The sequence below is a fragment of the Billgrantia zhangzhouensis genome, from assembly GCF_021404465.1.
In the GTDB taxonomy this organism is placed as follows: Bacteria; Pseudomonadota; Gammaproteobacteria; order Pseudomonadales; family Halomonadaceae; genus Halomonas; species Halomonas zhangzhouensis.
Genome location: NZ_JABFTT010000003.1, coordinates 1 through 111,848 on the forward strand (window position 1 = coordinate 1; position 111,848 = coordinate 111,848).

The following is a 111,848-nucleotide window of genomic DNA, read 5'->3' on the forward strand; positions in this document are numbered from 1 at the left end:
GACGGCGAGATCAAGATCGACGAGTTCATCACCCACGACATGCCATTCGAGCAGATCAACGAGGCATTCGAGCTGCTGCACGCGGGCAAGAGCATTCGTACGGTGCTGCACTTTTAATAGGCGCCCGATGCCGTGCCTACTATTTAGCAGGCGCCCGGTGCTGCGCCCACTAACAGGCGTCCCACGATATGGGGCGTGACGGCGGCTGCGCACAGGGATCTGCCGACAAATTGCCGTTCCGGTCGCTATCCTTGGGTAGCGACCGCAAGGAGACCGCACCATGACCATGACCGAGAACCTCGAGCCGATATCGAGCAACAAGAGCTTCGGCGGTTGGCACAAGCGTTACCGGCACCGCTCGCGGGCGCTGGATTGTGAAATGGAATTCGCCATCTACCTGCCCCCCCAGGCCGAGACCGAGCGTGTGCCGTTGCTCTGGTGGCTGTCGGGTCTGACCTGCACCGACGAGAACTTCATGCAGAAGGCAGGGGCACATCGCGTGGCGGCAGAGCTGGGCATCGCCATCGTCTGTCCCGATACCAGCCCGCGGGGCACGGATCTGCCGGGTGAGCATGAAAGCTATGACTTCGGTTCGGGGGCGGGCTTCTACGTCAATGCCACACAAGAACCGTGGAAGAAGCATTATCGGATGTACGACTATGTGGCCGAGGAGCTACCCTCGGTGGTGCGCCAGCATTTTCCGCTCAATGGCCGTGAGGCGATCAGCGGCCACTCGATGGGAGGGCACGGAGCGCTGATTCTGGCCCTGCGTCGGCCTGGGCACTACCGCTCGGTGTCGGCATTCTCGCCGATCGTCAATCCCACCCAGTGCCCTTGGGGCCGTAAGGCCTTCCGCGGCTACCTGGGTGATGACCCTGGCGCCTGGACCCAATACGATGCCTGTGAGCTGGTGGCCAAGGGCGCCTCGAGCCAGCCGCTCTTCATCGATCAAGGTGAGGCCGATCAGTTCCTGGAGGAGCAGCTCAAGCCGGAACGCCTCGAGGCCGTGTGCGAAGAACACGATCACCCACTGACGTTGCGCCGTCAGCCGGGGTATGATCACAGCTATTTCTTCATCGCCACTTTCATCGAGGATCACCTGCGCTACCATGCCGAGCATCTTCACAAGCAGTGAGCGAACTCCCCGCCAGGGTGGGTCATGATCCGCCATTGGCTACAACGCCTGATGCGCTGGGCGGCCCTCGCCGGGGCCGCCTTCGTCGTACTGTCCATTGCGCTGGTGATACTGCTGCGGCATGTGCCCGTGCACGGGTCCATGGTGATGCTGGAGCGCAAGGTCGAAGCATGGCTGGCCGGTGAATCATTGCCTATCCAGCGTCAGTGGCGCCCTTGGGAAGAGCTTTCCGATCATGCCAAGCTGGCCGTAATCGCCGCCGAGGATCAGCGTTTCGCCATACATCGCGGCTTCGATGTGGATGAGATGCGTCGGGCATGGGAAGCAAGTCGCAATGGCACCCGCCTGCGCGGTGCCAGCACCATCAGCCAGCAAACCGCCAAGAACCTGTTCCTGTGGACGGGGCGCAGTTGGATACGCAAAGGGTTCGAAGCCTGGTTCACCGTGCTGATCGAGGCGCTATGGCCAAAGCAACGTATTCTCGAGGTCTACCTCAATATCGTCGAATGGGACCAGGGTGTGTTCGGCCTGGAGGCGGCGGGGCAGCATTATTTCGGTGTCTCGGCCGATCGCCTCAACGAGGTGCATGCCAGCCGCCTGGCGGCGATCCTGCCCAATCCTCGATCCTGGGACGCCAGCCGACCGGGGCCGCACGTGGAGCGTCGCAGCCAGTGGATTCGTCAGCAGATGCGCAATCTTGGCGGCCCCCGCTACCTCGAGGGATTGACGGCCGAGTGAAACATCGCCTTGCTATCGCCGCGTCTGACCACGTGCCGCGAGTACCACCCCAACGATGGTGACAGCCATGCCGACCAGCGCCGTCATGGGCAGGCGTTCGTCGAACAGCCACCAGGCCTGCAGTGCCGTAACGGGCGGCACCAGGTAGAACAGGCTGGCCACGCGTGAGGCTTCGCCGCGCCGAATCAGGGCCATCAGCAGCAGAATGGCGGCAATCGAGAGCACCAACACCAGCCAGCCCAAGGTCAGCACGAAGGTGGCGGTCCATTCGATGTGGCGCTCCTCCAGCAGCAGCGCACCGAGGCCGAGCAGCACTCCAGCGGAGAGATACTGCACCACCGTCCCGGAGAGTAGCGGCATGCCGGTACAAAAGCGCTTCTGGTAGAGCGTACCCAGGGTAATGCCCGCCAGAGCGACGAGTACGCAAGCCAGCGCCCCGAGACCGAAGCCCTGGAACGAGGCAGTACCCGGGTCGAGTTTGCTGCCCAGTACCATGGCGATACCGACCAGTCCCAGGGCGAGCCCCAGCCATTGAATGGTAGTGATGCGCTCTCCCAGCAGTGGGCCTGCCAGCGTTGCCGTCAGCAGCGGCTGCAGGCCGACCAGCAGTGCGGTGAGACCCGCCGGCATGCCCAGATAGATACCGTAGAAGACGCCGCCCAGATAGGCTGCATGTACCAGCAGCCCCGACACGGCGATGTGTCCCCTCAGTCGCCAACTGCCCGGCCAGGCTCCCCCCATCACTTTCACCAATGGCATCAGCAAGGCGAGGGTCAGCACGAAACGAACGAACAGGAAAGTGAAGGGCTCGGCATGGGGCAGGCCGAACTTGGCGCCAATGAATCCGGTACTCCACAGGGCCACGAACAGGACCGGCATGCTGGCCAGCAGCGCGGCATCGAGACGAGAGTTGGCGGAAGTCGTCATGAAGAAGGGAGTCCTTATGCACTGGCAGAAACAAGTGTCGACGATACTGTGTTGCTGGGCACAGAGAAAGCTAGCAGGTTAACTTTTTACCGTTGAGATGCCTTGGAAATGGCCTCAACGAATTTTTTTACATTTCGTAACATAAAAAACTGAACTCCACTCGTTCCCTCTCGTCAGACCTCTTACATTCACAGCAACACCCTTGGAGGTATTCATGCAACGGATGACTGCACTGTTTTCGGCTGTTCTGCTCGCTGCCGGGCTAATGACCGTACAGGCGCACGCTCAGCAAGACCCCGCCCAGGACCCGGCCGGTCAGCCGCAAGCGCAGGCACCCGCTCAGGACTTCTCCGACGACCAGCTTCAGCAGTTCGCCGATGCCTCTCAGGAAATCGCTGTGATTTCGCAGGAGTATACCGAACGACTGCATGCGGCCGAGGATGAGCAGACCCAGCAGGAAGTGCGCATGGAGGCCAATGATCGCATGGTCGAGGTGGTTGAGCAGAACGGCCTTGACGTGGATACCTTCAATGCCATCGGCCATGCCATCCAGCAGGATCCAGAGTTGATGCAGCGCGTTCAGCAGATGGCCGAGCAGTCGTAATCGACGCTCGCCACCGGTAGACTGACGAGAAAGGCCATCTTCGGATGGCCTTTCTTGTGTCTGGACTCAGCAGGCCTTTATGCTTTGAAATTACGGCATGCGTCTGGCATCGATACGAGGAGTCCTATCGACATGGAAGCGGAATTGCTCGAAATCCGGCAGCATATGGGGCGTTTCTCCCCTTTCGATGCTCTCGACGACGAACTGCTCGACGAAGTAGCCGGGCAGGTCGAGGTACGCTATTTCAAGGCCGGTGCCGATATTCTGCAGCTCGACCAGGAACTCCATGAGCTGTGCTATATCCGCAGTGGCGCGGTGGAGGTCCGGCGTCGTACGGGCGATCTCTACGATCGCCTGGGTGAAGGCGATATTTTCGGTCATTTCAGCCTATTGAGAAACAACCGGGTGCGCTTCCCGGCCCGCGCTCTGGAAGATACGCTGATCTATTACATTCCCGAGGCGGTTTTCGTGCGCTTGTGCGAAGTCGATGAACACTTCGCCGATTTCGTGGAACTGGAGCGCCCGCGGCTGGAAGCGGCGGTCGAGGAGCACAAGAAGGCCAACGACATGATGATCACTCGGGTGCGCAAGTTGCTGACGCGTTACCCGGTCATGGTCGAGGCCAGTACGCCGGTACAGGAGGTGGCGCGCCAGATCACGGAGGCGCAGGCCTCGGCGGCGCTGATTCTCGACGAGTCGGACGGCGATCCGCGGCACACCTTTACCGACAGCGAAGAGCGGCCCTGGCGGCTACGTGGCATCCTGACCGACAGTGACTTTCGCACGCGCATCGTGGCCGAGGGGCTTGGCTCCGATACGCCGGTGGGCGAGCTGGCGGGTGGACGGCTGATTACCATCCAGTCGGACGAATCGGTACACGAAGCCATGCTATGTATGCTGCGTAACAACATTCACCATCTGCCGGTTCTCTATCGCCGCCGTCCGGTCGGCGTTCTCCATCTTTCCGACATTATCCGCTACGAGACCCACAGCAGCCTTTACCTGGTCAGCAACATTTTCCATCAGTCCAGTGTAGAGGGACTGGCCCGCCTGGCACCCGACGTGCGCGCCGCTTTCGTCCGTATGGTCGAGGAGGGGGCCAATTCACAAATGGTCGGCAGCGCCCTGTCCACCATCGGTCGCAGCTTCGTACGGCGCCTGCTGGAACTCGCCGAAGTGGCGCTTGGCCCACCACCGGTGGCGTACTGCTTCATGGTCAACGGTTCCATGGCACGCAACGAACAGACCATCGTTACCGACCAGGACAATGCCTTGGTGCTGGCAGACAATTTCGATCCAGCCAGGCACGACGACTATTTCGCCGAGCTGGCAAGATTCGTCAGTGACGGTTTGGATGCTTGCGGTTTTTCCTACTGCAAGGGAGGCGTAATGGCGACCAACCCCCAGTGGCGACAGCCACTATCGGTATGGAAACGCTATTTCACGGAGTGGATCGAGTCGCCGACTCCCGAGCGCCTCCTGCATTGTTCGATATTCTTCGATCTCGACAGTGCCTATGGCGAGGAGGCCTACGTCGAGCAGCTACAAGACGTGATCGCGCGAAAGGCACCGGATAGCCCTTGGTTTCTGGCCGCCATGGCCCGCAACGCGTTGAATCGTACGCCTCCGTTGGGATTCTTTCGCACCTTCGTGATGGAGAAGGATGGCAAGCACAACAACTCGATCAATCTCAAGCGCCGTGGAACGGCGCCGCTGGTCGATCTGATCCGTGTGCATGCGCTGGCTTGCGGTTCGCGCACCCAGAACAGCTTCGAGCGGCTCGACGACATCGCAGCCACACAGCTGTTGGCGCCAGGAGTGGGAGATAAGCTGCGCTATGCCATGGAACTGCTTTCCATGGTGCGAATTCGTCATCAGGTCATCGATCTCCAGCAGGAGCGCGAGCCGGACAATAACATCGAGCCCGAGAACGTGGCCGACAGTGAGCGTCACCACCTCAAGGATGCGTTTCAGGTCCTCAGCCATGCCCAGAAATTCCTCAAGTATCGCTATCCGGTACCGGCACATAGCGGACGGGCTCGCTGAATCATGCTGTCCCACCGTTTTGCGACGCGTTCACACGGTCACGAGTGGCCTGCCTACCTCCAGCGCAGGGCTGCAGAAGTGCAGGATCCTCTGCTGCGACGTTTCTTTGCCGCAGACTGGCCGGCACCCGACACTCCCATCGGTGAGGTGCCGCTGGTGGCCTTGGATCTGGAAACCACGGGGCTCGACGTTCAGCGCCACGCCATCGTCAGCATTGGGCTGGTTCCGTTCAGTCTTGACCGGATCATGCTGGCACAGCGACGCTACTGGGTGGTACGTCCCAGCCGGCCGCTGTCGGGGTCCTCGATCGCCTTCCATCGCATCACTCATTCGGAAGTGGCCGAGGCGCCTGACCTCGGGGACATCCTGCCCGAGCTGCTCGAGGCATTGTCGGGACGGCTGGTCGTGGTGCATTTCCGCCATATCGAGCGGCCTTTTCTCGATGAAGCGATAAAGGCGCGGTTGGGGGAGGGGGCACGCTTCCCGGTGATCGACACCATGTCGCTGGAAGCGCGGCTATACCGACTCTCGCTGTGGTCGCGTCTGCGGCGCTGGATGCGTCGGCCGCCGGTCTCGATACGTCTGGGCGATAGCCGGCAGCGCTATGGACTGCCCCTTTATCAGGGGCATCACGCCTTGGTCGACGCGCTGGCCACGGCGGAATTGTTCCAGGCGCAGGTGGCCAGCCACTATGGGCCGGAGCTTCCCGTCAGTGCGTTATGGACTTAGGCTTATGGAGCGATGACCGTTCGACTCATCGTGCAGGCCTGGGCCTGATCTCATAGCCACTGTTTGGCGAAGGTCTCCCCATCCACGGGACGGCCGAAGTGGAAGCCCTGCACGCCGGTGCAGCCCAGCGCGCTCAGCGCCTCGGCCTGCTCGGCGGCCTCGACGCCTTCGGCCACTGTCAGCATGCCCAGGGTCTGGGCCATGGCGATGATGGTCGAGACGATGGCATGATCGTGGCTGCTCTTGAGCATATCCTTGATGAAGGACATATCGATCTTGAGGGTGTCGGCGGCAAAGCGCTTGAGGTAGGAAAGCGAAGAGTAACCCGTGCCGAAATCGTCGATCGCCAGGCTGAAGCCCGCGCGACACAGCGCCCGGGTCACACGCACCGTTTGCTCGGGATTGCGCATCAGGCCGCTCTCGGTGAGTTCAAGGCCCAGTTTGCCGGGGGGCACCTGCGTGGCAATGCGCTGGATATGTTCGGCCAGGCGGGGATCGTCCATCTGCTGTGCCGAGACATTGACCGACAGTCGCCCAGGGAAGGGTTTGCCCTGCCGCTCCCAGGACATGAGCTGTTGGCAGGCAGCTTCGAGCACCCATTCGCCCAGAGCGCAGATGAGGCCCTGTTCCTCTGCCAACGGAATGAAGGTGGCGGGGCTGACATGTCCCAGGATCTCGTCATGCCAACGGCACAGTGCTTCGGCGCCAATCAGTTTGCCTGTCTTGAGGCTGAACTGGGGCTGGAAGGCGAGCGACAGCTTGCCCTTGGCCAAGGCTTCGCTGAAACGCAGCTGCAGGATTTCGTACTGATGGAGCTCGTCCGCCATGGTGGCGGTGAAGAAGCGAGTGCGGCTGCTGTCTTGCTTGGCGTGGTTGAGCGCGATACTGGCATGCTGGAACAGCGACTGCGCCGTGTCGGCATCGTGGGGAAACAGTGCCGCCCCGACACTGGCGGAAATCGAGAAGCTGCGCTCCGACAGTCGGATCGGTGCCATGAGGCTGCTGCGGTATCGCTCGATGGCATGAGCCATTGCAGCGGGGCGAGTGTCGGTGAGCAATACCATGAACTCGTCGCCACCCAGCCGGGCGATGAACTCACCGGGCTCGACCTGGGCGCTGAAGCGTCCAGCAATTTCGGCCAGGAGCAGGTCGCCAAGTTCGTGCCCCTGAGTATCGTTGATCTGTCGGAAGCGCTGGAGATCGAGATACAGCAACCCCAGGCAATTACCGCGCAGGCGGGCCTGTTCGCAAGCCTCCTCCAGCCGCTCCATGAAATAGCGCCGATTGGGTAACCCCGTAACGCTATCCCAGTGAATGAGCTGCTGGATACGGTAGTCGCTGCTGCGCCGCTTCTCCTCCTCTGTCCGGCGAGCCATCTCGGCACCCGCTTGGGCCGCGGCGATGCGCAGCACTTCCGGGGCATAGGCACTCAGCTCGAGGGGGCGGCTGGATAGTACCGCGAGCAGGCCGACGAGATCTCCCTGGGGCGCGCGCAGCGGTATACCCACGTAGCTCTCGGCGCCTAGCTCCTGGAGGATCGTATCGTCTGGAAAGCGTTGACAGACGCTATCGGAAAATTCGCAGATTTCGTCATTCAACACGTGCTCGCACGGCGTGCCTGCTAGAGCATAGACCGTAGCGGGCTGCAGCGCGCCCTTGGACCAGAAGGCGACGGTTCGGATGGAAGCATTATCGGAAAGCAGCTTTCCGATGAGCACGTGCTCCCCATCGAGTATCGTGGATATGCGCTCGACCAAGTGGTCGAACGCCTGGGGAGTGCCGGCCTTGCCCAAGCCATCGGCGAGCAGACGAAAGGCGTCTTCGGGTGCCATCATGGGCGTAGAACGGCTCCTTAGGCATAGTTGTAATGATCTATGAGGAATATGCCCGAAGCGATAGCGTGTTGCTAGTGGTTGACTGCTTCATGAAACACTTGACGGATAGGAACTTTTTCGTGCATGAGCATGAGCGGCCGTATGGCCGGGGAGCGTCGTGCATCCCGCGGATCAGTTGGACCGACAGGCCGCAGGCGGCTCGATGCGCCGCCTGCGGATGGTTCGATGCGTCAGCTGCGTGGCTCGCTCATCAGGCCCTTGACGATGGCATAACAACCGGCCAGTAGCACTAAGGTAAAGGGTAGCCCGGTTGAGACTGCCATTGCCTGCAGGGCGACCAGGCCGCCACCAAGCAACAGGGCAATGGCAATGACTCCCTCGATGACAGCCCAGAATACCCGTTGGGGCTTGGGCGCATCGACTTTGCCGCCGGCAGTGATCGTATCGATGACCAGTGAGCCGGAATCCGACGAGGTGATGAAGAATACCACCACCAGCATGATCCCGACGAACGAGGTGATGGCCGTTAGCGGCAGCTCACCGAGCATGACGAAAAGCTGCAGCTCGAGGGCGGCGTCCTGCACCCCTTCGAAGCCGGTACCGACCAACTGACTGATGGCGGTTCCTCCGAAGGCGGTCATCCACAGTACCGAGACCAACGAAGGCACCAGCAGCACGGCAATCAAGAATTCGCGTACGCTGCGGCCGCGGCTGACTCGGGCGATGAACATGCCGACGAAGGGCGACCAGGAGATCCACCAGGCCCAATAGAAGGCGGTCCAGCCCTGGGTGAAGTTGGCATCTTCACGGCCGAAGGGATTCGACAGCGCAGGCAGGTTGACCAAATAGGCGCCGAGATTCTGGAAGAAGCCGGTCAGGATCAATAGGGTCGGCCCCACCAGGATGACGAACAGCAGCAGCAGTACGGCCAGGCCCATGTTGATCTCCGAGAGCCGGCGCACGCCCTTGTCGACCCCGGCCAGGATCGACACGATGGCCACGGCAGTGATGCCGAGAATCAGCAGCACCATGGTGGCGTCCGTCTCGGGCACGCCAAACAGGTAGCTCAATCCGGCCGAGGCTTGTGAGGCGCCGAGGCCCAGCGAGGTGGCAAGCCCGAATAGGGTTGCGAACACGGCCAGGATATCCACGATGTGTCCGGGCCAGCCCCATACCCGCTCGCCCAGCAGTGGATAGAAGATCGAGCGCATGGTGAGCGGCAGGCCCTTGTTGAACGAGAAGATGGCCAGCGCCAGGGCTACCACGGCATAGATCGCCCAAGGATGCAGTCCCCAATGATAAATGGTGGCGGCCATGCCCAGGCTAGCCGCGCCCGCAGGATCGTTGGCGGCGGCCCCGAGCGGTGCCCAATCGGTACGGACGCCATCCTCGACGGTAGTGCCTCCGAGTGCCGCACCGAAGTGCGACATCGGCTCGGAGACACCGTAGAACATCAGGCCGATGCCCATGCCGGCCGCAAACAGCATGGCGAACCAGCCGCTATAGCTGAAGTCTGGCTTGGCATGCATGCCGCCGATGCGGACCTTGCCCAGTGGCGATACGATCAGGCCCAGGCATAGCAGCACGAAGATGTTCCCGGCCAGCAGGAAGAACCAGGACAAGTTGCCGGTCAGCCAGTCGCGCATGGCATTGAACAGCGGCTCGACTTCGGCCTGCAGGGCAAGGGTGATGACCACGAAGAACACTGTGGCCAGTGCCGAGATGGTAAATACTTTGCCGTGCAGGTCGATGCTGAAGCCCAGCTTGTCGGTGGCCAGATTGTCCTGGCCGATGACGTAATCGGTATCGATAAGATTGGCCGGTCCCTCCGGGGCCGGCACGCCTTCTGAGGAGGGCTCTGCCTCCTTGGTGCGTTCGTCGCGGGAATTATGTGCCACGTTATGTTCTCCCATGGGCGTATGAAATGTGAAGGGCGATGGACGGTCAGTCGCGAGGCGGCCTGACCAGGAAGACCGAGACATCGGTATGGGTGGCAATCTTGCCACCGTGGGACGGCATGATGACGTCCAGATGCTTCGGGGGGTGGGTCGGCATGACGACCAGGTCGGCATTCACGTCCTGGATCGCTGCGGTCAGGAGATCGTCGAGATCGGCGATCGGATCGGCGCTGCTGATGGTGTGGGTAGAGACGGGCTGGCCGTGGACTGCCTTGCGCTGCTGGGCGAAGGCCTCCAGCTTGCGCTGATACTCCTCAGGATTCCTGGCCACATTGCCTGGAGCGGTCGAGGTCACGCCGACGTAACAGACCTCGGCACGGTAGTGCCGGGCCAGATCGGCCACTGCCTGCAAGGAGGGCTCGAGCAACTCAAGGTGGGCGAGGTCGATGGGTACCATGATTTTTTTATACATGTCATGTTCTCCGGTTTCACGTGGGTGGACGCTCAACGAGGCGAACGAGATTGCGCATCGAGGACGTTACGTAACGTCAAGTGTGGCGTCTCTGGCGCTTCATGCCCGTGCGGAAGCGCAATTATTGGCCTTGCCAGCAGCAATATTATTATGAACAAAGATTGTACACGATTGAGATGACAATGCCGAATCAGCTCCTGGCATGAGCTGTGCTGATTTCTAGGTAATCAAAGTTTTCCTTATGTTGCATGACGTTAAGGAATCTTCTTGCGTCAGCCTTAGTTTCGGTTCAACGCTATTTGAACCCTGTGGGGAGGTGATTGGCTGGAAAGAACTCTGGCCAGCTTGAGGAGCAAAGCCTTTCACTTCGCCGACGATGGCCGCGAGCGAGAACCCAGCATGAACGAAAGCCTGCAACAAGAACGCAACGATAGCGCAAGGGAAGTCAGACACGACGCCGAGACGCACTGCTGTATTTCGCGTCTCCGGTTCGCTACGCCATGCGTAAGCCGAACTCCTCAAAACCAAGGTCAAGGTGGCGGCCATCTGTAGCAGACCTAGCCATGTGTCAGTTTGCGCCACCCTGATGGCTGGTATGTGAGTGAAAAATGAGCCTCGGTTGTGGGTTCAAGTATTTGTTTTATATGAAATAAGTGGATGATTGGTCGAGCTGGCACAGCCTGTGCTTCAGGAAGGGAGAGGACGAACCAACCAGGGAGAATCCACATGAGCCATGAGAAGCGTGCAAGCAGGTCTGCCAGGCAATTGACGGCCTTGGCCTCGGCAGTTGCCCTTGCGCTGGGAACGTTGTCGCTTGCCGGTTGCGGCAATGACGATGACGAGCTTCCTCCGGTCGAGGAGGAACGTCCCACCATGGAGGAACAGGGTTCGCCGATGCAGGATACCACGGCTGATCCCGGCATTGACCAGACCGACTCCGCCGCTGGGGATGGCGCCGCTGACCCCACCACCGGTGTCGAGGAGAATCCGGAGGGGGCTGATGTGGCTCCCGAGCAGGATCCGCTCCCCGAGGCTGAACAGGAGCCGGTGCCTGACGAACAGCCTGACGGGCAGCAAACCACCATGGACGAGGATCAAGAGGGCGATCCTCTGGTGGACGACGAGGAACAGCAGGGTGGTACCTAACCAGGTCTCTCTCGCTTACGCGCTGTCAGCGGAATGACGGCACAGGGCAGGAAGCCCTTTACATTTCGTCGCAAGACGATATCGCAGGAGGTGGAAGTATGATGTCCAAGGAATTTCTGAAGAAGCTAGGCGTTCTTGGCGTGACCATGGGGCTGACCGCCAGCCCGCTGGCCCTTGCCCAGCAGACACAGCAGGACGAATATCAGACTCAGCCGGGTACCGAGCAGCCGGGCGACTACCCTGGTACCGAAGCAGTTCCGGGCACTGACCCTGCCAGCCCGGGCGATCCGGGCATGCCGGGGACCGAAGCGGACCCGGGTATGCAGCAGGATCCGGGTATGCAACAGCAGCCTGGCACCACCGATCCGGGGTTTGAAACCGCGCCGGAAACCGATGCCGCTCCGGGTCACGAGACCGCTCCTGGCGTCGCCCCAGGTGACCCTGCGGCACCGGGCATTGATGGCACAACGCAGCCAGGTGCGGATCCCGGTATGCCGGAGACCGAAGCTGCACCGGGTACCGATCCGGCTGCGCCTGGGATGCAAGACGAGCCGGGTTTTGGCAGCGGAGCCGAAGCGATGCCGGGCGATGAACCCGAGTTCGAATACGAGAACGAGGAAGAAGAGTGGGATTATCCGGAGGATGACGAGAAGAGCGATTCGTAATCCTCGGGTTCCGGCCCCGGCCGTTTGGCTGGGGTCAGAAGGAGGACGATCCGGCGCAAGGACGCGCCACTTGCATTAGCATGACGCGGCGCAATTCGCTGGCGGCCCGCCACCCTCCCCCCTTGCACCGTCAGTCGAATTGCATGGCGTGCTTCGCCCCCGAGTTCCCACGGGGGCTTTTTTACATCACGAGAATCGATTATTCCTCTTCCAGACGGCGATAAAGCGTGCGTCTGGCAATGCCGAGGATGTCGGCGGTTCGTCGCTTGTTGCCCCCTGTCGCTTCGAGTACCTTCTGAATGTAGCGCTTCTCGACCTCTTCCAGGCTGGGCCAACTCTGTTGGCTGCTGGCGACCATGGCATGGCTAGTCTCGATCTGGCGCATGGTGCCGCGCTGCTCCTGGCCATGCTGGCGAATGCGCTCCGGCAAGTCGGCATGGCTGAGTAGGCCCTCTTCGGCTAGCGTCACGGCGCGCATGACGGCATTCTCCAGCTCCCGCACGTTGCCCGGGTAGGGGTAGTCGAGCAGAATCTGCAGGGCCATGGGTTCGATACGGTCGATGCGCTTGCCCTGCGCGTTGGCGTGCTTCTCGATCATGCTCGAGATCAGCCGCTCGATGTCGCCTTGGCGTTCACGCAGAGGGGGGATACGCAGGGAAAATGTCTCCAGACGGTAGAACAGGTCGCTGCGGAAGTTACCGCTCTCGATCTCCTGCTCCAGGTCACGATGCGTTGCGGCAATGATACGTACATCCACCGCTTCTTCCTTCTCGGCGCCAACCGCCTTGACCATTTTCTCTTGTAGCGCCCTGAGCAGTTTGGCCTGCAGGCCGGGCGACATTTCGCCGATCTCGTCGAGAAAGAGGCTCCCCCCGTTGGCTGCCTGGAACAGGCCCTGACGCGATTCGCTGGCGCCGGTGAAGGCCCCTTTGACATGGCCGAAGAACTCACTCTCCATCAGTTCGGAGGGGATGCTGGCACAGTTGATGGCAACGAAGGGCTCCTTGGCTCGGGGACTCTCGGCATGGATGGCACGAGCCAGCAGCTCCTTGCCGGTGCCGCTTTCGCCCAGGATGAGAATCGGAGCATTGCTCTTGGCTAGTCGTGCAGCATCGTGGAACAAGGCCTGCATCGCTTCGCTCTCGCCGACGATACCGTGGAAATGACCCGCCGGCTCGTCCTGTTGGAAGCGCTCGGCCAGGCGTCGATTCTCCAGTACGCGATAGACCGCCTCTCCTACGCTCTCGAGATCCAGCGGCTTGGTCAGGAAATCGTCGGCACCGATCTTGAGCGCCTCAACGGCCTGATCGATGGTGCCGAATGCGGTAATGACGATGAATCCGAGTCGGCTGCCCTCATGGCGCAACTGTTCGAGCAACTGCATCCCGCTCATGCCGGGCAGGCGCACGTCGCTGATGACCAGGGCCACCTCGCTATGGCTCAAGGTGACGACGGCCTCTTCGGCACTGCCGACTCCGATTGTCTGGTAACCGGCTTCCTGCAGCTCTTCCTCGAGAAGCTCGAGGATGGCAGCATCATCCTCGACGATGAGGATCGGAAGATCGGTATGGCTATAGCTCCCTGTCACGTGGCAGTCCCTCCTTCATCGATATCGTTCAGTGGTAGCCCGATCTCGAAGCCGGCTCCCCCCAGTTCGCTGTCGAACACCCCAACGGTACCGCCGTGGTCGTTGATAATGCGGTGAACCATGGAAAGCCCGAGGCCGCTGCCTTGGCCGACGGGCTTGGTCGTGAAAAAAGGATCGAAGACTTTCGGCTTGTCATTGTCGCCGATACCTGAGCCATCATCCTCTACCCACAAGGTTAGCCAGCCTTCCTTTTCCTGGGAGCGTATGCGTACCCGGCTCACTCCCTCGGCCTGGGCGGCATTGCGCAGGAGGTTGGTCAATACCTGGATCAACTGCTGACCATTGGCCAGCAGCGGTGAAGAGGAGGGAGAAAGGTCGAGCTCGAGGCGAATGACGTTACGCTCGAAATCCTCCTCCACCAGTTCGCGTGCCGTGCCGGCCAGTTCGGCCAGCTCCAGTGGCTCCTTCTCGACATTGTGACGCCGCCCCAGCTCCATGAGCTGGCGTACGATTTCGACGATACGCTCCACCTCGCTGCGAATACGCCCGAGCTTGGCCCGGTCTGCCTCGTCGAGCGTTTCACGTCGGGCCAGACGCTGGGCCTGGCCATTGATCACCGTGAGCGGCGCGCCGATCTCATGCGCCACTCCGGCGGCAAGCACGCCCAACTCGGCGAGCTTCTTCGACTTGCGCAGGCGTTTCTCGAGCTCGATCTCTTTGCGTCGGCGTGCCTCGATGTCGGCATCCTTTTCCGCCATGGCATCCAGCATGCCGTTGAGCGCCACGGCGAGTCGTTCGTACTCCTGGGGGCCTTCGGCTTCGGCACGCTGGCCGCGGTCCCCGGCCTCGACACGCTGCATCACCGTGAGCAGGCGCTCCAGCGGCCGTTCGATATGGCGGCGAAAGCCCCACCAGATGCCCAGCACGATACCGGCTGCACCAATGATGAAGGCCAGCAGGGCCAGTTGGCTGAGAAAACCGGTGTAATTCTCGATGCCAGTGTTGAGCCGGTTGACCTGCAGCACGCCCTGTACTTCCCCGGTAGCGGAGAGCAGCGGCTTCATTGCCGAGTAGTAGTGCCAGCCGTCATGCTCGCGGTAAGCGGCGCGCATCTCGCCATGCTCGGCCACCTCGCGAATGGTCTCGGGGCTGAACAGGGCTTGGCCCAGCCCAAGGCCATAGATTTCCCGGCCGTTGGTATCGAAGACATAGGCGCCATAGATGCGATGGAAGGAGAAAGCAGAGTAGAGCGACTCCTCGAGAGGTTCGGTGGCATCCCGGGTCAAGGCATGACTCAGCGTGGTCCCGATCACGTTGGTGATGACCTGAACTTCACGCTCCAGGCGGTTGCGCACGTTGTCCTCGAGCGACTTGATCGCCACCAGGCTGAAAATCAGCAGCACGAGGAAGAGCGGCGCGATGACGGTGATAAGGATCAGATTGCGTAGGCGCATGGCAGCTCGCGAACGGTATTCGACGGGAACGGCACCGGGTAGCGAATCCGGCTCGCGACAGGGCTCAATCCACTGGTCTCAGCCGATAGAGACTGCCCTGCGGGTCGTCGTTGAGCAGATAGATGGCGCCATCGTGCCCTTGGCGTACGTCGCGAATCCTTCCAATCTGTCCATCAAGCACCATCTCCCAGTCGCTCACCTGGTCTCCCTCCAGCACCAGGCGATGCAACTGCTCGCTGTGCAGCCCGCCCGCCAACAGGTTGCCCTGCCAGGCATCGAACGTCTCCGCGGTGACCTGCGCCAGACCGGAGGGGGCGAAGCGCTCTTCGAAGACGTGTACCGGGTCGCGCATGCCGGGCAGGGAGTCTTCGCCGATGGGGTTACGGGAGCCGTAACCAAGTCCTAGGCTCACCTCGGGCCAGCCGTAGTTTTCGCCACCGACCAGTAGGTTGAGTTCGTCGCCGCCCAGGGGGCCGTGCTCGGTGGCCCAGGCTTCCCCCTGCTGGGTGACGATCAGGCCTTGGGCGTTGCGGTTGCCAAGGGTGAAGAGTTCGTCGAGAGTGTCCTCGTCATCGACGAAGGGGTTGTCGTCGGGGACATCTCCGGTTTCCGTCAGGCGCAGTATGCTGCCGGCATGATCGCGGCTGTCCTGTGCCCGTGCTGGCGTGCCTCGGTCACCGATGCTCATCAGCAGGGTGCCGTCGGGCAGCCAGGCGAGCCGTGAACCGTAGTGACGGCCCGGGTCGGCAGGTTGTCCCTGCACGAACAGGGTTTCGACATTGCCCAGACGGGTATCGTCCAGGCGAGCCCGGCCCAGGGCGGTGGCGGTCTGGCCGTTATCTTCGGGCTTGCTCCAGGTGAGGTAGATCCAGTCGTGTTCGCCGTCGCCATACTGGGGGTGCAGTACTACGTCGAGCAGGCCGCCCTGAATTCGGGCGCGGATCTCGGGCAGGCCATCCAAGTGGGTGACGCTGCCATCCTCTTCGACCAGCGCCAAGCGTCCCGGGCGCTCGCTGACCAGGAAGCGGCCATCGGGCAGCATGGCCACGGACCAGGGATGCTCGAGCCCTTCGGCGATGCGCTCCAGGCGCAGGTCGAAGTGTTCGGTGGCGATACGCTCGGCGACGACCTCGACGGCTTGAGCCGATCCGATGCTCCCCACGATGCCAGCCAGTAGGGGAACTGCCAGCCGCTTGCTTGCTTCATGCATGATCTTCTCCCTTGCGTTTCGATATCGCCCCCAACAGATAGAGACTTCGGAGCGGCCCGGGTGTTCCCGTCACCCTCTTGGCCCGCTGGCCGCTACATCAGGATAGCCAGCAGGACAGGCAAATAAAGCAAGGCCAGCAGGGTGGAACAGAACACCAGGCTGGCGACGTATTCCGGCTCGCGCTGGGCACGTTGCGCGAACAGGTAGTTGAACACGGCCACCGGCATGCTCATCTGCAGCACGAGGATGCTGAGCGCCAGCGGCGAGAGATCGAGCAGCGAGCCGATGCCCCAGGCCAGCAACGCCGCCACCGGGGTACGCAGCAGGCTGAAGCCAATGCCCGACCCCAGGTTCTTCACCTTGATGCTGGCTAGCGAGACACCCAGCGTGATCATCATCAGCGGGACGGTAAAGCCCGAGATCAACCCCACGCTGTTGGCTAGCCAGCGCGGTAGCTCGGTGTCGCTCAGCAACAGGGCCAGTGCAATCAGGATAGCGTAAACCGTAGGCGTCCTGACCAGCGTACGCAATGGATTACCGCTGCTGGCGAACATGGCACCGATGGTGAACTGGAACAGCGAGACCGTGACCATTATCGTGATGCCGAAGGCGAAGCCGGCACTGCCGAAGGCGTAGAGCACCACCGGCAGGCCCATGTTGCCGGTATTGGGGTACATCATCGGCGCCAGCAGTACCCGCCAGTCCCGGCGCAGCAGGCGGGCCATGACGAAGGTGGCTGCCGCCATGCAGCACATCACCAAGGCGGTCGCCAGCATGGTTCTTCCGAAGCTGCCTGCATCGATCTCGGCGCTCGAGAGCGAGGCGATGACCAGGGCCGGGGTGCCGATGTTGAACACCAGCCGGGTCACGAAGTCGACGGGATAAGGGTGGCCCAGACGAAGCCAGGTGAAGCCGAGGCCTGCGCCAGCCAGTACGGGAGCCATGACGGCGAAGAGATCGGCGAGCATCGAGCGTCCTTGGCCATTGAGCAAGCTAAGTATTGTCGTGAATTCCGTCGTGTCGATGCAAGTTCGGCGCGAGTTCGCGGAACTCGAACGAGGGGTTGCCCGGAGCGAGCGGCCAGGTTTTGCCTTGGTGAAATCGGCTCCGACCCGGTAAGCTGCGACACTTGTTCGCAAGGAATCTCTCATGTCAGCCAACGCTTCCGCCAACAGCTTCCAGGCTCTAGTGCGCCTGCTACGCTACGCGCGCGGCTACCGGCGCCGCATCGTCGCCGCCACCACCTGCTCGGTCATCAACAAGATCTTCGATATTGCCCCCGAGATTCTCATCGGCGTGGCCATCGACGTGGTGGTCAATCAGGAGCACAGCTTCGTCGCGCGAATTGGCTTCACCACGCCCCAGGAGCAGATCGTGGTGCTTGCCGTGCTCACTTTCTTCATCTGGGCTGGCGAGTCGATCTTCGAATACCTCTACAAGATCCTGTGGCGCAACCTGGCCCAACGCCTGCAAGCCGACATGCGCCTGGATACCTACGAGCACGCCCAGCGTCTCGACATGGCCTACTTCGAGTCGAAGAGTTCGGGTCAACTCGTGGCGACCATGAACGACGACGTCAACCAGCTCGAGCGCTTCCTCGACGGCGGTGCCAACTCGCTGATCCAGGTCGGTGTCACCGTGGTGGCGGTGGGGGCGGTGTTCTTCGTCATCTCACCGCTGATCGCGCTGCTTGCCTTCACGCCTATCCCGCTGATCATCTGGGGCGCCTTCTTCTTCCAGCGCAAAGCCGGCCCGCTCTACGCCGACGTGCGCGAGAAGGTGGGCGATCTGGCCAGCCGGCTCTCCAACAACCTCTCCGGTATCGCCACCATCAAGAGCTTTACCAGCGAGGCGCGCGAGGCCGAGCGGCTGCGGAGCGTCAGTGAGGCCTACGTGGACGCCAACCGCCGCGCGATTCAGGTCAGCTCGGCCTTCATTCCGGTGATTCGCATGGCAATCCTGGCCGGTTTCCTGGCCACCTTCACCGTCGGAGGCATGATGGCCCTGCGCGGCGACCTCAATATCGGTGCCTACGGCGTGCTGGTGTTCCTCACCCAGCGCCTGCTGTGGCCGTTGACGGGACTCGCCGAGGTGATCGACCTGTTCGAACGCGCCATGGCCAGTACCCGCCGCATACTCGACCTGCTGGCAGTGCCGATCACGGTGAAGGACAACGAAGGCAAGCCGCTGGCCGAGCCGGTGCGCGGCGAGGTGAGCTTCGAGGCAGTGAGCTTCCGCTATGCCGCCAGCGGTGTGGGGGTGGAGGGGGTGAGCCTGTATGTGCCCGCCGGCAATACCCTGGCACTGGTGGGAGCCACCGGTTCGGGCAAGTCGACCCTGATGAAGCTGCTGCTGCGCTTCTACGACCCCTTGGCCGGCCGTGTCTGCATCGACGGTCAGCCGATCGGTGAGGTGAGCCTCACCTCGCTGCGCCAGGCCATCGGCCTGGTCAGCCAGGACGTCTACCTGTTCGAGGGCTCGATACGCGACAACATCGCCTACGCCCGTCCCGAGGCCAGCGAGGCGGAAGTCATCGAAGCAGCGCGCACCGCCGAGGCGTGGGAATTCATCCAGGCCTTGCCCCAGGGGCTCGATACCGCCGTGGGCGAGCGCGGCGTGCGTCTCTCCGGCGGCCAGCGCCAGCGCCTCTCGCTGGCGCGGGCACTGCTCAAGGATCCACCTATCCTGGTACTCGACGAAGCCACCAGCGCGGTGGATAACGAGACCGAGGCGGCCATCCAGCGCTCGCTGGCCAAGATCGGCCACGGTCGCACGGTGATCATGATTGCCCATCGGCTCTCGACCATTGTGCATGCCGACGAGATCGTGGTGATTGACGGTGGGCGAGTTGCAGAGCGGGGCACTCACGCTGAGCTGCTGGAAAAGGGCGGGCGCTACGCCGCCCAATGGCGGGTCCAGACCGGTGCTATGGAGGAGAGCGAGGCGCTTGGCTGAACGCCCTCGACCAGGCCGACGGTGGCGGCTTCGCCCGCTACCGTCATGCCGCTAAATGAACAGGGAAACCCAGATCACCGTCACTACCACCAGCAGGCCTGCCAGCACACGATAGTTTTGCCACCACGGCTTGCCGGCAAGGTCGCGGGACTCTTCGCGCCAGGCTGCGCGCGACCAGACGCAATCCTTTAGCTCCTCCTCCTTCGGTGCTTCGGTGCTCAGCGTGATGCCGACGAAGATCGACACGCAAAGCAGCAGCATGAGGCCGGTGCCGTAGAGGAACTGCAATTGGTAGAGTTGGAAGATCTCGCCGGCCAGGAAACCGACCATACCGATCGGCGCGCCGATGACCAGGGTCCAGAACCCAGCCGCCGCGGTGGCCCGCCGCCAGAACAGCCCGCCGAGAAAGATGACCACGGCGGGCATCGTGACGTAGCCGAGGAAGGATTGGAAATACTCGACGATGCCCTCGAAGGTGAGGATCACCGGCGCCCATAGTCCCGCGAGCACCATGAACACGCCGACCATGGCGCGGCTGATCAGGAGCAATTGCTTCGCGCTGCGATTCTTCTTGCGCGTCCGGATGAAATCGTTGACCACCAGCGAGGAAGCGCCATTGAGCACCGAGTCGAGCGTCGACATGAGTGCAGCGACCAGTGCCGCCAGCACCAGGCCGCGTAGGCCGATGGGCAGGAGGTCGAAGGCCAGCGTGGGCCAGATCAGGTCCGCCTCGGCCAGGTCCGGATAGATGGCGCGGCCCATGGTGCCGGGCAGGATCAGCAGGAACAACAGCGGCAACTGGAGAAAACCCGCCAGCAGCGCACCCCAGCGACCGTGGTCGACACTCTTGGCGGAGAGCACCTTCTGCATCACGATGTGGTTGGTCGTCCAGTAATAGAAGCCCAACCACAACACGCCGGTGAAAATACCGGGCCAGGGCAGGAAGTCGTCGTCAGCTGGCTTCACCACGCTGAAACCACCCTCCGGCGCTGCGTCCTGCACGGCGCTCCAGGAGCCCAGCTCGCGAAAGACCAGAAAGAAGATGACGCCACCCGCGATGTAGAGCAGCACGCACTGGATGGTGTCGGTGACGATGACCGCCCGCAACCCACCGAGAATCACATAGCCGCCGCCGAGCAGGGCCATGGCGCCAATCAGCACGCCCAACGGCACCTCGGGGAACAGCAATTGCAAGGTGATGCCGCCGGCAAACAGCGCGCCGGCACTGTCGATCAGGATGGCGGTAAAGATCGAGAACAGCGAAAAGGCGTAGCGCGAGCGCTTGTCGTAGCGGCGGGCGAGGAACTCTGGCATGGTGCTGACCCGCGAGCGCAGGTAGAACGGCAGGATGAATAGGACGAAGAACACCAGTACCAGCGTGGCCATCCACTCGTAGTTCCACACTGCGATGCCATCATGATAGCCCGCGCCAGCCAGGCCGATGTAGGAGGTGCCGGAAAGGTTGGCGGAAACCAGGCTTAGCCCGACCAGGGGCCAGAGCGTGCCACGCCCGGCGAGAAAGTAGCTCTCCGAATCCTGCTGCTTGCGGCCGGCCCAAAAGCCGATGCCGAGTATCATGGCCACATACAGGCCAACGATTACCAGGTCGATATTCGCCAGTTCGAACTCGGGCACGGCTCCCTCCTTCGCCCAGGGCTCATCCTTGAGTAGTCGCGCAGTATGTATAGAACCAAGGATGCCACTGTCGCGGCCCGTCTCTCAAACCGTAGACCAGTGCTCGCAGGGCAGCAACGAAGGGCTATCAGGATGAACGTTGCGGAAACGGACGGCAAAACTGTGAGAAAAGGGCGGGTTACGCCGCCCGGGAGGAGGGGATTACTTTGTCGCGAACCCGTAACCAGAGGATTATGAGTCCCTTGTCCTGACCAGCATGGCATCGAGGCTGACTGGCACTTCGTCGCCGATTTGCTCGTAGCCAAGCAACAGCAGTACCGAGCGAAAGGTAGGGTTGGCCATCAGCGCCTGCCCGTCCAGCGCTACCCTCTCGGCGTTGGTGACCTGTACCTGATCGCGACCGGTCTTGGTGAAACGCATCGGCAGCGACTCCTCGCGCACGGCATTGCCCGACTGCACCTTCATGGTCAGGGTTTCCACCAATGAATCGCCTACCGCCAACTGATCCAACCGCTCGGGCGGGAATCGGGTGGTCAGCATAGCCATCGGCCGTTCGGTAATGCCGGCAAGCCAGGGCGGTAGGGAGCCGAGGCGATCCACCACGTCGCTCTGGTTGAGTCGCAGCGGCAATTCCAGGGTGCCGCTGTTATCCGCACTACCGGAAAGCCGGCGCACCTCGTGCTGGCGCGGAATGGGGCCATCGGGGCCGATCTGCATCACCGTGGCGGAAACCCGCGAGCGCTCGGGATCCAGCTCCCAGGCCGCCAGCGGCAGGGTGAACAGCAGGGCGGAGGCGCCCAGGGCCATCAGAGAGAAGGAGGAAAAAAGGCGTTTCATGAGCGATGCGTCTCCTGGAGCGGAAGGCTCCCCCAGAAGACACGCCAAACGCCGAGAAGTGCCCGAACCGCCGGCACGGAAAAAAGCCGACCCCGAGCCTCTGGCCTCACTCGGCAGCTTTCGCTATCATACGGCGGCGCAATGCAGGGCCTATAGCTCAGTTGGTTAGAGCAGGGGACTCATAATCCCTTGGTCGCTGGTTCGAGTCCAGCTGGGCCCACCATGCATGCTTCCGACAGATAACTGCACCATTATCCCTCCGTTGCCTGAAATTCGTGGGTAGTGCGCATCGGTAAGGGAACCTGCCATGAGCACGTGGCAGAAGGACCTGGCGATGACCTATAAAAAGAGCGCAGCTACATGCTGGATCGTTGCTGGTCCGAACGGAGCTGGTAAGACCACATTCGCGCTTAACTACCTGCCCCATGTAGCCGACTGCTCACGCTTCATCAATGCGGATCTGATTGCGGCGGGTCTCTCGCCTCTAGCTCCGGAGAGAGAGCTCCTTGCAGCTAGCCGGATCTTCCTGCGAGAAATTGAAGGAGCGATTGCCGCCAAGGAAGACTTTGCTTTCGAAACAACTCTGTCAGGTCGGGGCTACTCGACGCTGATCAAGCGCCTATTGGCTGAGAATTGGAAGGTCGAACTTGTTTATCTAGCCTTGCCTTCAGTAGAAATGTCACGACTGCGTGTTGCTGAACGAGTCTCTCATGGCGGTCACAATATTCCGCTAGATGACATCAAGCGCCGATTCCCTCGTAGTCTTCATAACCTACTGACCCTTTATGCGCCATTGGTCAGTCATGCTCGTTGCTTTATGAATGACGGAGGCGCCCCTGAACCCATATTCGAACAGCACGGACCAGATCGACGGATTCACAATGATTTGTTGTTTGAGACGATTTCCAAGGAGGCACGTTCATGACCCAGCTCTCACCCGATACTCAGGAAATGCTGGATAGCCTTCGTGCTGCCGTGGCCGAGACCCTCGAGCGCAAGCGTCGTCTCGGCCACTATGCAGTCATCTGGCAAGATGGCAAGCCAGTCCTGATTGGCGATGATGCCCCTGAGCGACCCTATCATCAGCCTCAGGACGATCAAGAAGCGAATTAATATCTTGTCGCAAGAGTGAGGCGCAGCCTTTGACGTCGTCTCTATTTTTGTAATCATATGGAAAGGCGACCTGGTCATTGACATGGCAGGGCCAGCGAAGCATGATCAAGGATGATACACCCGCTATACCTCTCATGAAGTACACTCTGGCGGGTTTTTGTGCATTGGCTTTCAGAATTTGTTAGTTTAAGTTCATGAAATACTATATTTAAAACTGGCATGAATGGAACAGGGATAATAGTTTCGATCGGAGCACGATCATAAAATAACAGCGTATCTTGCAAGGGGCTGATAACGATGCTGGTCTACAAAGCCACCAAGCAGCAGTTCATCGACGATGTGCGAGCCAACTCCATCACCGACGCTATCGAGAACGAGGTGGCGCGCAGGCTCAACCGTAACTCGCCCCGTAGTGAGGTGACATCCTGGGAGAACTCCCTTCGCTTCATGATGAGCGTTCTGCTTGATGAGGGCATTCCGGCGTCGGCAGGCGTGGCCATCGAGTACAACATTCCGCTGACCAATCGCCGCGTGGACTTTATCCTGACCGGAAAGAACCATCAGCGGGACGATGCGGCGGTCATCGTGGAACTGAAACAGTGGCAGTCCGTCGAGGTGACAAAGAAAGATGCCATCGTACGTACCCAGCTAGGCGGCAGAGTACGCGAGACCAACCATCCGTCGTATCAAGCATGGTCCTATGGCGCGCTGATCGAGGACTACAACGAGACGGTACGCTCCGAGTCAATTCGCCTGGTGCCCTGCGCCTACCTGCACAACATGAAGCAGGGGGAAGCCATCAATGATCCTTTCTATGCCCACCACACGCGCCGTGCACCGGTCTTCATTTCGCAGGATGCCTTGAAGCTCTCGGCTTTTTTGAGCCAGCACATCAAGTACGGCGACAGCAACGACATCATGTATCGCATCGAGCATGGTGTGATCAAGCCGAGCAAGAACCTGGCAGATGCGCTGGCGTCGATGATGCAGGGCAATTCCGAGTTTCTGATGATCGATGATCAGAAGCTCGTCTATGAAACCGCGATCGATCTTGCGCATCGTGCAGGTAGCGGCAACAAGCAGTGTCTGATCGTCAAAGGCGGGCCGGGCACTGGCAAATCGGTGGTGGCCATCAATCTGCTGGTAGAGCTAACCAACCGAGAGATGATGACGCAGTACGTGTCACGCAACTCTGCCCCACGCGAGGTGTTCAAGAAGAAGCTGACCGGCACGCGCAAGAAGACTCATATCGACAACCTGTTCAAGGGCTCGGGAAGCTACGTCAATGCCGAGCCGAATACCTTCCATGCGCTTATCGTGGACGAGGCACATCGCCTGAATGAGAAATCCGGCATGTACCAGAACCTGGGCGAGAGCCAGATCAAGGAGATAATCACCGCGTCACGCTTCTCGATCTTCTTCATTGATGAAGCGCAGCGCGTGACGCTGAAGGACGTGGGGACGGTCGAGGAGATCAGGCGGCGAGCAGCAGAGTGCGGTGCCGGCGTTCAGGAGCTGGAGCTGGCGTCGCAGTTTCGCTGTAACGGATCGGATGGCTATCTGGCCTGGCTCGATCACGCCCTTCAAATTCGCACTACGGCCAACACCGACCTTGATGACATCGACTACGATTTTCAGGTCTTTGATGACCCCTGTGAGCTGCGTCGAGCCATTCTTGAAAAGAACCGCAAGGCTAACAAGGCACGGATGGTGGCGGGGTACTGTTGGCCCTGGGCGAGCAAGAAGGACAAGCATGCCATGGACATCGTCTTTCCTGAGCATGACTTCGCCGCCCAGTGGAACCTCGATGACGACGGCATGCTGTGGGCCATCGCCGATGAATCAGTCGGACAGGTAGGATGCATCCACACCTGTCAGGGGCTGGAGTTCGACTACGTCGGGGTCATCATCGGCGACGACTTCGTGATTCGCGATGGACGAGTGGTAACCGATGCTGGAAAGCGGGCAGGGCAGGACCGCTCCGTTCACGGTTACAAGACGCTGCTCAAGGAGGAATCTGAGCGAGCGAAGACTCTGGCAGACCAGATCATCAAGAATACCTACCGCACGCTGATGACGCGGGGGCAGAAGGGCTGTTATGTCTATGCGACCGACCCCGAGACCCGCGGGTACTTTGCGGCTTTCGTCCGCTCCCGATCAGTGACCGAGCATCCAGACGCGGCTGAGAACGTTGAGATTTTGGATGGCTTGCATCTTCCAATCGTGTCACGAGAGCAGGCAGAGCCGTTCGAGCGCCATGTTCCCGTGTACGACCTGAGCATCGCCGCCGGCGAGTTCAGCGAGATGCAGATCGCTGAAGCCGAGCACTGGGTCGAGCTGCCGGGCTTCATGCGAGCAAGTCCCGACCTGTTCGTCAGCCGGGTGGTGGGGGAGTCGATGAACCGTCGCATCCCTAATGGCGCCTGGTGCCTGTTCCGTGCGAACCCAGGCGGCACACGCCAAGGGAAGGTCGTCGTGGTACAGCACCGAGCCATCGAGGACCCGGACCATGGCGGCAGCTTCACGGTCAAGCTGTATCAGAGCGAGAAGATCGAGGAGTACGGCGAGCTCGTAAACCAGCGCATCGTGCTGAAGCCCCAGACCAACGCCTTCGGCTATAAGGACATTGTGCTCGAGGACGAGCTTGAGGACCTGAAGGTCATCGGCGAATTCCTATCCGTGCTGTGAGGGGATGGGCGTCCTGAGGGTCGCCGATGCCGATCCAGGCTGGATAGCGAGCAGCAGAGCAGGCATGCTCACTGCTATTCGATCCCGCAGAATCAGGTGAACCCTAGATGTCAGACCCGTTCAAGCAGCTCCGCGACGCGATGGATCAGTTCGCCACCGAGCGCGACTGGGACCAGTTCCACTCGCCCAAGAACCTGGCCATGGCGCTGACGGTGGAGGCAGCCGAGCTGCAAGAATGCTTTCAGTGGCTGACCGAGGCGCAGTCCAAGGAGCTGGACGAGCAGCAACTGGCCGCCGTATGCGATGAAATCGCCGATGTACAGCTTTATCTGATCCGGCTGGCGGGCAAGCTGGACGTGGATATCGAAGCGGCATGCCGGGCGAAGATGGAAAGGAACGCGGAGAAATATCCCGCCGATCAAGTGAAGGGAAGTGCGAAAAAGTACACGCACTATCAGGATTGACGTGATGTGTGGCCGCTTTGTCCCCTGCAGCGGCCTTCTCCAGCCTAGTTTCGTCCTTCAAATTGCTGCCTCGCTACGACGTCGCACCGGGAACCTGGATGTGAACGCGGCGCATCGATGCTGGCCAACTGAATCCCACAACCGCTGTGGTGGACTATCCCCTGGCTCGATCAAGGATGGAGATACAGCTGTCGGTTTAAATTCTGCACTAAAAACGGCCTTGTATGGCGATTTACGCTTGAAGATTGCCCCGTCCCCTTTATGGCAGCACGCATTCCTTGCCGAACCGGGCCATTGGGGAGCCCCACGATATCCTTGGGCACAGCTGTCCCACGCGCTGCGTGGCACTCTGCGCGTCGAAACCGAGACAGGTCATTTCCTGGCACCACCCGGCCGGGCAGTGTGGGTGCCGGCGGGCATGCGGCATGCCGTTACCTGTTCGCCTGGTACCCTCATGCGCAGTCTCTATATTGAGTCTGCTGCCATGCTAATGCCATGCCCCGAGCGCGAGGTGATCGTGGTCAGTCCATTGCTGCTGGAGTTGATCCAGGCATTCAGTGAGCTACCTGTGCGCTACGATGACGCGGGAACCGATGGGCGACTGGTCGGAGTCTTGTTGGATCGGCTTGCTGTCGCTGATCAAGCTGGCTTGATGTTGCCTTGGCCCGAAGATCCTCGGCTTGGGGATATCTGTCGCCAACTGCAGGTGGAACCAGCGGACCGCTCGCAATCGAGGGCCACGCTCGCCGGCTAGGGGTATCGGGACGCACGCTGGATAAGGCGGACCGATATCCTGCGCATGCGATGTTGGCCCTGCGCGTATGCCTGTACCGCATCTTGGCGCAGGAAGGGAACTGGTACCGTTCGTCTCGATCATATCAAGGCCGGCAACTCGTCGATCAGGCGCTTGGGGACTGGTGAGGCCTATCAGCGTTTGGTACGAAGCGCGCTGAACGAAGGCTTCAGCCCCTCGACCGAATGCGTTCAAGCCTCGCCAGCGGGCCCTATCAGATGCTTAACCTCTAAAAAGGCTGCCAGGCCCCACGGACCCAGCTCCCGTCCGATCCCGCTGCGCTTGAAGCCGCCCCAGCCAGTCTGAGGTAGCACCAGCTGTTCGCTGTTGTACCAGATGCTACCGGCCTGGAGTTGTCGGCCGATGCGTCGGGCCCGCTGTGGATCCCCGCTGATCACTGTGGCGGCGAGGCCGAAGTCGGAGTCGTTGGCGAGGGTGATGGCCTCTGCTTCGTCTGCCACGCTGCGGGCGCAGAGTACCGGGCCGAATATCTCCTCTCGCCATAGCCGGCTGGTCGTGGGTACGTCGCGGTAGAGTGTCGGTGCCAGGAAGAAGCCGCGGTCGGGCAGGGTGCGGTGGCGTGCATCGCGCACCGCCACCAGCCTTTCACGCTCGGCGATGTCGAGGTAGGCCTGCACCGCGTCGCGCTGCCTTGCGCTGGTCAGCGGGCCCATGTCGCTGCCTTCGGCCAGCGGATCGCCCAGTACGAGTGCGTCGATGCGTTTTGCCAAGGCCGCGTAGAGCGGCTCCGCCACGTCCTGGTGAACCAGCAGCCGCGACGTCGCCGAGCAGATCTGCCCCGCGTTGTAGTAGATTCCCGCCATCACCCAATCCGCGGCCTGTTCGGGGTCGGCATCTTCCAGCACCAGTACGGGGGATTTCCCGCCGAGTTCCAGCGAGACTCTGGCGGTGCGGTCGGCCGCGGCATGCATCACCGCTTCGCCTACCCGGTTGCTGCCGGTAAAGGAGATTTTGTCGATATCGGGGTGGGCGCACAGCGGTATGCCGATACCCTGGCCATCGCCAAAGAGCAGGTTTAACACCCCCGGCGGCAGTTCCACCTCGAGGGCGATCTCGGCGAGGGCGCGCTCAGGCAGCGGCGTCACTTCCGAGGGCTTTAGCACCACGGTGCAGCCGGCAGCGAGAGCCGGGGCGACTTTCCAGGCGCTGGTCACTAGCGGGAAATTCCACGGCGTGATGAGCCCGACGACGCCGACGGGGTCGTGATAGCAGCGCGCCTCGACGCCTTCCATGTCGAGTCGCACCGGCTCGCCCTGCCGGGCGTCCAGGGCGCGTGCCTGCCGGGCGTAGTAGCGGTAGCAGGCGATGGCGTCGTCGAGGTCGATGTACGCTTCCGCCAGCACCTTGCCGTTATTGGTCGACGACACACGTGCCAGCTCATCCCGCCGGCGCGTCAGCGCCTTGGCGAACGCCTCGAGATACCGGCCGCGCTCGGCACCACTGAGCGCCTGCCAGGCGGGGAGGGCACGCTTGGCCGCGTCCACGGCGGTATCCACGTCGCGCGGATGACCGGTCGTGACGTCGGCGATTCGCTCCTCCGTATAGGGGTTGGTCACCGGCAGGCATTGCCCGCTGGCCGAGGAGACCCACTGATTGTCGATGAACTGCTGCGTCAGGGACGTCATGAAAGCTCCTTGGCCGCGTATGGATTGTCATGGCACCAGGCCATCCAGGCACTGGCGTCGATCTCGACGAGGAAAGGGCCATCGGTCGGACGGCTCTCGAGCGCCCTGGCCAGCTCGGGAGGCGAGTCGACCCGCGTGGCCAGGCAGCCGAACCCGCTGGCGAGCGTGATGAAGTCGGGCGCCTGAATGTCGACGCCCAGGCGTTCGACGCCGTGATTGTCCATGTAGCGCCGAATCTCCTCGTAGCCGTGGTTGTGCCACAGCAGGATCACTACCGGCAGGCGGTATTCGACGGCGGTGGCTAGCTCCGAGAGCGTGAACATCACACCGCCATCCCCGACCAGGGAAATCACCGGCAGGCTCGGCTGGCCAAGCTGGGCGCCCAGTGCCGCCGGCAGGCCGTACCCCAGGGTGCCGTAGCCGGTGGAGGCGTTGAAGAAATGGCGCGGAGCCGGCAGCGCAAGCAAGTGGTTGGCGGCGTAGACCGGGGCCGTGGAGTCGCCTACCCAGATGGCATTGGGCAGTGCCTGGCGCAATGTCTCGCACAGCGGTATGAAGGGCGCGAGGGTAGGATCCTGGGCCAGGTTCAAGGCGTCGCGGGTGGTGCTGGCACGCGCGACGCCCTGCTTGTTCAGCGGGCTGGGGAAATGCTCGAGCAGGCCTTGCAGCGCCTGGGCTGCATCGCCGACCAGGCCCAGCGACAAGGCTTGGTTGCGCACCAGCTGCTGGGCGTCCAGGTCGATACGAATCAGTCGGCCGGTAAGGACGAAGCCGTCGTCGAAGACCACATCGTAATCAGTCTCGCCCAGTTCGGTACCGATGGCCAGGATGACGTCGGCCTCGTGGGCCAGCCGGCGCACGGCCGGCAGCCCCGCATTGGCGCCTAGGTCGAGCGGGTGCGCATCACCCAGCAGGCCCTTGGCGTTGATGGTGGTCGCCGTCGGTGCGTCCAGGCGGGTGACCAGTTCCCTGGCCGCCGCGGGTGCCTTGACGCAGCCACCACCGAGCAGCACCAGCGGGCGCTGGGCGTCACGCAGCCACTGCGCCGCCTGGGCCAGCCCGTCGGGGTCGGGTGCCGCTGGATAGATTGTCGGTGCGTTCCACTCCCGCGGTGGGCTGACGAGAGCGTCGAAGAGGTCGATGGGAATCTCGATATGCACCGGCCCCGGCCGCTGGCCCTGGAAGACGGCGAAGGCCCGGGCCAGCACTTCAGGCAGACCGTCGGGATCGAGCAGGGTATGGCTGAAGCGTGCCACGCCTGCCACCAGGTTGCGCTGGCTCTCCAGCTCGTGCAGTCGGCCCTGGCCGTGGCCCAGGGTGTCCCGGCGGTTGACGCTGGAGATCACCAACATGGGCACCGAGTCGGCCAGAGCCTGACCCATGGCGGTAGCGATGTTGGTCATGCCGGGGCCGGTGATGATCAGGCAGACGCCGGGCCGGCCCGTCGCGCGGGCGTAGCCGTCGGCCATGAAGCCGGCGCCTTGCTCGTGGCGCGGCGTGACGTGGTGCACGCCGCTCGCCTCGAGCCCGCGGTAGAGCTCCACGGTATGCACCCCGGGAATGCCGAACAGCGTATCGACACCGTAGCGATCACGCAGCAGGCGAATGAGTAGTTCAGCACAGGTCATGTCATGACTCCGTAAAGCGGCAGTGGCGTGAGGGATCACGAGGCCAGCGCAGGTGGCTGGCCGTGCCAGGTGGCCTCCAGATCGAAATCGATCAGCGTGCGGTCTCGGTCGTAGACCGGTTGGCCCTGCAGGAAGCTCATCTCGACCTGGGTACGATGCAAGTTGCCGCGTACCTCGCGCGAGAAGGGATCGTGGTCGAGCACGATGAAATCGGCCGACTTGCCCACTTCGAGCGAGCCGGTTTCATGCTCCAGGCCCATGGCATAGGCGCCGTTGAGTGTGGCCACGCGCAGCGCTTCCTCCAGGCCGATCGGCGTACCGAAGCGCTCTTCCCCCGGTTCCCAGGGGTTCTGCCGTGTCACCAATGTCTCGAGGGCCAACCAGGGGTCGATGGAGGCGACCGGAAAATCGGTGCCGAAGACCGCCACACCGCCCGCATCCAGCACACCGCGCAGATTGTAGGCACGAGACAAGCGCTCCGGCCCATAGCCGGCCCGGGCCCCCGTGGTGAAGCGCGAGGGATACCAGGCCGCCGGGGAGAACTCGGCGATGACATCCAGCTCGGCGAAGCGGGCGAGGTTGGCGTCGTGCAGAATGGTGCTGTGGGCGCATTGATGACGTACGCCGCTGGATCCGTTGATGCGCCGGGTGGCTGCCACCGCATCCAGGAACAGGTCGGAGGCGCCGTCGCCGGTGCAGTGGGCAATGACCCGAATGCCGCGGCGGTCCATGTCGACCAGCATGTCGCGCAGGTGTTCGGGGGTCAGGTTGATCTTGCCGCGCCAGTCGTCGCCGCTCTCCCACGGTGTGAGCAAGAAGGAGGAGCGCGGCTCAACGGTGCCGTCGAAGTGGAACTTGACGGCATTGGCACTTAGGCGGCTGCTGGCGTAGTAGTGGCGTTCGCCGCACAGCAGCTCCCAGCGTCGCTTGACCGGGAAGATGTCGTCCTGCCAGCTTATGGCTGCCTCCACGCGCAGGCTGAGCTTGCCGGCATCGTCGAGCTGCTTGAGGGCGGCTAGCCGCTGTTCGCACACGTGCACGTACTTGGTCGCTGTGACGCCGCGGCTGGTCTGGAAGTGCAGGCCCTCCTGATAGGCCTTGCGCAGCACCTCCACCGGCGTGGGGGGCATGGCGGCGTGGATCATGGCATAGGCGCCATCGATCATCAGGCCAGTGGGTTCACCGGTCAGCGGGTCGCGCTCCATGTACCCATTTCGCGGGTCCGAAGTGTGGCGGTCGATACCGGCCAGGGCCAGAGCCTTGCTGTTGACCATCATGGTGCCCCACATGCGGTCGAGGATGGCCACGGGGCGGTCGGGCATGAAGCTGTCAAGCCACTCCCGGCCTGGCGTCAGGCCGGCCTGGCGAAAGGTGTAACGCACGAAGTAGGCGCCGTGGATCCAACCATCGCCGGGGTGGCGGGCGGCATAGTCGAGGATGGCCTGCTTGACCTGCTCGGGGGTGGGGTCCTCGATGCCGATTTTGAGCGAATCGTCGTATTTGGCGGCCAGCCCCAGGTCCGGATGGGTATGCATGTCGTGTAGGCCGGGCATGACGAAGCGACCGGCCAGCGGAATGGCGCGCGTATCGGGGCCGATCCACTCGTGAATGGCGCTGTCGTTTCCCACGGCGCACAGCCGACCGCCGGCTATGGCCAGCGCCTCGGCCCAGGGGCGTGTGGGATCGAGCGTATAGATCCTCCCCCCTCGCAGCACGATATCGGCATGGCGTGGGGCGGGCGCATGACTGGAGTGCCAGGGGTCGAACATGGCAATCACCTCTAATTGTTGTGCAAGATTCACCTTAAACCAGTGAAAAAGGTCATGAGGTGTTAATTTCTTGCGCCTGAGGTGAGCGTTCTTGCCGCTTCAATAATTATTCAACTGGACACGGCAGAAGCGCCGAGCAAGCCCTCCAATAGTTTCTTCATCCAATCGCTGAAGGCCTGCACGTTGGGATCTTCCAGCCGGCTATGCGGCGTGACCAGATAATAGGCCCGATCGCTGGGGATCCTCTCGCCGAAGGGGCGAACCAGTTGGCCGTGACGCAGGCTGTCGCCACATACCACGTCGTCGCCGATAGCGATTCCCTGGCCGGACAAGGCTGCTTGCAGCACCAGCAGGATATTCGAGAAGTACAGACCGGACTCCACCTTGAGCTGATGCTTGCCGCCAAAACCTGCCAGCCATAGCTGCCAGTCGTGGGCATCGTGCAGGTGCAGCAGGGTGGCGCGATCCAGATCGCGAGGATGGGTGATATCGAGTTCGTTGAGCAGGGTCGGGCTGCACACGGGGTGGTACATCGGCTGTGCCAGTAACTCGGCATGCTGGTCGGCGTGAACGCCGTCGCTGAACACCACGAAGAGATCGAAGTTGGGCTGATTGATCGTCTCGTCCTCGCGATTGGTGCTGAGGTGCAGGCGGATGGTGGGGTAGGCGCGATAGAAGTCGTTGATATGGCGACTAATGACGCTGGCCGCAAAACCTGGCGGCATGCAAACGTGCAAATGACCGTTGTACTCCTGGTCGGGCAGGTTGGCGTGGATCCGCTCCAGGCTATGGAGAACCTCGCGAACTTCGCCGGCATAGAGCTGGCCGGCCGGCGTCAGGATCACTCCGCGTCCACGTCGCTCGTAAAGGCGGAGGTTGAGCTGGCTTTCCAGAAGTCGCAGTTGGTGGCTGATGGCGCTGCGCGTAAGGCTGAGATAATCGGCGGCGTCGGTCAGGCTGCCAAGCCTGGCCAGGGCCTCGAAAGCGCGCAAGGCCTGGAGCGAGGGGAGATGGTTCGCTTTTTGTTGAGCCATTTTGACCAATCAGATGATTATTTTTGACTTTAGATGAGTTGAGTTTGCTCTATAGTGAATTTCAAAGCAACAACACTCCCGAGAGGAGCCTGAATGACCACGCAGACTCAACGTGATGCTCTCACCCAGCGCGTCGAAGCGCTGATGCCCAAGCTTTCCGAGTGGAACCAGACCATCTGGCACTATGCCGAAACCGCCTGGCGGGAATACCGCTCGGCGCGTTTCTACGTCGACCTGCTGCGCGAGCATGGCTTCGAGGTGGAAGAGGGCTCGGGCGGCATGCCCACGGCCTTCTGCGCCACCTGGCGCAACGGCGAAGGCCCCACGCTCGGCGGCTATGCCGAGTACGATGCGGTGCCGGGCAACTGCCAGGCGGCCGACGTGGTGAAACGCCCCCGCGACAACCTGAGCCCCTGGGCCGGCGGCCACACCGACCCGCACTCCGCGCTGGGTATGGGGTCGCTGGGAGGCTTTCTGGCCATGCAGGCGTTGATGAAGGAGCAGGGCATTACTGGTACGCTGAAGTTCTTCGGCGAGCCGGCCGAAAAAGTGCGCGGTTCGAAGCCGATCCATGCGGCTCGTGGCTACTACGATGACCTCGATGCGGCAATCAGCTTTCATCCTTTCTATATGCTGCCCCTGTGCAATACCACCCGCTGGGATACCCACTGCGGTGCCGCCTACGGGGTCATCTATAACTTCCTGTGCGACAGCCCCGAGACCTGGATGACCCGCGGCAGCCACTCGCCCATCGCGGCGTCCCATGCCAGTGCTCGTGCCCCGGGCGCCAACGACGCCGTTACCCAGATGTACCTCAACGCCAAGGCCCTGCGCGAGCACGTGCTGGCCAGCGGCCTGAACTGGTCGATGAACGAGGCGATCCTGAACGCGGGGCAGGCCACTGCCGACAACCTGGCGGCGCAAATGTCTCAGATTCAGTACTTCATTCGTGTCTCGTCAGTGGAGCAGGCCGAACATGTGGTCAGGGGGCTCGACCACATCGCCGAATCCGTGGCCAAGCTGACCCACTGCCGGGTCGAGCGCCACTGGGTCGCCAAGTCGCGCCCGGGGCTGCCGAACCATGCCCTGGCCGAGCTGACCTACGCCAACCTCGAGCGGGTCGGCGCTCCGCGGTTGGGCGAAGAGGCGATCGAGCTGGCCCGCCAGATCCAGGCCAACCTGGGCATGACGCCGATGGAGAAGCCCTTCCTGGCCGATGTCGAGACCCTGCGCAAACCGCAGGACGCGGAGCGTGAACTGCGCCAGATACTCCCGCCCAACCAGACCCATTTCACCTCTGATGACTACACCGAATACAGCTGGCATGCGCCGACCGTGCGCCTCTACATCGGCCGCCCGGCGCTGGCACCCCGCGACGATGGCGGTGCCTACCCGGACTGGGTGATGAACGCCCTGGGCGGGTTGGCGCCGTGCATCGATCCCATGATCGAGACGGCAGCGAAGACGGTGGGGCTGACATTGCTCGACCTGTTCCAGCAGCCGGAGGCGCTGAGCGCGGCGCAGGCCGAGTTCGAACGGCGTACCGGTGGCGGCATCGGCGGGTACCAGTGGCTGTCCCCGCTGTGTGACTACGAACCGCCGATCCATTTCCGCTGGCCCGAATACATCACCACGCCACGTGGTGAAAACGACTGGGTGATTCCGGCACCCAACGAGTGCTCCCAGGCACCCCGGTAGGCTTGACGCTTCCCATACAGCAGGAGAACACACCATGCATAACAACAAATTCGCCCTCCTATCCATCGCCACTTCCGTCAAGGCCGGCTTGGCATGCCTGGCACTGGCCGGTAGCGCCATGGCCTTTCCGATAACCGTGCTGGCTCAGGACGGAGAGGTCATCGAGATCCGCATGCAGCGGTACACCGGTACCGAGGAAGACGCGATCTTCCAGCGTCTTCAGGACATGCTGCATGAAGCCAGTGATGGTCGTATCAAGCTGAATATCTTCCGCGGCGGCGAATTGGTACCCAATGACCAGATGTTCGCCGCCTTGCGTAGCGGCACCCTGCAGGCCATATACGGTTACGGCGGTTACTGGGGTGGGCAGATGGATACCGCCGTACTCGAATCTGGCATACCCATGGCCTGGACCAGCCTCGAGGAAGCCCAGGAACTGTGGGACGAGCGTGGCCTCGGGGAGCTGCTGACCGAGAATTACGCCGAGCAAGGCGTGCACTATACCGTGCCGGTGTTCGGGGGAAAATTCGACCTCCTTACCAAGGAGCCGGTCGAGTCCCTGGCTGACATGAGCGAGCTGCGAATTCGTGCCACTCCTTCGGTATCGGCGGTGCTCAATCACTTCGGCATACCGACGGTATATATACCGCCACAAGAGTTCTACATCGCCCTAAGCACCAACGCCATCGATGGACTGGTCTATGGCGGCCCGTATGACTACTCGGTGCTCAAGCTCAATGAGGTGGCCACCAGCTATACCGAAATGCATATGCTCTATCCGGGCTTCGTTGACAACGTGCTGGTCAATCAGAACGTATGGAACCGCATGCCGGAGGATCTCCAGAACACGTTTATGGAAGTCACTGCCGAGTGGGCCGATTACCGCCACCAGATGTTCGTCGAGTGGAATGAGGAAGCGGCCCATATGTTTGAAATTACGACTCTTCCCGAAAGCGATGTGCTGGCAATGACCGAGGCGGCGCAGGAGGTCTGGGATGCCGAGGCCGAAAAGTCGCCCCGTGCCGCTGAGGCCATTGAGATGATTCGCGACATGGCCCGTGACCAGGGCCGTCTCGAGTGACTGGGAGTCCAGCGATGCACCTGCTTCACACCTGGATCCGCTGGCAGGACCGCCTGAGCGAATGGCTCGGGCGGCTCGTTGCCTGGCTTGGGTTCGCCCTAGTTTGCATATTGGTGTATGAGGTGGCGGCGCGGCAATTGCTGCGCTCGCCCACCAACTGGGCGCATGAGGCCTCGACCCTGACCTATGGCGTCTACGCCATCCTGGCCGGCGCCTACACTGAGAAATGGCATGGCCATGTGCGCATCGATATTTTTTATCAGCGTCTTTCGGCGAAAGGGAAAGCGCTGGCTTCCTTTATCATTGGCGTTCTCACGCTGATCCTGTTGGCTCTTTTGTTGGAGAGCGCCTACGACTTTGCCATGCAGTCGGTGGTCATGCAGGAGCGCTCGTTCCGCAGCACCTGGGCGCCAATCATCTGGCCGGTGAAAGCGATGATTCCCGTAGCCGTGCTGCTGATCATGTTGCAGTTGCTGGCCAATACCCTGCGTCATCTCTGTACCTTGCTGGGCCATCCTGTGGATAGCGTACCTTCGGCCGGTCGAGCCACCGATACCCGGAGGGATTCGCATGGTGAGCATTGATCCCATTCTCCTGACACTGTTGATGTTCGGCGCCATGTTGGCCTTGATGTTCTTCGGAGTGCCGCTGGCTTGGACCCTGATGGGTGTGGGGGTTGGCTTCGGCTACTGGATCTGGGGGCCTGACAGTCTCGGTATCATGATGCCCTCGGTCTTTGGCCTGATGAACGAGTTCATTCTAGTCGCCTTGCCTCTGTTCATCCTGATGGGGATGATCCTTGAGCGATCGGGTATTGCCGATGATCTCTTCGAAATGATCTACAAGGTCATGGGCGGGATACGCGGCGGACTGGGTATGGGGACCGTCGTGATCTGTGCCCTGATTGCCGCCATGGTGGGTATTACCGGTGCCGCCACCGTAAGCCTGGGGTTGATCGCTTTGCCCGCCATGCTCAAGCGTGGCTACAGCAAGCAACTCTCGGCGGGTGCCATCATGGCGGGCGGTGCGCTGGGGTTTCTCATACCGCCTTCCCTGGTCATGATTCTCTACGCCTTCCTGACCCGTGAATCGGTGGGCAAGCTGTTTGCCGCGGGCGTCATGCCTGGTTTGATGCTGGCTGCCATCTACATGCTCTACATCGGGATTCGCTGTTACCGCAACCCGACGCTGGGACCGCCCATTGAGGCCTCCGAGCGGATCGGCACGTGGGAGAAAATCGTCGCACTGAAGGCCATGATCCTGCCCGGCGCCCTAATCGCTGTGGTGTTGGGCACCATGGCAGTCGGTGTGGCCTCGCCCACTGAAGCCTCGGCGCTGGGGGCCAGTGGTGCCATGCTTTGCGCATTGGCACACGGCAAGCTCAGCGTCTCCATGCTCAACAGTGCGCTGTGCAGCACGGCACGTATCATGGGCATGCTGATGTGGATCATGATCGGCGCAGTGATCTTCTCGAAGATCTATATCGCTTTGGGGGCCGGCCAGGCGATCGTGGGCCAGATCATGGCCGCTGAACTGAGCCCTTACCTCGTGCTCAGCGTGATCCTGCTCAGCTACCTGATCCTGGGCATGTTCCTGGACGACTCGGCCATTCTATTCATCACCGTGCCGCTCTACGTGCCGATCATCAAGGCGCTGGGCTTCGATCCCATCTGGTTTGCCACGCTATTCGTGCTGGCGATGCAGAGTGCTTACCTGACCCCACCCTTCGGCTACAACCTGTTTTACATGCGCTCGGTGGCGCCACCGGAGGTCACGACCGGCGACCTCTACCGCTCGGTGGTCCCGTTCCTGGCCATGCAGATACTCGGCATCGTGCTGCTGGTGATGTTTCCGCAGATCGCCCTGTGGCTGCCCGGCCTCATTTTCGATTAGGAGGTCCCATGAGGCACCAACCGCTGTCGGCCGAACCGACACGACAGCTCGAGGACGACAAGGTCATCGTGACGCGCTGGGATTTCGCTCCTGGCGCGGAAACCGGTTGGCATCGCCATCCCCATGACTACATCGTGATACCGCTGGTGGATGGGGTGATGCGGCTGCAGACCGCCGAGGGTTGTCACGATAGCGAGGTCAAGGCCGGCGCTACCTACCGTCGCCAGGCCGGCGTCGAGCACAACGTCATTAATGCGGGTGAGGGGCATTTTGCCTTCGTCGAGATCGAACTCAAGGCGAGCCGGGAGGAGAAATAACATGGCGATGTTAAATCAGCCACTGGGTGGCAACGAGATGCCCCGATTCGGCGGGCCCGCGACCATGATGCGCTTGCCGGCCCATGACAGTGCAAAGGGTCTCGATGTGGCCTTCATCGGGGTGCCGATGGACATCGCCACGTCCAATCGCCCCGGTACTCGGCTGGGGCCGCGTCAGATTCGCGACGAATCTCGCATGCTTCGGCCCTACAACATGGCAACCCGCGCCGCACCGTTCGACAGCCTTCAGGTGGGTGACATCGGCGACGTGCCGATCAATACCTTCCACCTGCCCAAGACAGTCGAGATCATCGAGCGGTTCTACGACGACTTGCTCCAGTACGCCTGCATTCCGCTGACCCTGGGTGGGGATCATCTCATCACTCTGCCAATCCTTCGCGCGATGGCAAAAAAGCACGGGCCGGTGGGATTGATCCATATCGATGCCCATGCCGACGTGAACGAGCATATGTTCGGCGAGCCGCTGGCGCACGGTACGCCATTCCGGCGTGCCCAGGAGGAAGGCCTGCTGGCCCACGGTAAGGTGGTGCAGATCGGTCTGCGCGGCACCGGTTATGCGGCCGAAGATTTCGACTGGTGTCGTCAGCAGGGCTTTCGTGTCGTCACAGCCGAGGAGTGCTGGTATCGCTCGCTGGCGCCGCTGATGAAGGAGGTGCGTGAACAGATGGGTGATACTCCCGTCTATATCACCTTCGACATCGACGGCCTCGATCCGTCCGTGGCACCAGGCACGGGCACCGTGGAGATGGGCGGGCTGACCTCCACCCAAGGCCTCGAGATCGTGCGCGGTGCGGCGGGGCTGAATATCGTCGGGGGTGACCTGGTCGAAGTCTCGCCGCCCTATGATCCCAGCGGCAATACCGCGCTGATGGGGGCCACACTGCTATACGAGATGCTCTGCGTACTGCCTGGCGTCCTGCGTCGTGATTGAAGTGCGCACGCAGGACATGACCGCCGAGCTTGGTGTCACCGTGGTAGCCGGTTTTCTGGGGGCGGGCAAGACGACCTTGGTGAATCACCTGTTGCAGCATGCCGACGGTCGTCGGCTCGGGGTCATGGTCAACGACTTTGGTGAGCTCAATATCGACGAGGCGCTGATCGACGAGCGTCGCGACGACCTGATCACTCTGAGCAATGGCTGTGTGTGCTGTAGCCTGCAGGGTGAACTCTCCGCATCCATCGAATTGATGATCAAGCGATGCGGAGGGCAGCTCGACCACCTGCTGATCGAGTGCAGTGGGGTGTCGGATCCGGAGCGGGTGGTCAATGTCCTGTACTACCCGCGCCTTCGGGCCAGGGCCCGGCTGGAGACCGTCATCACCCTGGTCGATGCAGCACTCGATCATGCCGACCTGAGCCCGGCCCTGCGGCACTTGGTGGCCTCCCAGGTCGACAATGCCGACTTGGTGGTAATCAATAAGGTCGACCTGGTGGACGAGCAGGACATCGCCCGGCTCGAGCAGGCCGTCCTACTACCTGGCTCCCGTCACGTGAGAACCACCCAGGCAGAGCTGCCGACGGATTTCGTCTTCTGGCCCACATCGAGCGAGGCGCCGACGTTTCGTCGCGTGCGGTCTGCACCTTCTCCGGCGACGAGCATTCAAGCCCTGGGGCTTGAGACGCTCAGTTGGAAGCGCGAGGGTACCGTCGACATGAATGAGCTAAGTACTCTGCTGCATGGTATGCCCAGACAGATCCTGCGCTTCAAGGGAGTCGTCCAGCTTGACGACGGGCGCGTGCTGGCGCTGCAGCGTGCGGCGGGTAGGTTGACCAGCCGAGAGCTTGAAAACTGGTTGAAAGGCGAGAGCCAACTGGTCTTTATCGGCGAGGACTCGCCATCTCTTTGGGAATGGCTGACCCAGCGCCTGGATAGGTTGTAATACTCTAGTGAATCGGGTCTTTCCATCTGCGTGGTACGGTTTTCTTGAGCATCGCTGCTACCGTGCAAGCTCATGGCTCCTGCTCGGTCAGCATCCGCAACATGGCTTCGCTTGAGATCGCTTGACCGGGCTCTTCTCCCCACAGCATGCCGATGGGTACGGCGTAGCAGCCCGGCACCTTCAGCCTCAGGCAGTGGTGACCGGTATAGATCAGCATACCGCCCTGGAAGTGCTTGCCGGCTTGATCGGCGAGTCGGGCGAGGCCAGCGGCGTCCTTGGCCTGTACGCTGGCAGCCCGCTTGACCTCAACTCCCCAGAGTTCCTGGCCGCGTTCGATGACCAGGTCGACTTCAACCTGGTCCTTGTCCCGGTAGTGGGAGAAATGCAGTTCGGGGTCGACCCAGGTGGCTTGGGCCATCAGCTGCGCCACCACATGGCTCTCCAGTAGGGCACCGAAACGCTCAGCCTGGGTCAGCCACTGGCTTGGCGCTAGTCGAGTCAGGGCGGCTGCCAGCCCAGTGTCGACAAGGTGCAGCTTGGGGCTCTTGATCAACCGCTTGGCATGGTTCCGGTGCCAGGCGGGTAGTTGCTGTATAAGGAACAACCGCTCCAGGATGCTCAGGTATTTGGTCACCGTGCCGCGCTCCATTCCCAATTCCTTGCCAAGCGTACTCACGTTGAGCAGGTTGGCGGTCCGATAGGCCAGCAGTTCCACCAGGCGCAGCATCCCATCCTCGTCCTGTATGGAGGCAATGTCCCTTACGTCACGCTGGATGATGGCGTTGAGATACTGGCGGTACCACTGCCGTGCTCGGTGAGGGGGGCGGCGGTTCGGCTCAGGGTAGCCGCCCTGACAGATGATCTCTGCCGCGGGGGGGAGCGGTATGGCGTCGGCGGCCATCTTGGGAGAGAGGTTCCCTTCTATGAGTTTGGCCAACAGGGAGAATTGACTGATACGTTTTTCCTGCTCGGCCATAGGGTGCAGGTAGATCACCTCCATGCGACCGGCCAGGGAGTCTTGCGCCTTGGGTAGCAGCAGCAGGTTGGCGGAGCCGGTGAGAAGGAAACGGCCCGGTGAGCGGTCCCGATCCACCATGGATTTGATAGCCAGCAGCAGCTCTGGGGCCCGCTGGACCTCGTCCAGGGTAACGCGCTCCGGCAGGCTTTCGATGAAACCGAGCGGATCCTGCTGGGCCGCCTCCAGCAGGGTAGGGTCGTCCAGAGTGAAGTAGGCTCGCTCTGGCTCGATGCGTTTGGCAAGGGTTGTCTTGCCGACTTGCCGTGGGCCCAGCAGGCAGACTACCGGGGTATCGGCGAGCGATTCCACGACACGGTCACGAATCAGCCGAGGTAGGTAAGACGTGGCCATGTCCAATCTCCAGCATCGTCCAGTTGCTGGTTATTGTAGCGTCCAATTGCGGGCTGTGTCAGCGTCCAATTGCGGGTTAATCTTTCATCCAATTGCGGTTAATCCTTCGTCCAATTGCAGGTTGTGGCGCGTCCAAGTTGCTTCGCACCCTCTCGAAGTCGCCGCCCCGATGCAATCAGCTGTCGCCATCTTGATACTCAAGTGCTTGAAATTCTCAAAGAGTGTGGATCGTTATCCGGTCCATGAACCGTCTCCCTCCCGCGGCTGTATAAGGGATACAGCGCATCGGCAACCAGTGGCCGCATGACATGCGACTTTGATGCTGCGCTGCGCGGTTTCGATGACTTGCGCTCCGGCCAAGGCGTCGAGTGGATATCGAAGCCGGGGCGGTTGCTTGGTTGCCAAAAAATCAAACTGGATGATTGGTCGTAATTGATCCTGTTGGGAGGGAAATGCCATGCGAATGCTATCTATCGGATTGTTGACCGGTGTATTGGCCCTGGGACTTGCTGGCTGTGGTGCCACCACCGGCGAGCGAGCGCTGAGTGGCGCCGGCCTGGGGGCAGCCGCAGGCGCCGGCACCGCCTACATGACAGGCGGCAGCGTGACCAGGGGGGCGGTGATCGGTGGAGGCCTGGGCGCTGCCGCCGGCGCGGCCACCACCCGTGATGACATCGACCTGGGACGCCGGCGTCGCTGATTGACGAGCGCGCGCGCTTCCCCGGAGCCGAAAGCCTCATTTCCATGATCGCCGCAGCGTCAGTTGCCTTGCTTCTGCTAACGCCACTCCAGGTCCACCGCGATCGGATCATGGTCCGAGGAGCGGAAGGAGTCGGGGCGGAAGTAGGGCGCTGCGTTGTCCGGCCCGTCGTAGCCGAGGAATACGGGCTCGTCGGCATTGATGTGCCACGGCCGCACCTCTACCACTGCCGCGGCCAGTTCGGGGCTTGCCAGGGCATGGTCCAGATAGCCCGACTCGCCGCGGAACACATAGCTGTAGCGTTGCTCCGGCGGCAGCTCGCGGGCCATCAGGTCGACGAGCCCTTCGCGGGTCAGGGCGAGGATCGGGTCCTCGGCGCCGTAGGCGTTGAGGTCGCCGGTCAGCAGCAGGCGTTCGTGCCCCTCGGCGGCAGCCAGGCGGTCGAGGAAGGCGTTCATGGCCTCGGATTGTTCCACCCTGCGCTGGTTCCAGCAGCCCTGGCCGCGGTCGATATCGCCGCTGGGCGGGCAGCCGGTCTTGGATTTGTAGTGGGCGGTAACGACGCCGAAGGCCGGGCCGCCGTTCAGGCTACGGAAGAAGGCCGCCAGCGGTGGTCGATGATGAGCAGGGTCGTTGTCGGCATAGAGCTCGCTCACGGCCTCTACCCGGTCCGGCCGGTAGAGCAGGGCGAGCTTGATGGCATCGCTGCCGCGGTCGGCATCTCCACCCACCGCACGATAGCGGATGCCGGTCCGCTCGCTGAGCTGCTCGACCAGATCGGCCAAGGCACGCGGATCGTTCTCCACTTCCACCAGGGCCAGGATGTCGGCCTGCAGGCCCTCGACCGCAGCGGCGAGTTTGGCCCGCTGACGCTTCAGCTCGTCGGCGTTGGCGGCGCCGCGCTGGCCCAGGCTGATGAAGTAGTTCTCCACGTTGAAGGTCGCTACCCGTAGCCGTTCTCCCGGCGCCGGCAGCGGTTCCGGGCGCGGGTTGGCGTCCTCGAAGCGCGGCTCTAGGGTTGGGTGAAGACGGTAGGCGTCGAAGGCGTGGGTCAGTATCCCGGTCAGCCCCTCAACGGTGCTGCCGACACGGCGGGTGCCCTCCGCATCCAGGTAGGGAATGGGGCTCGGAAAGGTGCGGTAGCTGCCGTCGTCCAGCACGAGAATGTCCCGCTGCTGGGTCTCGCCGGGCGCATTCGTGGGTCGGAACAGGCGGGTGGCGGCCAGTTTCAGGGAGCCGTAGCGGGCCAGCTCGTAGTTTCCGCTGACGGTCAGCGTCTGCGGAAACGTCAGAAGCAGCCCCTTCTTGCGTGACAGCTGCTCCTCGCTGAGCGGCCAGTCGACCGCAAGCGGCTCGGGCAGTCGATCGCGGGCACAGGTCTCGATCTGCTCGACCCGCTGTAGTTGGATCTGGCCGCGGTACTCGCCGGTGCGGGCGTGGAGTTGCAGGTGTATGCCTGGAGCGATGAGCGCCCCATCGCTCGGCGTGGCGCCAGGCATGTAGACGAACAGGCCGACGGGGCCATGCTCCGTTGCCTGCTGCAAGTAGAAACCGTTCAGCCGTTCGCGGCCGAGAAATTCACCGGTCACCACGCCGTCGACGATCACCTCGCGGTCGGCGGGCAGGGCCGTGCGCTCACCAATACCCTTGATGGCGGCAAGGTTGGCGCTGGATGGCTCGGGGCAACCGGCCGCCGCCGGTAGGGCTACCAGCAGCAGGGCCAGCAACAGGCTGCCGGGGCCTGCACGGCGGGTCACGCAAGGGTGCCGGCGCTTGCCGGTAGTGCGCGGCGGGGCGGTGAGAGTCATGCGTTCTCCAGGGTAAAGGCTGGCACCGTCTTGGTTACCGGAGAAGAGTAACAGTACTCACCCGAGCAGCATCATCACCACCCCATAGGCCGCTACGCCCGCGGCCACCGGCCAGCCCAGGGTGCGCTTGTACCACCACACGGCCAGGGTCGCCAGAACGCCGATGGCAGTGGCCAGCCAGGAGATGGCGCCGGGCGTCACCGGCATCAGCGACACACCGAAGAGGGCGGCGATCATCAGCGGGCCGAGCAGGCTCAGCCATTGGGGCATGGCCTCGAGGCCGTCGTTGCCGCCTTGGCGCTCGAGACGGCGCTGCATCCATAACAGTGGCAGCAGGCGTATCAACAGGGTACCCAGCGCCGAGGCCAGGACGGCGATCCAGAGGGAGCTACTCATGCCGCTCTCCTTGCGCGTGTTCTGTTTTTTCGCTGTGGCCGAACTTGACGAGCTGGAAGCACAGCGCGCCACAGATGGCGGCGAGGGGAATTGCCACGTTGGTCAGGCCGAGGGACGTCAGCAGCAGAGCGCTGAGGATGGTCAGGCCCAGGGCCAGGCTCCAGCGCCGCGAGGTGAAGCGCGGCGCTACCAGTACCAGGAAGAGCGCGGGTAGGGCAAAGGGCAGGATCTCACCCATCAGGGCCCAGCGGGCGACGAGTTCACCGCCGGCCAGGGCGCCCAGCGCCGTGCCGCCGATCCAACTGAGCCAGGCCAGCAGGGCGGCACCCGTGTACCAGCCGAGGCGCTGGGCGGCGGGCAGCTGTGGCAGGCGGGCGTGGGCCAGGGCGAAGATCTGGTCGGTGAGGCCGTGCATCAGCCAGGGCCACAGGCGGCTAGGGGGTAGCCAGGGGGCCAGGTTGGGGGCGTAGACCACATGACGCAGGTTGATCAGCAGCGTCATGGCCACCACCAGCCATAGCGGTGCTCCGGCGGCCACCATGCCGACGAACAGGAATTGCGAGGCACCGGCATAGATCAACGTCGAGATCGCCAAGGCTTCCCAGGCGCTGAAGCCGGCTTGGGTCGCGATCAGCCCGAAGGAGATGGCCACCGGCACATAGCCGCCGAGCAGCGGGATGGCCTCGCTCATGCCGGTCAGCCAGGGGCGGGTGGGCGAGGAGGCGACTTGCAGGCTCATGACGTGGGTTCCTCGTGATAGACGATGCTGAGCAGCAGCGTGGCCCAGGTGTCTCCGGTGCGGTAAAGGTGTGGGCGGTCTGCGGCGAAGGTGAGGGATTCACCCGCCGAGAGAGTGTGGGTGTCGCCTTCCGGACCGGCCTCCAGCGTACCGCTGATCAAGGTGAGCGTTTCACGGGCGCCGGGGGTGTGGGGTTCGGCAAGGCGCAGGGTATGCGGCGCGCAGCGCATCCAGTAGGCGTCGACCTGAGGGTGATCCTTGCCCTGGTCGAGCAGGCGCACCTCCACGCCATCCTCGCCCAGGGGTACGGCGATAGGTGCCACCAGAGTGCCGAAGGGCACCTTCAGCTGCACCGCCAGGCGCCAGATGGTATCCAGGGTGGGGTTGCCGTTGCCCTGCTCGAGGCGACACAGGTTCGACTTGGCGATGCCGGCGGCAGCGGCCAATTGCGACAGCGACCAGCCTTGCGCCTGGCGCAGGTCCTGCAAGTGTCGGCCCAGGGTGCCGAGCGAGAGCTTGTCCAAGATAGGTGGCCTCGATCTGTTCCTTTTAATGAACGTTCTATAAAAGGAACGGATGTCTGTCAACCCTCACGCTCGGCTCTTGTCGCCTGGCTCAGGTGTCGTGCAGCGCCGTCAAACGAACTCCGAATCGTCGGTTCTCACGGTCACGCCACCCTCTTCGCCGGGTACCATGATCATGAACTCGCCATTGCCGAGGTAGGTAACGTCGTGGCCGTCGCGGGTGCGGAAGGCAGGGGAGCCCATAGCAACACGGTGTCGGCTTGGCGAGCGACTCGAGTGCTTTAGCTGGCTGGCCCAGCGAACCGGCCCCATCACCCAGGCATTGGTGGCCGTGGGCTACGGCGGGCGCTAGCCTGACACATACGGGCAATCAACCGAACCAGGCAAACGGAAGGTGACATGGGCGAGACCTACCGCGAAGGGCCGATCATCCGCTCCCTGCTGGATACCGACTGGTACAAGCTGACCATGATGCAGGGTGTCCATCACCAGTATCCGAACGCCAGTGTCACCTGGGAGTTTCGCTGTCGCGACGCCGAGCCGCTGGAGCGCTACATTCCCGAAATTCGTGAACAGATCGACCGCCTGGCCACGCTACAGCTGTCTCGCGAAGAGTCAGCGTATCTGGCGGGTTTCCCCTACATGTCGCCCGACTTCATCCGCTTCCTGGAGCTGTTTCGCTTCCGGACGGAGTATGTCCAGGTCGGCATGCAGGGCAGCGAGCTGTGCATCGTCATCGACGGGCCCTGGTCGCACAGCATCCTGTTCGAGATCGTGATACTCGCCATCATCAGCGAAGTGCGCAATCGCACTCTCTATCCGAATGTGGAAATCGACCAGGCCGTGGCGCAACTGCGCCGCAAGCTCGAGGCGCTGCGCGAGGCCTATACGCCCGACCAGCTTGCCGGCTTCAACCTGGCCGACTTCGGCACGCGGCGGCGGCTCTCCCAGCCGGTCCAGGAGGCGATCGTCGAAGTCATGGAGGCGGAGTTCCCGGGCAACTTCGTCGGCACCAGCAACGTCGACATCGCGCGGCGTTACGGCATCAGCCCGATGGGTACCATGGCTCATGAATGGATCATGGCGCACCAGCAACTGGGCAGCCGTCTGGTGGACAGCCAGCGTGCCGCGCTGGAAGCCTGGGTGCAGGAATATCGCGGCTACCTGGGCATCGCGCTGACCGATACGGTCACTCTCGATGCCTTCCTGCGCGATTTCGATCTCTACTTCGCCAAGCTCTTCGATGGGTTGCGGCACGACAGCGGCGATCCGCTGTGGTTTGCCGAAAAGTGCATCCGCCACTACGAATCGCTGGGCATCGACCCGATGACCAAGACGCTGATCTTCAGCGATAGCCTGACCTTCGACAAGGCCATGCGAATCAACACGGCGCTGGAAGGGAGGATCAGGACCAGTTTCGGTATCGGGACTAACCTGACCTGCGACGTGCCGGGGGTGAAGCCGATGAACATCGTAATCAAGATGGTCTCGTGCAACGGCCAGCCGGTAGCCAAGATCTCCGACTCGCCGGGCAAGACCATGTCGCGCGACGAGAGTTACGTGAGCTATCTCAAGCACGTCTTTGGCGTGGACCGGGCCTATGAGGCTCGATGAGTCCCGCCCCGTTCCCGTGAGCAGGCATATGGCCGCCTTCTTCGGCCTGTTCGGCCACTCTCGTGGGCTTGGGCCTGGGTGAGAGCGTGCGGCAGGCCGTGAGCCGGCCTGCCGCAGTCAGGCAGGCGCTCAGCTCGCCTGCTTGTTGACGTCCTGCTTGGCTAGCTTGCTCAGCTTGTCGTCGGTGGACTTCTCCTCCTTGAGTGTCTCGGCGAGTATCTCCTTGGCCTTGGTATGGCCCAGTTGCTCGGCCAGTTCGCATAGGGTGCCGTAGGCGGCGATCTCGAAGTGCTCCACTTTCTGAGCCGCAGCGATCAGGCCGGCATCGCGCACCGGTCCCTTCTCGGTGGAGTCGATCAGCTCTTCGCCTTCCTGAATCAGGCTCTCCATGGCATGGCACTTGAGCCGTTTTACACGTACGTCGGGGATGGAGTCGGCGGCTTGCTCGATACGCTCCAGTTGGCCTTGCGTCTCCTCCAGATGATGCTGGAAAGCCTCTACCAGCTTTTCGTTGTCGGCGGCGCGGGCCATCTTTGGCAGCGCGCGGGTAATCTGCTTCTCGGCGCTGTTGGTTTCGGATAGCAGGCGTACGAATAGATCTTGAGCATTCTTAATGACCATGGTGAGGGTCCTCCTCTCGTGTGGGTTCCAGATCCATCTTGATGACTCACGGCCTCTCTAACGTAGCAGGCGCTCGCGCGTAATTTCTTTGCTGCACGGCGACGATATGTGTGGGAATGAAAAGGGATGCTTGTCGCAGAGAAGTCGGCTGCTCCCTGCATGCTTCACCAGCGAGGGTTCGCATGGGGTCTACAAGGCTTCTATAACTGTCATCAGACGGATGTCTTGCTGACGAAAGGAGTCGTTATGGAATCGATATGGACACTGGGCAGTCGGGGGGTGGCGGAACACCCTTCGCTCAGCGGTGAGGCCGATGCCGATGTCGCCATTGTCGGGGCCGGTATCACCGGGCTGACTGCTGCGTTGCCGCTGGCCGAGGCTGGCCTCAAGGTCATGGTGCTCGAGGCGGGAGCAGTGGGAGGCGGCGTTACGGGTGGCTCCACCGGCAATCTCTACGCTACCCTGGCCTCGGGGCAGGCGCCGTTGCGTCACAAGTGGGGCGACGAAGTGGCCGCCGAGGTGGTACGGGCCAGGGCCGAGGCGGTCGATCATGTCGAAGCGCTGGTGAAGCGTTTCTCCATCGACTGTCAATTCCAGCGCCAGCCGGCCTATCGCCTGGTGACTGACGAGCGCCAGCATGCCGGGCACGAACTGAACGAAGAGCTCGATGCGCTGGTCAGCGCCGGGCTCGATGTCGAAATGGCGAACGCTCCCGGGCTTCCCTTCGACAACTGGGGCTTGCGTATCGCCAACCAGGCTCAGTTCAACCCGCTGCATTATGTCCAGGGGCTGGCCAGTGCGCTGCTCGGCGAAAGTGTGGTGATTCTCCAGCACAGCCCGGTGCGCGAGATCGAGGCAGGCAAGGGGCGGCTCAGGACCGACGCGGGCAGCGTCACCGCGAAGCATATCGTGCAGGCGACCCACACGCCGAAGGGAATCAGTCTGGTCCAGGCGGGAATGCCGGTCTCGCGAGAGTACGCGGTCAGCGCGCGACTGAGGAGCGGTGAGTATCCCGAGGGCATTTTCTGGGCGCTCGACCCCTTCCACTCACTGCGTAGCTACCGCCATGGCGACGACCAGTATCTGATGGTCATCGGCGAGAAGCACCCGACCGGTGAGCATCGCGGCGACCACTATCAACTACTGCGCGAATACCTGACCGCACGCTTCGACGTGGAGGCCTTCACCCACCACTGGTCGGCCCAGCAGTACACCTCGCCGGATGGCCTGCCCTACATCGGGCGCATGCACGGCCACGACAATCTCTACATGGCCACCGGCTTCGCTGCCGATGGCCTGGTATGGGGCACGTTGGCCGGCATGCTCATTGCCGATCAGATTCTCGAACGGGCCAATCCATGGCAGGCACGCTTCGGTGCGCGGCGCATCACGCCGGGCAAGTCGGCGCTGCAGTATGCCAAGGAGAATGCCACCGTCACCAAGCACATGGTGAAGGATTACCTGGGAACCGAGAAGCTCGACAGCTTCGATGCCATTGCGCCAGGGCAGGGCCGGGTCGCCACCGTGGCTGGTGAGAAGCTCGCCATCCATCGCACTGAGGCCGGCGAACTCAAGGTGCTCTCCGCGGTGTGTCCGCACATGAAGTGCATCGTGCACTGGAATGCCAGCGAATCGACCTGGGATTGTCCCTGTCATGGCAGCCGCTTCGACACCAACGGTGAAGTGATCGAAGGCCCGGCCTACCACCCCTTGGCAAGGTCGGAGGTTTCGTCCAGCCAAGGCTGAAACGTGGCGCGGGCTCATACCGGCTTGGGGCGCGTTTGGCTCGGCAGTAGCGCTTCCCGCCGCTCGCATGGCGTGCGCAGCCGTGGGGGAGAGTGGGAGCCGGTGGGGGCTGGGATGAGGTCATGGGCATCCGTGCTCTGGTGAGTCTCTCGTCAAGCTAGACCGTCATCGGCACGACGACAAACCGACTGCGATTTGGCATCGCGAGCGGGTGGAAAGCCCACCTCGAAGCCCCGGGCATCGAGATGGCGGATGTTGCTGGGGCATCCCTCGTTGTCGAAGTCGACGAGCCCCATGCCGCAACCGTTCCATAGTCGTTCACCGGCCTTGGCAAGGTCGGGGTCGCGAGGATGGATGGCCAGCCGGCGGCGCTTGGTGAACCAGTTGAGCGGTGAACGTGGCGCGTAGAGCCAGCGATTGAGCCGGTCGAACCAGTCGAGCAGGGTGATGGGGAAGGTATTCTTGATCCCACTGGAGGTGATCTGCCACAGCCTCGGGCCTGACTGGCGATGGCGCAATTCGATGTCGTAGGCGAAGGAGTAATGCACGTCGCCGGAGAGAATCACGTAGTTGCCTGGCGTGCGCGAGTGGCGAAAGATGTTGAGCATGACGCTGGCAGCGCCGCGATGGGCCATCCAGTTCTCGGCATCCACCAGCAGCGGTTTGCCGGCCAGGGCAAAGAGCCGTTGCACCGCTTCGATGAGCTTGACGCCAAACATGGGGGCGGGGGAAACGATGATCGCGGAGGGCGCGTCGAGCATGCCCTCCTGAAGTTCGATCAATGCCTCCCAGTCCATCAGGCCCGAGGGGCGGGTGGGGTGGCGCTCGCTGCGCCAGCGCCGCGTGCGGGTATCCAGCACCAGCAGAGGAGGCGCGCCGGGTATGCGATATTCCCAGCCCTGAAAGCGCAGCAGTCGTTGCAGCAGGGCATCCTGCTCCTCGGCCGGGAGCCATCCTGCGTTCTGCCGGGCTTGCTCCATCAGCGTCGCGCTGTGTGCGGTGAGTTCGGCCAGACGATCCGGATCGTTGCCCCAGCCCTGACAGAGCAGGTAGGCCAGCAGGGCATTCCCGATGATGCGCCGCGAAAATGGGTTCCCATAGGCGATCTGCTCCCAGTCGGCGGTCAGGTTCCAGTCGTCGGTCACGTCGTGATCGTCGAAGATCATCAGCGTAGGCAGGTGGGCCAGTAGGCGGGCGCAGGCGGGCAGTCCCTCCACGAAGCGCCCGATGATCGCTCGTTCGGTCTGGAAGCGCTGCTGCCACTCGTCGTCCAGCGGAGGCGGGGCGGTCTCGATCAGGCGCCACGGCACCGGTGACCACGCCAGCAGGTACATGGCGATGACCTCGGCGAAGGTGATCAGGTGGTTATGGGCGTTGGCCGTGGTGAAGATCGGCTTGCGCACGCCGCCGAAGAAGCGGTCGCGCAGGGCGCTGTTGCTCTCGGTATCCGGCAGCAGCGCCTCGCGTCGGTAATAGGTGGCCGCGTCGCGATAGAGTGCCTGGCTGTCGGGCACGGTGGCGCCTGAGAGTGCCTCGTCGAACAGGCCCAGGCGTGCGATCAGGGCGTGGATGGCTACCAGCATGGGGCCAGCTACGTCGTCGGCATAGACCTGATCGCCGGTCAGCAGCAACCAGGCTGGCCACTCCTGTGGTTGCCGGTACCGCCCGGCGAGCCAGGTATCGGCGTGGGCCAGGCCGTCGGGGCCGTCGTGGTGTGGCTTGCGACAGGAGCCGTGCAACAGTCGATGGTGCCGCTCGGCCAGCACGAAGCTGGGATAGCTCGCCTCCTCGTGCAGCAGGTGTGGCGCCCACTCGGCGATGCCACGCTCTCCCGTGTCGTCGCGTACCTTCAGGTCGTAGGCGATGAGGATGCCGGTGGGCAACGGCGTGGCCAGGGCGACATCGATCAAGTGCAGCCACGCATGCTCTCCTACGGCGATGCGCTGCAAGCGCTCATCGCTCAGCGTCAGGCGTCGCGGCGGTTGCCCCTCGGGATGCAGCATGAGCGCCAGTTCGAGTGGACGCGAGGCCACCAGCCACATGACCAGGCGCTCGGGAGTCAGGCGTCGCAGCAGTGGGCCGGCCAGCACGTCCGGCAGGGGCGGAGCATCAACACTCATCGGGTTCTCCTGTAGGGGGCGAAGCTTTGCGCCATGGCTGGCGCGGAACACTCCAAGTGAGTAGGCTGAGCTGCGATTCGTTCAATTTCTGCTGATGGAGGCGGTGCCGTGCTCGTGATGATTGTGGGTCTCGTGACCTTTCTTGGCGTCCACTCCATACGTATCGTTGCCGACGACTGGCGCGGCGAGCAAATCCATAAGATGGGCGAGATGAGTTGGAAGGCGCTGTTCTCCGTGGTTTCCATCGTCGGCTTGGCGCTGGCCATCTGGGGTTATGGGCGCATGCGCCTCGACCCGACCTGGGTCTGGTTTCCGCCGACGGGGTTGCGTCACGCGGTGGCGCTGTTGATGATCCCCGCCTTCATCCTGCTGGTGGCGGCCTACGTTCCCAATAACCACATCAAGGCCAAGCTGGGCCATCCCATGGTGTTGGCAGTCAAGGTCTGGGCGTTCGCCCACCTGCTGGCCAATGGCCGGCTTGGCGACATCATCTTCTTCGGCGCCTTCCTGCTCTGGGCCGTGCTCGACTTCCGTGCCGCCCGGCGTCGTCAGCCCGCACCGCCTGTCGCCGCACGTCCTGCCGGCACCGCCATCACCCTGGTAGGCGGGCTGATTGCCTATTATCTGTTCGCCTTCCACCTGCATGTGTGGGTGACCGGCGTACCGGTGATGTAGTTTGGTGAATCGGCTTTTCCCGTACGCCCGTGGGAGAGGCGCTGGCGGGACATGCCAGGTATCCAGCAGGATCGGCTCGCGGTCGTAAACCGAAGCCGTGACGGTGACACAGCGTTGAAAGCACGAACGAATTTTTCCTGGAGGGCTGCTACTCTTCGTTACACAGGGATTGAACGGTCATTCAATGTTCATCCCATCGTCATGGAGTCGCGAGATAAGGGGCGGGGGCCAAGCCGCTGACCCCTGTCACCCTGTGTAAGACCCCTCATGGAGAACTCGTCATGTCGTTTACACGTCGCCGTTTCCTCAAAGGCACCCTGGCTGCCGGCGCCGCCGCCGCCGTGCCGTCGTTCTACATCAACAAGGTGCTGGCTCAGGAGCAGACCCTGCGCATATACGCCTGGGCGGGCTATTTCACCGACGAGATGCTGGCCGACTTCACCGAGAAGACGGGCATCCGCGCGACCTTTACCCCCTACGGTACCAACGACGAGCTGATGAACTCGCTACGGGCCACCGACGGCACCGGCTTCGACGTGATCATGCCCACCGTGGATCGTGTGCCGGGCTATCTGGACTACGACCTGGTGCAGCCGCTCGACGAATCGCGCATCAACTGGTCCGGCGCGCTCGACAGCGCCATTGAAGGCTCCGAGGTGGGCGGCGTGGTCGACGGCAGGCGCTACTTCGCCCCCAGCGACTGGGGCACCGAGGCGATTACTTGGCATCGCCGCGATGCCAACATCGACCGTGCCAACCTCAGCTACGCCGACCTGTGGAACCCGGAGCACGGCCAGGGAGTGACCGTGCGCGGCCATTCAGCGCTGGTGGGCATCGGCCTGTGGCTGGAGCGCGAGGGCCGGTTGCCTCATCCGCTGCTGGACTCCTACAAGAGCGAAGAGGCCATGCGCGCCAACTTCGATGTCATCCTCGAAGAGGCGGTCAAGCAAAAGCAGATGCTGGTGCAGTTCTGGGATACCGAGAACGAGGCACAAGCCGCATTCCGCACCAACGGTGCCATCATCGGCCAGACCTGGGACTCCACCGCCTTCCGCCTGCGGCAGGAGGGTGAGGACATCGCCTACGGTGCGCCGAAGGAAGGTGCCATGGCGTGGATGGAAGGCTTCGTGATTCCCAAGAACGCCCAGAATCCGGATGCCGTCTACGAACTGATCAACTGGTACTACACGCCGGAGGCGGGGGCCATGTTCGTCAAGGCGACCGGCTACAACTCCACCTCCAAGGGTGCCACTGAGCTGCTGCCCGACGAGACGCGCCAGTTCTTCACCGATTCCTATACCGAACAGGACCTCGCCAACCTGTGGTGGTGGCCGATCCAGGAGCCGTGGTACGTGGCGCTGCGCAATGAATACCAGGATCGCTACCTATCGGCATAAAGCGACGGATAAAGAAATTAAGAGGGAAGAGGGACACGCAGCGCCGCTCTTCCCGATTTGTTTTAGCCGCATAGCGGCGATCTTGCGTATGAGGTTTTGATGGACGGTAGCGTCAGACTGGATGAGGTGGTGATGCGCTTCGGCGACTTCACCGCCATCGAGAAGACCTCGCTGGCGATAGGTTCGGGCGAGTTCTTCAGTTTTCTCGGCCCCTCGGGCTGCGGCAAGACCACCTTGCTCAATATCGTCAGTGGCTTCATCACGCCCAGCGAAGGGCAGGTTTACATTGGCGACGAGCCCATGGCGGGCGTGCCGGTCAACCGTCGGCCCACGGCGATGATCTTCCAGAACCTGGCGCTGTTCCCGCTGATGACGGTATTCGAGAACATCGAGTTCGGTCTCGAAGTGCGTGGGGTCGACAAGCGCAAGCGACGCGAGGTTTCCGAGCGGTTGCTGGCGCTGGTGGCGCTGGAGGACAGCGGCCCCAAGATGGTGACCGAGCTCTCGGGGGGCCAGAAGCAGCGCGTGGCCATCGCCCGGGCGCTGGCGGTGGAGCCGCGGGTGTTGTTGCTCGACGAGCCGCTTTCGGCGCTGGACCTCAAGCTACGCCAGCACATGCGCACCGAACTCAAGGCGATTCAGCGCAAGACCGATATCACTTTCATCTATATTACTCACGACCAGGGCGAGGCATTGAACATGTCCGACCGGGTTGCGGTGATGTCGGCCGGCCGCATCCAGCAGGTCGCCGATCCCATGACGCTCTACCGCGAGCCGGCTACCGGTTTCGTCGCTTCCTTCGTCGGTGAGAACAACCGCCTCCAGACCCGCGTGATCGATCGTGAAGGGGAGCGGGTGCGTCTCGACGGTGGCGCGTTGGGCGAGCTGGCTGGTCGGGTAGGCAGCGAAGCACGGCTGGTCAATGGAGAGGCGGCAATGCTCTTCGTGCGTCCCGAGAACCTGCGCCCGGTGGCGGCGGATGCCGCGGGACCGCGTCTCGAGGCGGAGATCGAGGCGGTGCACTTCGAAGGGGCATGGGTCATGCTGGAAGCGCGCCTGATCGCCTCGGGCGAGAAGCTGCGGGTACAACTCGGCCATGAGGTGTCGCGTGGCCAGGCCGGTGCCGTTGCCGTGGGCCAGCGCATGCACTTCGGCTTCGAGCCCGCCGACGCCGTGGTGTTATCCGATGATGGCAGCCCGATGGTGGACGAGGAAACCGGTGAAGTCGTCGCCGACAGCCAGGCCCAGGCGGGAGGCATGCATGTTTAGGCAATTGCAGGCTCGCTTCGGTGGGCCGCTGGCGATGGCCATCGTCACCCTGCTGGGCATCTGGCTGATCGTGATGGTGACCCTGCCGCAGTTGCAGATGATCGAGTATTCGCTCAAGCCCAACCTGCTGCCGGCCCAAGTCGGCGGGCCCGACGACCGGCTGACCCTGGCCAACTACGCCACGTTGTTCAACAACGACATTCATCGCACCATCTTCTTCAAGACCATCTGGTCGAGCGTGCTGGTCACGCTGCTCACGCTTGCGGTGAGCTATCCGCTGGCCTGGTATCTGGCCAAGGTTGCCACTCCGAGACAGGCGGCGCTGTGCATCCTGCTGCTGATCATTCCGTTCTGGATCAACGAGATCCTGCGCACCTACTCATGGTTCATCATCCTGGCGTTTCGCGGCCCGCTCAACGAGGTGCTGATGATGCTGGGGCTGATCGACCGACCGATTCGTTTTCTCAGCGGTAACGGCGGGGTAATGGTCGGCATGGTTTATGCCTACATCCTGTTCATGGTATTCCCGGTCTACAACGCCATCGAGAGCCTCGACGACAACCAGGTACGCGCGGCTCGCGACCTGGGGGCGGGCACCGTGCGCACCCATCGGCGTATCGTCATTCCTCACGCCAAGCCGGGCATCGCCACTGGCTGCATCATGACCTTCATGCTCGCCGCGGGCAGCTACGCCGTGCCGGCGTTGCTCGGCTCGCCGGGTAGCCGCTGGTTCACCCAGATCATTTACAACTGGTTCTTCGAGGGCGGCAACTGGAACCAGGGCGCGGCCTACGCCTTCCTGCTGCTGGTGCTGTGCATCGGCTTCATGTCGCTGGTGATGAAGATCTTCAAGGTGGGACTGGGGGACATAGGCCGATGAGTTCGCAACGCTTCCTGGCCTTTGGCCTGCGCTTCTACGTGGTGATCTTCTTCGCCTACCTGTTCCTGCCGCTGATCATCATGGCGGCGGCCACCTTCAACGACAGCCGTTTTCCCACCGTGACGCCCTGGGACGGTACCACCCTGCGCTGGTTCGGTGAGCTCGCCGCCGACCGGGGCATGTGGCAGGCGCTCGGCAACAGCCTGATCGTGGCCACCGGGGTGCTTGTCGTAGCCGTGCCCATCGGCATTGCCACGGCGCTGTTCCTCAATACCGTGTCGAGCCGTGCCAAGCCGTTCCTCTATGCGCTGATCCTCTCGCCGCTGCTCACTCCGGGGGTGATCATCGGTATCTCCACGCTGATCTTCTGGCGCCAGTTCGGTGTCAGCGGTGGCATCTTCCTCACCGTGCTGGGCCAGGCCACCTTCATTGCCGCCTATGTGATGCTGATGGTCACCGCTCGCCTGCAGCGCTTCGACCGCACCATGGAGCGCGCAGCGCTGGACCTCGGTGCCAGCCAATGGCAGATGTTCCGACGCATCCTGCTGCCGTACCTCAAGCCGGCACTCTACTCGGCGGCGGTCATCGCCTTCCTGCAATCCTTCGAAAACTACAACACCACCCTGTTCGTGGTGGGCTACGACACCACGCTGACGGTCTACATCGCCTCCAAGGTGCGCACTGGCCTTACCCCAGCGGTCAACGCCCTGGGCCTGATCCTGATCCTGGTGACGGTGCTGTTCGCGGTCATCTACGAACTCAAGCGGCGGCGTGAGGCGGCAAGGACGGTGAAGGGGGTATGAGCGTTCAGTTCGTCCCCCACACTCCCTCCAGCACTTCCAGCGCCGCGGCAATGGCAGGCTCCTCGCTGCGTTCGCGCCGCCACACGAAGCACAGCGCACAGGGCAGGCGAACCTCATCGACCACCACCAGGCCGCGCTCCTGGCGCTCGGCCATGGCCAGCGCATCGCGGGCCAGGCTGAGTCCCACGCCGGCGCGTACCAGGTCGAGCATGCACGCTTCCTGATCCACCTGGGCCACGCCCTTGGGGGTGACGCCGAGCGGGTCGAGTACACCGTGCAGCAACCGGTGATGGGCAGATAGGGTCGGCGTGACGATCCACGGCAGGGTGGCCAGACTCGCCCAGCCGGCACCGGCTACACGGCTTCCCCAGCCAGGTGGCGCCACCACGTGGTAGTGAAAATGGGTCAGTTCGCGGTGAGCGATCTCCGGCGCTTCCGGCCCGGGGCCTTCACCGGGCGGCGCGAGGAAAAAGCCCACATCCAGCGCGTCACGGCGAACCCATTCCAGCACGCTGCCACTCATGCCGTGCTGCAGCTCGGTCTCGAGCTGCGGGGCGCGTTCCACCAGGCGGTGTAGAAAGGCGCCCAGGCGAATGAACTCGGGGTCGACGATGGTGCCGATGCGCAGCCTGCCACGGAGGGTGCTGTGCAGGGCAAGGGCGCTCTGTTCGAAGGTGGCCATGGCAGCCAGTGCCCGCTCCGCCGCGGGCAGCAGGGCATGACCGTCGGCAGTTAGCGCCAGGCCCTGGGGGCGGCGGCGAAACAGCGTCAGCCCCAGCGTCTCTTGCAGGTGCTTGAGCTTGAGGCTAACTGCCGGCTGGGTCAGGTGCAGGCGCTCGGCGGCGCGGGAAACGCTGCCTTCTCGGGCCACGGTGACGAAGGCGCGCAGAGTGGGAAGATCGTGCATGGCGGCTATCGCTAGGAATATAAGCAGAGCTTATAACTGCCTTTTGGATTTCTCAATTGATCCCTGCCCTCGGCGCGGTAGGCTACATAGTCACAATCATGCGCCAGGTCGACGCACGCGAAGGATGATGCGCCATGACACGCATGCAGCCAACGACAAGATGGTGGAACCATGACTCAGAACACGATCGCGCATTATATCAATGGGCAAATGATGGCCGGCGAGTCGAGCCGCCAACAGGACGTTTTCAACCCTGCCACCGGCCAGGTCTCGGGGCAGGTGGCGCTGGCCTCCCGCGCCGATGTCGCTACCGCCGTGGCCGCCGCCAAGACCGCCTTTCCGGCCTGGGCCGACACGCCGCCGATTCGTCGTGCGCGAGTGCTGTTCAAGTTCCTCGAACTGCTCAATGCCCACAAGGACGAACTGGCCCGTGCCATCACACTCGAGCATGGCAAGGTCTTCACTGACGCTCAGGGCGAGGTGGCCCGCGGCATCGACATCGTCGAGTTCGCCTGCGGCATTCCGCAACTGCTCAAGGGCGATTACACCGAGCAGGTGAGCGGCGGCATCGACAACTGGACCGTACGCCAGCCGCTCGGCGTAGTGGCCGGCATCACCCCGTTCAACTTCCCGGCCATGGTGCCGATGTGGATGTTCCCCGTGGCCATCGCTGCCGGCAATACTTTCATCCTCAAGCCGAGCCCCACCGATCCCAGCGCCTCGCTGCTGATCGCCGACCTGCTCAAGCAGTCCGGCCTGCCGGACGGTGTGTTCAACGTGGTGCAGGGCGATAAGGAGTCCGTCGAAGCGCTGATCGAGCACCCCGACGTGCAGGCGCTCTCCTTCGTCGGCTCCACGCCCATCGCCAACCTGATCTACGAGAACGGCGCGCGCCACGGCAAGCGCGTGCAGGCCCTGGGCGGTGCCAAAAACCATATGGTCGTCATGCCCGACGCCGACCTCGACAAGGCCGTCGATGCCCTGATCGGCGCCGCCTACGGCAGTGCCGGCGAACGCTGCATGGCGATCAGCGTGGCGGTGCTGATGGGCGACGTGGCCGACAAGATCGTCCCACGCCTGGCCGAGCGTGCCAGGGCGCTGAAGGTCAAGAACGGCCTCGAACTCGACGCCGAGATGGGCCCCATCGTCACCGCCCAGGCTCACCAGCGCATCACCGGCTATATCGAGAAGGGCGTAGCCGAGGGCGCCGAGTTGGTGGTCGACGGCCGCGAGTTCGACGCCACCACGACAGGCGACGGTTGCAGCGAAGGCTTCTGGATGGGTGGCTCGCTGTTCGACCACGTCACTCCAGAGATGACTATCTATAAGGAAGAGATCTTCGGCCCGGTGCTGGCCTGCGTGCGGGTGCCCGACATCGCCACTGCCATCCAACTGATCAACGACCATGAGTTTGGCAACGGCGTGAGCTGCTTCACCGAGAGCGGCAGCGTGGCGCGCGAGTTCGGCCGCCGTATCCAGGTCGGCATGGTCGGTATCAATGTGCCGATCCCGGTGCCCATGGCGTGGCACGGCTTCGGTGGCTGGAAGCGCTCGCTGTTCGGTGACACCCACGCTTATGGAGAGGAGGGCGTGCGCTTCTACACCAAGCAGAAGTCGATCATGCAGCGCTGGTCGGACTCCATAAACGCGGGCGCCGAGTTCGCCATGCCGACCCATAAGTGAGTGGGACGGGAGAGCCCCCATGGCAGAACAGGAATTCGACTACATCGTGGTGGGCGCCGGCACCGCCGGCTGCCTGCTGGCCAACCGCCTCAGCGCCGACCCGGCCAACCGGGTGCTGCTGATCGAGGCGGGCGGCCGTGACAACTACCACTGGGTACACATCCCGGTGGGCTACCTCTACTGCATCAACAACCCACGCACCGACTGGTGCTTCAAGACCGAGCCCGATAAGGGGCTCAACGGCCGCTCGCTGATCTACCCGCGCGGCAAGACCCTGGGCGGCTGCTCCAGCATCAACGGCATGCTCTACCTGCGCGGCCAGGCCCGCGACTACGACGGCTGGGCCGAGCTGGTGGGCGACGACGACTGGCGCTGGGAGAACTGCCTGCCGGATTTCATTAAGCACGAAGATCACTACCGCCTGGACGAGGGCGGCGATGCCGATACCGCCCACCGCGACTATCACGGCCACGGCGGTGAGTGGCGAATCGAGAAGCAACGCCTCAAATGGGAGGTGCTCGATGACTTCGCCGAAGCGGCGGTGCAGGCGGGCATACCGCGCACACGAGACTTCAACCGCGGCGACAACGAGGGTGTCGACTACTTCGAGGTCAATCAGCGCTCGGGCTGGCGCTGGAACGCGGCCAAGGCGTTCCTGCGTCCAGTTTGCGAGAAACGCAGCAATTTCACCTTGTGGCACTCCACCCAGGTACACCGCCTGCTGTTCGAAGAGGGCGCTAGTGGCAAACCCCGTGCCAGCGGGGTCGAGTTCGAGTGCAATGGCTCGATCGGTCGGGTAAACGCGAAACGAGAGGTGATCCTGGCCGCCGGCGCCATCGGCTCGCCGCAATTGCTGCAGCTCTCCGGCATCGGTCCGGCCGAACTCCTGGCCGAGCATGGCATCCCATTGGTGCGCGAGCTGCCCGGCGTGGGCGAGAACCTGCAGGACCACCTGCAGATTCGATCGGTCTACAAGGTCGCCGGCGCCAGGACGCTCAACACCCTGGCCGCCTCGTGGCTGGGCAAGGCGGCCATCGGCGTCGAATACCTGCTGCGCCGCACCGGACCCATGAGCATGGCGCCCTCGCAGTTGTGCATCTTTACCCGCAGCAGCGACGAGTACGAACACCCCAACATCGAGTACCACGTGCAGCCGCTGAGCCTGGAGGCGTTCGGCCAGCCGCTGCACGATTACCCGGCGATCACCGCCAGCGTGTGCAACCTCAACCCCACCAGCCGCGGCAGCGTCCGAATCAAGAGTCGTGACCCGCGCCAGGCCCCGGCCATCGCGCCCAACTACCTCAGCACCGAAGAGGATCGCAAGGTGGCAGCGGACTCGCTGCGGGTTACCCGGCGCATCGCCGAACAGCCTGCCTTCGCCAAGTACCGCCCCGAGGAGGTCAAGCCCGGTGTGCAGTACCAGAGCGACGAGGATCTCGCTCGTTTGGCGGGCGACATCGGCACTACCATCTTCCACCCGGTCGGAACGGCCAAGATGGGCCGCGACGACGATCCCATGGCGGTGGTGGACTCGCATCTGCGGGTGCGCGGCATCGAGGGGGTGCGGGTGGTGGACGCCAGCATCATGCCCACCATCACCAGCGGTAACACCAACTCGCCGACGCTGATGATCGCCGAGAAAGCGGCGGGCTGGATCCTCGAGGGGAGGTAAGAAGGGTGGTCGGTAAGAATTACGTCATCTATGCAAAATAGTATTTGACGTGGGTGCCTGAACAGAGCAAGATGCATGCAGTTGGTTAGCAAGTCGAACATCGCAAGTGGTCATCGAAACGCTCACGGCGTCGATTTCCCGGTGAAAAGTTTCTTGTTTTACCCACTGCAACTCGGGTATTTCCCGGAAATCCATGCTGTTAGAGGAATTCGATAATGGCTACCGGTACTGTCAAGTGGTTCAACGACACCAAGGGCTTCGGCTTCATTTCTCCGGACGACAATGGCGACGACCTGTTCGCTCACTTCTCCGAGATTCAAGCTGACGGCTTCAAGACTCTGCAGGACGGTCAGAAGGTCTCCTTCGACGTCACTCAGGGCAAGAAAGGCCTTCAGGCTTCCAACATCAAGGTCATCGGCTAATCGCCATCCGACTCTGATGTGATTGCGCAAGCAGTCCAGAAAAGGCTCGCCTCGGCGGGCCTTTTTCGTATCTTCGCGTTCGGCATATGGATTTTCTCCCGTCCTGCTTTTTATTCATTTTGGATATTTAGGAATTTCTAAAAATAACTTTTTAGAATAAGTGGCGGCAGTGCACAATAGCTTCACGTTCCCTTGTGCACGGACCTTTTCCCATGCCGCTGGATGCCTGGCTCGCTTCTATCGTCGTCATTGCCGTCTTCCCGCTGATGGCCTTCTCCCGCCTCGGTCCCGATATCGTGCTGCTGGGAGCGGTCATCCTGCTGCTGACCCTCGGGGTCATCGACCCGGCCCAGGCGCTGGGCGGCTTCTCCAGCACCGGCCTGTTCACTGTGGCCTTCATGTACGTGCTGGTGGCCAGCATTCGCGAGACCGGCGGCATCGATCTCATCATTCGCCATGTGCTCGGCCGACCGCGCGGTGAAGGCGGCGCCCTGACCCGCCTGGTGGTGCCGGTCGCCGCACTCAGCGCCTTCCTCAACAACACGCCGGTCGTCGCTACCTATATCCCTGCGGTGCTGAGCTGGAGCCGGCGCCTGCAACTCCCTGCGCACCGCCTGCTGATGCCGCTCTCCTTCGCCTCGATACTGGGTGGCACCATCACCTTGATCGGTACCAGCACCAACCTGGTGGTGCATGGCCTGCTGGTGGAGCGTTATCCGGAGCTTGCCATGCGGCTGTTCGATCTGGCCTGGGTGGGGCTTCCCGTGGCCGTGGTTGGAACACTCTATCTGGTCCTGGTGGCGCCGCACCTGCTACCGCAACGTCGTGGTGCGGCCTCGGCCTTCGAGAATCCCCGCGAGTACACCATCGAGATGGAGGTCGACCCCACGGGTCCACTGGTCGATCGCACCGTCGAGGAGGCGGGGCTGCGCCACTTGCAGGAGCTGTTCCTAGTGGAGATCGAGCGTGACGGCAACGTGGTCAGCGTGGTGGGGCCGGGGGAGCGCCTCAAGGGGCGCGATAGATTGGTGTTTGCCGGCACCTCCGATGGCGCCGTGGAACTCCAGCAGATCCGTGGCCTGGTGCCATCGCACCATGGCGAATCGAGCCTGGAAAAAGAGTTCAAGGAACGACGCCTGGTCGAGGCGGTGGTGTCGGATCAATGCCAGTTCGTCGGCAAGCGCATTCGTGACGGCCACTTCCGCACGCTATATGGCGCTGCGGTGCTGGCGGTGTGCCGGGGCGGCGAGCGGGTGGCCGGTAACCTGGGGCAGGTGCGCCTGCAGCCCGCCGACGTGCTGCTGCTGGAGGCACGTCCCCCCTTCATCGAGCGTCATCGCCAGTCGCGGGACTTCCTGCTGATCAGCCAGGTCAACGGGCAGGCGCGACCCAACCACGAGAAGGCCTGGCTGGCCTGGAGCATCCTGGTGGGTGTCGTGGCGCTGGCCACCTTCGGTGTGATGAGCATGCTGAACGCCGCCATGCTGGGGGCAGTGCTGGCGCTTGCCACCGGCTGCTGCTCGGTGGGGGCGGCCAAGCGCGGGCTGGATACCCAGGTATTGCTGACCATTGCCGCCTCCTTCGGCCTGGGCGCCGCACTGGAGAGCTCCGGGGCGGCTGCCACCCTGGCTGGTCTGGCGTTGGGTCTGGCCGATGGCAATCCCTGGCTGTTGTTGATCGGTACCTACCTGCTGGTGGCGATGCTGACCGAACTCGTCACCAACAACGCGGCGGCGGTGATCACCTTCCCGGTGGTCATGGCCAGTGCCGAGAGTCTTGGCGTCAATCCCATGCCCTTCGTGGTGGCGGTGATGTTCGCCGCCTCGGCCAGTTTCCTCACACCCATCGGCTACCAGACCAATCTGATGGTGCACGGCCCCGGCGGCTACCGCTTCAGTGACTTCCTGCGCGTGGGCGGGCTGCTCAACGTGCTGACGGCGGTCGTCGCGTTGGTACTGATTCCGCTGGTGTGGCCGTTCTGATCGAGGCCGTCCCCTGCGCTTCTCCCGGTGAAGCCATCGCGACGCACTCGCCGAGAACATGGGTTTGCGGTAGGGTGTCGGCTTTGCCGATTGCGACGAAGGAAGCCAGCCATGAGCCATCCCGGCGAACTGATCATCGAGCCGAAGAGCGGCCGTCCGGCCGATGCCTGTGTCTTCATCCTGCACGGCCTGGGGGCCGATGGGCATGACTTCGAGCCTTTGGTGCCGGCACTGCCGCTGAAAGCGGGGCTCGACGTGCGCTTCATCCTGCCCCATGCACCGCGGCTGCCGGTCACTATCAACGGCGGCATGGTGATGCCGGCGTGGTACGACATCCATGAGATGAGCCTCGATCGTCGCGTCGATACGGCGCAACTGGTGGCTTCCGCGGAGCGCATCCAGGCGCTGGTACAGGAGCAGATCGACCACGGCATCGACAGCCGGCGCATCATCCTGGCCGGCTTCTCCCAGGGCGGGGCGGTGGCCTACCAGGCGGCGCTCTCCTTCGATGCCCCGCTGGGCGGGCTGCTGGCCATGTCGACCTACTTCGCCACCGCCGACACCATTACCCTGGCCGAAGCCAACCGCGAGCTGCCGATCGAGATTCACCACGGTACCTTCGACCCCGTGGTTCATGAGTCGCTGGGCAAAGCGGCCTACCAACGCCTACAGGGGCTGGGCTATGCAGTGCACTACCAGACCTACCCCATGGCGCATGCGGTGTGCCCGCAGCAGGTCGGTGACATCGCTACCTGGCTCAACGTCCGGCTGGGTTGAACCTGCTTGGACACGTCTGCTGGGGTGCCGGCTGCGCTTCGCGCCTGCCTGCGCAGCAGCCGGCCCAACTTCCTGATCCTGGCACCGCTGTGCGCGGGTCTGGCGATTGCCGCGGCCTGGGCCAACGGCCATGCGTTCTCGTCTCTCGATGCGTTGTTGGTGCTGCTCGGTGCGCTGCTGGCCCACGCCGCGGTCAACCTGTTCAACGAGCACCACGACTTCCACTCCGGCCTGGATGAGTTGACCGAGCGCACTCCGTTCTCCGGCGGCAGTGGATCGCTGCCCGAGCGGCCCGAGGCTGCTCAGGCCGTGCTGATGGCGGCCTGGGCCTGCCTGGTGGGGATAATGTTGATCGGTGTCTGGTTCTTGTGGCGGGTTGGGCCGGTGATGTTGTTCTATGGGCTGGTGGGGCTCGGCCTGGTGGTGGCCTATACCGGCTGGCTGACGCGTCGCCCCTGGCTCTGCCTGCTTGCCCCCGGAGCCGGCTTCGGCCTGCTGATGGTGCTGGGCGCCTATCAAGCGCTGACCGGGACGCTGGCCGCCACGGCGGTAGCTGCTGCGCTGATCCCTACGCTGCTGGTCAGCGCACTGCTGCTGATCAATCAACTGCCCGATATCGATGCCGACAGGCGGGTAGGGCGCGACCACCTGGCGATTCGCCTGGGGCCGCGTCGAGCGGCGCGCTTGGTGGCCGTACTGCTGGGCCTGGCTTTCGCCGTGGTGCCGGTAGCCTGGTGGGTAGGTGCCCTGCCTGGCACGGCCTGGCTGATGTGGCTGGCGCTGCCGGCCGTCGCCTGGCTGGTCCGCGGCCTGTGGTGCCTGCCAGCGGACGTCGAGCGGGGTGAACAGGCGCAGCTACTGCCCTTGATGGGGCTCAACGTCGCGACGCTGCTGGGTAGCTTGGCCCTGCTCAACGTGGGTCTGTTCCTGGCGGGCTGAGGCAGGGGGGGCGACGACGTGGCAGAGAAGCTCGGACTCTGACAGTCTAAGGGAAGACCGCCTGCCAGGATTGTCGCTCACGGGTTGAGTCAGGCAGGATAGGTCCCAAGGTATTGGAATACGACCTGGTCCAATCAGCGCTGGACCTTTACCACAAGGAGACTGTGATGACGCCCGACATTTCCGAGGAGCTACGCTTGCCGGTGGCCTGCCCCAACTGTGGTAGCCACCTCTATCGTGTGTCCAAGGTGCACAACCCCGACGACAAGGTATTCTGTGCGTCCTGTAAGCGCTTTCTCTGTCTCTATCACGAAGCGCAGGCCATGCTGGAGAAAGGTCCTAGCGACGAGCTCGAGGCCATGATCGAAGAGGTCGTCAACCGCAATCATCACTAGGGCGCGCTGACCCAATGCCGCCATTTCAGGAGATGCTGCTGGTAGCCGTCCTGTTGCTACTGGCAGCGTTGACGCTATTCGATCGCCAGTTGATGCGGGCCTGCTCGTGGTTCGTGGCCTTCGCCTTGATGGTCGCGTTGGCCTGGGCTCGGTTGGGCCTGATCTGGCTGGCGCTGCTCGAGGCCACGCTCGGGGCTGCCCTGACTGGCGCCTTTCTCTTCCATGCCCTGGGGGCAACGCTGCACTTCCGGCGGCCCCGCGGCTTTTTCACCCGCTGGCATGACTCCGTTGACCTGACGTGGTGGCGTGCCCTGGCGCGGCTGCTGCCGGCGCTGGCGGTTCTCGGCATGCTCGGCTTGGCTCTTTCCGCGCTGGGGGTGAGCCCAACGAGAGCGCTGCGTCCCGCCGGCCTTGGCTTGCTCGGGTTGGGACTGTGGGCCTTTGCCCTGCATCGTCACCTGCTGCGGCGATTATTGGCGTTCAACGTCATCGGTACGGGCATTTTCCTGATCCTCATGTCCCTGGCGGGAGAAGGGGCCGTGGTGGCCGGCCAGGGACTGGTAGGCACCGGGCTGGTGGTGGCACTGCTGGGTACGGCGCTGGGAGCGTTGCTGATCCGGCGTCTTGAGGGCTTGGCGCCGCCGCACCACGTGATCCCGGCGAAAGGCGACGGCGTGTCATGATCGAGCGCTTCGGCCTGGCAAGCGACCACTTCGGTCATCTGAATGGCCCGCTGGTGCTCCTCGCCATGCTCGGCCTGCCGCTGTTGCTCGGGCTGTTGGGGGGAGCGCTGCGACCAGCGCGTAGCTGGCCCGTTGCCCTGCTGGGGCTGTTGCCGCTGTCGGCCCTGATCTGGCTGGCGGCAGCGGTGGCTGGCGGGCCAAGCCAGTCGTGGACGCTCGAGTTAGGGAGTCTCGTGCTGCATTGGCGCGTCAATGGCCTCGTTCTCGTGCTGTTGCTGCTTACCCAACTGATCGTGCTGGTGAGTGCGCTCTATGCGCCGACCTATCTGCGCGACGTAGTGCATGCCACGCGACGCAGTCAGGCCTGGTTCTGGCCGCTGCTGGGACTGCTGGCTGCCAGCCTCTCGTTGATCTGGCTGGCGGCCGATCTACTGCTGCTCTACATCGGCCTGGAGCTGATGGGGCTGACCGCGGTAGGACTGTTGCTGCTGCCGGGCAAGGCTGACGCCTTGATAGCTGGGCTGCGCTACCTGCTGCTGGCGCTGGTGGGTTCGCTGGCCTTTCTGCTTGGGGTCGCGCTATTGCTGGGGGCCTGGGGCCGGCTGGACCTGGCGGGCCTGGCTCAGGTGGCTGACGAGGGTATCGTGCTGTGGGTGGCCATGGCGCTGCTCAGCGCAGGCTTGCTGCTCAAGGCGGCGGCCTTTCCCCTGCATGCCTGGCTGGCACCGGTTCACGCTTCGGCCTGGATCCCGATCAGTGCGCTGCATGCGGGTCTGGTGATCAAGGCATCCTTCTTCATCGCTTTGCAGCTGTGGCTGGTGCTGGTGCCTGCCGCCGCGGTGGCGGCATCCCTGGTTGGCGTAATGGCGGGCGCCGCGGTGGTCTGGGGCGGCCTCATGGCCTGGCGCGCGGCAAAGCTCAAGGACGTGGTGGCCTGGTCCACCGTCTCGCAGCTGGGTTATCTGCTGCTGGCGTTTCCGCTGCTGGTGGGCAGCGATCCGGCCGTCGCCGCGCTGGCTTGGGATGGTACCTGGCTACAACTGGCCGCTCATGGCCTGGCCAAGGCGGCCATGTTCTTCGCCACGGGGAACCTGATCCTGGCCACTGGCGAGTCCCGGGTGGAGGGGCTCGCCGGTGCCAGCCGGCGCTTCCCGCTTGCGCTGCTCAGCTTCGGCATTGCGGCGATCAGCCTGGTCGGCCTGCCGCCAAGCATGGGCTTTACGGCCAAGTGGCTGCTGCTGCATGCCGCTCTGGCGGGCGACCACTGGGGCTGGCTGGCGGTGCTGGCCATCGGCACGCTGCTCAGCGCTGCCTATGTGTTCCGTGTGTTCCGCTACTCCTTCGTCGAGGATGCGCCCACGCTCGACTTCCGTCCGGTTCCCTGGGGCATGGATACGATCGCCCTGGTGCTGGCACTGGCGGCACTACTGCTGGGCCTGGTCGCGGAATGGCCCTTGGCGCTGCTGCGTGGACCGGGAGGTGGGGCATGAGCCAGGCCTGGTTACCGGTGATCACTCTGGCTACCTCGTTGCTGGTGGCGCCGCTGATCTTCGCCTTGCCGGAACGGGCCTCGCGGGCACGGGCCGTGGTCAACCTCTCTGCCGCCGTGCTCAAGCTGCTGTTGGTCGCGCTAATGGTCTGGGGGCTGTACCAGGGGCATCGTTTTACCTTCGGTTTCACCGTGGTGGAGGGCGTCAGCTTCCTGCTCCAGGCCGATGCCCTGGGGTTGATGTTCGCTGGCCTCTCGTCGTTGTTGTGGCTGGCTACCACGACTTATGCCATCGGCTATTTGGAGGACTCGCCCAACCGCAAGCGCTTCTTCGGTTTCTTCAGCCTCTGCGTAGCAAGCACCATCGGCATTGCCCTGGCTGGCAATCTGTTCACCTTCCTGCTGTTCTACGAATTGCTCACGCTCTCCACCTACCCCCTGGTGGTACACCGCGGCCACGACAAGGCGCTTGCGGCGGGCACGGTCTACCTGCGCTATACACTGACCGGCGGTCTGGTCCTGCTGCTTGGCGTGGTGGCGCAGCACGCCCTGGTGGGGGACGTGGCCTTCGGCCAGCGTGAAGTGCTGGCCGATCTTGGGCCGCAGGCCCATCCCATGCTCACCGTGCTGTTCGTGGTGTTTCTGCTGGGGCTTGGGGTCAAGGCCGCGCTGGTGCCGCTGCATGGGTGGCTGCCACGGGCGATGGTGGCGCCGGCTCCGGTCAGTGCATTGCTGCATGCGGTGGCGGTGGTCAAGGCGGGGGCGTTCGGCATCGTGCGCCTGGTCTACGACGTCTACGGCATCTCGCTCAGCCACGAGCTGGGGCTGTTGTCGCTGCTCACCGCCATTGCCGTGGTCACCATCCTGTTCGGCTCGGTGAAAGCCCTGTCGCAACAGGAGCTCAAGCCTCGGTTGGCCTACTCCACGGTCAGCCAGGTCTCCTATATCGTGCTCGGTATCAGCCTGTTCGGCCCATTCGGCACCATTGCGGGACTGGTGCATCTGATGCACCAGGGCCTGATGAAGGTCACGCTGTTCTACTGCGCCGGCAACTATGCCGAGGAGCTTGGTATCCACCGCATCGATGAACTCGACGGTGCCGGGCGGCGTATGCCGCTAACCAGTCTGGCCTTCACCATCGGGGCGCTGGGCATGATCGGCCTGCCGCCGGTCGCTGGCTTTATCACCAAGTGGTATCTGGGCATGGGTGCGGTGCAGGCGGGCATGCCCTGGGTCATTGTAGTGATCGTCACCAGCAGCCTGCTCAATGCCGCCTATTTCCTGCCCATCCTGCATCGCGTGTGGTTCCGTCAAGGCCCGGCCCACGGCCGCGGCTCCTGGCCCGAGGAGCGCAACCTTGGCCGCTTCGAGACCAGTGCCTGGCTGTTGCTGCCCACTGCTGCCACGGCGATGTTCAGCCTTCTCGTGGGGCTGCTGGCGGGAGTGCCCTTCAGCCCGCTGGATCTGGCGACCTTGATGGCGACAGGGGAGTACTTGCCATGAGCGTGTGGCTGGCTCTGGTGTTGCTCTGGCCGCTGCTGATCATGCTGCGCAACGGCATGTGGCTGGCCATGGAGCAGGGCGGTATACGTCGCGCCGGACCGCTTCCGGAACTGATCGACGCATGGTGGTTGACGGCACCGCTGCCCGCTTTGCTGTTGGCCTTGGGGACGGTGGAAGCGACGCTGGCGATGGAGGGCTGGCTGCTGGGTGGCCTGTGGCAGCTCGATGAGGCGCGCCGGCCGTGGCTGGCGTTCAGCGCCTTGCTGTGGTTTCTGGCCGGCTGCTACGCGCGTGGCTATCTTGCCGGCGAGCAGCGCCGGGCCGAGGCCGGCGACGGAGAGAGCTTTCGTCGGTTGGTGGGGTTCACGCTGCTGTGGCCGCTGACGCTAGTGGGCAATCTCTTGCTGATCGTGGCCGAGGACATCCCCAGCTTCTACCTGGGCTTTGCCATCATGACCCTGGCCGCCTATGGCCTGGTGGTGCATGCCGGGCATCGTGATGCCCGGCTAGGCGGGTTCTCCTACCTGGTCATGGCGTTCTTCGGCGAGGCGCTGATTCTGGGTGGACTGCTGTGGTCGGCGGGCAGTGCGGAGGCCATGACCTTGACGGAACTGCGTGCGACCATTGCCGAGGCCGAGCAAGGGCTGTGGATGGCCACCTTGCTGTGGCTGGGGTTCGGGGTCAAGGCAGGGGTGATCGGGCTGCATGCCTGGTTGCCGCTGGCTCATCCGGTGGCGCCCACGCCGGCCAGCGCCGTGCTCAGCGGCGTCATGGTCAAGGCGGGCGTGCTGGGCTGGCTGAGCACGCTGCCGCTGGGTGTACCCGAGGCGGGGCTGGCTCCCCTGGGCCAGGCGATGACCCTGCTGGGGCTGGCCGGGGCCTTTGTTGCCGCCGCACTCGGCGTGGTTCAGCGCCATCCCAAGGCGGTACTGGCTTATTCCAGCGTCAGCCAGTTGGGCATGCTGGCCAGCATGGTTGGCATGGGGCTGAGTTCACCTTCCCTGTGGCCGGCACTGCTGGTGCCGGTAGCGCTGTTCGCCGGTCACCACGGCATGACCAAGGGCGCCCTGTTCCTTGGTGTCGGTATCAGCGAGCACCCGCCGCGACTGCCCATCTGGCTTATCTGGCTGCTGCTGGCGCTGCCGGCCTTCTCGCTGAGCGGTGCGCTGGCCTCGGGGCTGATCGCCAAGGGCGCCATGAAGGAGGCCCTCTACGCAGGCGGTCACACCTCGTTGGTCACCTTTCTCAGCCTGGCGGCGGTGGGGAGTACCGTGCTGATGACCCGGACGCTGTGGCGGCAGTGGCGGGAGCGTGGCGAAGACTCCACCTCCTGGCGCTCGCCCATGTCGCTATCCTGGTTGTTCGCCGTGTTGGCGGCGGCCGCGGTGCCGTTCTGGCTTCCCATCGGTGAAGGCGTTGCTTGGCCGCCCATGAAGGACCTACCTGGATTGCTGTGGCCGGTAGCGCTGGGGCTGGTTCTGGCTGGCCTGACGCTGCTTGCGGCGAAGGCCAGGCAAGGTGAGGCCAGGCAAGGAGAATGGCGCTTCACGGCCCGCCTGAGGCCGGGCGACCTGTGGTGGGGCTATGCCTCCTTGGCGAGTGGGATCGCGGCCAGGCTTGGCAGGTTAGGTGCCACGCTGGAGGTGCGTAGGCTCGGTATTCGCTCAGCTTTGGCGCGACGGGAGCGTCGAACGATCGCCTGGCTCGACGAGCTGACCCGCTACGAGCGTGGTTTCGTCCGCCTGGCCGTGCCGCTGATGGTTGCGGTGGCGGTGCTGCTGTTCCTCGGTTTCCTGCTGGCTGGACCCGGGTAGGCCCAGCCAGCAGGGCCAGCTCCTCGTTAAATCAGTTTCTCACTACATCAGTTTCTCACTACATCAGTTCTTCGCCGGCCAGTGCCAGACGTGAGCGCTCCACGCTGCGCAGGGTCACGTGGCCGGCATGGGCCCAGTTGCTGAAACGCTGTACCACCGCCGCCATGCCGCAGGTGTTGGCGGTGAGGTAGGGGGTGTCGATCTGGCCGACATTGCCCAGGCAGATGATCTTGGTGTTGCGCCCGGCTCGGGTGAGCAGGGTCTTGAGCTGCTTGGGAGTGAAGTTCTGTGCCTCGTCGATGATCAGGAAGGTGTCGTTCAGCGTGCGCCCGCGCATGAAGCCGGGAGCGCGGATCTGCACGCGGGAGCCGATCAGGCTGCGCGTTGCGTCCTGGCTCCAACTGGTGCTGCCGTCATGCTCGTCGCGCAGCAGGTTGTCCATGTTGTCGTGGAAGGCGCCCATCCACGGTGACATCTTCTCCTCCTCGGTACCGGGCAAAAAGCCGATGTCCTCGCTCATCGAGATAGGGGCCCGGGTGAACACGATGCGCTCGAAGCGCTTGGCATCAAGGGTTTGCTGGAAGGCTGCCGCCAACGTCATGAAGGTCTTGCCGGTACCGGCGCTGCCGGCAATGGTGACCAGGTCGATATCGTCGTCCATCAACAGGTTCAGGGCGAAGTTCTGGCGGCTGTCGTGGGCATGCACGCCCCATACGCCATCCTTATGGCGATAGTTGGTCAACAGTTGCAGTCGTGCCTGGGTGGGGCTCAGCTCGCGCACGATGGCCTCGAAGCTGGCACCGTTCTCGCAGTCGGACACTAGCATGCCCAGGTGCCAGTCGCTGGGGATGCGACCGTCCAGGCGGTAGAAGGTGCGGTGGTCGACTCGTTCCACCTCGACTTCGACCTCCATCTGGCCCCAGGGGCCGCTACCACCTTCCACATCGGGATAGATGCGAACGCCCTCGAGCATGACATCGCTGTCGCTGAAGGCACGGTCGGTCAGGTAGTCCTCCACCGGGACATTCAACGCCGTGGCCTTTACCCGCAGGTTGATGTCCTTGGTGACCAGGATCACCGAGGCGTCGGGCCGCTCGTCGCGCAGCCGGCAGGTCTCGGCCAGCAGCACGTTGTCGGGGCTCTCCGCGAGATGCTCCAGCGGCTCCAGTTCGGGGTAGCAGAGAAACCGAAGCTTGCCGAGCGTAGCGCCGCCGGCCCGGGGGATCGGTATGCCTTTCTGGATTTCGTCGAAGGTGACTTGATTGGTGAGATCGGAGAGGGTGCGGCTGATCTGGCGGGCGGTGCGAGCGATCTCGCGCAGGCCATTCTTGTGCTTGTCGAGTTCCTCGAGCACGGTCATGGGGATGACCACCTCGTGTTCCTCGAATTGATACAGGGCAGTGGGGTCATGCAGCAGGACGTTGGTGTCCAGTACATATAAGCGCTTGGCTTTCTTGTCGAGTCGTACCATCGGGGCAGGGCTCCTGAGTTGACGGCACCTACAACACTGGCCTTCACATCATTCCATTGGTATGACAGTCCGGCTCACTGGCGGCCAGTGCCACTTCGCGAACGTAGCTCCTTATATGGCTTTCGTTACCTAAAGCATGGAGTCTTCCGGCTTCGGTTGCCATCGAAATACTTCAACGCAAGGCACGAGAGCAGCAACCGCAGCATATCGCGATCTTGCTCGAACATCACTCCACCGCCGGCAAGGTGACTGGAGTCGAGCCCATGGTGAGCGGCAAAGGAAGAAAAGTCGTGTTAACGTTGGCTGAGCATATAGCGTTACGCAGCGTAACGGCGTAAGGTAGAGCAAATAACAAATGGCCCGACACGGCATACCTGCACGAATGTGGATTCGTGCGATTGGGGAAGGTGTCACGGCGATAGGCTCTGTTTGAAAAATCGGCGAATGAAGGCTAGACAAGGCAAAAACGGCAAAAAATACGCAGTTTACGTGTTGTAAATGAGTACTTTGAGCCGATGTTAAGCCGTATGGCCAAGTGCAGCCGGTTTCGGACAGAGCCTGGGGGAATGCCTCGTGGGCCAGCACAGGCAGAGGTACGCAGGATGGAGCCGGTCGTAGCGGTACTGATCGTAGCGGGAGTGGCGTTGCTGCTCGCGCTAGTGTGCATGGTGGCCTTTCTCAAGAGCCGTAGTGCTCGCAGCGAACTAGAGGAAGCGCCTTTGGCAACGCGGCACATGGCGGAGGCGGCCCAGATAGATGTGCCTGAAACGGTACCCCTTCCGGTAGCAGGCGCCCAGCCGGAGCCGATGCGCCGCTTTCAGGTCGCCTCAGACAAGAAAATCAAGCAGTGCCTGTTCGTGATTCTCGACTGGCCCGGGTTGGATACCAATCGCCGCCTGGCTCGCCTGCTCAAGGAATACAACGCCAACTACGACGCCAAGCTGGGCGTGTACAAGATCCGCGATCCTCTCGCGGGCTACAAGCTCACCATCGCCAATTCATCGCCACCCGGCACCCTGCCGCCCATACATGAAGGCGAGGACCAGCCGATCGTCAGCGGTGTCTCCATCCTTATCCACTTCGTGAGCAAGCGCAGCGTGGCGCGCAATCCCGAGACGTTGATCGACATCACCCAATCCATTGCTGCCATTGGGGGCCATATCCTCGATGCCGAACGCAATACCGTCAGCGAAGAGGAATTCGAGCAGTTGCGACAGCATGCGCAGAACTCGAAAGCCGTCCTGGAGCGTGGGGTTCCTCATGAGGGAGGCTGATGGAAAGAAGCAGGTCCGAGGCCGACGCGTTTCTCTCGGCCCTGTTCTAAACTGACAGGCCATCTCCGCCCACGCCGCCCTATGGATAAGCACACATGAATGGACCGTGAAACGATGACCTCCGTCCTGAATGATCCTGACCCTGAGGCTACGAGCCAGGTTCGGGTACAACAGCTCTCGGCAGGCGATATCTCCACGCTACATGACTTGCTGACGGTATTCGGCGATGCCTTCGGTGAACCGGATACCTATGGCGATGCGCGCCCTGGCCGCGCCTATCTGGAGCGCCTGCTGGGACGCGATAGCTTCATCGCCCTGGCGGCTCTCAAGGGCGCCAAGGTGGTAGGGGGCTTGGCAGCTTACGAGCTGCACAAGTTCGAGCAGGAACGAAGCGAGATCTATATTTACGATTTGGCGGTGGCAGAAGCTCACCGACGCGAGGGCATTGCCACTCTGCTGATAAAACGGCTAAAGACGATAGCAGCGCAGCGTGGTGCTTATGTCATTTACGTTCAGGCGGATCTCGGCGATACGCCGGCTATTGAGCTTTATTCGAAACTCGGCGTTCGTGAGGACGTGCTGCATTTCGATATCGCGGTACCGCTGGGGACCGCATCAGCCAGCGCCGAGTGCAAGACGTGACGCTGCCAGAGAGGGCATGATGTTCGAATTGGAAACGCCGCGCTTGTTCCTGCGCCCGCTGGCGACCAGCGATCTGCCGGAGCTGGCCGCAATACTGGCCGATCCTGAAGTGATGCGCTACTCGCTGCGCGGTGTTTGCGACGAGATGGCGACCCGAGTTTTTCTCGATTGGTGTTTCGACTGCTATATCAACCATCGTACGGGACCGCTGGCACTGGTCGACAGGAACAGCGGCGAATTTGTCGGTTTCTGCGGGGTATCTCCGGAAAGAGTGAAAGGTAGTGCGGTATTGAGCCTGGGCTACCGGCTCGCCAGGCGTTACTGGGGCCAGGGGCTGGCTACCGAAGCCGCTACCGCCGCGCTCGCTCATGCCTTCGAGGAGCGGTGTTTCGATTCGATCGTTGCCATCGTCGAACCGACGCACATTGCCTCATTGCGAGTCGCGGAAAAGGTGGGGTTCGAACGCTTCGAGACGTGCGAGTTCCACCAGCGCCCGGTGCGCCTGTACCGAATGCGGCGAGCGCAATGGTTGCAGCGCTTGACCGCTGACGCCGACCAAGCGGGTATGGACTGACTCAACCCCGGGAAGCGACATGAACCTGACGACCTTGTGGCTCTTCATACCGGCCTGCTTCGCGCTGAATCTGGCACCGGGCCCCAACAACCTGCTCTCCATGAGCAACGCCAAGCGCTACGGTGTGAACGTGGCCTGCCTGGCGGGCATCGGTCGCCTGGTCGCGTTCATGGTGATGATTGCGCTGGCGGCCTCCGGGCTTGCCACGCTGCTGTACGCTTCGGAGAAACTATTCCTTGCCGTCAAGCTGCTGGGGGCCGTCTACCTGTTCTGGCTGGCCTACCAGCTGTGGTTCGCTGCGCCTGGTGAAGAGCGGGAGTTCGAGGGACGGCAGCTCAGCCTGCTGGGGTTGGCACGCCAGGAATTCCTGTTGGCCGCCGGCAATCCCAAGGCGATATTGATCTTCACCGCTTTCTTGCCGCAGTTCGTCGACCCGGCCGGCCACGTTGCCCTGCAGTTCACCATCCTGGGGGCGCTGTTTCTGCTGCTCGAATGGATCGCCATCGCCGGCTATGCCTATGTCGGCGCCTTCCTGCGTCGGTGGTTCTCCCGTCCTGCCATGAGACAGCTGTTCAATCGCAGCTGCGCGACCTTGCTGGCCAGTGCCGGGGTTGGGCTGCTGGTCGCTCGGCGGCAATGATGAACTGAAGTGAATCAATGGCGAGGCAATTAGAGGAGCCGCAACATGAAGCCACGCATCAGCATGATTACGCTCGGAGTCCGCGATCTCGCGACATCGATTCGGTTCTACGAGCAAGGGCTGGGCCTGCCCCGCATGGAGTCGCCGCCGGAAGTGGCCTTCTTCACCCTCAACGGTACCTGGCTGGGGCTCTACGGCCGTGAGGCGTTGGCCGAGGATGCTGGCGTTTCACCCGAGGGTAGCGGCTTCACCGGCATCGCCCTGGCGCACAACCTGGCCTCCGAGGCGGAGGTCGACGAACTGCTGGAGCAGGCGGTCGCCGCCGGGGCCAAGCTGGTCAAGCCGGGCCAGAAGGTCTTCTGGGGCGGTTATTCCGGCTACTTCGCCGACCCGGATGGCTATCTCTGGGAAGTGGCGCACAACCCCTTTGCCTGGGTTGGACCGAAGGACGAATAGCGCCCTCCAAGTGCGCTAATCGCCCAGCGGCAGCCGTGTCTCGAACTTGGTGCGCTTGCGCGATATCAACGTGCGGAACTTGTGCACGCCGTCGCTGGCATCCAGCACGCGGTCGCAGAAGCGATCGTAGCATTGCATGTCGGGCACGCTGACGATCAGCACGAAATCCACCTCGCCGGTGACCTGGTAGCACTGGGTGACTTCGGGGGCGGCCTCCATCTGCTTGATGAAGCGGCCGTAAAGCGCCTTGTCGTCTCGTGTCATGGTGACTTCCACCACCATGTGAAGGTTGGCGCCCAGTGCTTCCGGCGTCAGGATTGCCACTTCGCGCTGGATCACGCCTTGTTCCTTCAGGCGGCGAACGCGCTTCAGGCATGCCGAGGGTGAAAGCCCGACCCGCTCCGCCAGCGCCTGGTTGGTCAGGCTGGCATCGTGCTGCAGCTGGTCGAGGATCCTCAGGTCGAGTCTGTCCATGTGCAGAAAATTTCCCTCGGAGCCTACAGAAAGCAACATTCTTCCCGTTTCAGGGTAAGAACGCCATCGCCTTGTTCGCTACATGAGTAAAGTAAGCGGCTGACCCCCCAACGGAACGATGCCCACATGACACAACGACTTCCTGCTCGCCTGCTCAACCCGATGGGCAAGCTGTTGCGCGAGGCCTGGACGGTCTATTGGACCCTGCTCAAGGTGATGGTACCGGCACTGCTGATCGTGAAAGCGCTCGAAATGCTGGGCATGACCGAACTGCTCGGCCAATGGCTCGCGCCGTTGATGGCGCCGCTGGGGCTGCCGGAGCCGCTGAGCCTGGTGTGGGCCGCCACGCTGCTGACCAACATCTACACCGGCCTGGTCATCTTCTTCGAAGTCACGCGGGATACGCCGCTGACCGTAGCGCAGGTCACGGTGCTGGGGGCGCTGATGGCCGTAGGGCACTCGCTGCCGATAGAGGGGGCCGTGGCGCGCATGGCCGGCGTGCCCTGGTGGCTGACCGTGTTGCTGCGGCTTGGCGGTGCCTGGCTGTTTGGATGGCTGCTGCACTTGAGCTACTCGCTGGGCGGCTGGCTTCAGCACGCCAACCACGTGGTGTGGCAGCCTTCCGCCCAGGAGGCAACCCTGGCGGCCTGGCTACAGGGCCAGGCGACGACGCTGGCAACCATCTTCGTGGTGATCTTCGCCCTGATGAGCTTGCTCAGGCTGCTTCACTGGCTGGGCGTCGAGCGGCTGATCCACAAGCTGCTCTACCCGCTGCTGCGGCTGCTGGGCATCGGCCCGGCAGCCGCCAACATCACCGTGATCGGCATCACCCTGGGGCTCACCTTTGGTGCCGGCCTGCTGCTGCGCGAGGCGCATTCCGGTCGCCTGACCCCGCGGGACATCGTGCTCACGCTCTGCTTTCTCGGCCTGTGCCACAGCCTGATCGAGGATACGCTGCTGATCATGCTGATGGGTGCGGATCTCTCCGGCCTGCTATGGGCACGGCTCGGCTTCGCGCTGGTGGTCATCGCCCTGCTGGCGAGGCTGCCATGGTTGAGCTGCGCGGAACTGCCATCCTGGATGTTCTCTTCGCGGGCGGTGTCGGGGGGCGAGTCGCGCAGCGAAGGGTAGGGTGGCCTCCTACTGCCCATGGGTCAGGCGCTGCCAGGTAGGTGAATGCTTACTGGGGCGGAGGCCGTTGCATGGGCGGGACTGGGGTTAAGGCCAGGAGCATCCACGGGTAAACGATAGCATGGTAATCTTTCCTGAAATGCACCCGTCCTGGCTGCCTGACGCTTCGGAAGCCACTAGCGGACACACCTTCCCGGACCGAATGGAGCTGGCATGAAGCTGTTGCGTGGTTTCCTGTGGTTGCTTGCCTTTCAACTGCTCGGCCACGCCACCGTCGAGCTACTCTCGCTGCCGGTCTCCCACGCCATGGCCGGGCTGCTGTTGCTGCTGGCCTGGCTGTTGGTGAAGCGAAGGCTCAACGAGAGTGTGGCCACGGCCAGCCAGGCGCTGATACCACTGCTCGCCATGTTGATCATGCCCGGCGTGGTGGGCGTGTTCTTCGTGATCGATGAGTTCGCTGGTCACTGGACGGCGATCATGCTGGCGCTGGTGGTCGGCACCTTCCTCAGCGTGCTGACCACGCTTCTGTTGATGCGACGCTTCATGCCACGGGAGGCCGTGGACACCGAGACGCGGAACCGCCAGCTATGAGCGAGCTGCACGCATCTCTGCTGAACACCCCCATCCTGGCTGTCGCCCTGACGCTGGCGGCCTATCTCGGCGGCGTACGCCTGTTCGAGCGGCTCGGCCGGCCGAGCTGGTGCCCGGCGGTGCTGATCGGCGCGCTATTGACGGCAGCCGCACTATGGCTGCTGCGTTACGAGTACATCGACTATCAGCGCAACGTGGCTTGGCTGACCCTGCTGCTGGGCCCCGCCACCGTGGCACTGGCGGTACCGCTCTACCAGCAGCGTCAGCATATCTTTGCCCTGTGGAAGCCCATCCTGTGCTGCCTGCCGCTAGCCGCGGCGCTGGCGGCGCTCTACGCCGTGCTGATCGCCTGGCTGCTGGGAACGCCGCCCACGGTGCTGGCCTCGCTGGCGCCGAAGTCGGTCACCGCACCCATTGCCATGGGAATTCTGGAACAGCTCGGCGGCTCGCTCTCGCTGATGCTGGGCGGTCTGCTGATCACCGGCGTGCTGACCACCATCTTCGTCTCGCTGCTGGCCAAGTGGCTCAAGATCGATGACAAGCGGATTCTCGGTTTCGCGCTCGGCGTGAACGGCCACGCCATCGGCATCGTGCGCGCCTTCGAGCTTGGCCCCACTGCCGGCGCCTTCGCCTCGCTCGGCATGAGCCTGACGGGCATCTTCACTGCGATGCTGCTGCCGCTGGTATGGCGGCTGCTGGGAGTCTGAAGTCGCGGTCCGACAACAAGAGCCTGCGATCTGTTAAGAAGAGGCCAAATGCATGGAAGGAGGAAGGATGACCGAAAAAGAGAAGATGCTGGCCGGCGAGCTCTACAATCCGCGCGATGCCCAGCTCCTGAGCGAGCGTCACCGCGCCCGCATGTTGACCAAGGCCTTCAACGACACCCGCGACGACCAGGGTCAGGAGCGCAAGCGGCTGTTGAGTGAGCTGTTTGGCGCCATGGGCAAGGGCACCTTCATCGAGCCACCTTTCTACTGCGACTACGGCGGCAACATCACGCTGGGCGAGCGGGTCTTCTTCAACTTCAACTGCGTGATTCTCGACGTGGCGGAGGTCTCCATCGGCAATCACACCATGTTCGGTCCCAACGTACAGGTCTATACCGCTACCCACCCGCTCGATGCCGAAGAGCGCCGCAGCGGCCTGGAAGCCGCCAAGCCGATTACGATAGGCGACGACGTCTGGATCGGCGGTGGGGCGATTCTCTGTCCCGGCGTTACCATCGGCGCCCGCTCTGTCATCGGTGCCGGTAGCGTGGTGACCAAGGATATCCCCGAAGACGTGTTCGCCGCCGGCAACCCCTGCCGGGTGGTACGCCCGCTAAAGAACGAAGCATTGCGCTGAAAAGGGGGGGAGGCAATGGTTACAGGAATCAACCACCTGACGCTGGCGGTTCGCGACCTCGAACGCTCCTTCGACTTCTACACCCGTGTGGTGGGGCTCCAGCCGATCGTGAAATGGGTGCGGGGTGCCTATCTTCAGGCAGGCGGCGACTGGATCTGCCTCTCCCTGGACGATGAGACGCGCACCGGCCCGCTGCCTGAATATACTCACGTTGCCTTCAGCATCAGCGCAGAGGCCTTCGCACGCTGTACCGATGCCATTCGCGAGCAGGGCGTGACGATCTGGAAGGAGAACCGCAGCGAAGGCGATTCCCTTTACTTTCTCGACCCGGACGGCCACAAGCTGGAGATTCACTCCGGCGATCTGCAAAGCCGACTGGCGGCACTGCGAGAAACCCCCTATGAAGGGTTGGAATGGTTCATATAGCGGGCCCAGGAGTGAGTAAGTACTGACTGGGTAGGCTTCGCCTTCGATAGCGAGAACAACGACAAATGAACGATACGAATCCGAAAGTGGAAGCCTTGCTGGGCCAGCCGCCCCGCGGGAAGCCTCGTCGTTCCCGGGGAAAACTCCCAGACTCTTGACCCCTACGAGCTGTCGCACTTACCAGCCTTGCCTCAACGGTGATGTTTTCTGGCAAGGCCATAAGACGTAAGCCATTTCCTACACGCTGTAAGCGTCCTGCTACGCCGACATGGCCAAGGTCAAAACTTAGTAGCGTTACGTAGATTTACAAGGAAGAAGGCGTTAGCGTTGGGTTAAGCGGGATAAATCAGGTCCGGGAAGCGTTGGAGAGCATCGAAACCGGCCGGCTGCTCGCACCCAATCGCGATACGCACCGGCAGTACGTACAGCAGCCCAATCTTTTCCTCAAGATGCGGCGACACATGCCGATGATTCATTTAATTAGCTGCAGGTAATCCCATGCTTCGAAGTGGGTGCCCACCCCGATAGAGGCATGTTGGAGGCCTGTAACCGCAAGGGAGGGGGGCTGGCGACCGGCATCCCCTGGCGGTAGCGTGCCTGAACGCCAAGGTGCCCTCTTATCCCAGAGGCTGCGCACGCCGGCAAAGCCCTTGCCCAGTACATGCGTATAGATTTGAGTGGTTTCCACGCTCTTGTGTCTCAGCAATTCCTGAACGGTGCGGATACCGGTTCCCTGGCTCAACAACTGGGTGGCGAAGCTATGCCGCAGAGTATGGCAGGAGCCGGGGCGTGGTAGCGATGCGGCTCGCATGGCATGTCTTACGGCTCTTTGCACCGCCGATGGGTGAATATGGTGGAGAACCACCTTGCCATCCATATCGCAGCAGGGCCGGGTGGCAGGAAAAAGCCACTGCCAAGCCAAGGAGATACCCGCATTTGGATACTTGCGATCCAGCGCGTGAGGTAGCGTCACTGGTACGCGGCCACGCAGTAGCCGATAGTCAAGTTGTTGTTTGGCTGTGGAGATTTGATGCTGCAAGGCAGGAACACAGGCCGCAGGCAGCCAAGTGGTTCTGTCCTTGTCGCCCTTGCCAGCTCTCACCGTAACAACCTGGCGCTCGAAGTCGATATCTCGAACACGTAGGCGACAGGTTTCGATAAGCCGCAGCCCTGAGCCGTACATCAAAGCCCCCATCAGCTACATGGAGCCGGAAAGATGACCCAGTACGCGCATCACTTCCTCGTGGGATAGCGCCACTGGCAGCCGGCGCGGTCGTTTGGCGCGTGAGAATTCACCGATCTCTCCCAAGGGCTGCTCGAGAACATGGCGATAGAGGAAGACGATAGCATTCAGAGCCTGGTTCTGCGTGGCAGCTGCCACTTGGCGTTCCACCGCAAGGTGCTCCAGGAAGGCACGCACCTCGGAACCACCCATGTTGGCCGGGTGGCGCAGGCCATGGAAGCGAATGAAGTAGCGAACCCAGTAGCAGTAGGTATTCTCGGTACGCGGGCTGTAGCGCTTCACCCGCATGGTAGCCTTCACCCGGTCCATCAGCTTCGGTGGCTTGTTGTGCGCATCCATACGGCGGCTCCTTCGAGGATGTACGGCTCTTCATTTATTTCAGTGGGTTGGGGGTCATCTCCAGTCCGGCGAAATGAAACAGGATCGCCGTCTTGAAGCGCGCTTTGCTGCGGTATCCCTTGGCCCGGACCTTCAGCCCCCGGATCTTGCCGTTCAGTGCCTCCGCCAAACCATTGGAGGCCCTCAGCCTCATGGCATTGAGAATGCCCCAGAGTTTCTCTTCCACTTGCTCGGCAGCGGTCACCACCGGCCGAATATCAGAGGCCTTGGCCAGACGAATCCACTCTTGCCAGGCGGCCCGGGCACCTCGCACGCGATTGCCCTTCCAGATATTCCGAGCCTTTTCCTTGAGGTACCACGCGATCGTGGTGTTCGAGAACTGGCTCGATAGCCAACTGAGCGTGGCGCGCTCTCGCTCATCGAGCCGGTCCCGGCGTTTCAGCCAAGTGTAACGCGATTGGTGGGCTACCCGTCGCAGTGAAGCGTCCACCGAGTGGAGTTCGGACTTCCGTGTCGCGTTGAGCGCCTCGCTCAGCGCCAGGGCGATATGAAAGTGGTCGAAGGCAATCTTGCGGTGGGCCTTCTCGACATGAGCGAACGTGGCCTTGCGATAGGCACGGCTCATGTCCATGGAGACGGATTCGATACTGGTGCGTTGCGCTTCTGTGAGCGCCAGATAGCACCGCGACAGGCTGTCGGCAGACTTGCCATCTTCGACGACAATCACCTGCCCTTGGTGATTGGAGAGGATCGTGACGTAGTCATGGCCCTTGCGGAACGCCGTTTCATCCACCGACAGAAAGCGCACATCCGGGAATGTCCTCGCTGCCAGACCTCGCTTGACCGCCCGCTTCATGATGCCGTCAATGGCGGTCCAACTCAGTTGCAATTGCCGGCTGACGGCCTGGATCGATGCCTCCTTCAGCCATTGAATCACAAGGGCCTCAAAGAGCGCAGTGTAGCGACTGTTGCCTTCCGCCCAAGGCACCGGGATCGTCAGGCAGCCGTGTTCTGGACAGCGGACACGAGGCACGTCCGCCACTACCTTGGTCTGGAACTGGCAGGTGTCGAGATGGCGCCACTGGCGGCACCGCTTGTCGTATCGCGGGGCAGGTTGACCACACTGGGGGCAGTACAGGCTGGCAGAGACCTCACATTCAACCTGCACCTCGACCAGACCACTGCTCTCATCAAGGTCCACGTTGCTGACGAACCACGGAGTAGAAAGGCCGAGAATGCGTTCGTATAGCTGGTTCTGATGCATGGTTTCCCCATCACAGTGCGATCATGACAGGGACTATGGTGAAAGAACTGAAGGTCAGATGGAATCAGCACCCACTATATTAGATGATGACCCATGTACATACAGTGTTATTGGTTCCGGCAAAACGCGCAAGCGCGCGAATTCTGGATAGGTGGCCGAGCTATACTTAGGCCATAGAAAAATCAATGAGTTGGAAGAAGTGAAGCGCATCAGATAATATTGTTGAACGCGCAGGATGTTCATTGAATATCAGGACACGCAGTCCAATCACTGTTATGGCGCAGGGCAAAATTTAACTAAGTGAACTAGATGAGTAATAAAGTGAAAGTAGCCCTAAAATGGCTCAAAGGGCTTTTGGATGCTGAGAGTGTTGAATATCAAATTGTCGGTGGTTTAGCTGCAACGATTCATGGTGGAAGTCGTGACGTCGCAGACATAGACCTTTATATCCACAACTCTGACGCCAACAAGGTTTTGGCTCGCGTATCGCAATTCATCTCTAAACCGTTAACCCGTTATACTGAATACGGTTGGGATCTAGAGTATTTCCAGCTGGTATACCAAAATCAAAAAATTGAAATCGGTCTATCTCAAAATACGAAGATACAATCGGCTCTAGATGGCTCTTGGCATCAGCTCGAAATTCACTTTTCTGAGTCAGTACTCAAACACTACCAAGGTATCGAATTACCAGTTATTCCAGTTCATCATCTAGTTGAGTACAAGCGAATATTGGGTAGGGACGTCGATCTAATTGACATACAAGAGCTAACGTTGACTTCAGCGCCATAACAAAGCGTTTAAGACAGATTCGCAACGCTTGGCAATTTTGGTTTGAATGAGCTTTAGTGTTTACGGCACATGGTTTAGGTAGGTGGCAGCGTTGCTCACTACTTAACGCGGCGTTGGGCGGCTTGAAATTTCGGCAATGAACTGAACCCCTGGAGACCTCATGTCAGACATCGAAGCGCCAAAGGTTTTCATCTCGTACTCCCACGACAGCGAGTTGCATAAGTCTTGGGTAGAAAGCTTGGCCGGCCGGCTGGTGAAGAATGGCGTGGATGTGGTTCTCGACCAATGGGATTTACGCCTTGGCGCAGACCTGCCGTTGTTCATGGAACATGGCCTCTCCGACGCCAAGCGAGTGTTGGCGGTGTGCACAGCTAGATACCTAGAGAAAGCAAACTTGGGCCAAGGCGGTGTTGGCTACGAGCGAATGATTCTTACATCGAGTCTGATGAAGGACATTTCGAGTGACCGAATTATTCCGATCATCCGCGACAACTCCCTAGACGAACCAACCCCAACATTTCTTTCAACTCGGCGCTACATTGATTTTCGCGACAACGCTCATTACGAGGAGCGCTACGCCGAACTCATACGAGATATTCATGGTGTTCGGATCAAGCCTCGACCCGCGCTGGGTCCGAATCCATTTGCTGAGACCCAGGTGAAAATTGAACCAGCGGTGTCATTCTCACCGGCCAGATATGCCTCGGCGGCGATGTCTGGCGTTGTCGAGTTCGACTATTCCAATAACAACGGGTGCTTTGCTGTCGGAGAGGGCGACTATCGCTTTGTTCTCATGTGGGGCGGAGGAAGCTCAGACTCAATCTATGCGTACAGCGACGCGGTGAACACAGTTGCGCTTGCCGAGGACGTCCAAGAGATTTCAGACATTGAGGATGCGTCGTTGTATGACACATCATCACGAGTGCGCCGACCCTACATCGGTGACATCGTGGTCTGGAGAAATCAAACGGGTTACTACGCGGCAACCAAGCTGGAGCACGTTGAGGCACGAGGGTATGGCTCGAAGAAATACGCTCTTCGTTTTAGCTATGTAATCGCGCCAAACAAAACGAGTAGCTTCAAAGATGCCCACTCGTAGCGTGGGTGCCGCGTCGCCCAACAAATCGCTGCAGGTGACGTTTGACCCGCCACCATTTTTGCTTCCGCAAAAACGGGCGTCGCCTCAAACGCACCTGAGCTCAGGCGTTGAGGCTGTAGCAAAAGTCCATGTGCTTCAGATGGTCGCGCTCGTACGCGAAATCTGGTCGAGCTTCTGATGAGAACTGGTCTGGATTTTACGAGAGAGCACGAAAATCAGTGCAAAAATTGAGCAATTCGAGGCTTTTGAAAAGCGCGTGCCTTTTGCTACAGCCTCGTTAGGCGGTAAGGAGATCAAGTGACACCTATTCGAAAACTAGATTCAGATTTAATAAATTCGGTAGCTAGAATTGCACCTGAGAAAATGGATGAATTGGACTCTTTTCAGCTTCAGCATGATCCGTGCGCTGTATTTACGAATGACAAGAAGTTTAGCTTCAGGGTTAACACTGAATCGAAAGAAATTAAGTTGCCCACAGTGGCCTTAGAATATTTGTGGTGTGCTTGCTATGCCTTTTACGTGCTCTGTCAAGAGTACACTGCGGCAAACCAAGATAATGCAATACAGTTCGATGCAAACGGTACAGACAGATCGCGAACAGCTATGTCTGTATATCGGTGGGGTATAGAGCAGCTAAGCAAAAATCCGAGTGAAGAGTGGCCTTCTCATCTTCCGGCTCCGGTAGCAAACACGACCAATTCAAATTGCGATATTAAAGTTGCAAATGAGCTATATCTTTGCTCTGCATCGTGGATAATCCACCATGAACTCGCGCACATATATTGTGGCCACAAAAATGAGCCTATCAATGATGAAGAATCTCGTGCTCAAGAAAAGGAAGCAGATGATTCAGCCACAAAGTGGATTCTTGAAGGTGTTTCTGATGAAACCGTTCTAAAGAAAAGGGGGTTAGGAATAGTGATTGCGGCCCTCGTCATTACGACGCAAGACATACTAGCTGGTGAGTTTAGGGAAACAACCCATCCAAGATCGTTCAATCGTCTATATGGCATTCTTGATAATTATTTTCAAAATCCGTATCATCTTGTTTATGCCTTTAGTGTCGTTATATGTCATATAAATATGACAGTCGCCGGCATGGATATCGATATAGACGATGAAGAAACATGGAAGGGGAGCCTGGAAACATGTTTAGTACAATTCAGTCGCCTAGCAAGCGGCTGCTAGGGACTGCATTACGCTGCGCTCCATGCAGCCCCAGAGCCGAGCGTTATGCATTAAGGAGTGTACGGTGCTGAAGCCTGTAATACAGGAAGAAACCACAGGATGCGGAATTGCGTCTGTTGCCAACATTCTGGGCAAGAGCTATTCGGAAATGAAAGCAACGGCAAATGCTATGGGTATTCATGCTGAAGATAACTCGCTTTGGTCTGATACCCAGTATGTAAGGAAAATGTTATCCCATGCTGGAGTCGAGACGTCTTCCGATGAAATCCCTTTTGGATCTTGGAGTACACTGCCCGATCTGGCATTGCTGTCCATCAAGCATCACCAGGAAGGTGGAAAAAATTTCTGGCACTGGGTCGTTTTCAAGCGTGTAGGTGGTAAGGGTTTTGTTCTGGATTCAGCAAGCTACCTGCCATCTAATATTCGAACGGACTTCAATGAAATGCAGCCAAAGTGGTTCATCGAGGTCAAGAATGCATAACAAGGCGCGTCACTCGCTCCCTTCGGTCGCTGGGACGTCAACCCGCTGCGCGGCTCGCCGCCCGTGTGCTTTGCGTTAACGTCTTAGTAACCACAGGAGGAAATAGGAATGAAAATGAATCCGCAAGGTTTTGTCGCTATGAAAGGCGCCAAGCCCATCCCTATGTTGACAGCATATACCTGCCCGGTTGCCAGAAGTATCGAGGAAGCTCAGGTTCCGGTGATTCTTGTTGGTGACACAGTCGGGATGGTTGAAATGGGCTTTGATAGCACTCGAGATGTCACCATAGAACATATGGAATACCACATAGGTGCTGTGCGCCGTGGTGCGAAGAATACCCACATTATTGGTGATCTACCTTACGGAACAGATGTAGATCCGGAAACAGCATTTACGAACGCTCGGCGGCTTATCCAAGCGGGCGCAGACAGCGTGAAGCTGGAAGGCCCCAACATCCAGGTCATCCAGCACTTGGTGAAGCACAATATTCCTGTCGTAGGTCATACTGGTTTGCTTCCCCAGACCGCCAAAAACTTCAAGCAAGTCGGCCAGTCCAGCAAGGAAGCAAAGCGAATCATGAATGAAACTCAAGCAATACAGAATGCTGGTGCATTCATGGTGGTGCTTGAACATATCCCTTATTCGCTAGCAGGCGAAATCACCAGGGTTTTGTCTATTCCCACTATTGGCATTGGTGCTGGGCCGGATTGTGATGGGCAAGTCCTTGTGATCAATGACGCATTGGGGCTCGGCGACTACTGGCCTCCATTTTCAAAGCAGTATACGTATGTCAGCAAAACCGTTCTGAAGGTGGCGACGGAGTTTTCGGAGGAAGTCAGGTCAATGAGATTTCCGAGCAACATCATCCAATTCACTGGTACCGACAGAAGTTAGCAAGGCCATTGAAGTTGTTCTGGCCCGTTGGCCACTTCACCGGACGGGCTTTCAGCCGCCGCTTATGGCTGGCGTTAACTCTCAGAGAGAGGGCGGGTTACTCTTTGGATTAAAAGGGGCGTTTATGTTAGTGGCGGTATCAATTGGCAGTAACCTGGGAGATAGGGAAACTAACATATTGCTCGCATGCCAAGAGATAAAAAATTGTGTGAGCCGGATGAGTTTGTTGTTAGTCCAATTTATAGCACAAGCGCTGTCGGATATGTTGACGATCCTGATTTTCTTAACTTAGCCTTACTGTTTAAAACTTACTTTGAGCCAGAGGCTTTACTAAACCAGCTACTCATGATTGAAGAAAAATACGGAAGAGTTCGCTCATATAGGAATGCGCCTAGAACGCTAGATATTGATTTGATTTTGTACGGTAGTGAAATAATTAAATCTATAATCCTTACCGTTCCTCACCCTAGGTTTCATGAAAGGCTTTTTGTCCTTGTTCCTTTAAATGATATAGGTTCTAATTTAACTCATCCAGAGTTAAAGGTTACTATTGAGGAACTATTGAGCCGGAGATTAGAAGGCGATAGTTCTTCAAAATACATACAACCATAAGCTAAGTTAATTTAAAGGTAGCTTTATATAAGGTATTTATTTTTTATCGAGCCAGATATCTCTCAATTCAGGTGCGGTTAATTTTAGGATACAGGCTATGAAAAATAATTAATACGACTTAATGAGAATGAAAGGAGACTGTGCTATTTCAATGCTTACAGATTGCACTTGTCCAGTCGCAAGAGGTATTGAAGAAGCCGGTGTTCCAGTAATACTAGTAGAGAATGCTGTCGGGATGGTGGAAATGAGGTTTGAACAGTTAACAAAACGCAGCAATTCGCGGTCTTCGGCCGCCGGACGCTCGTAAAACTCGCGCCGCTGTGATTTGCGTTAGGCTAAATAATCGGATACCCCCTTCATGCTCAAAGTAATTGCTCAAGACTTCATCAAGCCGGAACACATTGAGGACGTCATGCCTCTATATCGAGAGCTTGTGAAAAAAACCAAAGAAGAACCGCTGTGTGTGTCTTACGATCTCCACATCAACCAGAAAGACCCGGGGCACTTCGTGTTCATAGAGGAGTGGCCTGATCGTGCAGCTTTGGACGCGCACTGCGACACCGAGCACTTCAAAAGGCTGGTGCCGCAGATAGATCAGTATCAGAGATCACCTGGAACCTTCCTGCTTATGGATGTATTCCAGTAATTTAGCCTAACAATTCATTCAAGCCGATGCCGCTTCGCGGCACGGCTTAATTCAGGTGTTAGACAGGGGAGAAACAAGAAATGCCGAATGTTCCGACGTTCATCAAGCCGTCTCGGACTATGGACGAGGTCCAACCGCTGTCACAGGCCGTCACAATCTTGAACAGCTTGCGTGGCGTCGAAACATCGGTGGTTCTTGACCTGAATATCCTAAACATGATGCGCAGTGTGATGTCGGGGGACAGCACACTGGACGAAGAGAATCTCTCTGGCCTCGTCGATTTCTTCAACAGCAATCTCGTTTGCATCACGCCGGGCTTCGCGTTCAGAGAAGCTGACAAGGAGTATGTCGCGGGACTCCGTGCTGACTACGAGAAGTTTATGTCGTGGTATTGTCCCGGATACATCGACACTCCTAACTGCACGCACGATTTCGGGAAACGAGCTAGGAGCAGAGAGTTCAAGAGGCTTGGCCGAGGCGACCGATACACTCTCGTAATAATGTACACGGCCATGTTGGCGATCCAAGTGATCAGCAAGGAGCCCCAGGGGGCGTCGCCGGAGCAAAAGTTCTCGGCATACTTGGATTTCATGAGAACCGACGCAGATATGGTTTCTGCCATTGAGGCTGAGGTGGCCAAGTACTTCTTCTTCGACAGAACCCGCGTCAGAGACGAGTCCTTCAGGTCTCGATGCAAAATAATACGCGACAACTTCAATAAAGGTGGAAAAGGGCGTGGTCGGCTGCAGTACACGTTGAACTACGCGAGAGATTTGGCCTATTACCGCTTCACAGCGCTTCAGGATGGCAAGCCGTTAGATGGCGTCGTTCAGGACTGTTGGCTCGTGACCGCTGATCAAGCTCTTATAGAAATCGCGAAGTCGATTTACTTCTATCCTTGCGAGGGTGAGGCCGCGAAGTTTGTTGCGCTAGCGCGTAACGAGGAGCAAGAGCGCAGTGATTACTGGACATACTGTGACGAACTTTTTCAAAGCGCCGTGGTAAGGCGGCAGAGGTCGGGGAAATCTCTCGCCCGGATGACGAAGAAGTCTTGGAAAAAGTTGTTTTCATCCCAGCGCCGCCTCGAAAATAAGGTCCTCGAATATTGGCCTGCAGAAGAAAATGTCTAACAAAGTCATGGAGCGCGACGGCTGCTTCGCAGCCGCGGCTCATGGCTGGCGTTAGAAGCAGTCAGCACCCAATCAAGGAGAAATAATAACCGTGAACCAAGATTGGTTTGAAATGAAGGATATCCGCCGAAAAAGCTTTGCTAGGTCGGTATGGATACCGTTGAGAGCCGTTCTTCACAATGAGAAGCAAGGAAGGTACGGTTACGACGGTTACAAAGAAGATTTCTTCGGAACAGGGTCAGTCGCGATACCAGTTGATAAAATTGATGCAGCGAAGAAATTGGGTTGGATGGATATTGGGATCAGCCATGAGCACTCGGGATGGATTGAAGACGGAGTATATATTCCAGCAGAGGTGTATAAAGATTACGGAGAAGAATTTGAAGGGATACATCTCGTCTTAGAGCAAAGGACCCATGATGACAGCCCTAATATATGGCATCTCAATCAAGATCTGATCATAACTTTGGGTTTGGTCCGAGAGGGGGATTCCTGGGTTTGCCCGAAAGATGGGTATATTGAAGTTGCGCGATTAAAAGCTTTGGGTAATAATGACCCCGCATTGATAGAAATAAAATCTCAATATCTAAAAGATTACCTTTGTGCTAGGGGATTAGCACTATATATGACCCATTATTACAATCGAGATATTATATGTGATGACGCCTCTCACATTTCATGGAATGAAGGGCGTAGTCAAGAGAGCAACGAACAAGACCGCTGGGAAGGAATTGTCAGTGAAATACATGAAGGTGGCCACCCGTTTGGTGAGAAGATGGCCGTTTTTCATGTTTCTAGAACAGATGTTGATGAATCTGATGATGTGCCAGACATATCAGGTATTCCCACTGATGAAAATACTCATGGCGAATCATGGGAGAAGGGGTTTGAAGGTCGGAAATTGTACAGAATATCCGGAGAGCTTTGGCGAAACGAAATCATAATGCCGGGGGTTATAAGTCCCAAAGTTCGTGGCGACGAAGTTGAGCCTACAGTATTTTTTATTGTAGATGCAGAAGGAAACAAGAGTTGTGGCCGCGACTTAGTTGATTCTGGGAAATGGCTTTGGTTCAAGCCAGAACTGGTGATGGCGCTGTACCATAGAAGAGGTGGCCACCTTTCTTTCTATACAGCACAAACGGGTAAGGTTTCTGGTAGTTATGGCTATGGGGTTCACTTTGGTGTCAATGAATTGGGCTTGATAAACGTCTATGCAAAAGACGTTGGGTTATTACCAGAATGGCAACAACAAATATGGTCGGGCTACAACGTCGCGCCGGAAGGGGGTGTCTCTGCCGAGCTGCTTGCATCTCAGGTAAGGGCAGAGCCAGCTGATACCCAAGCGCCAGAAGAGTTCCTATCGAAAGGTATTGAAGAGGTTAACAAGCTATCTCAGGAAAAGCTAGGCATTAAGGTCTTCCAAGAACACGAAGCTATTCCTGAGCTTATGAAAAAGACGCATAGGTTTCGCGCTATCGATGAAGCGTCATTCTTTGCCTTGGCTAAAGATTTGGCACGTTTGACCGCTGACAGCCTTGATGCTCAAGCCATGCAAAGCATTGTTCCTCCTCCGAAGGGGCAAAAATGGGGCTCTCTAAAGTCATTAGAAAATATTCTGGCCTCAAAATATGACAGAAAACTCGTTCGGAAAATGACCGCACCACTAGTGGGTGTTTACGAACTAAGACATGCAGATGCTCATCTCCCAAGTAGAAAAATTGAGGACGCCTTCAGTCTCATTGAAATAGATAGAGATTTACCCTTTGTTCATCAGGGCTTTCAAATGCTCCATTATGTAGTTTCTAGCCTTTACGGGGTTGTAGAGGGGCTACGAAGGTGGGAGTAAAAGCTTCTAATCACTGTTAGCCATAAACCTGCTATTCGCACTAGGGAAGCCGTTGGCATGAGTGACGAGAAAATCGGGTTGGTCTTCCAAACCGTCAAGGAGTCCCGCGGGCCGCACATGTTTGTGCAGTACACCCCGGCGAGCGAGAACATGCCTTTCGCATCCCTAGTGTTGGTCTATACGGAGGAGGTTGATCTCCAAGAGGTGGCGAAAAAGATAGAAGAGGAGGCTAGGATGTGGTTTGGCCGCTATCCAGTGCCGCTCGTCGCATATGCGGTCGGTGAGGACGATGATGCCCTGGATATCTCGGGTGGTGAGGGGAAGCGTGACCTCCTGGTCTTCTCCATAGACGGGGAGCTCGTCTTTGAGTGGGGACGCTTGGGCGAGTTCAAAATGCCGCTGTTCTCTACGGACCCGCAAACGCTGCTAAGCGCTTATAGGTCCTTGCCCCATAGTACGCTAGCCCAACGGAAAGCCCGTACGCGGACAAAAGCGCTTGAGCAGCGGGCGGGTATCAGGCTACTCCTCGGCATTCTGTTTGTGCGAAGAGCGGTGGTTCCTGCCGTAATTGCGCTTGCTTTCTATCTACATCCTGTTTTGGGCTTTCTCGGTCTGCTTGGAGCTCTTGCTGATGCTGCTGTTGGAGGCTTGAGGGTGTTGGGCTATCTCCCGAAAAGCAAACGGGAGCTTGCTGAGGAGGAAAGGCGCCGCAGGATGGAACATCATGATTACCACTGTCGCCTCAATCCAACTGGCTTCGCGGTGCTCAAGGCCGAGAACCTTGGCGCGAGCCTCCGCGAAGACACCCGCGAAGAGGCGAGGCGACTCCACGATGAAGCAAGCGGCTAACAGGTTGCTGCAGCCGACGGCTTCGGCGCGGCTGAGCTTTAGCGTTGGGCGGCCAGATTCGCTCATGGCGCTGGCAACTAGTTCTCTAGCGGGATCATATGCAGTATTTCTACGGCAGCTATTACAAGTACAGGGTTTGCGGAAAGCGTGGCTCAGCACAAAGGGAGCATCTCGCCAGGCTCATCACGAACCGCGAAATGATGTTCTCGTCGCCTAGCCGCTTCAACGACCCTTACGACTGCCATCCGATCTTCGTCACCGGAGAGCCCGCTGAGGACCGCGCGCGCATTGCGCGTGCGCGGAGGGAGGGGCATGCCCGCGCGGCGCATCCGGCACAGCTGAAGCCGACAAAAGGCCAAGAGAGTCAGCACGTATCAAGGGTCATGGCGCAGCTCAGTACCCACGAAGGCGCTGCAGCTCATTTCAAGCCGTTCTTGGATAGAGGTACTGGCGTTTTCTGCATGTCGAAGGACTGGCGCCTACTCACCCAGTGGGCGTACTACGCCGATTACGGTAAAGGGCTCTGCCTCGAGTACGAAGTTGAGCCTAAGAGTGGCTTCGACCGTGTGTTTGAGGTGGAGTACCAAATTCAGCGCCCGCAAGTTCATGTAGCTCGTCTACTCGATGATGACGAGTATCGCGCGCAGGCCCTATTTGCAGCGGTGATCACGAAGGCATCCGACTGGGCACATAAGCAAGAGGTACGGGCGCTGAGCGAAGAGCCGGGGGTGATCGTTCATCCGCCGGGGATGCTGACGTCCATCTTGGTAGGCGCAGCAGCGAGCGAAGACGACATCACGTGGCTGGCCGAATTGCTGCGCGAGCACCGGTTGAAGATTCCCCTTTACCTGGCGCGCTTGAGCAGCGAGTCGTACAGCCTTGAGCGCGTACCTATCTGGTGCTAGAGCGTCAAGTGTGTACCGTTCCGGCAAGCATGTGCTTGCCGCGCGTACCAAAAGACGGAAGCCCAACATCACGCTGGAGCCGAAACGCCCGCAGCTTAACCCCCCGCTGGGCGGTGAGGACAGGATGGATCTACTAAATATCATCAAGTCGAAGGTGCAGATTTTTCAGGGGACTGGATCTCAACAAGGTTTGGAGGCTGTCGTTCATCACATCGAGATCGCAGAGAGCCACTTCGGACAGAGCAAGAACCTTGGCGAGCATTTGTACACAGATGTTATATATCGCTCAAACCAAGCGTTTGAAGGGGCCCTGAAGGAGGCCTACCGTGTCCTTAAGGGTGAGGATCCATCCAAACTTAGCCCGTACAAGATCGAGAAGCACCTTGAATCCGAGGGGATCCTGAAGGAGCGGGTTCTCAGCCAGCTGACAAACTACCGGACAGAGTGGCGAAACAAGTCCACGCACGATTATCAGCTTTTCTTCTCGTCGCAGGAAGCAATGCTCGCCATAGTGAGCGTTTCGGCCTTCTTCTCCATACTGCTAGATCAAATGATGGAAAAGCACTTCTATGAGACCGAGAAGGCTCGCCTCAGCAAGGTTGCAAAGTCCTTGTTCGAGGATGTACCGGACTATGGGTCGATGGAATTCATCCAGCAGTGTGTTGAGCTAGTCACTCACTTCGGAACAGAGCTTCAACGCGACAAGCCGGACCGGTCGCAGTTGAAGGAGCAAGAGCTTCTTGGGAAGCTCTCGGGTTTCATAGCCGCTTCCGACCCGCAGATTCGGATATCTACGGAAAAACCGATAAATTATGCGTCCGGCCGCCTACGCGTCGATATGCTCTTGGAAAAGGGTGATGACGCTGTGATTCTTGAACTGAAGAACTCGCCACATGAGTGGAGGCGTCGGGCACGAGAAGGCGTAGAGCAGCTTAGGCATTATCTGATAGCGTCAGAGCTGTCACACGGTATAGTCTTTATTCCTGCGCTTAGGCCTGGGTGGAAGCACACCGTAAACGAACAATCAATTGATGCCCCGCACGGGAAGCTGCATATTGCGGTGGTCGCTCCAGACAAGGAGTGACCGAAGATGGCACAACAAGTCCATCGAGCGGACCGTCAAAAAGCTGGCGCTTTTCGCCCGCCGATCATGTCCGGCGTTACAAACTTAATTTGGAACCCCTGTGAACACTCCCCTAATAAAGGATTTTGTTAAAGATTCCGTGCTCCCCATTCTTCCAATCATTGAAGAGATGAAGCCTTGGGAAGCGATATCAGAAATAGAAGCTGTCATTAAATCCCTGATGGAGACTTTGGATATTTCTGAATATTATTTCAAGAACAATCAAGCTGTGCATAAAAGCGCAATTATTGAAGAAACCGCTCAGCTAAAGGGTCCGATGGTTATTGGCCCTTCGTGTTTTGTGTCAAATGGGAGTTTGTTGCGTGGAGGCGTTATGTTAGACTCAAATTGTATTGTTGGGCATTGTGGAGAGCTAAAAACCTCAATAATGATAGCAGGAAGTAAAATTGCTCACCTTAATTTTGTGGGGGGATAGCATAATAGGAAACAGTGCTAACGTGGAAGCTGGTGCTGTAATAGCGAACTATAGGAATGAATTAGAGAATAAGGAGATATATGTCAATTATAATGACCAAGCAATTGCAACTGGTGTTGAAAAATTTGGTGCGATCCTAGGAGACAATTCTCGAATTGGCGCAAATGCTGTTATAGCGCCAGGATCAATGTTTGTAGAGCGTAGCATTGTAAAAAGGGGGATGGCTGTTGATCAATACGAACAAATAAAATTGTAACAATACGCACCAGTTAACGCTATCTTGGATGGAATGTCTTACGCTTCGCTCCAGCCGTCCCAAAGCATATCGTTATGTGCTTAAAAGGAGATGAGCAGTGGCCTTCTCTGAATCCGAAAAAGCCGCTTTGTTAGAGGTGAAAGGTGTCGGGCCGACGGTCGTCAAACGATTTGAGGAAATCGGTATCGATTCCTTCAGTAAGTTATCGGCTCATAATGCAAAAGATATTGCCGAAATGGTGGCTTCGATGCTGAGAAACACCTGCTGGAAAAATAGCCCTCAAGCCTTGTCGGCAGTTGAGGCCGCTATTTCGAGAGCAAGGGAAGGCCTTTAGTGTTGCGCAGCGCCGCACATAACCAGACCAATCACGGCGGCAGCTTTTTTGTCGCGGCTCTGCCTTCACTAAAAAGCTGCGCATGTTGGCGATGTGCCCCCCTGTCGATTTCGATCAGCTCCGTTCGACGTTAGGTTGCCACTCACAGCAATCACCCACAGAAGGGAGCCGATCATGAAGCATATGGCCAAGAACACGATCTGCCTTTGGTACGATGACGCCGCTGAGGAAGCCGCACGATTTTATGCCGAGACCTTCCCCGATTCATCGCTCGACGCGGTGCACCGCGCGCCTGGGGATTATCCCTCGGGGAAGGAGGGGAGCGTATTGACGGTCGAGTTCACCGTACTGGGCGTGGCGTGCCTCGGGCTGAACGGCGGGCCTATGTTCAAGCACAGCGAGGCGTTCTCGTTTCAGGTGGCGACCGAAGACCAGGAGGAGACGGACCGCTACTGGAACGCCATCGTCGGCAATGGCGGCGAGGAGAGCCAATGCGGGTGGTGCAAGGACAAGTGGGGCATCTCGTGGCAGATAACGCCGATCGCGCTGACGAAAGCCTTCACCAGCCCCGACCGTGCCGCCGCCAAGCGGGCGTTCGATGCCATGATGACGATGCAGAAAATCGACATCGCCAAGATCGAGGCCGCCTTTCGCGGTTGAGATGAGAGTGGGCTTACCCAAAGCCGCCGGCGCTTCCCAGCGTCGGCGGCTTTTGCTTTTCTAGGGCCGCAACCTCACGCCTCGATCCACACCTCGTCGCCCTTGAAGCTCACCTTCCAGGTGCGAAGCCGTACGCTCTCATCTTCCAGGCACTGGCCGTCTTCCAGGCGGAAGTGCTGCTTGTAGATCGGCGAGGCGACCACGGGCTGGCCCTTGAGGTCGCCGACGATGCCGCGGGCGATGACGTTGGCGTTGGAGAAGGGATCGTGGTGGTCGATGGCGTAGAGTTCCTGCGCCTGGCCGGGCAGGTAGAAGATTGCTACCTGGGCCGGGCCTTCCGGGGTTTCCACCCAGGCGGCGACGCCGGAGTAGGGCACCAGGTCGGCGCGGGTGCAGAGGATTTGCCAGGTTTGGGTCATGGTCTTCGCCGCAATTGCTGAACTCATTCAGGTCTTCTCCACTTTTTATCTGGTCACTGCCGAGCGAGATGAAGCGGGCGGCGCGCTGGGCGCCGCCATTTCCATCACGCAGGCCTTAATTGCCCGCGCTCGGTGGTATAGATGATGTCCGGATCCGGGCGCGCGTCGTTGACGAAGCTGCGGAAGCGCTTGAGCTTCTCCGGGTCGCTGATGGCGTTGGCCCATTCGCACTCGTAGGTGTCGACCACGGCCTGCATCTGCCGCTCCAGCTCCTCGCCGATGCCGAGGCTGTCCTCAAGGATCACCTGCTTGAGGTAGTCCAGGCCGCCTTCCAGGCTCTCGCGCCATATCGAGGTGCGCTGCAGGCGGTCGGCGGTGCGGATGTAGAACATCAGGAAGCGGTCGATGGTGCGGAACAGCTCCTCGTCGCTGAGGTCGGTGGCGAACAGTTCGGCGTGGCGCGGGCGCATGCCGCCGTTGCCGCATACGTACAGGTTCCAGCCGTTCTCGGTGGCGATCACGCCGACGTCCTTGCTCTGGGCCTCGGCGCACTCGCGGGTGCAGCCGGACACGGCGAACTTGAGCTTGTGCGGGGCGCGCAGGCCCTTGTAGCGGTTCTCCAACTGAATCGCCATGCCGACGCTGTCCTGCACGCCGTAGCGGCACCAGGTGCTGCCCACGCAGGACTTCACGGTGCGGGTCGATTTACCGTAGGCGTGGCCGGTCTCGAAGCCGGCTTCGATCAGCTCGCCCCAGATTGCCGGCAGGTCCTCCAGGCGGGCGCCGAACAGATCGATGCGCTGGCCGCCGGTCACTTTGGTGTAGAGGTTGTACTTCTGCGCCACCTGGCCCAGCACCACCAGCTTGTCGGGGGTGATCTCCCCGCCGGCGATGCGCGGCACCACCGAGTAGGTGCCGTTCTTCTGCATGTTGGCCATGAAGGTGTCGTTGGTGTCCTGCAGCGGGATATGAGCTGCGTCGGTGATCGGCTCGTTGAAGCAGGAGGCCAGTATCGAGGCCACCGCCGGCTTGCAGATATCGCAGCCGAGGCTGTGGCCCACCTTGGAGCCATGCTTCTCCATCAGCTCGCTGAAGGTCTTGATGCCCTCCACCCGTACGATGTCGTAGAGCTCCTGGCGGGTATGGGCGAAGTGCTCGCAGATCGACTTGTCGACCTCCACGCCACGGCTCTCCAGCTCGTGATCCACCAGGGTCTTGAGCAGCGCGGCACAGCCGCCGCAGCCGGTGCTGGCCTTGGTGGCGCCTTTCACTGCGCCGAGGTCCACCGCGCCGCCGTCGATGGCGCTGCACACGTCGGCCTTGGTGACGTTGTGGCACGAGCAGATGGTGGCGGTTTCCGGCAGGGCGTCCGGCCCCAGTGCGGGGGCGGCTTCGCTGCCGGCCGGCAGGATCAGCGCGGCCGGATCCTCGGGCAGCTCGATGCGGTTGGCGTAGTACTGCAGCAGGGTGTCGTAGTAGCTGTTGTCGCCCACCAGCATGGCGCCGACCAGGCGCTTGCCGTCGCTGGAGACCACCAGCTTGCGGTACTGCTGCTTGAGCGGGTCGAGGAAACGGAACTGGCGTGCTCCGGGTGTACGGTCGCCGTGGGCGTCGCCGATGGAGCCCACGTCGACCCCCATCAGCTTGAGCTTGGTGCTCATGTCGGCGCCCTTGAAGGCTTCATTGCCCTCGAGCAGAGTGGCGGCGGCGACCTTGGCCATCTGGTAGCCGGGGGCGACCAGGCCGAAGATGCTGTTGTTCCACAGCGCCACTTCTCCGATGGCGAGGATGGTCGGGTCGCTGGTGAGGCAGTGGTCGTCGATCACCACGCCGCCGCGCTCGCCGATCTCCAGGCCGCTATCGCGGGCCAGCTCGTCGCGGGGGCGAATGCCGGCGGAGAACACGATCAGGTCGGTCTCCAGCACTTTCTCGTCCTGGAACACCATGCGGTGGCGGCTGGCCTCGCCGTCGACGATCTCCTGCGTCGCGCGGCCGGTGAGTACCTGCACGCCCAGCGCCTCGATCTTCTCGCGCAGCAATTCGCCGCCTTCATTGTCCACCTGCATCGGCATCAGCCGCGGGGCGAATTCCACCACGGCGGTGTCGAGGTTCAGTCCGCGCAGGGCGTTGGCGGCTTCCAGGCCGAGCAGGCCGCCGCCCACCACCACGCCGGTGGTGGCCGACGCCGCGGCGGCGCGGATGGCGTCGAGATCGTCCAGGGTACGATAGACCAGGCAGTTATCGCGGTCGTTGCCGGGAATCGGCGGCACGAAGGGGGTGGAGCCGGTGGCCAGGACCAGGCGGTCGTAGCGGTAGCGGCCCTGGGGGGTCTCCACCTCCTGACGGTCGCGATGAATGGCGGTGACCGCTTCCCGTTGGCGCAGTTGAACGCCGTGCTCCGCGTAGTAGTCGGTGGCGCACAGCGCCAGGGACTGGGCGTCGCGGCCGCTGAAGTAGTCGGAGAGGTGCACCCGGTCGTAGGCCAGGTGACGCTCCTCGCCGAAGACGAGAATGTCGAACGCCTCGGTGGCGCCGCGCTCGACGAGCCGTTCGACCATATGGTGGCCGACCATGCCGTTGCCGATGACGATCAGTTGCGGTTTAGCGGGCGTGTTCATGCGGCCTCCTTGGCGGGGCTGTGCGGTGATTCGTTCGAGGCGTCGTCGAGCAGGGCCTGGGCGTCGGTGGCACCGAGCAGCAGCGCGGCGCGGCAGGCGGTGAGGTCGGCCCCGGCCAGGGCCTGCTCGAAGTACCAGGGGCCGAAGGCGGTGTCGCCGTAGAGCACGGCGCCCTCCAGGCGGCCGTCGCGCAGCAGCAGGCGGCGGTAGTCGCCCTGCTGGGGGTCGCGATAGCTGAGTACCTCGTGATCGGGTTCGGCATCGGTGGGGCCGAAGGCGTAAAGCGAGATACCGCTGACCTTGAGCTTGGTGGCGGTCGGTTTCTCGACGTAGCCCTGGGCGGGCTCGGCATCGGCATGGTCATGGTCGAGACAGAGCCGCTCGGCCAGCACCTCGACCTGGCGCCAGATCGGCTCGACCAGGCCGTAGAGGTTGCCGCGGTGCTCGCAGCACTCGCCCAGGGCGTGGATCGCCGGGTCGCTGGTGGTCAGCCACTCGTCGACGATCACGCCGCGATTGACCTCCAACCCGGCCACGCGCCCCAGTTCGGCATTGGGCACGATGCCGATGGCCACCACCACGCAGTCGGCGGCGAGCCGTGTGCCGTCGGCGAGCAGGGCGGCGCACACCTGGCCCTCGGCGTCGGCCTCCAGGCGCTCGAGCTGGGCGTCGGTATGAATGTCGAGCCCACGGCTGCGCAGCTCGTTCTCCAGCAGGTGGGCGGCGGTGAGGTCGAGCTGGCGATTCATCAGCCGGTCGTCGCGCTGCAGCAGGCTTACCTGCATGCCGCGTTTACGCAGCCCTTCCGCGGCTTCCAGGCCGAGTAGGCCGCCGCCGATCACCACGGCGTTGCGGCCGCTTTCAGCGGCGCGTGCGAGGGCGTCGGCGTCGTGCAGGTCGCGGAACACGTGCACACCGGGAAGCTCGAGCCCCGGCACTGGCGGGCGGGCCGGGTTCGACCCGGTGGCCAGTACCAGGCGGTCGTAGTCGAGCCGGCGCCCTGCATCGGTGGTGAGGGTGCGTGCGTCGCGGTTGATGGCCTCCACCCGTTCGCCCAATGCCAGCTCGATGCCCTGCTCGGCATACCACTCGGCGCTGTGCAGGGTGAGGGCGTCGCGCTCCATTTCGCCGGCCAGTAGCGGCGAGAGCAGGATACGGTTGTAGGCTGGCGCCTGCTCGGCACCGATCACGCTGATCTTCGCGGGGCGCTCGGTCCGGGCGAGGAGTGCCTCGACCAGCCGATGGCCGGCCATGCCGTTGCCGACGATGACCAGATGCTCGACGGTGGATGTCTCGGGATGTCGCCGTGGCATGCGAACACCTCCTCTCGCTGCGCTTGTCAGAATGACGGGCCTATAACGCAACGACGCCTCGGCGCTTCCCCTGTCGATTCGAGGATCGAACCGGGGAGCACAGAGACGTCGTTGTCGCATTCATGTGGGCGATCGCCTTTGATCGCCGCTTTGTCCTGCAGGTATCAAGATTCTGGCCAAGGTACCTGGTGCGTGAAGTTTTTCCTTGTGTGCCAGTGTGTTGGAAAGTGACTTGGGGGCGTGATGCTGGCCGGAGGAAACTCAGTATTCACCGGCCATGCACATCAATGGTGCGTTGCGGCATCGAAATGCACAGGGCTGTAGCATGCCGCCAGTAGCGCGGGATCGAAGCGGCCGCCCTGCGCTTCGAGCTGGCTCACGATGGGGGCGGCGAAGTGCAGTGCGGCCTGTGGCGTTGGGCGCAGCATGTCCGCCCCGCAGAGATGCTGATGAATGGGGGCTGCGTCGTTGTCGAGCGTTTCGAGGTGGCGAATCGAGCGGTCGAGGTAGGGCGGCAGGGCCAGCCATTCCCGTGCCTGATGGCGGTGATCCGGCGAGGCGGCCAGCCACTCGCTGGCCGTTGCCAGGGCGCGCAGCAGCGCGGCCAGGGTGGCGGGATAGCGCTGCGCCCAGGAGCGGGTCACGCCGAGCACCTTCTCCGGGTGGTCCTGCCACAGCTGGGCGCTGGTGGCGACCAGCTGGCCTACGCCGCAGTGTCGGGCCAGGGTGCCCCAGGGCTCGCCGGCGCAGAAGCCATCGATCTGGCCGTTGCGCAAGGCTTCCACCATGCGCGGCGGCGGCAGGGCGACCAGCTCCGCGTCGCGGTCGGGGGCGATGTCGCCCAGGGTCAGCCATTCGCGCAGCTGGTAGTGCTGGCAGGAGTAGGGGTAGACCATGGCCAGGCGTGGGCGTTTGCCGCTGCCCGGCCCACGTAGCCAGTCGCCCAGTGCCAGGGCGCTGGTGCCTGGGTCTGTTGCTAGCGCGGCGCCGCTGGCCTGACACAGCGACGCAGAGAGCGTGATGGTATTGCCGTTGCGCGAGAGCAGCGTCGGCGCAAGCGTCTCGCAGGGGGCGCGGCCCAGGCCCAGGCTCATGGCCAGCGGCATGGGAGCGAGCATCTGGGCGCCGTCGAGCAAGCCGGCAGCGACCTTGTCGCGCAGGGTGGCCCAAGTGTTCTCCCGGGACAGGCTGACATCGAGACCCTGGTCGGCAAAGCAGCCCTGCTCGCGGGCGACGATCAACAGGGCGGCGTCGAGCAGCGGCACGAAGCCGAGGGTGAGACGCTCGAGTTCGGGGCTGGCGGCGTGGTGTTGCGGGTGGCTCATGAGCGGGATCCCCGTTGGTCGGATCGCCCCTGGGGCGATTCCAGGGGTGGATTCAGGCGGTCGAGTATGTCGATGACGCTGTCGGCGACCTCGGCGATACGCTGGCCGCGGTCCATGGCGAGCTTGCGCAGCATGCGGTAGGCCTGCTCCTCATCGCAGCTCTGGTGCTTCATCAACAGGCCCTTGGCGCGTTCGATGCGCTTGCGCTCGGCGAGCTGATTGCGCGCCTTGTCGAGCTCCTGGCGCATGCTGTGGAAGGCGTCGAAGCGGGCGATGGCAACCTCGACGATGGCCTCCACACGCTCCGGCACCAGGCCGTCGACCACATAGGCGCTGACGCCGGCCTTGAGCGCGGCCTGCAGCGTGTCGGAGTCGTGCTGGTCGGCGAAGAACACCACCGGACGAGGGTTTTCGCGGTTGAGCAGGGCCATGCTTTCCAGCGTGTCGCGGTCGGGGCTCTCCATGTCGATGATCACCACATCGGGCTGGTGGCGCTCGACCATCTCGTTGAGGCTGGCCGGGCTCGTCAGCCGGCAGATGACCCGGTGACCCTCGGCCATCAGCGCTTCCTCGACCATGGCGGCACGCACGACCTCATCGTCGACCAACAGAATGTTCAGAGGTGATGGCATAGAGTCTCGCTCTGTGTCGCGCCTTGGTATTGGCGCAAGAGCCTAGCGGCTCCTGTGGTACTTCTTGCGAAACGCGCTGCAAGAAACATTCCAACTGATACTCCGCCGCGGGTGGTGGGGCATTTGACGCGCTACTGGCTGGCGGCGAGCGAGTCTGATCCGTCCACTGGCACCAGTCTGGTGCAAGGGCGGAGCCGGTCGTGGGGAAATGGTGCAAAGCAGCATGAAGGCGTGCCGTAGATGAAGGAGCATCTGCCTGATACCCACTTGTTCTTCGGTGGATGGCACGCTTCCTGCTTAATAGGGGGAAATACTCTATAGGGGCGCCATGCGGTGCCCCAAGCGGCAACGACGCCCGCCAACGCCACCCTTCGGGGTCGGCCGTTGGCGGGCGTCGTCGTTTCGCCAGGAACCAGACAGGAGATCGACATGCGCGAGGCCCGAACCACCTGCCCCTACTGCGGCGTCGGCTGTGGCGTGCTGGCCAGCGTCGAGAACGAGCGGATCGTCGAGGTGCAGGGCGACCCGGAGCATCCGGCCAACTTCGGCCGGCTGTGCGTGAAGGGTTCGGCGCTGCACGAGACGCTGGGCCATCATGGCCGCCTGACCCGGCCGCGGGTTGACGGCGTCGAGACCGACTGGAACACGGCGCTGGCCGCGGTAGCCGAGCGGCTGACGGCGGTGCAGGCCGCCCACGGCTCCCAGGCGCTGGCCGCCTACCTTTCCGGGCAGCTGCTGACCGAGGACTATTACGTCGCCAACAAGCTGTTTAAGGGCTTTCTCGGCACGCCGCACCTGGATACCAACTCGCGGCTGTGCATGGCCTCGGCGGTGGCGGCCCACAAGCGCGCCTTCGGCGCCGATGCCGTGCCGTGCAGCTATGAGGATATCGAAGAGGCCGAACTGGTGGTGCTGGTAGGCTCCAACCTGGCCTGGAACCATCCGGTGCTCTACCAGCGGCTGAAGGTGGCCAAGCAGCGCAACCCGCTGCTGCGGGTGGTGGTGATCGACCCTCGGGTCACCGATACCTGCGAGATCGCCGACCTTTACCTGGGGCTCAAGCCGGGCAGCGATGCGCGCCTGTTCACCGGGCTGCTGGCGTGGATGGCGAAGCACAACAAGCTCGACCGGGTCTACCTGGAGGCGCATACCCAGGGCTTCGAGGAGGCGCTTGCCGCGGCGCGGGAGCAGGATGCCGCTGTGGAGGCCATCGCCGCCGACTGCGATGTCGATGCCGAGCGCCTGGAGACCTTCTTCTACTGGTTCGCCAGCTATCTGCATGTGGTCACGCTGTTCTCCCAGGGGGTGAACCAGTCGAGCAGCGGCACCGACAAGGGCAACGCCATCATCAACTGCCACCTGGCGGGCGGCAAGATCGGCCTGCCGGGGGCGGGACCTTTCTCGGTCACCGGCCAGCCCAACGCCATGGGCGGGCGCGAGGTGGGCGGGCTGGCCAATCAGCTGGCCGCTCATATGGACTACGACACGCCCGGCGCGCGGGACCGGGTCATGCGCTTCTGGGCCACCGAGCGGCTAGTGCCGTGCCTGCCCGAAGCGCCCGGCCACAAGGCGGTGGCGCTGTTCGAGGCGATCGAGCGCGGCGAAGTGCAGGCGCTGTGGATCATGGCCACCAACCCGGCGGTGAGCCTGCCGCGGGCCGACCGGGTGCGTGCGGCGCTGGAGAAATGCCCGCTGGTGATCGTCTCTGAGTGCATGGCCAACGCCGACCTGCTGCCCTATGCCGATATCGTGCTGCCGGCCTCGAGCTGGGCGGAAAAGAACGGCACCGTGACCAATTCCGAGCGGCGCATCTCGCGCCAGCGCGGTATCCTGCCGCCGCCGGGAGAGGCCCGGCACGACTGGTGGATCGTCTGCGAGGTGGCCAAGCGGCTGGGCTTCGGCGAGGCGTTCGCCTATACCCATCCGTGCGAGATCTTCGACGAGCATGCCCGGCTCTCGGGCTTCGAGAACGGTGAGGGCCCGGGCGAGAGCCACCGGCTGTTCGATATCTCCGGCCTGGCCGGGCTCGACCGCGTCGCCTACGATGCCCTGGCGCCGATCCAGTGGCCGGTCAACGCCAACGCCCCCCACGGTACCGCCCGACTGTTCACCGATGGCCGCTTTGCCACGCCGGGCGGCTGCGCGCGGTTGCTACCGGTACGTCCGCGCCCGCCGGCCCAGGCATTGGACGCGGCCCGTCCGCTGCGGCTCAATACCGGGCGCGTGCGGGATCAGTGGCACACCATGACACGCACCGGCCGTGCGCCGCGGCTGATGAATCACCGCGCCGAGCCGTTCATCGAACTCACCCCGGAAGATGCCGCCGAATGGGGCGTGGCGGAGCATGGCCTGGCGCGCCTGGAGGGAGCGGGTGGCGACTATGTCGGCCGGGTGCGGCTGTCGCGCGGACAGCGTCGCGGCGAGGTGTTCATACCGATGCACTGGAGCGGCTACTTCAGCGGCACGGCGCGCATGGGGGCGCTGCTCGAAGCGTATCTCGATCCGGTCTCCGGCCAGCCGGAATCGAAGCACGGCGCGGTGGCGCTGGCCCCGCTGACGGTGGAATGGGAGGCCACCCTGCTGGTGGCCGACGACCTGGGCGTGGCGGAGTCGAGCTGGTGCGACGAGAGCCGCTACTGGGCGCGTATTCCTCTGCACGGCTGCCAGCGCTGGCAGCTGGCCGGCGGCGAGCCGCCCGGGGATAAAAAAGCAGCGTCCCGCGACTGGCTGGCCTGGCTCGAGGCGACGCTGCCGGTGGCGCCGACGCTGTGGTGCACCGATCCGGCCACCGGAAGGCTACGTGCCGCCGGAGTGGATGCCGCGGGGCGCCTGCGCTGGTGGCTGATGGCGGGGCCGCCGCTAGAGCTGCCCAACCTGGCTTGGCTCGACGCGCGCTTCGAAGAGGCGAGGGTGGGCGCGGGGCTCTCGGCGCAGCATCGCCGTCGGCTGCTGGCTGGCTGCGACGACGGCGCCGCCAATCAGGGGCCGGTGGTGTGCAGCTGCCATCAGGTGGGCCAACGCGCTATCCTAGAGGCTATCCGTGAAGGCGATGACAGCGTCGAGGCGTTGGGCGCCAGGCTGGCCTGCGGCACCCAGTGCGGAAGTTGCGTTCCTGAGCTGAAATCGTTGATCGAAGAGGAGAAGGCCCATGCGAGCGCTGAGCCAATTGAAATCACTGCTGTCGCCTGAGCTGTGGCGTTGGGCGCAGCGGCCCCGGGCACTGGGGCAGGCGGCGTTCTCACGGCTGCACGGCCTGGGCCATATCGTGCGATCGCCGTTCGGCCGTTCCACGCGCGTCGAGGCACCCACCCTGACCCTGGACGGCGAGTGTCGCGCCGGTCGGGTCTACCTGGTGGGGGCGGGCAGTGGTGATGTCGAGCTGCTCACGCTCAAGGCCGCGCGCCTGCTGCAGCAGGCCGAGGCGGTAGTTTACGACCGCCTGGTGGGCGAGGACGTGCTGGCGCTGATTCCCGCCGGCCACGAGCGCTACTACGTGGGCAAGGAGCGTGGCCACCACAGCGTGCCCCAGGCCGAGATCGGTGCCTTGCTGGTGAAGCTGGCGCGGGAGGGCAAGTCGGTGGTGCGGCTCAAGGGCGGCGACCCCGGCGTGTTCGGGCGCATGGGCGAGGAACTCGCCGCGTTGGCCGAAGCCGGGATAGAGGCAGAGATCGTGCCCGGTATCACCGCCGCTTCGGCCGCCGCCGCCGGCATGGGTATCCCGCTGACCGACCGCGCCCATTCCCAGCAGCTGCGCTTCATTACCGCCCAACTGTGCCGCAAGGGCGGCGAGCCTGACTGGGCCACCCTGGCGCGCCAGGACGAGACGCTGATCTTCTACATGGGCCTGACCAAGGTCGAGGCCATCTGTGCCGGGCTGCGCCGTAATGGACTGCCCGACGACTGGCCGATCATGCTGGTGGCCAACGCCAGCCTGCCCGAGCAGGCCTCGCTGGTGGGCACCCTGGCCGATATGCCGGAGAAGCTGGCCGCCTCGCCGCTGCCTTCGCCCTGCCTGATCGTGGTGGGTAGCGTGGTACGCATGGTGGCGACCAGCACGGCGCGAACCGCGATCGCGCAAGGCAATACCACGAGCTAATCCAATCCCACGAACTAATCCTATGAACTAGGCCCGCGAGCCCGAACTGGGGCGTTGGCGGCGAGCGGCGAGGGCATGCACGAGCTGTGTCTTGTTCATGCTCGAGCGGCCGTCGATATCACGCTCGCTGGCCAGCCGGTATAGTTCGTCCTTGCTTTTTGCTTCGAGTTTCGTTGCATCGCCGTCCGGCTGTCGCCTGTCGGGCTCGGCGCTGCCGTTATCGCTGTCTCTGCCGTTGCTGCTACGGTTATTTCCCTGCTGTGCGATCTGCTCCTTCACGGCTTCCAGCAATTCCTCCCGCTTCATCTTGGAAGTGCCGGAGAGTCCGTACTCCTTCGCCATATCGAGCAGTTCGGCCTTGGTGCGCAGGTTGAGCCCGTACACGTGCTCGTGCTCGCCCACGCTGAAGGGGAGCGGCTCGGCGGCGTCGGCTGCCTTGAGTTCCTCGATCACCTGTTCGAGATACTCGATTACCTTCTTGCGCTGGGCTCGCTCGCTGACGTTCCAGGCCGCGCTGCTGGCCCGCTTGTGGGCCACCTTGAATTTCCTGCCCTCCATGCAGGTCGTGTAGCTGTTGGCGTCGAGCTTGTCGACGCGCTGGTGGGATACGATCAGCCAGTTGTACTCCGTACCGATGGGGGCGCCCGACTCCTCGGGAGCGCGGGCTGCCCGTCGTTTGGTGGTCTGGTAGGAGATTTCCCACTCATCGGGGGTAATCTTGCGCTCGCGCCATTCGCCCTGGTCGTAATACCACTTGTGCGAGCGACCGACTTTCATCCCCGAGTAGCCTTTGCCCTGGTGCTGCTTGAGGCGATCGTAGCCCTGTGGCTTGCGCTTGCTGTCGGCAGTCATCGCTGAACCTCCCTGGTTGCGTTCGATGTGCACGCCTGGTCCTGGGGTGCTCCATAGAGGCAGCATAGCTGACGAAGTTCCTGGCAACCGGGCCATGCCTGAAGCTTCTGCTAGGCTAGGCCACAGGCGCCCGGAATGGCGCGGGCGGATCCCGCCGCAAGCGACAAGGAGCAGACATGGCCGACAAGGAGAGTGGCGTCGAAACGGTTTCCCGGTTCTCGCGGCGCGTTCTGACCGTGGTCGGAATCGCCAGCCTGGTGGCGATTCTGCTCTATTTTGCCGCTCAACTGCTCGACGTACTGTTGCTGGTGTTCGCCGGTGTGCTCTTTGCCGTGGCGATCGATGGTGTGGTGCGTCTGTGCCAGCGTTACTTGCCGCTCTCGCGACAGTGGGCCCTTGCGCTGGCGCTGCTGACGATCTGTCTGCTGCTGGTTGGGTTGGGGGTATTGATCGGCCCGCGCCTCGGGGAGCAACTGCCGCAGTTGATTACGGAGCTCCCCCAGGCATTCCAGCAGCTAGTGACCAATCTGCGCGAGCTGCCCGGCATCGAGGCGTTAATGGCTGAGGTGGAGGAGCCGGCTCAGCTCCTCGGCCAGCCGGTCATCGATCACTTCACCGGCTTCTTCTCCACCACTTTCGGCGCCATTGCCAGCTTCTTCCTGATTCTGCTGATCGGCTTCTACCTGGTGCTCAGCCCTACCAAGTACGTCGGCAATGTGGTGTTACTTTGCCCTCCCGCTCATCGCGAGCGTCTGCAGCAGGTGTTGTGCATGCAGGGGCGGGCGTTGCGCCTATGGCTGCTGAGCCGGCTGGTGTCGATGGTCTTCGTGGGAGTGTCGGTGGCGATAGGGTTGGCCTTCCTGGGGGTGCCGATGGCCGGTGCGCTGGGCCTGGTTGCCGGATTGTTCACCTTCATTCCCTACCTGGGTCCGATCATCGGTGCCATCCCCACCATACTGATTGCCCTACTCGAGTCGCCGCAGCTGGCGCTGTATGCCGTGGTGCTCTATTTCGTGGTGGAGACGCTGGAGTCCAACCTGGTGATGCCTCTTGCCGCCAAGGGCATGGTGCGCCTGCCCCCTGCCTATACCGTCATCGTACAGCTGGCCGGTGCCGCGGTAGCCGGCGTGGCTGGGGTGATTCTCTCCGCACCGCTGGCGGTGGTGGCGGTGGTGGCCGTGCAGATGCTCTACGTCGAGGATGTGCTGGGCGATGAGGTAAAGGTATTGGGGCAGGGACAAGGACAGGACAAGTGACGGTCAGGCTTCGTCGTTGACCAGCAGCAGCCTGGCGGGTACGACTTTCTGCGCCACGTCTTCCATGCAGTTCCCTCCCTTCCCGGTGAAGCATTGCGCCGACAGCGGCCTCAATTAAGGTATCGGCGGGAAGGAAGGGAGCTTGAGGGAACGTCTCTGGGAAAGTTTCTGGGCAAGTATCTGGAAGTTTTAGCCCTGTAGATGGGCCAGTACGGTATCCACGCTGCTCTTGTCGACCACGCCTCGCTCGGTGTCGATGCCCACGTAGGTCACCACGCCATCTTCGGCGATCAGTGCGAAGCGCAGGCTGCGCACGCCCATGCAGGCGCCACTGGCGTCCTTTTCCATGCCCAGGGCACGGGTGAATTCGGCGTTGCCGTCGGCCAGCATCAGGATCGCCTCGGCGTTCTGGTCCTGCTGCCAGGCGCGCATCACGAAGGCGTCGTTGACTGCCATGCAGGCCAGGGTGTCGACCTTTTCCAGCACCTTGTCGGCCTTGATCACGAAGCCGGGCATGTGAGTGTTGGAACAGCCTGGGGTGAAGGCGCCGGGGACGCCGAACAGCACGACGAGCTTGCCAGCGAAGAGTTCGCCGGTGGAAATGTCCTCGGGCCCGTCGGGACCGTTGGTCTTGATGGTGACATCAGGGATCTTGTCGCCTACGGAAATGGGCATGGGCAGCTCCTGTTCATCTCTTCGGTGGGAACACTGTAGTGCAATTTGGCAGCCGGGTGCGTTGCCGAGTGTAGCGACGATCAACTGCCCTGGTAGGCATCGAAGACTTCCTGGCCGGTCATATTGTGGGTCTCGTTGGCAAAGCGGTAGTACTCCGGCTTCTGATCGATGAAGATCTGGCTGTCGAAGTTCCATGCTTCGCCGCCATCGACCAGGCCCACGGGAATGGCATAATGATCGCCGGCCTTGAGACGATAGAAGAGATGAGTGCCGCAACGCCGGCAGAAGCCGCGCTCGGCCCAATCCGATGAGGCATAGACCGTGACGTTCTCCTCGCCTTCGACCTCGACGTCACTGACCGACTCCAGCGCCAGCAGCGGTCCGCCTCCCCAGGTGCGGCACATGTCGCAGTGGCAGGCGCCGACGTTCTGCTTGTTGACTGCCACGGCAACTTTTACCGCTCCGCAGAGGCAACTGCCGCGTGCATTCATTCCGTCTTTCATATCGCTCCTCCTTTCATTATGGAAGCGGCGAGCGCCATGTCGCCCAAGTCAGTAGTGTAGTCATAGCACACTCGCCTTTACCGTATTTGGCTGATGGGCCCTTCAGTCAGCATGTTCCCGAATCAACGCGCGCAGCGCCGTGGCCGAAGCCGAGAGCGGATGACGGTGGCGCATGACGATACCCAGTGGTCTTTCTACGTCGGGTGTCGTCAACGGCCGATATTCGATGCCTTCGGTAGCGATCTGGCGAAAACTCAGTTGTGGCAGCACGCTGATGCCGAGGCCCGCAGCCACCATGCGGCCTACGGTGGCGATCTGGCTGGCGTCGCACAGGATCGAAAGCGGCGCGTCCACCTCGGCCATGATGCGGTCGATGTCCTGGCGTGAGCTGGAGAGGCGGCTGATGCCGATGAATGGGTATTCAGCGAGCTGCGCCCAGCGCACGCTGGGCTGCTCGAGTAGCGAATGACCACTGGGGCAGACCGCCACGTAGCGATCCACCAGCACCGGCTCGAAGGCCAGCTCCTCGGTGTCATGAGGGGCCACGGAAAGCCCCAGGTCGGCGCGCCCCTCGCGCACCAGTTGGCTGACCTGCTCGGCCAGCACGTCGTGCAGGCTCAGGTTGATGCGTGGGTAACGAGCGTGAAAGGTAGCGATGATGCCCGGCAGCAGCCCCGCCGCCAGGGTGGGAAGGGCGGCCACGGTGACCTTGCCGCGTTGCTTGGAAAAGCGTTCCTCAAGATCCTCGAAGGCTTCCGTCCAGTCGTTGAGCAGACGAATGGCCACGGGGAGAAAGGCTTCGCCTTCCGGGGTCAGCGATAGCTGGCGGGTAGTGCGCGAGAACAGCGAGCCACCCACGCTCTCTTCCAGCTTGCGCAGGGCAATGGAGATGGCGGGCTGGGAAAGGTGAATGCGCTCGCTGGCCTCGGCGAGACTGCGCGATTGCGCCACGGCCACGAAAGCGCTGAGCTGCCGGATGCTGGGTTTCATTTGGAAAGTAAAACACAAATTAAAAACAATTCAATAGTCAAAACATAGTGCTCTCTTCATGCTGCTATTTGGGGCAACCCCATGCGCAGCATGACAACAAGAAGCCCGCAAAGCCGGGCTCAAAGGAGCCACTCATGAAAACACTGCTCACCGCAGCGGTCGCTAGTGCCGCCATTCATAGCCTACCGCGCCAAGGACTGGCAGCCGATCGAATGCGAGGTCGCAGCGAATCGTATCGTTGTGCACTTCGGTGCCCACATGGTGGGCTAGGTCATACGCTACGCGCTGCCACAACTACACGCGCTAAATTTCGTGCCGAAGGGAATGCCGCATGGCGGCGTCACACGGTCGCTTGCACTCGACGCCCACGGCAAGTGCCTCGACTCGGTGATCCTGGAGATCGTCGGCGCGTGCTGATCGTCGGCGTTGGAGAGGCGCAATCAAGGCGGGGAGGCAATTCGGCATGATCTTGAAGGCAACCATAACGGCCACGGCGGGTGCAGCCATCGTTAGCTTGGCGATTTCTTCGGCGGGTGCCGCGCAGGAGTCGGAGGCGCCGCCATGGCTCCGCGTCATGTCGGAAACGACTTTCGACGGTCAGAGCAACGACCTCGTGACGGGCGGGTTCGGCGTCAGTGGAATGATCGAGGGGCCGGACCTCTCCTACGCCGATCCACTGGCACCGACCGCTGAAGAGCTGCGTCGTGTCTCCATCGTGACCGACGGCTCTACCGGCTTTGGCACCATTTATGGCCCGACCATCGACGCGTCGACGGGCGAGCCCCTGGATGGGGACGGCAAGGTCGCCGGCACCGAGTACCTCGCTTATGCCGACGATGGCCCGGGGCAGCAGAACGTGGCCTTCTTGCTACAGGTGCCCGAGAGCTTTGACCGCGAAAGCCCCTGCATCCTGGCAGTTCCCGTGAGCGGGTCAAACAGTCTGTTCCGCAACGTCGGCAATATTGGCTATTGGGGGCTGCAGAAGAACTGCGCCGTCGTCTACTCCGACAAGGGCCTTGGCAACGGCTTCCACGACCTCGCGTCCGACACGGTGACTCTGATCGACGGCACTCGGGCCGGTGCCGAGGATGCGGGCCGGGATTCACACTTCACTGCCGACGGTGCGGCGCGGGAGGCATTCCTTGAAGAGTTCCCGCATCGGATCGCCTTCAAGCACGCGCATTCCAAGCAGAATCCCGACGCGACCTGGGGGCGCGACGTCG

107 protein-coding genes, 1 tRNA gene and 1 pseudogene (1 of these 109 running past the window's edge) are annotated in these 111,848 nt (G+C 61.6%); 72 read left to right on the forward strand and 37 right to left on the reverse strand.

Annotated elements, in window-relative coordinates; all coding sequences use genetic code 11:
- The 3 genes and pseudogenes from HOP51_RS03765 to mtgA all read left to right on the forward strand — a co-directional run.
- A pseudogene (locus HOP51_RS03765) lies at positions 1-117 on the forward strand (S-(hydroxymethyl)glutathione dehydrogenase); the annotation flags it as partial.
- 163 nt (positions 118-280) lie between these two features.
- Positions 281-1,135: an S-formylglutathione hydrolase gene (gene fghA / locus HOP51_RS03770; protein ID WP_234272623.1), complete on the forward strand. Its 855-nt coding sequence runs from the start codon at positions 281-283 to the stop codon at positions 1,133-1,135.
- Positions 1,136-1,159: 24 nt separating this feature from the next.
- The gene (gene mtgA / locus HOP51_RS03775; protein WP_234272624.1) at positions 1,160-1,873 is read left to right on the forward strand and encodes a monofunctional biosynthetic peptidoglycan transglycosylase; all 714 of its coding nucleotides are present in this window, start codon (positions 1,160-1,162) and stop codon (positions 1,871-1,873) included.
- Positions 1,874-1,885: 12 nt separating this feature from the next.
- On the opposite strand, the gene HOP51_RS03780 is transcribed toward mtgA, so the two are convergent.
- Positions 1,886-2,800, reverse strand: a complete 915-nt coding sequence (locus tag HOP51_RS03780; RefSeq protein ID WP_234272625.1) for a DMT family transporter — start codon at positions 2,798-2,800, stop codon at positions 1,886-1,888.
- Between the two features lie 214 nt (positions 2,801-3,014).
- Between HOP51_RS03780 and HOP51_RS03785 the strand changes: the two genes are divergently transcribed.
- From HOP51_RS03785 to HOP51_RS03795, 3 genes are all read left to right on the forward strand, one after another.
- Positions 3,015-3,404 (forward strand): DUF4168 domain-containing protein, encoded by a 390-nt coding sequence (locus tag HOP51_RS03785; RefSeq protein WP_234272627.1) that lies wholly within the window; start codon positions 3,015-3,017, stop codon positions 3,402-3,404.
- A 132-nt stretch (positions 3,405-3,536) separates the two neighbouring features.
- Positions 3,537-5,450 (forward strand): DUF294 nucleotidyltransferase-like domain-containing protein, encoded by a 1,914-nt coding sequence (locus HOP51_RS03790; protein ID WP_234272628.1) that lies wholly within the window; start codon positions 3,537-3,539, stop codon positions 5,448-5,450.
- Between the two features lie 3 nt (positions 5,451-5,453).
- Positions 5,454-6,179, forward strand: a complete 726-nt coding sequence (locus tag HOP51_RS03795) for a 3'-5' exonuclease (RefSeq protein WP_234272630.1) — start codon at positions 5,454-5,456, stop codon at positions 6,177-6,179.
- A gap of 50 nt (positions 6,180-6,229) precedes the next feature.
- Here HOP51_RS03795 and HOP51_RS03800 read toward each other — a convergent pair whose 3' ends face one another.
- The 3 genes from HOP51_RS03800 to HOP51_RS03810 all read right to left on the reverse strand — a co-directional run bounded on the left by HOP51_RS03800 (position 6,230) and on the right by HOP51_RS03810 (position 10,384).
- Positions 6,230-8,014: a putative bifunctional diguanylate cyclase/phosphodiesterase gene (locus tag HOP51_RS03800; RefSeq protein ID WP_234272632.1), complete on the reverse strand. Its 1,785-nt coding sequence runs from the start codon at positions 8,012-8,014 to the stop codon at positions 6,230-6,232.
- Positions 8,015-8,244: 230 nt separating this feature from the next.
- Complete coding sequence (locus tag HOP51_RS03805; protein WP_234272633.1) at positions 8,245-9,927, reverse strand: BCCT family transporter; 1,683 nt, start codon at positions 9,925-9,927, stop codon at positions 8,245-8,247.
- A 31-nt stretch (positions 9,928-9,958) separates the two neighbouring features.
- A complete protein-coding gene (locus HOP51_RS03810) occupies positions 9,959-10,384 on the reverse strand; it encodes a universal stress protein (protein WP_234272634.1) in 426 nt (141 codons plus the stop codon).
- 726 nt (positions 10,385-11,110) lie between these two features.
- Here HOP51_RS03810 and HOP51_RS03815 point away from each other — a divergent pair.
- Together HOP51_RS03815 and HOP51_RS03820 are read left to right on the forward strand one after the other, a co-directional pair.
- Positions 11,111-11,530: a hypothetical protein gene (locus HOP51_RS03815; RefSeq protein WP_234272635.1), complete on the forward strand. Its 420-nt coding sequence runs from the start codon at positions 11,111-11,113 to the stop codon at positions 11,528-11,530.
- 98 nt (positions 11,531-11,628) lie between these two features.
- The gene (locus HOP51_RS03820; protein WP_234272636.1) at positions 11,629-12,195 is read left to right on the forward strand and encodes a hypothetical protein; all 567 of its coding nucleotides are present in this window, start codon (positions 11,629-11,631) and stop codon (positions 12,193-12,195) included.
- A gap of 199 nt (positions 12,196-12,394) precedes the next feature.
- Here HOP51_RS03820 and HOP51_RS03825 read toward each other — a convergent pair whose 3' ends face one another.
- From HOP51_RS03825 to HOP51_RS03840, 4 genes are all read right to left on the reverse strand, one after another.
- Positions 12,395-13,783 (reverse strand): sigma-54-dependent transcriptional regulator, encoded by a 1,389-nt coding sequence (locus HOP51_RS03825; protein WP_234272637.1) that lies wholly within the window; start codon positions 13,781-13,783, stop codon positions 12,395-12,397.
- Positions 13,780-15,237 (reverse strand): sensor histidine kinase, encoded by a 1,458-nt coding sequence (locus HOP51_RS03830; RefSeq protein WP_234272638.1) that lies wholly within the window; start codon positions 15,235-15,237, stop codon positions 13,780-13,782. Before HOP51_RS03830 ends, HOP51_RS03825 begins: the two co-directional genes overlap by 4 nt.
- 64 nt (positions 15,238-15,301) lie before the next feature.
- Positions 15,302-16,447 (reverse strand): PQQ-dependent sugar dehydrogenase, encoded by a 1,146-nt coding sequence (locus HOP51_RS03835; protein ID WP_234272639.1) that lies wholly within the window; start codon positions 16,445-16,447, stop codon positions 15,302-15,304.
- 92 nt (positions 16,448-16,539) lie between these two features.
- Positions 16,540-17,415, reverse strand: coding sequence for an AEC family transporter (locus HOP51_RS03840; protein ID WP_234272640.1), 876 nt, complete (start codon positions 17,413-17,415; stop codon positions 16,540-16,542).
- Between the two features lie 181 nt (positions 17,416-17,596).
- Between HOP51_RS03840 and HOP51_RS03845 the strand changes: the two genes are divergently transcribed.
- Entirely contained in the window at positions 17,597-19,402 is a 1,806-nt protein-coding gene (locus HOP51_RS03845; RefSeq protein WP_234272641.1) for an ABC transporter ATP-binding protein, read from the forward strand.
- A 51-nt stretch (positions 19,403-19,453) separates the two neighbouring features.
- Here HOP51_RS03845 and HOP51_RS03850 read toward each other — a convergent pair whose 3' ends face one another.
- Positions 19,454-21,037, reverse strand: coding sequence for a sodium:solute symporter family transporter (locus HOP51_RS03850; protein ID WP_234272642.1), 1,584 nt, complete (start codon positions 21,035-21,037; stop codon positions 19,454-19,456).
- A gap of 231 nt (positions 21,038-21,268) precedes the next feature.
- Positions 21,269-21,874, reverse strand: a complete 606-nt coding sequence (locus HOP51_RS03855) for a hypothetical protein (protein ID WP_234272643.1) — start codon at positions 21,872-21,874, stop codon at positions 21,269-21,271.
- 146 nt (positions 21,875-22,020) lie between these two features.
- Between HOP51_RS03855 and HOP51_RS03860 the strand changes: the two genes are divergently transcribed.
- The 6 genes from HOP51_RS03860 to HOP51_RS03885 all read left to right on the forward strand — a co-directional run bounded on the left by HOP51_RS03860 (position 22,021) and on the right by HOP51_RS03885 (position 26,893).
- Positions 22,021-22,097: transfer RNA gene (locus tag HOP51_RS03860), tRNA-Ile, on the forward strand.
- Between the two features lie 84 nt (positions 22,098-22,181).
- The gene (locus HOP51_RS03865) at positions 22,182-22,799 is read left to right on the forward strand and encodes a hypothetical protein (protein ID WP_234272644.1); all 618 of its coding nucleotides are present in this window, start codon (positions 22,182-22,184) and stop codon (positions 22,797-22,799) included.
- Positions 22,796-22,987, forward strand: coding sequence for a hypothetical protein (locus HOP51_RS03870; RefSeq protein WP_234272645.1), 192 nt, complete (start codon positions 22,796-22,798; stop codon positions 22,985-22,987). The genes HOP51_RS03865 and HOP51_RS03870 overlap by 4 nt, the downstream gene beginning before the upstream one ends.
- 297 nt (positions 22,988-23,284) lie before the next feature.
- A complete protein-coding gene (locus HOP51_RS03875) occupies positions 23,285-25,675 on the forward strand; it encodes a DNA/RNA helicase domain-containing protein (RefSeq protein WP_234272646.1) in 2,391 nt (796 codons plus the stop codon).
- Positions 25,676-25,782: 107 nt separating this feature from the next.
- The gene (locus tag HOP51_RS03880) at positions 25,783-26,139 is read left to right on the forward strand and encodes a nucleotide pyrophosphohydrolase (RefSeq protein ID WP_234272647.1); all 357 of its coding nucleotides are present in this window, start codon (positions 25,783-25,785) and stop codon (positions 26,137-26,139) included.
- A 484-nt stretch (positions 26,140-26,623) separates the two neighbouring features.
- Positions 26,624-26,893 (forward strand): hypothetical protein, encoded by a 270-nt coding sequence (locus tag HOP51_RS03885; protein ID WP_234272648.1) that lies wholly within the window; start codon positions 26,624-26,626, stop codon positions 26,891-26,893.
- Positions 26,894-27,123: 230 nt separating this feature from the next.
- Here the strand turns inward: HOP51_RS03885 and HOP51_RS03890 are convergent, their stop codons facing one another.
- The 4 genes from HOP51_RS03890 to HOP51_RS03905 form a co-directional block, all read right to left on the reverse strand.
- Positions 27,124-28,578, reverse strand: coding sequence for an aldehyde dehydrogenase family protein (locus HOP51_RS03890; protein ID WP_234272649.1), 1,455 nt, complete (start codon positions 28,576-28,578; stop codon positions 27,124-27,126).
- Positions 28,575-30,206, reverse strand: coding sequence for a 5-guanidino-2-oxopentanoate decarboxylase (locus HOP51_RS03895; protein WP_234272650.1), 1,632 nt, complete (start codon positions 30,204-30,206; stop codon positions 28,575-28,577). The genes HOP51_RS03890 and HOP51_RS03895 overlap by 4 nt, the downstream gene beginning before the upstream one ends.
- 35 nt (positions 30,207-30,241) lie before the next feature.
- Positions 30,242-31,975: an amidohydrolase gene (locus HOP51_RS03900; protein ID WP_234272651.1), complete on the reverse strand. Its 1,734-nt coding sequence runs from the start codon at positions 31,973-31,975 to the stop codon at positions 30,242-30,244.
- Positions 31,976-32,085: 110 nt separating this feature from the next.
- Entirely contained in the window at positions 32,086-33,009 is a 924-nt protein-coding gene (locus HOP51_RS03905) for a LysR substrate-binding domain-containing protein (RefSeq protein WP_234272652.1), read from the reverse strand.
- Positions 33,010-33,102: 93 nt separating this feature from the next.
- Here HOP51_RS03905 and HOP51_RS03910 point away from each other — a divergent pair, with 93 nt between their 5' ends.
- Genes HOP51_RS03910 through HOP51_RS03940 form a run of 7 tightly spaced genes read left to right on the forward strand, consistent with a single transcriptional unit; the run spans position 33,103 to position 39,899 of the window.
- Positions 33,103-34,707 (forward strand): zinc-binding metallopeptidase family protein, encoded by a 1,605-nt coding sequence (locus HOP51_RS03910; RefSeq protein ID WP_234272653.1) that lies wholly within the window; start codon positions 33,103-33,105, stop codon positions 34,705-34,707.
- A gap of 34 nt (positions 34,708-34,741) precedes the next feature.
- The gene (gene dctP, locus HOP51_RS03915) at positions 34,742-35,788 is read left to right on the forward strand and encodes a TRAP transporter substrate-binding protein DctP (RefSeq protein WP_234272654.1); all 1,047 of its coding nucleotides are present in this window, start codon (positions 34,742-34,744) and stop codon (positions 35,786-35,788) included.
- A gap of 14 nt (positions 35,789-35,802) precedes the next feature.
- Positions 35,803-36,372: a TRAP transporter small permease subunit gene (locus HOP51_RS03920; RefSeq protein WP_234272655.1), complete on the forward strand. Its 570-nt coding sequence runs from the start codon at positions 35,803-35,805 to the stop codon at positions 36,370-36,372.
- On the forward strand, positions 36,359-37,681 hold the full coding sequence (locus tag HOP51_RS03925; protein WP_234272656.1) for a TRAP transporter large permease: 1,323 nt from the start codon (positions 36,359-36,361) through the stop codon (positions 37,679-37,681). Before HOP51_RS03920 ends, HOP51_RS03925 begins: the two co-directional genes overlap by 14 nt.
- A gap of 8 nt (positions 37,682-37,689) precedes the next feature.
- A complete protein-coding gene (locus HOP51_RS03930) occupies positions 37,690-37,998 on the forward strand; it encodes a cupin domain-containing protein (RefSeq protein ID WP_234272657.1) in 309 nt (102 codons plus the stop codon).
- 1 nt (position 37,999) lies between these two features.
- Positions 38,000-38,950, forward strand: coding sequence for an agmatinase (gene speB, locus HOP51_RS03935; protein WP_234272658.1), 951 nt, complete (start codon positions 38,000-38,002; stop codon positions 38,948-38,950).
- The gene (locus tag HOP51_RS03940; RefSeq protein WP_234272659.1) at positions 38,943-39,899 is read left to right on the forward strand and encodes a CobW family GTP-binding protein; all 957 of its coding nucleotides are present in this window, start codon (positions 38,943-38,945) and stop codon (positions 39,897-39,899) included. Before speB ends, HOP51_RS03940 begins: the two co-directional genes overlap by 8 nt.
- Before the next feature lie 70 nt (positions 39,900-39,969).
- Here HOP51_RS03940 and HOP51_RS03945 read toward each other — a convergent pair whose 3' ends face one another.
- Complete coding sequence (locus HOP51_RS03945; protein WP_234272660.1) at positions 39,970-41,268, reverse strand: ATP-binding protein; 1,299 nt, start codon at positions 41,266-41,268, stop codon at positions 39,970-39,972.
- Between the two features lie 463 nt (positions 41,269-41,731).
- On the opposite strand from HOP51_RS03945, the gene HOP51_RS03950 reads away from it, so the two are divergent.
- Entirely contained in the window at positions 41,732-41,968 is a 237-nt protein-coding gene (locus HOP51_RS03950) for a hypothetical protein (RefSeq protein ID WP_407061779.1), read from the forward strand.
- A 77-nt stretch (positions 41,969-42,045) separates the two neighbouring features.
- On the opposite strand, the gene HOP51_RS03955 is transcribed toward HOP51_RS03950, so the two are convergent.
- From HOP51_RS03955 to HOP51_RS20865, 5 genes are all read right to left on the reverse strand, one after another.
- A complete protein-coding gene (locus HOP51_RS03955; RefSeq protein WP_234272662.1) occupies positions 42,046-43,776 on the reverse strand; it encodes an ExeM/NucH family extracellular endonuclease in 1,731 nt (576 codons plus the stop codon).
- A gap of 57 nt (positions 43,777-43,833) precedes the next feature.
- On the reverse strand, positions 43,834-44,172 hold the full coding sequence (locus tag HOP51_RS03960) for an AzlD domain-containing protein (RefSeq protein ID WP_234272663.1): 339 nt from the start codon (positions 44,170-44,172) through the stop codon (positions 43,834-43,836).
- Complete coding sequence (locus tag HOP51_RS03965) at positions 44,165-44,911, reverse strand: AzlC family ABC transporter permease (RefSeq protein ID WP_234272664.1); 747 nt, start codon at positions 44,909-44,911, stop codon at positions 44,165-44,167. Before HOP51_RS03965 ends, HOP51_RS03960 begins: the two co-directional genes overlap by 8 nt.
- The gene (locus HOP51_RS03970; RefSeq protein ID WP_234272665.1) at positions 44,908-45,435 is read right to left on the reverse strand and encodes a helix-turn-helix domain-containing protein; all 528 of its coding nucleotides are present in this window, start codon (positions 45,433-45,435) and stop codon (positions 44,908-44,910) included. Before HOP51_RS03970 ends, HOP51_RS03965 begins: the two co-directional genes overlap by 4 nt.
- Before the next feature lie 111 nt (positions 45,436-45,546).
- On the reverse strand, positions 45,547-45,678 hold the full coding sequence (locus HOP51_RS20865; protein ID WP_267957610.1) for a hypothetical protein: 132 nt from the start codon (positions 45,676-45,678) through the stop codon (positions 45,547-45,549).
- Positions 45,679-45,834: 156 nt separating this feature from the next.
- Between HOP51_RS20865 and pncB the strand changes: the two genes are divergently transcribed.
- Complete coding sequence (pncB, locus tag HOP51_RS03975) at positions 45,835-47,049, forward strand: nicotinate phosphoribosyltransferase (RefSeq protein WP_234272666.1); 1,215 nt, start codon at positions 45,835-45,837, stop codon at positions 47,047-47,049.
- A 129-nt stretch (positions 47,050-47,178) separates the two neighbouring features.
- Here the strand turns inward: pncB and HOP51_RS03980 are convergent, their stop codons facing one another.
- Complete coding sequence (locus HOP51_RS03980) at positions 47,179-47,670, reverse strand: YciE/YciF ferroxidase family protein (protein ID WP_234272667.1); 492 nt, start codon at positions 47,668-47,670, stop codon at positions 47,179-47,181.
- A gap of 246 nt (positions 47,671-47,916) precedes the next feature.
- Here HOP51_RS03980 and HOP51_RS03985 point away from each other — a divergent pair, with 246 nt between their 5' ends.
- Positions 47,917-49,416: an FAD-dependent oxidoreductase gene (locus HOP51_RS03985; protein WP_234272668.1), complete on the forward strand. Its 1,500-nt coding sequence runs from the start codon at positions 47,917-47,919 to the stop codon at positions 49,414-49,416.
- 152 nt (positions 49,417-49,568) lie between these two features.
- Here the strand turns inward: HOP51_RS03985 and HOP51_RS03990 are convergent, their stop codons facing one another.
- Positions 49,569-51,536, reverse strand: a complete 1,968-nt coding sequence (locus HOP51_RS03990) for a metallophosphoesterase family protein (protein WP_234272669.1) — start codon at positions 51,534-51,536, stop codon at positions 49,569-49,571.
- Between the two features lie 117 nt (positions 51,537-51,653).
- On the opposite strand from HOP51_RS03990, the gene HOP51_RS03995 reads away from it, so the two are divergent.
- The 5 genes from HOP51_RS03995 to HOP51_RS04015 all read left to right on the forward strand — a co-directional run bounded on the left by HOP51_RS03995 (position 51,654) and on the right by HOP51_RS04015 (position 56,560).
- Positions 51,654-52,211, forward strand: coding sequence for an NnrU family protein (locus tag HOP51_RS03995; RefSeq protein ID WP_234272938.1), 558 nt, complete (start codon positions 51,654-51,656; stop codon positions 52,209-52,211).
- A gap of 281 nt (positions 52,212-52,492) precedes the next feature.
- Complete coding sequence (locus HOP51_RS04000; protein ID WP_234272670.1) at positions 52,493-53,608, forward strand: extracellular solute-binding protein; 1,116 nt, start codon at positions 52,493-52,495, stop codon at positions 53,606-53,608.
- Between the two features lie 99 nt (positions 53,609-53,707).
- Complete coding sequence (locus HOP51_RS04005; protein WP_234272671.1) at positions 53,708-54,877, forward strand: ABC transporter ATP-binding protein; 1,170 nt, start codon at positions 53,708-53,710, stop codon at positions 54,875-54,877.
- A complete protein-coding gene (locus HOP51_RS04010) occupies positions 54,870-55,757 on the forward strand; it encodes an ABC transporter permease (RefSeq protein WP_234272672.1) in 888 nt (295 codons plus the stop codon). The genes HOP51_RS04005 and HOP51_RS04010 overlap by 8 nt, the downstream gene beginning before the upstream one ends.
- Entirely contained in the window at positions 55,754-56,560 is an 807-nt protein-coding gene (locus HOP51_RS04015; RefSeq protein WP_234272673.1) for an ABC transporter permease, read from the forward strand. The genes HOP51_RS04010 and HOP51_RS04015 overlap by 4 nt, the downstream gene beginning before the upstream one ends.
- 4 nt (positions 56,561-56,564) lie before the next feature.
- Here the strand turns inward: HOP51_RS04015 and HOP51_RS04020 are convergent, their stop codons facing one another.
- On the reverse strand, positions 56,565-57,467 hold the full coding sequence (locus HOP51_RS04020) for a LysR family transcriptional regulator (protein ID WP_234272674.1): 903 nt from the start codon (positions 57,465-57,467) through the stop codon (positions 56,565-56,567).
- A gap of 171 nt (positions 57,468-57,638) precedes the next feature.
- Between HOP51_RS04020 and HOP51_RS04025 the strand changes: the two genes are divergently transcribed.
- The 11 genes from HOP51_RS04025 to HOP51_RS04075 all read left to right on the forward strand — a co-directional run bounded on the left by HOP51_RS04025 (position 57,639) and on the right by HOP51_RS04075 (position 70,826).
- Positions 57,639-59,150, forward strand: coding sequence for a CoA-acylating methylmalonate-semialdehyde dehydrogenase (locus HOP51_RS04025; protein ID WP_234272675.1), 1,512 nt, complete (start codon positions 57,639-57,641; stop codon positions 59,148-59,150).
- Positions 59,151-59,169: 19 nt separating this feature from the next.
- Positions 59,170-60,822, forward strand: coding sequence for a GMC family oxidoreductase (locus HOP51_RS04030; protein ID WP_234272676.1), 1,653 nt, complete (start codon positions 59,170-59,172; stop codon positions 60,820-60,822).
- Between the two features lie 215 nt (positions 60,823-61,037).
- On the forward strand, positions 61,038-61,244 hold the full coding sequence (locus tag HOP51_RS04035; protein WP_010629501.1) for a cold-shock protein: 207 nt from the start codon (positions 61,038-61,040) through the stop codon (positions 61,242-61,244).
- Between the two features lie 212 nt (positions 61,245-61,456).
- Positions 61,457-63,226 (forward strand): SLC13 family permease, encoded by a 1,770-nt coding sequence (locus HOP51_RS04040; RefSeq protein ID WP_234272677.1) that lies wholly within the window; start codon positions 61,457-61,459, stop codon positions 63,224-63,226.
- A 111-nt stretch (positions 63,227-63,337) separates the two neighbouring features.
- Positions 63,338-64,003, forward strand: a complete 666-nt coding sequence (locus HOP51_RS04045; RefSeq protein ID WP_234272678.1) for an alpha/beta hydrolase — start codon at positions 63,338-63,340, stop codon at positions 64,001-64,003.
- A gap of 6 nt (positions 64,004-64,009) precedes the next feature.
- The gene (locus HOP51_RS04050; protein ID WP_234272679.1) at positions 64,010-64,942 is read left to right on the forward strand and encodes a prenyltransferase; all 933 of its coding nucleotides are present in this window, start codon (positions 64,010-64,012) and stop codon (positions 64,940-64,942) included.
- Between the two features lie 167 nt (positions 64,943-65,109).
- Positions 65,110-65,337, forward strand: coding sequence for a hypothetical protein (locus HOP51_RS04055; RefSeq protein ID WP_234272680.1), 228 nt, complete (start codon positions 65,110-65,112; stop codon positions 65,335-65,337).
- Between the two features lie 14 nt (positions 65,338-65,351).
- A complete protein-coding gene (locus HOP51_RS04060; RefSeq protein WP_234272681.1) occupies positions 65,352-66,020 on the forward strand; it encodes a hypothetical protein in 669 nt (222 codons plus the stop codon).
- Positions 66,017-67,510, forward strand: a complete 1,494-nt coding sequence (locus HOP51_RS04065) for a complex I subunit 5 family protein (RefSeq protein ID WP_234272682.1) — start codon at positions 66,017-66,019, stop codon at positions 67,508-67,510. Before HOP51_RS04060 ends, HOP51_RS04065 begins: the two co-directional genes overlap by 4 nt.
- Positions 67,507-69,012: a proton-conducting transporter transmembrane domain-containing protein gene (locus tag HOP51_RS04070; protein WP_234272683.1), complete on the forward strand. Its 1,506-nt coding sequence runs from the start codon at positions 67,507-67,509 to the stop codon at positions 69,010-69,012. The genes HOP51_RS04065 and HOP51_RS04070 overlap by 4 nt, the downstream gene beginning before the upstream one ends.
- Positions 69,009-70,826: a complex I subunit 5 family protein gene (locus HOP51_RS04075; protein WP_234272684.1), complete on the forward strand. Its 1,818-nt coding sequence runs from the start codon at positions 69,009-69,011 to the stop codon at positions 70,824-70,826. Before HOP51_RS04070 ends, HOP51_RS04075 begins: the two co-directional genes overlap by 4 nt.
- Positions 70,827-70,884: 58 nt before the next feature.
- Here the strand turns inward: HOP51_RS04075 and HOP51_RS04080 are convergent, their stop codons facing one another.
- On the reverse strand, positions 70,885-72,297 hold the full coding sequence (locus HOP51_RS04080; RefSeq protein WP_234272685.1) for a PhoH family protein: 1,413 nt from the start codon (positions 72,295-72,297) through the stop codon (positions 70,885-70,887).
- 602 nt (positions 72,298-72,899) lie between these two features.
- Between HOP51_RS04080 and HOP51_RS04085 the strand changes: the two genes are divergently transcribed.
- The 5 genes from HOP51_RS04085 (at position 72,900) to HOP51_RS04105 (ending at position 75,883) form a co-directional block, all read left to right on the forward strand.
- Positions 72,900-73,571: a cell division protein ZipA C-terminal FtsZ-binding domain-containing protein gene (locus HOP51_RS04085; protein ID WP_234272686.1), complete on the forward strand. Its 672-nt coding sequence runs from the start codon at positions 72,900-72,902 to the stop codon at positions 73,569-73,571.
- A gap of 114 nt (positions 73,572-73,685) precedes the next feature.
- The gene (locus tag HOP51_RS04090; protein ID WP_234272687.1) at positions 73,686-74,213 is read left to right on the forward strand and encodes an AAC(3)-I family aminoglycoside N-acetyltransferase; all 528 of its coding nucleotides are present in this window, start codon (positions 73,686-73,688) and stop codon (positions 74,211-74,213) included.
- 19 nt (positions 74,214-74,232) lie between these two features.
- A complete protein-coding gene (locus HOP51_RS04095; protein ID WP_234272688.1) occupies positions 74,233-74,787 on the forward strand; it encodes a GNAT family N-acetyltransferase in 555 nt (184 codons plus the stop codon).
- A 19-nt stretch (positions 74,788-74,806) separates the two neighbouring features.
- Positions 74,807-75,427, forward strand: coding sequence for a LysE family translocator (locus tag HOP51_RS04100; RefSeq protein ID WP_234272689.1), 621 nt, complete (start codon positions 74,807-74,809; stop codon positions 75,425-75,427).
- A gap of 45 nt (positions 75,428-75,472) precedes the next feature.
- A complete protein-coding gene (locus HOP51_RS04105) occupies positions 75,473-75,883 on the forward strand; it encodes a VOC family protein (RefSeq protein WP_234272690.1) in 411 nt (136 codons plus the stop codon).
- Positions 75,884-75,898: 15 nt separating this feature from the next.
- Here HOP51_RS04105 and HOP51_RS04110 read toward each other — a convergent pair whose 3' ends face one another.
- Complete coding sequence (locus HOP51_RS04110; protein ID WP_234272691.1) at positions 75,899-76,357, reverse strand: Lrp/AsnC family transcriptional regulator; 459 nt, start codon at positions 76,355-76,357, stop codon at positions 75,899-75,901.
- 126 nt (positions 76,358-76,483) lie between these two features.
- Here HOP51_RS04110 and HOP51_RS04115 point away from each other — a divergent pair, with 126 nt between their 5' ends.
- The 5 genes from HOP51_RS04115 (at position 76,484) to HOP51_RS04135 (ending at position 79,849) form a co-directional block, all read left to right on the forward strand.
- A complete protein-coding gene (locus HOP51_RS04115; protein WP_234272692.1) occupies positions 76,484-77,488 on the forward strand; it encodes a nucleoside recognition domain-containing protein in 1,005 nt (334 codons plus the stop codon).
- A 213-nt stretch (positions 77,489-77,701) separates the two neighbouring features.
- The gene (locus HOP51_RS04120; protein WP_234272693.1) at positions 77,702-78,079 is read left to right on the forward strand and encodes a CidA/LrgA family protein; all 378 of its coding nucleotides are present in this window, start codon (positions 77,702-77,704) and stop codon (positions 78,077-78,079) included.
- Positions 78,076-78,786: an LrgB family protein gene (locus HOP51_RS04125; protein ID WP_234272694.1), complete on the forward strand. Its 711-nt coding sequence runs from the start codon at positions 78,076-78,078 to the stop codon at positions 78,784-78,786. The genes HOP51_RS04120 and HOP51_RS04125 overlap by 4 nt, the downstream gene beginning before the upstream one ends.
- Before the next feature lie 67 nt (positions 78,787-78,853).
- Positions 78,854-79,423 (forward strand): sugar O-acetyltransferase, encoded by a 570-nt coding sequence (locus HOP51_RS04130; protein ID WP_234272695.1) that lies wholly within the window; start codon positions 78,854-78,856, stop codon positions 79,421-79,423.
- Positions 79,424-79,438: 15 nt separating this feature from the next.
- On the forward strand, positions 79,439-79,849 hold the full coding sequence (locus HOP51_RS04135; RefSeq protein WP_234272696.1) for a fosfomycin resistance glutathione transferase: 411 nt from the start codon (positions 79,439-79,441) through the stop codon (positions 79,847-79,849).
- A gap of 472 nt (positions 79,850-80,321) precedes the next feature.
- Here HOP51_RS04135 and HOP51_RS04140 read toward each other — a convergent pair whose 3' ends face one another.
- Genes HOP51_RS04140 through HOP51_RS04150 form a run of 3 tightly spaced genes read right to left on the reverse strand, consistent with a single transcriptional unit; the run spans position 80,322 to position 82,695 of the window.
- Complete coding sequence (locus HOP51_RS04140; RefSeq protein ID WP_234272697.1) at positions 80,322-81,032, reverse strand: tyrosine-type recombinase/integrase; 711 nt, start codon at positions 81,030-81,032, stop codon at positions 80,322-80,324.
- Between the two features lie 15 nt (positions 81,033-81,047).
- Positions 81,048-81,431 (reverse strand): phage integrase N-terminal SAM-like domain-containing protein, encoded by a 384-nt coding sequence (locus HOP51_RS04145; RefSeq protein WP_234272698.1) that lies wholly within the window; start codon positions 81,429-81,431, stop codon positions 81,048-81,050.
- Positions 81,432-81,465: 34 nt separating this feature from the next.
- On the reverse strand, positions 81,466-82,695 hold the full coding sequence (locus HOP51_RS04150) for an ISL3 family transposase (RefSeq protein WP_234272699.1): 1,230 nt from the start codon (positions 82,693-82,695) through the stop codon (positions 81,466-81,468).
- 309 nt (positions 82,696-83,004) lie between these two features.
- Here HOP51_RS04150 and HOP51_RS04155 point away from each other — a divergent pair, with 309 nt between their 5' ends.
- The 16 genes from HOP51_RS04155 to HOP51_RS04230 all read left to right on the forward strand — a co-directional run bounded on the left by HOP51_RS04155 (position 83,005) and on the right by HOP51_RS04230 (position 95,946).
- On the forward strand, positions 83,005-83,487 hold the full coding sequence (locus tag HOP51_RS04155; RefSeq protein WP_234272700.1) for a MazG-related protein: 483 nt from the start codon (positions 83,005-83,007) through the stop codon (positions 83,485-83,487).
- 160 nt (positions 83,488-83,647) lie between these two features.
- Entirely contained in the window at positions 83,648-84,586 is a 939-nt protein-coding gene (locus tag HOP51_RS04160; RefSeq protein ID WP_234272701.1) for a toll/interleukin-1 receptor domain-containing protein, read from the forward strand.
- A 297-nt stretch (positions 84,587-84,883) separates the two neighbouring features.
- Positions 84,884-85,774, forward strand: a complete 891-nt coding sequence (locus HOP51_RS04165) for a phage exclusion protein Lit family protein (RefSeq protein WP_234272702.1) — start codon at positions 84,884-84,886, stop codon at positions 85,772-85,774.
- 64 nt (positions 85,775-85,838) lie between these two features.
- The gene (locus tag HOP51_RS04170; RefSeq protein ID WP_234272703.1) at positions 85,839-86,255 is read left to right on the forward strand and encodes a hypothetical protein; all 417 of its coding nucleotides are present in this window, start codon (positions 85,839-85,841) and stop codon (positions 86,253-86,255) included.
- A gap of 108 nt (positions 86,256-86,363) precedes the next feature.
- Positions 86,364-87,149: a 3-methyl-2-oxobutanoate hydroxymethyltransferase gene (panB, locus tag HOP51_RS04175; protein WP_234272704.1), complete on the forward strand. Its 786-nt coding sequence runs from the start codon at positions 86,364-86,366 to the stop codon at positions 87,147-87,149.
- Positions 87,150-87,335: 186 nt separating this feature from the next.
- On the forward strand, positions 87,336-87,761 hold the full coding sequence (folK, locus tag HOP51_RS04180) for a 2-amino-4-hydroxy-6-hydroxymethyldihydropteridine diphosphokinase (RefSeq protein WP_234272705.1): 426 nt from the start codon (positions 87,336-87,338) through the stop codon (positions 87,759-87,761).
- A 358-nt stretch (positions 87,762-88,119) separates the two neighbouring features.
- Positions 88,120-88,407, forward strand: coding sequence for a putative quinol monooxygenase (locus HOP51_RS04185; protein WP_234272706.1), 288 nt, complete (start codon positions 88,120-88,122; stop codon positions 88,405-88,407).
- A gap of 80 nt (positions 88,408-88,487) precedes the next feature.
- Positions 88,488-89,537 (forward strand): hypothetical protein, encoded by a 1,050-nt coding sequence (locus HOP51_RS04190; protein ID WP_234272707.1) that lies wholly within the window; start codon positions 88,488-88,490, stop codon positions 89,535-89,537.
- A gap of 91 nt (positions 89,538-89,628) precedes the next feature.
- The gene (locus tag HOP51_RS04195) at positions 89,629-91,383 is read left to right on the forward strand and encodes a hypothetical protein (RefSeq protein ID WP_234272708.1); all 1,755 of its coding nucleotides are present in this window, start codon (positions 89,629-89,631) and stop codon (positions 91,381-91,383) included.
- A gap of 57 nt (positions 91,384-91,440) precedes the next feature.
- On the forward strand, positions 91,441-92,232 hold the full coding sequence (locus HOP51_RS04200) for a hypothetical protein (RefSeq protein ID WP_234272709.1): 792 nt from the start codon (positions 91,441-91,443) through the stop codon (positions 92,230-92,232).
- Positions 92,233-92,330: 98 nt separating this feature from the next.
- The gene (locus HOP51_RS04205; protein WP_234272710.1) at positions 92,331-93,137 is read left to right on the forward strand and encodes a DUF2971 domain-containing protein; all 807 of its coding nucleotides are present in this window, start codon (positions 92,331-92,333) and stop codon (positions 93,135-93,137) included.
- A 124-nt stretch (positions 93,138-93,261) separates the two neighbouring features.
- Positions 93,262-94,221, forward strand: coding sequence for a hypothetical protein (locus HOP51_RS04210; protein WP_234272711.1), 960 nt, complete (start codon positions 93,262-93,264; stop codon positions 94,219-94,221).
- Positions 94,222-94,321: 100 nt separating this feature from the next.
- The gene (locus HOP51_RS04215; RefSeq protein ID WP_234272712.1) at positions 94,322-94,696 is read left to right on the forward strand and encodes an LbetaH domain-containing protein; all 375 of its coding nucleotides are present in this window, start codon (positions 94,322-94,324) and stop codon (positions 94,694-94,696) included.
- A 22-nt stretch (positions 94,697-94,718) separates the two neighbouring features.
- Entirely contained in the window at positions 94,719-94,952 is a 234-nt protein-coding gene (locus HOP51_RS04220; protein ID WP_234272713.1) for an LbetaH domain-containing protein, read from the forward strand.
- A gap of 97 nt (positions 94,953-95,049) precedes the next feature.
- A complete protein-coding gene (locus HOP51_RS04225; protein ID WP_234272714.1) occupies positions 95,050-95,286 on the forward strand; it encodes a helix-hairpin-helix domain-containing protein in 237 nt (78 codons plus the stop codon).
- 174 nt (positions 95,287-95,460) lie between these two features.
- The gene (locus tag HOP51_RS04230) at positions 95,461-95,946 is read left to right on the forward strand and encodes a VOC family protein (RefSeq protein ID WP_234272715.1); all 486 of its coding nucleotides are present in this window, start codon (positions 95,461-95,463) and stop codon (positions 95,944-95,946) included.
- A gap of 74 nt (positions 95,947-96,020) precedes the next feature.
- On the opposite strand, the gene nirD is transcribed toward HOP51_RS04230, so the two are convergent.
- From nirD to HOP51_RS04255, 5 genes are all read right to left on the reverse strand, one after another.
- Entirely contained in the window at positions 96,021-96,392 is a 372-nt protein-coding gene (nirD, locus tag HOP51_RS04235; RefSeq protein WP_234272716.1) for a nitrite reductase small subunit NirD, read from the reverse strand.
- A 77-nt stretch (positions 96,393-96,469) separates the two neighbouring features.
- On the reverse strand, positions 96,470-98,983 hold the full coding sequence (nirB, locus tag HOP51_RS04240) for a nitrite reductase large subunit NirB (protein WP_234272717.1): 2,514 nt from the start codon (positions 98,981-98,983) through the stop codon (positions 96,470-96,472).
- The gene (locus tag HOP51_RS04245) at positions 98,980-100,296 is read right to left on the reverse strand and encodes an NAD(P)/FAD-dependent oxidoreductase (protein WP_234272718.1); all 1,317 of its coding nucleotides are present in this window, start codon (positions 100,294-100,296) and stop codon (positions 98,980-98,982) included. Before HOP51_RS04245 ends, nirB begins: the two co-directional genes overlap by 4 nt.
- A 284-nt stretch (positions 100,297-100,580) precedes the next feature.
- Positions 100,581-101,621, reverse strand: coding sequence for a CmpA/NrtA family ABC transporter substrate-binding protein (locus HOP51_RS04250; protein WP_234272719.1), 1,041 nt, complete (start codon positions 101,619-101,621; stop codon positions 100,581-100,583).
- The gene (locus HOP51_RS04255) at positions 101,618-102,253 is read right to left on the reverse strand and encodes an ANTAR domain-containing response regulator (protein WP_234272720.1); all 636 of its coding nucleotides are present in this window, start codon (positions 102,251-102,253) and stop codon (positions 101,618-101,620) included. Before HOP51_RS04255 ends, HOP51_RS04250 begins: the two co-directional genes overlap by 4 nt.
- A 429-nt stretch (positions 102,254-102,682) precedes the next feature.
- On the opposite strand from HOP51_RS04255, the gene HOP51_RS04260 reads away from it, so the two are divergent.
- Complete coding sequence (locus HOP51_RS04260) at positions 102,683-105,442, forward strand: nitrate reductase (RefSeq protein ID WP_234272721.1); 2,760 nt, start codon at positions 102,683-102,685, stop codon at positions 105,440-105,442.
- Entirely contained in the window at positions 105,402-106,349 is a 948-nt protein-coding gene (gene cobA / locus HOP51_RS04265; protein ID WP_234272722.1) for a uroporphyrinogen-III C-methyltransferase, read from the forward strand. Before HOP51_RS04260 ends, cobA begins: the two co-directional genes overlap by 41 nt.
- A 27-nt stretch (positions 106,350-106,376) precedes the next feature.
- Here the strand turns inward: cobA and HOP51_RS04270 are convergent, their stop codons facing one another.
- A complete protein-coding gene (locus HOP51_RS04270) occupies positions 106,377-107,201 on the reverse strand; it encodes a Rho termination factor N-terminal domain-containing protein (protein ID WP_234272723.1) in 825 nt (274 codons plus the stop codon).
- A 176-nt stretch (positions 107,202-107,377) separates the two neighbouring features.
- Here HOP51_RS04270 and HOP51_RS04275 point away from each other — a divergent pair, with 176 nt between their 5' ends.
- Positions 107,378-108,457 carry an AI-2E family transporter gene (locus HOP51_RS04275; RefSeq protein WP_234272724.1) on the forward strand — a complete coding sequence of 360 codons (1,080 nt, stop codon included), beginning with the start codon at positions 107,378-107,380 and terminating at the stop codon, positions 108,455-108,457.
- Between the two features lie 189 nt (positions 108,458-108,646).
- Here HOP51_RS04275 and HOP51_RS04280 read toward each other — a convergent pair whose 3' ends face one another.
- The 3 genes from HOP51_RS04280 to HOP51_RS04290 form a co-directional block, all read right to left on the reverse strand.
- Positions 108,647-109,132 carry a peroxiredoxin gene (locus HOP51_RS04280; RefSeq protein WP_234272725.1) on the reverse strand — a complete coding sequence of 162 codons (486 nt, stop codon included), beginning with the start codon at positions 109,130-109,132 and terminating at the stop codon, positions 108,647-108,649.
- 80 nt (positions 109,133-109,212) lie between these two features.
- A complete protein-coding gene (locus HOP51_RS04285; protein WP_234272726.1) occupies positions 109,213-109,635 on the reverse strand; it encodes a GFA family protein in 423 nt (140 codons plus the stop codon).
- Positions 109,636-109,737: 102 nt separating this feature from the next.
- Entirely contained in the window at positions 109,738-110,625 is an 888-nt protein-coding gene (locus HOP51_RS04290) for a LysR family transcriptional regulator (RefSeq protein ID WP_234272727.1), read from the reverse strand.
- A 273-nt stretch (positions 110,626-110,898) separates the two neighbouring features.
- Here HOP51_RS04290 and HOP51_RS21150 point away from each other — a divergent pair, with 273 nt between their 5' ends.
- Both HOP51_RS21150 and HOP51_RS04295 read left to right on the forward strand, forming a co-directional pair.
- Positions 110,899-111,042: an AtuA-related protein gene (locus HOP51_RS21150; RefSeq protein WP_455423583.1), complete on the forward strand. Its 144-nt coding sequence runs from the start codon at positions 110,899-110,901 to the stop codon at positions 111,040-111,042.
- Positions 111,043-111,088: 46 nt separating this feature from the next.
- Positions 111,089-111,848, forward strand: partial view of a D-(-)-3-hydroxybutyrate oligomer hydrolase gene (locus HOP51_RS04295; protein ID WP_234272728.1) — the 5' end (the start) only. 1,253 nt of this gene lie beyond the right edge of the window; 760 of the gene's 2,013 nt are visible here — the first part of the coding sequence; its start codon is at positions 111,089-111,091; its stop codon lies off the right edge, out of view.

What these genes read in the sequence shown, in the direction of transcription:
- HOP51_RS04090 (WP_234272687.1), top strand. Translation starts at nt 73,686, where the DNA reads ATGACCTCCGTCCTGAATGATCCTGACCCTGAGGCTACGAGCCAGGTT.
- HOP51_RS03885 (WP_234272648.1), top strand. Translation starts at nt 26,624, where the DNA reads ATGCTAATGCCATGCCCCGAGCGCGAGGTGATCGTGGTCAGTCCATTG.
- HOP51_RS03960 (WP_234272663.1), bottom strand. Translation starts at nt 44,172, where the DNA reads ATGAGTAGCTCCCTCTGGATCGCCGTCCTGGCCTCGGCGCTGGGTACC.
- nirB (WP_234272717.1), bottom strand. Translation starts at nt 98,983, where the DNA reads ATGAACACGCCCGCTAAACCGCAACTGATCGTCATCGGCAACGGCATG.
- HOP51_RS03995 (WP_234272938.1), top strand. Translation starts at nt 51,654, where the DNA reads ATGATTGTGGGTCTCGTGACCTTTCTTGGCGTCCACTCCATACGTATC.
- HOP51_RS04190 (WP_234272707.1), top strand. Translation starts at nt 88,488, where the DNA reads ATGCCGAATGTTCCGACGTTCATCAAGCCGTCTCGGACTATGGACGAG.
- HOP51_RS04255 (WP_234272720.1), bottom strand. Translation starts at nt 102,253, where the DNA reads ATGCCATCACCTCTGAACATTCTGTTGGTCGACGATGAGGTCGTGCGT.
- HOP51_RS04245 (WP_234272718.1), bottom strand. Translation starts at nt 100,296, where the DNA reads ATGCCACGGCGACATCCCGAGACATCCACCGTCGAGCATCTGGTCATC.
- HOP51_RS04145 (WP_234272698.1), bottom strand. Translation starts at nt 81,431, where the DNA reads ATGGATGCGCACAACAAGCCACCGAAGCTGATGGACCGGGTGAAGGCT.
- HOP51_RS03920 (WP_234272655.1), top strand. Translation starts at nt 35,803, where the DNA reads ATGCACCTGCTTCACACCTGGATCCGCTGGCAGGACCGCCTGAGCGAA.
- HOP51_RS03945 (WP_234272660.1), bottom strand. Translation starts at nt 41,268, where the DNA reads ATGGCCACGTCTTACCTACCTCGGCTGATTCGTGACCGTGTCGTGGAA.
- HOP51_RS04285 (WP_234272726.1), bottom strand. Translation starts at nt 109,635, where the DNA reads ATGAAAGACGGAATGAATGCACGCGGCAGTTGCCTCTGCGGAGCGGTA.
- HOP51_RS03805 (WP_234272633.1), bottom strand. Translation starts at nt 9,927, where the DNA reads ATGGGAGAACATAACGTGGCACATAATTCCCGCGACGAACGCACCAAG.
- HOP51_RS04075 (WP_234272684.1), top strand. Translation starts at nt 69,009, where the DNA reads ATGAGCGTGTGGCTGGCTCTGGTGTTGCTCTGGCCGCTGCTGATCATG.
- HOP51_RS04250 (WP_234272719.1), bottom strand. Translation starts at nt 101,621, where the DNA reads ATGAGCCACCCGCAACACCACGCCGCCAGCCCCGAACTCGAGCGTCTC.
- HOP51_RS03865 (WP_234272644.1), top strand. Translation starts at nt 22,182, where the DNA reads ATGAGCACGTGGCAGAAGGACCTGGCGATGACCTATAAAAAGAGCGCA.
- HOP51_RS04140 (WP_234272697.1), bottom strand. Translation starts at nt 81,032, where the DNA reads ATGTACGGCTCAGGGCTGCGGCTTATCGAAACCTGTCGCCTACGTGTT.
- HOP51_RS04035 (WP_010629501.1), top strand. Translation starts at nt 61,038, where the DNA reads ATGGCTACCGGTACTGTCAAGTGGTTCAACGACACCAAGGGCTTCGGC.
- folK (WP_234272705.1), top strand. Translation starts at nt 87,336, where the DNA reads ATGCCAAGAGATAAAAAATTGTGTGAGCCGGATGAGTTTGTTGTTAGT.
- HOP51_RS04150 (WP_234272699.1), bottom strand. Translation starts at nt 82,695, where the DNA reads ATGCATCAGAACCAGCTATACGAACGCATTCTCGGCCTTTCTACTCCG.
- panB (WP_234272704.1), top strand. Translation starts at nt 86,364, where the DNA reads ATGAAAATGAATCCGCAAGGTTTTGTCGCTATGAAAGGCGCCAAGCCC.
- HOP51_RS03985 (WP_234272668.1), top strand. Translation starts at nt 47,917, where the DNA reads ATGGAATCGATATGGACACTGGGCAGTCGGGGGGTGGCGGAACACCCT.
- HOP51_RS03925 (WP_234272656.1), top strand. Translation starts at nt 36,359, where the DNA reads ATGGTGAGCATTGATCCCATTCTCCTGACACTGTTGATGTTCGGCGCC.
- HOP51_RS03835 (WP_234272639.1), bottom strand. Translation starts at nt 16,447, where the DNA reads ATGCATGAAGCAAGCAAGCGGCTGGCAGTTCCCCTACTGGCTGGCATC.
- HOP51_RS04020 (WP_234272674.1), bottom strand. Translation starts at nt 57,467, where the DNA reads ATGCACGATCTTCCCACTCTGCGCGCCTTCGTCACCGTGGCCCGAGAA.
- cobA (WP_234272722.1), top strand. Translation starts at nt 105,402, where the DNA reads ATGCGAGCGCTGAGCCAATTGAAATCACTGCTGTCGCCTGAGCTGTGG.
- HOP51_RS04290 (WP_234272727.1), bottom strand. Translation starts at nt 110,625, where the DNA reads ATGAAACCCAGCATCCGGCAGCTCAGCGCTTTCGTGGCCGTGGCGCAA.
- HOP51_RS03855 (WP_234272643.1), bottom strand. Translation starts at nt 21,874, where the DNA reads ATGAAACGCCTTTTTTCCTCCTTCTCTCTGATGGCCCTGGGCGCCTCC.
- HOP51_RS04135 (WP_234272696.1), top strand. Translation starts at nt 79,439, where the DNA reads ATGGTTACAGGAATCAACCACCTGACGCTGGCGGTTCGCGACCTCGAA.
- HOP51_RS04160 (WP_234272701.1), top strand. Translation starts at nt 83,648, where the DNA reads ATGTCAGACATCGAAGCGCCAAAGGTTTTCATCTCGTACTCCCACGAC.
- HOP51_RS03905 (WP_234272652.1), bottom strand. Translation starts at nt 33,009, where the DNA reads ATGGCTCAACAAAAAGCGAACCATCTCCCCTCGCTCCAGGCCTTGCGC.
- HOP51_RS04270 (WP_234272723.1), bottom strand. Translation starts at nt 107,201, where the DNA reads ATGACTGCCGACAGCAAGCGCAAGCCACAGGGCTACGATCGCCTCAAG.
- HOP51_RS03875 (WP_234272646.1), top strand. Translation starts at nt 23,285, where the DNA reads ATGCTGGTCTACAAAGCCACCAAGCAGCAGTTCATCGACGATGTGCGA.
- HOP51_RS04025 (WP_234272675.1), top strand. Translation starts at nt 57,639, where the DNA reads ATGACTCAGAACACGATCGCGCATTATATCAATGGGCAAATGATGGCC.
- HOP51_RS04125 (WP_234272694.1), top strand. Translation starts at nt 78,076, where the DNA reads ATGAGCGAGCTGCACGCATCTCTGCTGAACACCCCCATCCTGGCTGTC.
- HOP51_RS03900 (WP_234272651.1), bottom strand. Translation starts at nt 31,975, where the DNA reads ATGTTCGACCCCTGGCACTCCAGTCATGCGCCCGCCCCACGCCATGCC.
- HOP51_RS04275 (WP_234272724.1), top strand. Translation starts at nt 107,378, where the DNA reads ATGGCCGACAAGGAGAGTGGCGTCGAAACGGTTTCCCGGTTCTCGCGG.
- HOP51_RS04130 (WP_234272695.1), top strand. Translation starts at nt 78,854, where the DNA reads ATGACCGAAAAAGAGAAGATGCTGGCCGGCGAGCTCTACAATCCGCGC.
- HOP51_RS03815 (WP_234272635.1), top strand. Translation starts at nt 11,111, where the DNA reads ATGAGCCATGAGAAGCGTGCAAGCAGGTCTGCCAGGCAATTGACGGCC.
- HOP51_RS04055 (WP_234272680.1), top strand. Translation starts at nt 65,110, where the DNA reads ATGACGCCCGACATTTCCGAGGAGCTACGCTTGCCGGTGGCCTGCCCC.
- speB (WP_234272658.1), top strand. Translation starts at nt 38,000, where the DNA reads ATGGCGATGTTAAATCAGCCACTGGGTGGCAACGAGATGCCCCGATTC.
- HOP51_RS04080 (WP_234272685.1), bottom strand. Translation starts at nt 72,297, where the DNA reads ATGGTACGACTCGACAAGAAAGCCAAGCGCTTATATGTACTGGACACC.
- HOP51_RS03820 (WP_234272636.1), top strand. Translation starts at nt 11,629, where the DNA reads ATGATGTCCAAGGAATTTCTGAAGAAGCTAGGCGTTCTTGGCGTGACC.
- HOP51_RS04205 (WP_234272710.1), top strand. Translation starts at nt 92,331, where the DNA reads ATGCAGTATTTCTACGGCAGCTATTACAAGTACAGGGTTTGCGGAAAG.
- HOP51_RS04115 (WP_234272692.1), top strand. Translation starts at nt 76,484, where the DNA reads ATGACACAACGACTTCCTGCTCGCCTGCTCAACCCGATGGGCAAGCTG.
- HOP51_RS03980 (WP_234272667.1), bottom strand. Translation starts at nt 47,670, where the DNA reads ATGGTCATTAAGAATGCTCAAGATCTATTCGTACGCCTGCTATCCGAA.
- HOP51_RS04105 (WP_234272690.1), top strand. Translation starts at nt 75,473, where the DNA reads ATGAAGCCACGCATCAGCATGATTACGCTCGGAGTCCGCGATCTCGCG.
- HOP51_RS04015 (WP_234272673.1), top strand. Translation starts at nt 55,754, where the DNA reads ATGAGTTCGCAACGCTTCCTGGCCTTTGGCCTGCGCTTCTACGTGGTG.
- HOP51_RS03810 (WP_234272634.1), bottom strand. Translation starts at nt 10,384, where the DNA reads ATGTATAAAAAAATCATGGTACCCATCGACCTCGCCCACCTTGAGTTG.
- HOP51_RS04260 (WP_234272721.1), top strand. Translation starts at nt 102,683, where the DNA reads ATGCGCGAGGCCCGAACCACCTGCCCCTACTGCGGCGTCGGCTGTGGC.
- HOP51_RS03840 (WP_234272640.1), bottom strand. Translation starts at nt 17,415, where the DNA reads ATGCTCGCCGATCTCTTCGCCGTCATGGCTCCCGTACTGGCTGGCGCA.
- HOP51_RS04040 (WP_234272677.1), top strand. Translation starts at nt 61,457, where the DNA reads ATGCCGCTGGATGCCTGGCTCGCTTCTATCGTCGTCATTGCCGTCTTC.
- HOP51_RS04065 (WP_234272682.1), top strand. Translation starts at nt 66,017, where the DNA reads ATGATCGAGCGCTTCGGCCTGGCAAGCGACCACTTCGGTCATCTGAAT.
- HOP51_RS04280 (WP_234272725.1), bottom strand. Translation starts at nt 109,132, where the DNA reads ATGCCCATTTCCGTAGGCGACAAGATCCCTGATGTCACCATCAAGACC.
- HOP51_RS03895 (WP_234272650.1), bottom strand. Translation starts at nt 30,206, where the DNA reads ATGACCTGTGCTGAACTACTCATTCGCCTGCTGCGTGATCGCTACGGT.
- HOP51_RS04060 (WP_234272681.1), top strand. Translation starts at nt 65,352, where the DNA reads ATGCCGCCATTTCAGGAGATGCTGCTGGTAGCCGTCCTGTTGCTACTG.
- HOP51_RS04005 (WP_234272671.1), top strand. Translation starts at nt 53,708, where the DNA reads ATGGACGGTAGCGTCAGACTGGATGAGGTGGTGATGCGCTTCGGCGAC.
- HOP51_RS03830 (WP_234272638.1), bottom strand. Translation starts at nt 15,237, where the DNA reads ATGCGCCTACGCAATCTGATCCTTATCACCGTCATCGCGCCGCTCTTC.
- HOP51_RS03955 (WP_234272662.1), bottom strand. Translation starts at nt 43,776, where the DNA reads ATGACTCTCACCGCCCCGCCGCGCACTACCGGCAAGCGCCGGCACCCT.
- nirD (WP_234272716.1), bottom strand. Translation starts at nt 96,392, where the DNA reads ATGAGTTCAGCAATTGCGGCGAAGACCATGACCCAAACCTGGCAAATC.
- HOP51_RS04185 (WP_234272706.1), top strand. Translation starts at nt 88,120, where the DNA reads ATGCTCAAAGTAATTGCTCAAGACTTCATCAAGCCGGAACACATTGAG.
- HOP51_RS03780 (WP_234272625.1), bottom strand. Translation starts at nt 2,800, where the DNA reads ATGACGACTTCCGCCAACTCTCGTCTCGATGCCGCGCTGCTGGCCAGC.
- HOP51_RS04000 (WP_234272670.1), top strand. Translation starts at nt 52,493, where the DNA reads ATGTCGTTTACACGTCGCCGTTTCCTCAAAGGCACCCTGGCTGCCGGC.
- dctP (WP_234272654.1), top strand. Translation starts at nt 34,742, where the DNA reads ATGCATAACAACAAATTCGCCCTCCTATCCATCGCCACTTCCGTCAAG.
- HOP51_RS03790 (WP_234272628.1), top strand. Translation starts at nt 3,537, where the DNA reads ATGGAAGCGGAATTGCTCGAAATCCGGCAGCATATGGGGCGTTTCTCC.
- HOP51_RS03785 (WP_234272627.1), top strand. Translation starts at nt 3,015, where the DNA reads ATGCAACGGATGACTGCACTGTTTTCGGCTGTTCTGCTCGCTGCCGGG.
- HOP51_RS03845 (WP_234272641.1), top strand. Translation starts at nt 17,597, where the DNA reads ATGTCAGCCAACGCTTCCGCCAACAGCTTCCAGGCTCTAGTGCGCCTG.
- fghA (WP_234272623.1), top strand. Translation starts at nt 281, where the DNA reads ATGACCATGACCGAGAACCTCGAGCCGATATCGAGCAACAAGAGCTTC.
- HOP51_RS03890 (WP_234272649.1), bottom strand. Translation starts at nt 28,578, where the DNA reads ATGACGTCCCTGACGCAGCAGTTCATCGACAATCAGTGGGTCTCCTCG.
- HOP51_RS03880 (WP_234272647.1), top strand. Translation starts at nt 25,783, where the DNA reads ATGTCAGACCCGTTCAAGCAGCTCCGCGACGCGATGGATCAGTTCGCC.
- HOP51_RS04030 (WP_234272676.1), top strand. Translation starts at nt 59,170, where the DNA reads ATGGCAGAACAGGAATTCGACTACATCGTGGTGGGCGCCGGCACCGCC.
- HOP51_RS20865 (WP_267957610.1), bottom strand. Translation starts at nt 45,678, where the DNA reads ATGGGCTCCCCTGCCTTCCGCACCCGCGACGGCCACGACGTTACCTAC.
- HOP51_RS04120 (WP_234272693.1), top strand. Translation starts at nt 77,702, where the DNA reads ATGAAGCTGTTGCGTGGTTTCCTGTGGTTGCTTGCCTTTCAACTGCTC.
- HOP51_RS04010 (WP_234272672.1), top strand. Translation starts at nt 54,870, where the DNA reads ATGTTTAGGCAATTGCAGGCTCGCTTCGGTGGGCCGCTGGCGATGGCC.
- HOP51_RS04045 (WP_234272678.1), top strand. Translation starts at nt 63,338, where the DNA reads ATGAGCCATCCCGGCGAACTGATCATCGAGCCGAAGAGCGGCCGTCCG.
- HOP51_RS03930 (WP_234272657.1), top strand. Translation starts at nt 37,690, where the DNA reads ATGAGGCACCAACCGCTGTCGGCCGAACCGACACGACAGCTCGAGGAC.
- HOP51_RS04070 (WP_234272683.1), top strand. Translation starts at nt 67,507, where the DNA reads ATGAGCCAGGCCTGGTTACCGGTGATCACTCTGGCTACCTCGTTGCTG.
- HOP51_RS04110 (WP_234272691.1), bottom strand. Translation starts at nt 76,357, where the DNA reads ATGGACAGACTCGACCTGAGGATCCTCGACCAGCTGCAGCACGATGCC.
- HOP51_RS03910 (WP_234272653.1), top strand. Translation starts at nt 33,103, where the DNA reads ATGACCACGCAGACTCAACGTGATGCTCTCACCCAGCGCGTCGAAGCG.
- HOP51_RS04155 (WP_234272700.1), top strand. Translation starts at nt 83,005, where the DNA reads ATGAGTAATAAAGTGAAAGTAGCCCTAAAATGGCTCAAAGGGCTTTTG.
- HOP51_RS03990 (WP_234272669.1), bottom strand. Translation starts at nt 51,536, where the DNA reads ATGAGTGTTGATGCTCCGCCCCTGCCGGACGTGCTGGCCGGCCCACTG.
- HOP51_RS04100 (WP_234272689.1), top strand. Translation starts at nt 74,807, where the DNA reads ATGAACCTGACGACCTTGTGGCTCTTCATACCGGCCTGCTTCGCGCTG.
- HOP51_RS03950 (WP_407061779.1), top strand. Translation starts at nt 41,732, where the DNA reads ATGCTATCTATCGGATTGTTGACCGGTGTATTGGCCCTGGGACTTGCT.
- mtgA (WP_234272624.1), top strand. Translation starts at nt 1,160, where the DNA reads ATGATCCGCCATTGGCTACAACGCCTGATGCGCTGGGCGGCCCTCGCC.
- HOP51_RS04085 (WP_234272686.1), top strand. Translation starts at nt 72,900, where the DNA reads ATGGAGCCGGTCGTAGCGGTACTGATCGTAGCGGGAGTGGCGTTGCTG.
- HOP51_RS04200 (WP_234272709.1), top strand. Translation starts at nt 91,441, where the DNA reads ATGAGTGACGAGAAAATCGGGTTGGTCTTCCAAACCGTCAAGGAGTCC.
- HOP51_RS04210 (WP_234272711.1), top strand. Translation starts at nt 93,262, where the DNA reads ATGGATCTACTAAATATCATCAAGTCGAAGGTGCAGATTTTTCAGGGG.
- HOP51_RS03795 (WP_234272630.1), top strand. Translation starts at nt 5,454, where the DNA reads ATGCTGTCCCACCGTTTTGCGACGCGTTCACACGGTCACGAGTGGCCT.
- HOP51_RS04095 (WP_234272688.1), top strand. Translation starts at nt 74,233, where the DNA reads ATGTTCGAATTGGAAACGCCGCGCTTGTTCCTGCGCCCGCTGGCGACC.
- HOP51_RS03870 (WP_234272645.1), top strand. Translation starts at nt 22,796, where the DNA reads ATGACCCAGCTCTCACCCGATACTCAGGAAATGCTGGATAGCCTTCGT.
- HOP51_RS04230 (WP_234272715.1), top strand. Translation starts at nt 95,461, where the DNA reads ATGAAGCATATGGCCAAGAACACGATCTGCCTTTGGTACGATGACGCC.
- HOP51_RS03800 (WP_234272632.1), bottom strand. Translation starts at nt 8,014, where the DNA reads ATGATGGCACCCGAAGACGCCTTTCGTCTGCTCGCCGATGGCTTGGGC.
- HOP51_RS03965 (WP_234272664.1), bottom strand. Translation starts at nt 44,911, where the DNA reads ATGAGCCTGCAAGTCGCCTCCTCGCCCACCCGCCCCTGGCTGACCGGC.
- pncB (WP_234272666.1), top strand. Translation starts at nt 45,835, where the DNA reads ATGGGCGAGACCTACCGCGAAGGGCCGATCATCCGCTCCCTGCTGGAT.